Raw genomic sequence first — 115,343 nt, 5'->3', positions numbered from 1 at the left:
AATACGGTTGAACTGTGGTTCCAAATCCATCACTTGCGCGACCGGAAGTTCCGAAGCATTTAGGTACTTATCCGCACGTAAAGTATGTTCAGAATCGGTGAGTATCAACCCGGAAATCTGGCATGACAATAGATTAACTATTTGTTCTTCTTCACGTTCTTTATTGTAATTATAGTTAACGACCAGCGTTTGATAGCCACTAGCAGCAGTGACCGACTCAATACCAGCCAGTAAATCGGAGAAAATTTGGTTATTAAAGGATGGCACCAAAATACCAATTCTTGGACTTTTTTGATTGAGGCTAGTTTCCCCTTCTGAATCAACACTATAATTGACTTCAGTCATCACTTGGGCAATACGTTCACCGGTTTCTGGGGCCACTTTTTCCGGCGTGCGTAAGTAGCGGCTGACTGTCATTTTGGTCACGCCTGCTAGTAACGCGATATCCTGTAACGTAACACGCTGGTTTTTCATGGCATATACCTGGAACAAGAGTGTGGGATGGGATGAAGTGATTATGCACTGTTAGCGAAGGTAATGAAAAGCATGTTACTGATTTAAAATACAATAACAATCATGATTCCTATTATTTAGTTCTATTATTATCAATAAGTTAATCTGCATCCGCCCCCAGAGATGAATAAAGCCCCCACAAATAGTCGTATTTTGCCGCTCTCAAGGCGATGTCGCTCACGTAAGTGGTAACAGCTTGCCGTAACATGATTTAAAGTGATCTTCGTCACAGTTTGATGAGACAGAAAACGGTTTGATAGGCACATGTTTTCACGCAGTCATTATTCAATAATATTGATTTTATAGTGTCGCTTAATAAGCGTCATTTTCATCAGGAATTCATTATGAAGAATTTATTTTCGTTAGAAAACCGCAAAGTATTAATTACCGGTTCTGCACAAGGCATTGGGTTTTTATTAGCTAAAGGTCTGGCTGAATTTGGTGCAGAAATAATAATTAATGATATTACCGCAGAACGAGCAGAAAAAGCCGTCGCCGAATTACGCGACAGCGGTTTTGTTGCTTATGCAGCGGCATTTAATGTCACTGACCATGATGCTGTTAATGACGCGATTGCACAAATAGAAAATAACATTGGTGCCATTGACATCTTAATTAATAACGCCGGTATTCAGCGCCGCCACGCTTTTACTGAATTCCCAGAAAAAGATTGGGATGATGTGATCGCGGTAAACCAGAAATCAGTATTCTTGGTTTCACAAGCTGTCTCCCGTTATATGGTTAAACGCCAACGCGGTAAGATTATTAATATTTGCTCAATGCAAAGCGAATTAGGCCGCGACACTATTACGCCATATGCCGCCTCTAAAGGGGCAGTGAAGATGTTGACGCGCGGGATGTGTGTTGAGCTGGCCCGTTACAATATTCAAGTGAATGGTATTGCGCCGGGTTATTTCAAAACCGATATGACAAAAGCACTGGTCGACGATAAGGCTTTCACTGATTGGCTATGCAAACGCACGCCAGCCGCCCGTTGGGGAGATCCGGAAGAGTTGATTGGGGCGGCAGTGTATCTGTCTTCCAAAGCATCAGACTTTGTTAATGGTCATCTGTTGTTTGTTGATGGTGGCATGCTGGTTGCAGTTTGATCCGAATTCAGTCAGTTATCTGCTTGATAGGTAACAGAGGAAAGCTATGTCTGGTAAATGCATTATTGTTATGGGCGTATCCGGCACAGGTAAATCCTGTGTGGGTCAGGCGCTGGCGCTGGCGCTTAACGCCAAATTTATAGATGGTGACGATCTGCACCCACGCGCCAATATCCAAAAGATGGCATCGGGTCAGCCGCTTAATGATAGCGACCGTGCTCCGTGGCTTGAGCGGCTAAGTGATGTGGCATACAGCTTACAACAAAAAAATGAAGTGGGTTTTTTAGTCTGTTCGGCACTAAAAAAACAATATCGCGACCGTTTACGTGAGGGGAATCAGGGTATTCGCTTTCTGTGGCTGACCGGCGATTACGATTTAGTGTTGCACCGAATGCAACAGCGGGCGGGGCATTTTATGCCGGAAAGCCTGTTAAAGAGCCAGTTCGCAACACTGGAAACACCTGATGCCCGTGAGCCGGACATCATTCCAATCGATATCTCGCCTGACATTGTCGGTGTTGTTGAACACTGCATTGCCGCGCTGGAGCCAGAAAATAATATCAGTCATTGTGCTTAAGTGCCCGGCATGATGTACACGCAGGAATATGGGAATAATTATGATACTTGATGAACTAAAAAGCGCGGTGAATAACCCACTTTATCCGGATGCTATCCGCCGCACACTGGCCGCCATCAGCAAAATGGATTTAGTCAATCTTCCTGCCGGGGAACAAGATATTGAAGGCCGCGAGATTTACCTAAATCACATTATTGCCGCGTCCAAACCTTTGTATGAGCAAGCGCCTGAATTGCATCATTATTACATTGATATTCATATTTTGCTGGAAGGTAGTGAGGTGATTGGCGCTTCACCGTCAGCTCAGGGCCAGCGCCCAACGATGGATTTTGATACTGAGCGGGATTTCGGTTTATTTGAAGGTATTACTAGCGAAACCTTGTTAACACTGGCTCCCGGCGATATCGCTCTGCTGTTCCCTGGCGAGTTACATCGCCCGATGGCAACACTGGGAGAAGTTGCGCCGCTGCGCAAGATAGTGGTTAAAGTGGCAAATCATCTTTTATGATTTAATTTGATGATCCTGTTCGGTTGTCAGAACTTTACGGTTCGCTTTACCGCCATTGCCTCAACCGCCAAAGGGTGCCGGCCTGTCCTCCGGCTCGGTTGAGGCGCTGAAGATCAAGTAAGAACAGATTGAATATCAACCGAAAACTGATCCGATCCTGTGTCTCCCATTCAACTTAATCAACCTCTATCGAAGACTCCAAGGAACTTCCCTTTTGACTCCGCCGCGCCGCCAACCACAACCCACTGTTCTTCATCGCATAACCAAATACCACCCCGACTAACAGCGAGACAATCACCAGTTTCCAATGGCCATTACCAGCGAAAGTGGCGCAAGCCCCAATAAAGGTGCCGGGGACAAAGGATAGCCACTGCTGGCAGGCCTGGATACACATCAAAAACGCCACCATGCCGGTCAACACATAGCCAAGGATGGCCCATTCAGGCTGTAAGGCACTACCCTGAATAATCATCATCGCCCAGAATACCCCACTCACGCAGGTTAACAGGGTGATAAGCAACCCTTTTAAGCCGCCTTGTGGGCAGGCAAAGTAGGCGGTGCAGCCGAGAAACCCCGCCCAACTGATAAGCCCGAGGCTAACCGCAACCCAACCCCAAATACCTGAGAGAATGCCAGTGGTAATAGCAATCATCAGAATAATGTTCATCAGTATTTACCTGCGCAACAAAGGTTAAAAGAGAAAGTGTATTGCATGAAAGTCGCGCAGTTTACCTGAATTGAGAGAATTTTTTGCTATCCATATCTCATAAATAATTAAATAGTTAATTGGATTTCATCAAAAACGTGATGTTCATCACCTAAATGAAAAGCTGCGGATAAAGTGATCAAACTGCTGCCGTTCAGCTTGTGTCGATAGAACCGCGACCTTTGTATCTTGTTCAACTTTTTTCTTAATACTTACGGCTAATTCATCTGCTAATGTCGCTTTTTCACTTTCGGTCCAAAACACACTTTCAACAATTTCTTCAATACAGTCGACTATAAAACTATCTGTAGATAATATTTCTTCCATTTTTTCTGGAATTTTATAGTTGTAATATTGGATAACTTTTGCTGAAACAATGGCATTAATATCAACATTATCATGTCTATCTTTAGCCCAAGATAACATTGCCCTCGTTAGCGGGTTTATCTTGACCCACTCACCATTATTAATATCGGAACGTTTTACACCAGTGAACTCTTTGGCGATAATTTCATAGAGTATTTCGTTGCTTTTAATCTGATAATCTTCTTTTGACATCACCAAGCCCTGCTTGAATACACTACTCAAACAGTCATACTTTTCATCTATTTTTCCTTGCAATATTCCCGTGTATTTCAGAGCCGTCATATTGGCTCTATCACTCTGGTTAATAATAATATTTACTGCGCAGTTATAGTTCCCATAAGTAAAATGACAGGCATCTTCAATTATCAAAGCATTAGATAGATCAGTTTTTGGCTGAGATATATCATCAACCACATAACTATATGGTTGAAAAGAAGAATCATTACTTGCTTGAACAGAAAAACAACCCATAAATATCCTTGAAGGTAAAATAAAAAACCACCTTAAAGATAGCCAAATATAACCCGCTCTCCCCTCCGACTTTTACCCCACCTCCACCTTAAACAAGCTTAACTTCAATGGCACATATAAAACAAAACCCCCGGCCAGTTTTGCTGAACGGGGGTTGGACTTGCCGATTTAACAATGAATTACATCAGCGGTTGAGCTAACTGCACCAGCGAAATCAACGGCTGCGGGTAGACACCCAAGAACAGCACCAGAATCGCGGAAATCAGTACCACCACACCACCGGCAGTCAATGCCCAGTTGCTTGGTGTGTCGCGGACCAATGTTTCCGGCGCACTGAGGAACAAACTGACAGTCACGCGCAGATAGTAGTACAGGCCAATGGCGCTGCCCAATACCACAGCACCGGTCAGCCACCACAGATTGGCGCTCACACCCATTGCCACCACAAAGAACTTACCGATAAAGCCCAATGTCATTGGGATACCCGCCAGAGACAACATCATCACCGTCATCACCGCAGACAGAATGGGCTTGTGCCAAAACAGCCCGCGGTAGGAGAACAGTGACTCGGCATCCGGGCCTTTGTATGGGCTGGACATCAAGCTGACCACCCCGAAAGCCCCCAAGCTGCTGAACAGGTAACCGGCCAGATAGACGCCGACAGTTTCCAGTGCCAGCTGATGGGTTTGCACCGCCACCAACGCAATCAGCAAGTAGCCAAGGTGGGCGATAGAAGAATAACCCAGCAGACGCTTGATGTTAGTCTGGCTGATCGCCATCAGGTTACCGAACAGAATTGATGCCACCGCAATCAGCGAGAGCACCAAACGCACCGCTTCACTGTCAGCGGCTGGCGCATACAGGAACAAGCGCATCACCACGGCAAAGATGGCAATCTTACTGGCGGTCGCCAGGAAAGTAGATACCGGGGCAGGTGCGCCCTGATACACATCCGGCGTCCACAGTTGGAACGGCACCAAAGATAACTTAAAGCCGAGACCGACAATCATCATCCCGAGGCCCGCCAGAATCAGCGGCCTGTGGACCATCGAGTCACTCAAACTTTTGCCCAGACCGGCGAAAGACAAGCTACCGGATTCCGCATACAACAGCGCCATGCCGAACAGCAGGAATGACGATGCCGCCGCAGACAGCAGCATGTATTTGATACTGGCTTCCAATGAGCGCTTCTGGCGATAGGCATAACCAATCAGACCAAACAGCGGCAAGGAAATCAGTTCAATGCCAAGGAACAGTGACGCCAGATGATTGGCACTGGCCAGCAGAATGCCGCCCATAGTCGCAATCAGCACCAGCAGATAGAACTCTTCGCGGTTATCCGGATAGCCATTCAGCCACGGATAAGCAAAGGTGCTGGTCGCCAGACTGGCCACAATCACCAGCCCGGTATAGAACATCGCGTAGCCATCAACCCGCATCAGCGGCGTGACATCCATCGGCCCGACCTGGCCGACAAAATACAGTGACAGCAGCGCCAGGTTAAGCCCGATAACCGTCAGAGTGGCGTTGATAAAGTGGTCGCGTCGCCACGCAATGGACAGCATCACAACCACCACCGTCAATCCGACGATCAACAGCGGTAGCATCGCGATCAGTTGTTGAGGAGTTATTGTCATGGCGAATTACGGCCTTGTTGTTGGAATGGTTGAAGCATTGAACCACTGCTGTACATTACTCATCGCAGCATGGGAGGTGTCGAGAATTGGTTGCGGGTAAACCCCCAGCAATACTAACAGCACCACTAACAGCAGGATGATAGACAGTTCCCTTGCACTCATACCCGGCAACGCTTCTTCAGATTTCGGCGCGCCGTAATAGGCACGCTGCATCATGATAAGCGAGTAAACCGAAGCAAAAACCAGCCCAAAAGTAGAGATCACGGTAATCACCGGAACCACCTGGAAGCTGCCGAATAGGATCATAAACTCACCGACGAAGTTACCGGTACCCGGCATCCCCAATGTTGCCACCGCGAAGAACAGTGATAGCGCAGGCAAGTATTTGATTCGGCTCCACAAACCGCCCATTTGGCGCATGTCGCGGGTGTGCAAACGCTCATACAGCTGGCCGCAGATGATGAACATACCGGCGGCTGACAAGCCGTGGGCAATCATCTGGATAACCGCACCTTGGTAAGCCAGTTGGCTGCCGGTGTAGATGGCAATCAACACAAAACCCATGTGCGATACGCTGGTGTAAGCAATCAGGCGCTTGATATCCGTCTGGCAGAAGGCCATCCATGCACCGTAGAAGATGCCGATAACCCCTAGCCACATAGCGATTGGCGCAAACTCTTGCGAGGCCGTCGGGAACAGTGGCAAGCTGAAACGCAGCAAACCATAGGCCGCGGTTTTCAGCAAAATCCCCGCCAGGTCGACAGAACCCGCCGTTGGTGCCTGACTGTGTGCATCTGGCAACCAGCCGTGCAATGGTACCACCGGCATTTTCACCGCAAACGCGATAAAGAAGCCCAGCATCAGCAACCATTCAACATTGTGGGACATCGGGGTTTTCAACAAATCTTCATAGTTGAAAGTCCAGATACCGGTGGCCTTGTAGTGTACAAACACCAGCCCCAAAATGGCGATCAGCATGATAAGACCGCTGGCCTGGGTATAAATGAAGAACTTGGTGGCCGCCGCGATGCGCGTTTTACCGTCTGATGCTTTGTGACCCCACAAAGCAATCAGGAAGTACATCGGCACCAACATCATTTCCCAGAAGAAGAAGAACAGGAACATGTCGATGGCGAGGAACACGCCGATAACCCCACCCAGAATCCACAACAGATTCAGGTAGAAGAAACCCTGGTTGCGCTGAATTTCACGCCACGAACAGAGGATAGCCAGTACGCCCAGTAGGCCGGTCAGCACCACCATCAGCAAAGACAACCCATCTAAAGCCAGATGGAATGAAATGCCGAACCGTGGGATCCACGGCAAGGTGAATTCTGACTGCCACTGCGGGATACCCGCCGGGTTCATCAGTGAATAGTTGCCCTGCACCCACAGTTGTAGGGAGAGCACCAATGTCAGCCCCATCGCGAGTAGCGCTATCCAACGCGGTACTCTGGTACCGAAGCGTTCACACTGCCAAGACAGTAAGCCGCCGATAAAGGGGATAAGAATTAGCCAAGGTAATAGCATGGCGTTTTGTGTCCCTAATTAAACGAAAAGCAACAGAGCCAGTACAACGACTGCACCCAAACCTATAGACGCGACATACCAACGCACCTGTCCATTTTCACTGACGGTCAAACCACGGTTACTCCAGCGCGCAAGCACCGCCGGGGTATTCATCAGTGAGTTCAGCGGATCACGTTGCAACAGTTTTGCAATCCACAGATACGGGCGGACAAACACGTTATGGTACAGCCAGTCGAAGCCCCACGCATGGAACCACCAGACCGTGAAGAAACGGCCCAATGCACTTTGCGCGATGCTGTTGACCAACTGACGTTTGCCCAAATACAGGAACGCGGCCAATGCTATGCCAATCACCACCAGCACGCCGGAGAAGATTTCCAGCGGCATTTTGCCCTCTTCACCGAAGTGAAGCTCTGGCAATACACCTGCGAGTGGAGGGGTTATCAGCGCGCCAACAAAGGTCGACAGCACCAGCAACACCATCAGCGGCAAGCTATGAGTGATCCCTTTGACCGGATGCGCTTTGGTTTTTGGCTCGCCATGGAACACAATGAAAATCATCCGGAAGGTATACAGCGCGGTGAGGAATGCCCCAACCAGCCCGGCGACCATCAGATTGATATGGCCACTGGCCAATGCGCCCCACAGAATTTCGTCTTTACTGTAGAAGCCTGCGGTGACGATTGGCAATGCTGCCAGCGCCGCGCCGCCCACCAGGAAGCAGATATACACCAATGGAATAGTCTTACGCAGACCGCCCATTTTGAAGATGTTTTGCTCGTGGTGACAGGCCAGAATCACTGAACCCGAGGAGAGGAACAGTAACGCTTTAAAGAAGGCATGGGTCATCAGGTGGAAGATAGCGGCATCCCACGCCTGAACGCCGAGCGCCAGGAACATGTAGCCAATCTGGCTCATGGTGGAATAGGCCAGCACCCGCTTGATATCGGTTTGCACCAATGCCGCGAAGCCCGCCAACACCAAGGTTACAGCCCCGATAATACCCACCAAATGCAAGACTTCTGGTGCCATCAGGAACAGGCCGTGAGTACGCGCAATCAGATATACACCGGCGGTAACCATGGTAGCCGCATGGATAAGCGCGGAAACCGGGGTCGGGCCAGCCATCGCATCGGCCAACCACGTTTGTAATGGCAACTGCGCCGACTTACCGACCGCACCACCGAGTAGCATTAGCGTCGCCCAAGTAATGGCCGTTGAGCCCATTTCCAGTTTCTGCGGTGCCAATACCATCAGCTCACGAATGTTCAGCGTGCCCAATTCTTGATAAAGGATGAACAGCGCGATGGCCAGGAACACGTCACCGACGCGGGTCACGATAAAGGCTTTCATCGCCGCCGCGCCATTAGCCGGATTGGTGTAGTAGAAACCGATCAGCAGGTAACTGCACAGACCCACGCCTTCCCAACCCAGATACATCAGCATCAGGTTATCCGCCAGCACCAAAACCACCATACTGGCGATAAACAGGTTGGTGTAGGCGAAGAAGCGGGAGTAGCCCTCTTCCCCACGCATATACCAAGAGGCATACATGTGGATCAGGAAGCCCACGCCAGTGACTACCGACAACATGGTCAGCGACAGGCCGTCCAGTGTCAGAGTCAGCGGAATGTTGAAAGTGCCGACCGACATCCAGTTCCACAATGTCTGATTAAACACCTGTACACCGGTGGCCTTTTGGCTGAGGAAATCCACGGCAACATACAGTGTGACTAACGCAGTCAGGCCAATCGACCCCACCCCGACAGTGGCAGAGGTATTTTCAGACCAACGGCCACGGGAGAATGCCAACAGCAAGAAACCCAGCAGTGGCAGCAGAATTGTTAAATATAATAGGTTCATCCGCGCATCTCACTGACTGTGTCAATATTCAGAGTATGACGGCGACGATACAGCTGTAGCAGCAATGCCAGACCAATACTGGCCTCGGCTGCCGCCAGCGTAATCGCCAGGATATACATCACCTGACCGTCAGCCTGCCCCCAAAAACTGCCCGCCACGACAAAAGCGAGCGCCGCTGCGTTGATCATCACTTCAAGGCTTATCAGCATAAACAGCAGGTTGCGACGAATAATCAACCCCGTCAGCCCCAGCACAAACAGAATGGCCGCTAAAATCAGGCCATGTTGTAGAGGGATCATGCTTGTTCCTCCGTTTTTCTTTTCGCGCTGTCACTTGCGCCCAGCACTTCACCCGGCTTGTGCTCACGCCCGATATGGAAAGCAACCACCAGACCGGCCAACAACAGCATTGACGCCAATTCAACCGCCAGCACATAAGGGCCAAACAAGCTGATACCCACCGCTTTGGCATCGACCATTTCGCCAGTGATACCCTGATGAGTTAACGAGCTAATGGCATAAATCAGTACCGACAACAGCACCAAGGCCAGTAAACCGGGGCCAATCCACAAGCTCGGTTTCAACCAATCGCGCTCTTGTTGCTCGACATTGCCCAAATTCAGCATCATCACCACAAACACGAACAGCACCATAATGGCACCGGCGTAAACAATGATTTCTAACGCACCGGCAAAGTAAGCCCCCAGCGAGAAAAACACCGCCGAGATAGCCAACAAAGAGATAATCAGGTACAGCAGCGCATGTACCGGGTTGGTGTGAGTGATAACGCGAATAGTCGCCACCACTGCCACCAATGCTGCAATATAAAATGCAAATTCCATGGACGCTGGCTCCTAAGGCATCAGACCTTTAACGTCGATCGGTTTGGCTTCATTTTCAGCTTCGCCTTTCGGCTTGCCGTCAACCGCCATACCGGACATCCGGTAGAAGTTATATTCCGGATATTTACCCGGCCCCGAGATCAACAAGTCTTCTTTCTCATACACCAGATCCTGGCGTTTGAACTCACCCATTTCGAAATCCGGCGTCAGCTGGATAGCAGTCGTCGGGCAAGCTTCTTCACACAGGCCACAGAAAATGCAGCGGGAGAAGTTGATACGGAAGAACTCCGGATACCAGCGCCCATCTTTATGCTCAGCTTTCTGTAATGAAATACAGCCAACCGGGCAGGCGACGGCACACAGGTTACAAGCAACACAGCGCTCTTCACCATCAGGGTCACGCGTCAGCACGATGCGGCCACGATAGCGCGGCGGCAGGTAAACCGGCTCTTCCGGATACATTTGGGTTTCACGCTTGTGGAAGGCATGAAGGCCAATCATCCACAGGCTGCGCACTTGGGTGCCGAAACCAACCACTAACTCTTTCAACGTCATGGTTCATTCACCCCTTATTGAGCGTTGTACAAAATGACCGCGGCAGTCGCCAGCAGATTCAGCAGGGTCAACGGCAAGCAAACTTTCCAGCCGAATGACATCACTTGGTCATAACGTGGGCGCGGCAAGGATGCACGGATCAGAATGAACATCACCATGAAGAAAGCCGTTTTCAGCGCAAACCAGATAAATGGCGGCAAAAACGGGCCTTGCCAACCACCGAAGAACAAGGTGACTATCAGTGCAGAGACAGTCACGATACCGATGTATTCACCGACGAAGAACAGACCGAATTTCATACCGGAATATTCAATGTGGTAACCATCGGCCAGTTCTTGTTCAGCTTCTGGCTGGTCAAAGGGATGACGGTGACAAACTGCCACCCCCGCAATGGCAAAGGTCAGGAAACCAAAGAATTGCGGAATAACATTCCAGACGTGTTCCTGAGAATTAACAATATCCTGCATGTTAAATGAGCCAGCCTGTGCCACCACGCCCATCAAAGACAGGCCGAGGAACACTTCGTAACTCAGGGTTTGTGCTGATGCACGCATCGCCCCTAACAGAGAATATTTGTTATTACTGGACCAACCGGCGAACAGCACAGCGTATACCGCCAGCCCCGCCATCATCAGGAAGAACAAAATACCGATATTAAGATCCGCAACCGCCCAGGTCGGGCTGACCGGGACGATGGCGAAAGAGAGCAGCAGCGAGGTAAAAGCAATCACCGGGGCCAGAGTAAAGATGGCTTTGTCGGAGAACTTCGGTACCCAGTCTTCTTTGAAGAACATTTTGATCATGTCAGCCACTAGCTGCAATGACCCGCCCCAGCCCACACGGTTTGGCCCGTAACGGTTCTGGAACAAGCCCAGCAAGCGGCGCTCGCCGAAGCTCATAAATGCACCGCAAGTCACCACGACCAGCAGAATCACTACCGCTTTCAGGACAGAGATTAAAATCTCAATCAATTCAGGGGTAAACCAGCTCATAGTACTGCCTCCCGCAGATTCTCAACGCGTGCACCCACCATAATCGGCGGAATACCCGGTAAGCCAAGCGGCAAGCCGACCTGACCCTGAGCCAAGGTTTCACTCAAACGCACTGGCAGACGCAAAGTCTGACCGGCGCAGTTGAATTCCACCAGCGTACCGAGGTTAACCCCGAGACGGGCTGCATCAGCAGGATTGACCATCACATAAGGTGCTGGCATACGCTGCTGGATCACATCTGAACGCTGAGACATCTCTTCACTACCAAACAGGTGGTAGTAAGGGGCAATCTGCCAGCCGTCAGCCTGAGCGGTAAAGGCCGCCGGTACTGAATCAAAGTAACCCAGTGTTCCCTCTCCAGCTTCAATCAGGCGCACACCCGGATCACCAAAGCGCAGACTGCCACCCACTTCCGCCTGGAATTTGTTCCATGCTTGCGGTGAGTTCCAACCTGGTGCCCAGGCAAATGGGATCTGCTGGCGGTCAGCCAGTGGGCTGTTGTTCCCCTCCATTGAGAAGGCAAACGGCGTGTCGATATCCTGCGGTTGGCGCGGTTCGTGCACACTGATATCCGCGCGCATGGCAGTACGGCCACTGTAACGAATAGGAGAACGCGCCAGTTTCTGACCACGGATACGGAAAGTGGCATCCGGCGCGGCTTCAACAATCCCTTCCAACTGCGGCAATGCGGCAACACAGGCTGCAATCACGTGATCAAGTTGCGTCCAGTCCACATGGCGGCTGGTGTAAGTTGAGTGCAGCGAGTGCAACCAACGCCAGCTTTCCAGCATGATGCTGTTGTTTTCCGGTTTTTTCGGGTCGTCATAATAGGTTGGGTCATAAACCTGGAAGAAGCGCTGAGCGCGGCCCTCCTGATTGACCAGCGTCCCGTCACTTTCAGCAAAGCTAGCTGCTGACAAAATCAAGTTCGCTTTGTCCATGATGGCGGTGCGCTGATGATCAACCACAATCAGGTTGGCGACTTTATCCAGCGCCGCATCAACTTTGTCTTTCGCTGCATGGCGATAGAGATCGTTTTCCATCACGATAACGCTATCAGCGTCACCTTGAGTCAACAACTCCAGCGCTTGATCCAGAGAGCCGCCGCCGATCATGGTCAGGCCCATGCTGTTAGCCGCACTGGCGACAAAAGTAATACCGACGTCAGAACCACGGCCTTTCAGAGCTTTCGCCACGTTAGCTGCGGCTTCAATGATGGCATCGCTGCCCGCATTGCTGCCGGTAATAATCAGTGGCTTCTTCGCACCGGCTAGCGCCTGCACGATGATATCCACTTTACCTTTCAGCTCTTTCGCTAAGTCATCCACTGCTGGCGCGGATTCATCCAATGCATGAGCAATGGCAAAACCTAACCGGGCCTGATCATCCACCGGCGCACGGTAGTTCCACGCCGCGATGTCATCCATGCGAGTGTTATCAACGTTAGTGATAAACAGCGGATGTTTGGCATGCTGGCCAATGTTCATAATGGCGGCAATCTGCCAGTCAGCCACTTTTTGTGCTGCGGCCATTTCACGGGCTTTGCCTTTCACCGCCTGACGGACAGACAGCGCGATACGTGCGCCGGTCTGAGTCAAATCTTCGCCCAGAATCAGTACCGCATCATAACTTTCAATTTCGCGCAGTGACGGCGTATAAACTCCGCCTTCTTGCAGAACTTTCAGCATCAATTGCAGGCGTTGTTGCTCGCTTGCGGCGATACCGGTATAGAAGTTTTCCGCGCCGACCAATTCGCGCAGCGCAAAGTTGCTTTCCAAACTGGCGCGTGGTGAACCGATACCGATGGTTTTCTTCGCCTGACGCAGAATATCTGCAGCAGCGGGCATCGCCTGTTCAGCGTTCAGGTGGATCCAGTCATTGCCACGCAATTGCAGCGGCTGACGTGGGCGGTCTTTGCGGTTGACGTAGCCATAACCAAAACGGCCGCGGTCACACATAAAGTAGTGGTTCACGCTGCCGTTGTAACGGTTTTCGATACGGCGTAATTCACCATAGCGCTCGCCTGGACTGGTGTTACACCCCACGCTGCACTGTTGGCAGATACTTGGCGCGAACTGCATATCCCATTTACGGTTATAACGCTCGGAATGGGTTTTATCGGTGAATACGCCGGTCGGGCACACTTCTACCAGGTTACCGGAGAACTCGCTTTCCAGCGTGCCGCTCTCGGTGCGACCAAAGTAGACATTATCGTGCGCACCGTAGACGCCAAAGTCAGTGCCATCAGCATAATCTTTGTAGTAACGCACACAGCGATAACAGGCGATACAGCGGTTCATTTCATGGGAAATGAACGGGCCGAGATCCTGATTTTGGTGAGTCCGTTTGCTAAAGCGATAGCGGCGGAAACTGTGGCCGGTCATCACTGTCATATCTTGTAGATGACAGTTACCCCCTTCTTCACAGACCGGGCAATCGTGCGGATGGTTTGTCATCAACCATTCAACCACACTCGCGCGGAACGCTTTGGCTTCGCCGTCATCAATGGAAATAAAGGTTCCATCGGTGGCTGGCGTCATACAAGACATCACCAAACGCCCACGAGTGTCGTCCGCGTTTTGGTATTGCTTTACCGCACATTGGCGGCAAGCGCCGACGCTTCCCAGCGCCGGATGCCAGCAAAAGTAAGGAATATCGAGTCCCAGGGAGAGACAAGCTTGTAACAGGTTGTCGGCCCCGTTTACGTCGTATTCTTTGCCGTCTACATGAATCGTAGCCATAGTCAGCATGCTTCCAAGTGGCTTGCCATAAGGCAAGCGTTAATCAAAAATTCTGGCGGGATGAATGACCGGTTCCGGATAAACGGGACAGATGCATTCATCAGGGCTACCAACGTTGCTTCAATAGGTTATTCGGTTGAATACCGGCTATGGCTTGGGTGTTGCCATAGTCTTTCGCTGCGATCCCGGCTTCGAATTCTTCCCGGAAATATTTGATCGCGCTTTGTAGTGGTTCAACCGCGCCCGGCGCGTGAGCACAGAAGGTTTTACCCGGCCCCAAGAAACGGCAAAGCTGTTCCAGCGTCTCGATGTCGCCCGGCTGACCTTCACCGCGCTCCAGTGCTCGCAGGATCTTCACGCTCCATGGCAAACCATCACGGCAAGGCGTACACCAGCCACAGGATTCACGGGCGAAAAACTCTTCCAGATTACGCACCAACGGCACCATACCGATTTCGTGGTCGACGGCCATTGCTAACGCAGTCCCTAAACGACTGCCCGCTTTAGCAATATTTTCGAAGTCCATCGGCAAATCCAGGTGGTCGGCGGTCAGGAAGTCAGTGCCCGCACCACCCGGCTGCCAGGCTTTAAATTTCAAGCCATCGCGCATGCCACCGGCATAATCTTCCAGAATTTCACGGGCGCTGATACCAAATGGCAATTCCCACAAACCCGGATTTTTCACCCGACCGGAGAAGCCCATCAGTTTGGTACCGGCATCGTTACTTTTACCGGCGGTAATTCCCTGATACCACTCCACACCATGCTCAAGAATGGCCGGAACGTTACACAGAGTTTCCACGTTATTCACGCAAGTTGGTTTCCCCCAAACACCAGAAGATGCTGGGAAAGGCGGCTTGGAACGTGGGTTGGCACGGCGGCCTTCCAGCGAGTTAATCAATGCGGTTTCTTCACCGCAGATATAACGCCCAGCCCCAGTATGAACAATCAGCTCAAAATCAAAGCCGCTGCCCATGATGTTTTTGCCAAGCAGTCCCGCTTCAGTGGCCTCGGCAATCGCACGGCGCAAGTGAACGGCGGCCTCGATATATTCGCCACGCAGGAAGATGTAACCGCGGTAAGCTTTCAGCGCAAACGCACTGATAAGCATCCCTTCCACCAGCAGATGCGGCAATTGCTCCATCAGCAGGCGGTCTTTATAGGTACCCGGTTCCATCTCATCAGCATTGCACAGCAAATACCGGATGTTCATGCTTTCGTCTTTTGGCATCAAGCTCCACTTCAAACCGGTGGAGAAGCCAGCACCGCCACGCCCTTTCAGGCCCGCGTCTTTGACTAAGCTAACAACATCAGGTGGTGCCATGCCTTTTAAGGCTTTTTCAGCACCCAAATAACCGTTTTTGCTGCGATATTCATCCAGCCATACCGGCTGTTTGTCATCGCGCAAACGCCAGGTCAGCGGGTGCATTTCCGGCGTGCGCACAATCTCTTTGGTAAAACCTGAATGAATTGTCATGGATATTGCTCCAGTAACTTCTCAATATCTTCAGGTTTCAGGTGGCTGTGTGTATCGTCGTCGATCATCATGGTCGGGCCACGATCACAGTTACCCAAGCAGCAGGTTGGCAGCAGTGTAAAACGGCCATCAAAGGTCGTCTGACCTGGCTGAATGCTGAGTTTTTTCGAAATCGCAGCTTGGATCCCCTGATAACCGGTGATGTGGCACACCACGCTGTCACAGTAACGGATCACATGGCGTCCAACAGGTTGGCGGAAGATCTGGCTGTAGAATGTCGCGACACCTTCAACATCACTGGCCGGGATACCCAGCACTTCAGCAATGGCATGAATCGCCCCATCCGGTACCCAACCGCGTTGTTTCTGCACAATTTTCAGTGCTTCTATCGACGCGGCGCGGGCATCTTCGTAATGGTGCTTTTCATGTTCGATAGCATCACGTTCTTCAGCGCTCAATTCGAAAACTTCAGCTGTGATGGCTGGTTCAGCCGCATTGACTGCCAGATTCGCCACATTTTGGCTTTCGTTACTCACCTGAGTCTCTTTTTGATCACTCATAATTAGCGGTCCACATCAGACATTACAAAATCGATACTGCCCAGATAGACGATCAGGTCAGATACCAGGCTGCCACGGATAACCGATGGGATCTGCTGCAAATGGGCATAGCTTGGCGTGCGTATCCGAGTGCGATAGCTCATGGTGCTGGCGTCACTGGTCAGATAGTAGCTGTTGATCCCTTTGGTCGCTTCAACCATTTGGAATGATTCGTTAGCTGGCATCACTGGACCCCATGAAACTTGCAGGAAGTGAGTAATCAGCGTTTCGATATGTTGAAGCGTACGTTCTTTCGGTGGCGGAGTCGTGAGTGGGTGGTCGGCCTTGAATGGGCCTTCTGGCATGTTTTTATAACATTGCTCCAGAATGCGCAGGCTTTGACGCAATTCCTCCACTTTCAACATCACGCGGTCATAACAGTCGCCGTTGTTGCCGACTGGCACTTCGAAATCAAAGTTTTCGTAGCCGGAGTATGGACGCCATTTACGCACATCAAACTCAACGCCAGTAGCGCGCAAGCCAGCACCGGTCACGCCCCATTCCAATGCTTCTTTGGAATTGTAGGCAGCAACACCGATAGAACGCCCTTTCAGGATACTGTTCTGCAATGCAGCTTTGACGTAGGAATCAAGGCGTTTTGGCATCCAGTCAAGGAAGTCACGCAGCAAACGTTCCCAGCCACGCGGCAGGTCATGTGCAACACCGCCAATACGGAACCAAGCCGGGTGCATACGGAAACCAGTGATTGCTTCCACTAAATCGTATACTTTCTGCCGATCGGTAAAGGCAAAGAACACCGGCGTCATTGCACCGACGTCTTGGATGAAAGTACTGATGTACAGTAAGTGACTGTTGATACGGAATAACTCGGACAGCATAACGCGGATGGTTTTAACGCGATCCGGCACTTCAATGCCCGCCAGTTTTTCAACTGCCAGCACGTAAGGCATTTCGTTAACACAGCCGCCAAGGTATTCAATACGGTCGGTATAAGGAATGTAGCTATGCCACGACTGGCGCTCGCCCATCTTCTCCGCACCACGGTGGTGGTAACCTACATCCGGCACACAGTCGACAATCTCTTCACCATCAAGCTGCAACACGATACGGAACGCACCGTGTGAAGAGGGGTGGTTTGGGCCGAGGTTAAGGAACATAAAGTCCTCGTTTTCGGTCCCGCGCTTCATACCCCAATCTTCAGGTTTGAAAGTCAGTGACTCCATTTCTAGATCTTCTTTCTGCTTGGTCAGCACAAAGGGATCAAACTCGGTAGCACGAGCTGGATAGTCTTTTCGCAGCGGGTGGCCTTCCCAGCTCTGCGGCATCATGATGCGCGTCAGATGCGGGTGACCATCAAAGGTAATACCGAACATTTCCCAAGTTTCGCGCTCATACCAGTTGGCATTAGGGAAAATCTTGGTCGCTGTGGACACGTGCAAGTCTTTTTCAGACAGTGCCACTTTCAGCATGATGTCGCGGTTGCGCTCGATGGAAAGCAGATGATAGAAAACAGAAAAATCCGCAGCAGGGAGACCCTGGCGGTGAGTACGAAGGCGCTCATCTACACCATGCAGGTCAAACAGCATGACATACGGCTTCGGTTGTTTTCTCAGGAACGTCATTACTTCCAGCAATTGTTCACGCTTCACCCATACCACGGGCATACCGGTACGAGTGGCTTGAACAACAAAGGCCTCTGGCCCAAAACGGTTCGACAGTTCACCAATCACCGGGTCATCAAGATGGTCTCGGGTCTGCCATGCTGGCTGGGTGCTGTCGGACGTCGTTAAATCGGTCATTATTTATTCACCACACTGTTTTTTCACCACACTGAATGTGTCATTTTGTGGTTATTTGCCGCACACATGTTCTGGAAGAAAAAAGGGTCTCTCCAAAAACAAATCACTTACGCACCAAAATCTTGCGCCTAAAGGCAATATTAGATTTCGTCAGGTGTACGCAGGTTAGTTACTGCAATTCGTTCAGCATGCTTACGTTCTCTTTCTGGCTGCATATTGGCGCGATAAACACCTTGATCACCCACAACCCAAGAGAGAGGACGGCGCTCTTTACCGATAGATTCCTGTAGCAACAACAATGCTTGCATATAGGCTTCTGGGCGCGGTGGACAGCCAGGGATGTACACATCTACTGGCAGGAATTTATCCACACCTTGTACTACAGAATAGATATCGTACATGCCGCCGGAGTTGGCACAGGCGCCCATGGAAATGACCCATTTTGGTTCTAGCATTTGTTCATACAAACGCTGAATAACTGGGGCCATTTTAGTAAAGCAGGTACCGGCCACGACCATGAAATCGGCCTGGCGCGGGGAGGCACGCAATACTTCGGCACCGAAACGTGCCACGTCATGTACGGCAGTGAACGAGGTCACCATCTCGACATAACAACAGGAAAGACCGAAGTTATACGGCCAAAGAGAGTTCTTACGCCCCCAGTTCACCATGTCATGCATGGCATGCTCAAGTTTACCCATGTAAACACTACGGTGGACATGTTGCTCGAGAGGATCGCCGCTGACGGTTTCCTGAGTTTGCAGGGGGTAACGGTCATTCTCACCGTTAGGGTCTATGCGGGTGAGCGTATAGTCCATGTTAATGCCTCGCTGTATTTATTGACCACTATACCTTTTGTACTTGAAGCCACAGGGTGGTTAGCTGTGCGCCCTCACCCGATAAGTTTACCTAGGTAAGCTTATCGGGGTTCGCTCGCTTGCTGCCGACCTGCAACATCAATCTCTTTGGGTATATCTTGCGGATGACTGCTGGCGTATCTGACTATGCTCGGTTTGCTCACGCGGCGGTTAGAACGCGTAGGAGTCCAATCTAGAGCGCCAATACGCACCAGATAAACCAAACCAGCCAAGAGCACCAAAATGAAAATGGTTGCTTCGATAAAGCCTATCCAGCCACTCTCTCGGATAGAGATTGACCACGCATACAGATACAAGGCTTCAACATCGAAAATAACAAAGAACATCGCGACCAGGTAAAATTTAGCAGACAGGCGCATGCGCGCGGAGCCTACTGAATCAATACCCGACTCGTAAGGGACGTTTTTGGCGCGGGCCCGAGCTCTCCCGCCCAGAAAGAACGCACCTAGCAGCATCAAACCGCACAGCCCGATAGCGCCGATCAGGAATACAGCAAACGCCCAATGATGAGCGATAACTTCAGTGGTTGTTGACATACTCATTGCTTACTCATCAAAAGTGGCGTCGAACATCCTGCTCTTGTGTTGGCAGTTAGTGCACCACATCGATTCAAAGGGAAGGATAAAAACCACACAAAACACACTGTCTTTACAACTGTTTAGCCAGTGTTTTACTGTGGGCTTTTTACTCCTTTCAGTAACCTTTTGTCAACTTTGACAAAAGTAACTACAGATTAATTTACAAACGCACGATCTTACTTAACAATTGGTGCGAACCTGTAAGCTAAATCGAGTCAGTAATTTGTTAAGTCAGAACATACACCTATAAACCAATGTGGATGTTTCGTTATAACTATACCATTGTCTCAGGAATAACCGGTTCTTCCACTCACTAGCTAGGGGTATTTTTTTGATCCAGAACACGTTTTGAGTGTTATTTCATAAATATTCGGCACGAAAAGTTTCATTTGTTTATTTAAAATAAATGAAACGGTGTTTTATTAAAAAATACATTTTTAATAAAAAAAGCGATATTAACCACTAATTTAATAAGGCTTATGACTGTTGTCCGTGGCAGAAAAACCTCTATAAGTAAAATAAAACGACGTTTTACTCATGAAATTAAACTTAAAGTGATAAAAAAGGGGTTTTCATAAAAATGAAAATAAAAAAAGCTCCTAAAATAAGGAGCTTATGATAATTTATGTAAACAGAAACTTAATTTTGATCGTCTATTACATAATCAGAATTAAGCATTAAATCCACACCGGACTGCAAACCATGTTGATGACCAGTCTGCATAGCGTCGAAAATGGCCAAGGCCAATTCATTACCGCTCCCACTGACTTTGCATAATGAATAATGGGTTTCAGGCAGGCGAGGTAGCCCTTCTATTTCACCCAATACGCGCAAATCAGGACTCATCATCTCTATCGGTCTGGCGGTCACACCCAGCCCTGCTCTCACTGCTGCACGGATGGCAGAAAGTGAAGAGGCAACATAGGCAATACGCCATGCTATACCGGCTCTGGTCAAATACTCTATTGCCATATCACGGAATGGGCTTGGCTCATCCATAACGACTAAAGGTACTGATTCGCCGGGCTGGAACTGATAATCGGCAGAACAATACCAAAGCGTCGGTGATGTTCTTAAAATCACATGAGGGTGGTTGTCGACCTTAGCGGTGGTAATAGCCAGGTCAACTTCGCCATGACTCAGCATGTCAGCAATGAGTGGGCTACGTTTTACCCGCACATCGATAGCCAGTCGAGGATAGAGCGTCGCCACTCGATTTAGCAGGAAAGGCAACAGTGTATCGGCAGTATCATCAGATGCGCCGATAATAAGTGACCCTTCTACATTGCTATACATCAGCGACGTACAAGCTTCATCGTTGAAACGTAATATTTTTCTAGCATAGCCAAGTAACTGGAGACCATGTTCAGTGAGTAATTTGTTACGCCCGTGACGGGCAAATAACTCCTTACCAACCAACTGTTCTAACCGTTGCATTTGTTGGCTAACTGCTGATTGAGTTCGACAAACCGCTGCCGCAGCAGAGGCAAAAGTATTCAAGTCAGCAACAGCTACAAAGGTTCTAAGCAGATCGAGGTCGAGATTAATTATCGGACGATTTGCATTTGTCATAGTGTATTCTTCACTTTTTTGAATTCTAATTACAAACTACCCTGGTGTTTAAGTATTAGCGCCATCAATAAGGAACAACGCTAAGTATGACAGTACCCCACTCATTAGAGTAGGGCAAAAAATTTACTTATATTTCGTTACCGCTATCTCTTTTTAAAAAAACTATTGGCGAAACTCTGTATTTGTTTGTGGATATGATCATAAAAATTCGCTAAATCTTCGATAAATGAAGATTTTTTCCTTTAGAAACTCTGATTTTTTGAAACATTTATAAAGCGGAAAAACCCCACTTTAAATAAATCATCCAGATTTACCCTCCATAAAATATTAAAAACATCAATATTTTCTTGGCTGATTTTTTTATTTAATTTAGTAATTTCAAACATTAACATTTAACAATCGATAAGCCACTACAAGGATAACATTAGACATTCTTAATAGTTTTCCTATTTACAAATCTGGCTTTCTGCGCCCCACTATATATGTATGATGATATAAACTGTTGAATTCAGATCCTAACCATTAAAACTCAACGTGATTGGATGCCAATATTTTCCATATCCGTCTGTCTTCATACAATAAAAAAACGGACCTTATTTTATTGATAACTATTTTTTGCTGATACCCGCAGACGCCAAACTCTGTCAGAAAAAACTTCAGGCAAACTCATCAATCAAACATCACCAGACAGGTTTGACGACAAAAAACATCCGCCATACCCCGGCACTTTTCACCTGGAAGCCACTTGCATTAACGATGTATATAAACTCTAAATAACTCGAGTTGTAGGAAAGCGGTAAACGAACAAATCCCGCTGAGTTGACGCCAGTCAATAATTCGGGTTACAAACCTGCCTGGAGCAGAATTGAACGCTGTTCGCAGCGACCTCAACGAGACGAGACCCATGAACGGGTGAGTAATGAGAGTAGCCAGTACACATTCAGTTTGTAGTATGACGAGTATAGAGCTTCAAAAATCAACGGCGTCGGAGTACATTGAACACCTTGCCGTGTTCTACGCGAGGACACGCTTTTACCAGCAAAAGGCTCAATTTTTTATGTCCCCCATTGAGAAATCCAGCAAACTAGACAACGTCTGTTACGACATTCGTGGCCCAGTGCTAAAAGAAGCTAAGCGTCTTGAAGAAGAAGGTAACAAGGTTCTGAAACTGAATATCGGCAACCCTGCCCCGTTTGGTTTCGATGCACCAGATGAAATTCTGGTGGATGTGATCCGTAATTTGCCGACTGCACAGGGCTATTGCGACTCCAAAGGCCTATATTCGGCGCGCAAAGCCATTATGCAGCACTATCAGGCTCGCAATATGCGCGACCTAACAGTGGAGGATATCTACATTGGGAATGGCGTTTCTGAGCTAATCGTGCAATCCATGCAAGCATTGTTGAACCTTGGCGATGAAATGCTGGTACCCGCCCCGGACTATCCGTTATGGACGGCGGCAGTGTCGCTTTCAAGCGGCAAAGCTGTGCATTATATGTGTGATGAAGAATCAGGCTGGTTCCCTGATTTAGATGATATCCGCAGTAAAATCACCCCCCGTACTCGCGGGATAGTGATTATCAACCCAAATAACCCCACAGGCGCGGTCTACAGCAAAGAGCTGTTGCTGGAAATTGTCGAAATCGCCCGCCAGAATGACCTGATTATTTTTGCCGATGAAATCTACGATAAGATTTTATACGATGAAGCTCAGCATCATTCGATTGCCGCATTGGCACCTGATTTACTGACGGTGACCTTCAATGGTTTGTCCAAAACTTATCGCGTTGCCGGTTTCCGTCAGGGCTGGATGGTATTGAATGGGCCGAAGAAGCATGCCAAAGGTTACATTGAAGGTTTGGAAATGCTGGCATCCATGCGCTTGTGCGCCAACGTGCCAATGCAGCATGCCATCCAAACAGCACTGGGAGGCTATCAAAGCATCAGTGAATTTATACAACCGGGTGGGCGTTTATATGAACAACGCGACCGCGCCTGGGAACTCATCAACCAGATCCCCGGAGTTTCCTGCGTAAAACCCCAGGGCGCACTGTATATGTTCCCGCGCATTGATCAGAAAAAATTCAATCTGAAAGACGATCAGAAATTGGTATTGGACCTGCTGTTGCAGGAAAAAGTCTTGTTGGTGCAAGGCAGTGCCTTTAACTGGCCGTATCCCGACCATGTGCGAATTGTGACCTTACCGCGCGTGGATGAGTTGGAGATGGCCGTTGGTAAACTGGGGCGCTTCCTGGAAAACTATCACCAATAATTGCTTGTATAAATAGTGAGATAATGACAAATAATATTGAGACTTAACCAAAATATTATTTGTCATAAATATTTTTATCTAGCTAAATATTCACTTTATATCATCTTGGAATATACCCAACATTGAGTGTAGAATAGTTAAATAACTCATCTACACTAGTTAAACTCATTCAATAAATGAGTTTAATAGACTTGAATAGTATCGATAAAATCTCTATGTATTCTATATTTAGAATACAGGACACAACACACCAAATTTACCATGCATACCATGCATACCATGAACATCATGCATATAGAATATAGACAAGGTGAATATTATGACTTATATAAAATCGATATCTCTATGTAGTTTATTGCTCTCGGCCATCCTTATAACGGCTCCTATCACTGGGCATGCTGATATGTACCAGGCACAACAACCTGACTTTTGTACTAAACCCGTGGAATCATGGGGTGTACATGATGTACTGATGGCTCCGCTTAGAGGGTTTATGTTGATATTTAGTCGCTCATGTGACTAAAGAAATCATAATCGCTCTATAGTTAACACCTATTCAAGTCTATTTAATAATTTTTCAAAAATAAATCTGGGATCAATAATATAAAAGGTCATATTATTTTAATTACATCCGTAGAAATGAATATTTATAAGAGTAACTTATAGGAATCATCAGTTATATATTACAGGGCAATTAACTTGTATTACCGGCAAGATGGTCAGAAAGTGAAATTCAACAATCAGTCAATGGGTTTAGATGTGCGCAACCACTCCACTGCAACTTCAAGCACGATGGGTATATAATGTCGCCACTGAGCCATCTCGGCATCCTATAGTTGCCGACAGAAAACTGAGATTAACATGAGCCACTTTTTTGCCCACCTATCCCGTTTGAAGCTGATTAATCGCTGGCCACTGATGCGCAATGTTCGCACTGAAAACGTTTCTGAGCACAGTTTGCAGGTGGCCTTTGTCGCTCATGCACTGGCTATCATTAAGAACCGAAAATTTAATGGCAATCTCAATGCTGACCGTATCGCGCTGCTGGCGATGTATCACGATGCCAGTGAAGTGATAACCGGCGATTTACCCACCCCTATCAAGTATTACAATCCTCAGATTGCCCATGAATACAAGAAGATAGAAAAAGTCGCTCAGCAAAAACTGATTGAAATGCTGCCAGAAGAGTTACAGCACGATTTTCGCTGTCTGCTGGATGAGCATTATTATAGTGAAGAAGAAAAAGCGTTGGTTAAACAAGCTGATGCGCTATGTGCTTATCTAAAATGTTTAGAAGAATTATCCGCCGGTAATAATGAGTTTATTCAAGCTAAAGCGCGGTTAGAGAAAACTCTCGCCATGCGCCAAAGCCCGGAAATGGATTACTTTATGGAAGTCTTCGTCCCCAGCTTTAGCCTGTCACTGGATGAAATCAGCCTCGATTCACTGGATTGAAGTCAATTTTTAAAAGCACATTTGAGCTGCTGAATGAAGATTATAGGCAAGGAAAACGGGCAGGACGCCCGTTTTAGGCGTCACGCGCTTGTGACCCCTTTGGCGGTTGAGGCACCAAGGGGCAAGGTGAGCACCAATCTCATATCAACCGAACTAAACACAACTCTTACCCTGTAGCATCCCAATCAGAATGGAAACAGCACTGGCACCACCATTACACTCACGATCATCACCAATACAGTGAACGGCACCCCGATTCGGATAAAATCACCAAATTTATAGCCGCCGGGGCCTAATACCAAGGTATTCACCGGCGATGAAACCGGCGTCATAAAGGCCGCTGATGCAGCAATACCGATAATCATCGCGAATGGATACGGGGAAAGCGACATCTCACGAGCGGCGGCGATGGCAATCGGTGCCATCAACACCGCCGTCGCCGTATTAGAGATAAATAGCCCGATAGTGGCGCACAGCACAAATAAGCACAACAACATTACCCTTGGCCCCATGCCACCAGCAACATCCATCAGCCCGCGAACAATCAAATCTACCCCGCCGGTTTTTTGTAGTGCCTGCGCAAAGGGCATCATACCGATAATCAGAATCAAACTCGGCCAATGGATTGAGCGGTAAGCACTTTCCATATCAATACACCGGAACTGCCCCATCAACAAACACGCCACCAGCGCCGCAATCACATTCGGCACTTCGTCGGTCAGCATCATCGCCACCATCAGCGCCAGACAGAACAAAGCATGGGGCGCTTGTGAGATAGCTGGCGCGACTTCGTCAACTTCAGCCGGTAGATTCAGTACAATAAAATCACGCGTTTTTTGCTGCAATTGGCGGATAAGTTTCCAGTCGCCGATCACCAATAAGATGTCGCCAAACTGCAATTTGTCATCAACCAGTTTACCTTCCAATGTCTTACCGTTGCGGCGGATACCCACCACATTCAAACCATAACGGGTACGAAAGGTCACTTCGCGTAAGCTTTTTCCCAGCAGGGCGGAATCGGGAATAAGAGAAACTTCAGCCATTCCGACGTTACGCGCCTGTTCTGAAAAATATTCGCCACGCAGCACCATTGGCTCTAACATCTGCTCGGTGCAAAATTCGCGTAAATCCATATCGCAATCTGACATATCAATCAGCAAAACATCATTTTCGCGCAGTTCAGACGAGCCGGTCGCACTGACCATAACCCGCCGAAAACGTTTCCAGCGCTCAATCCCGACGACATTGGCACCATAGCGGGCGCGAAGATGCAGCTCATCAAGAGAACGGCCAATTAAAGGGGAATCGTGGCGGATGGCCAAACGGCGGGCACGGCCGGTGAGTTTATAATCACGAATAAGATCGCGGAAAGTGCGGCGTTTCCACTGCTGTTCTTTTTCTGAGTTTTCCTGTTTCCCACCCAGCCAGTGGCGGGCGACTAACATGTAGCCGACCCCCATCAGTAGAATAATAAGGCCGATCGGCGTGACACCAAAGAAACCAAAGCCTTTGATGCCCTCGCGCAGTAACTCACTGTTAACCACCATGTTTGGCGGGGTCGCGACCAGAGTCATCATGCCACTGATCAGCCCGGCAAAACTCAGCGGCATCATTAATCGCCCCGGCGAAATCTTCATCCGGTTAGCAACACTCAGTACCACCGGGATAAAAATCGCCACCACCCCGGTTGAGCTCATAAAGGCCCCCAAACCGGCGACGGTCACCATGAGCAATGCCAACATTTTAGTTTCACTGTGACCGGCAACTTTCACCAACCAATCGCCCACTTGATAAGCAACTCCAGTTCTGACCAACCCCTCCCCAATCACAAACAATGCCGCGATCAAGATCACATTAGGGTCACTGAACCCGCTGGTGGCCTCACCCAACGACAGCGTGCCGCTCATCACAAAGGCAATAATCACCAATAGCGCCACGACATCCATCCGCAGTTTATTGGTGGTAAACAGCACAATAGCTATCAGAAGTAGCGTCAACACCCACAATAGTTCGCTGTTCAAAATGGCCTCATTGGCAAAAAGTGAAAGAAAATGTCCGACTATACCCAAAGTCATTCGAGCTGCTGGAAAGCAGCCAACGCATATCCAGTTTGAAGGGCATATGGCAGTAAAGCATTAAATTCAAGGGTGACCGCTGTTTGAGATCAATAATGACTGCAAATTTATACGCTTACCATCCCATAATGCTATTAATTATATTTTTCTGAAAAATATTACTGCTCAACATCTCGTCATCTTTTGGGCAATAGAGGAATCGGAAATAATTGACTATCTATACTTGAGGCTAGCAGGGTTTAGCTCACTAACTAAACTAATAAGCTCAATGCTAAACTGCAGGCGGAAAAAGTGCTGGCAGGAGGGCTTAATGGATAATATTACAGATCATCTAATAATACTTTTTCTACTGTCATTTGTACTATTGTGGTGTTCGAACTATGTCGACGTGACCGAGATTTGGACGACGATGCTCGCGAAAGTTTCAACGTCATTCAGGGGGGGCGACACTAACCTTATTATGCCTGATTATTGGTTTCAGTTTTTCCATGGCGATCAATCGCTATAACCTGCGTAAACCTATGAAGAGGCCGAAGCAAATTCAATTAGCACACAATATCTTCGCACTGATTATTTGCCCGCAGCGCCTAACCTCACCTCGAAAGCATTATTAGCACGTTATCTTCATCAACGGATTTTGTTTTACATTACCCGGGATTCAAAACACCAGGCTGAGGTCAATTATCAGACTAATTAACTAGAAAACACCCTGTGGGCCGAGTTGCTGATGCCCGTGAGCCAACACTGTGATTCGATCTTCGCCCTGGTTGTTTCGGGCCTGAATGATGTTTTGAACTCTGCCGGCTACACGCAGCCTCGAGGTAGGATTATTCAAGTTAAACCATTGAATTTATACAAGCTAGAAAGCCGATTGCTCCCCGCACAGCCCCCCTCAGGTCATGCTAAACAGTAAAAAGAGCGCCATCAGGCGCCCTAAGTTTGGCTATTTTGTTGCTATGCTCACTCTTTCAGGCGGACAACTGCACCATTCACTGTTTTTTCAACATCAATGTGCTCAAGTGAACTGAGGACTAAATCGACTTGATCCAGTTTAGGTGTGTCCGCTGGTGCATTTACAGCAATGACCTGACAACCCGCAGCCAGCCCTGACAGAATCCCCGCAGGAGCATCTTCCACCACGATACAATCCGCTGGTGCCAGCCCCAAACGTTCGGCACCAAGCAAGTACGCGTCAGGCATAGGTTTGCCATGTTTCACTTGTTCTGCCGTCACAAAGACTTCTGGCTCCGGCAAGTGGCCCGCAGCACGGCGAGCAGAAGCAACCGGCACCGAGCCGGAAGTGACGATAGCCCACGGAATCGATAGGCTATTAAGCCGCTCCAGCAGCGACACCGCTCCCGGTAGCGCGGTCACACCATCGGTGTCCTGGGCTTCAACCTGTTCTAATGCCAGAAACTCGGCTTTAAGTTCAGCATCACTTGCACCTGGCATAAAATGACGAAGAGAGGTAATTGCTTGTTTACCATGGATAAAACCTAGCACTTCCACAGGGTCAATACCGCGACTTTGCGCCCAGCCAATCCAGGCTCTTTCAACAGCAGGCAATGAATCAACCAGAGTCCCGTCTAAATCAAAAAGAAAACCTTTACACTCCACAAGCACATCCTCGGCAGTAAACCTATGTCGCGATCATTGCGCGCTATCAGTCATTAATAATTTTAGGCATTAATAATTTGCGAAATCTCAACGGCACTCAAATGATATTGGCGCGGGCATGATTGCCAAATAGCCAGCATACGTTGGTATTTGTCCCACATTGGCGTTTGGGAATTAAAACCATGTGTTCCTGAATCAAAATGGGTATAGCGGCCTTCGGTATTAACCATAAAGCGCACATAACTCAGGTAACGGGATTCGGTAGCAGCATCAAAACCAAGGAACGCAATGCGGCGTTCATCTAAATCTTGTTGGCCTTTCAGGTTACCCCAAGAGACTTGCAGGGCGTGATGCATCTCCATGATATTAATGATAGTACGGCAAGTCTCTTCGCTCATCTCACCAAAGTCGCGGTCCAGTTCACGCATCTGCAAACCAAAGCCACGTTCGACAATCGTTTGCTGACGGCGATAGCGTTCAGCGTTTTCTGGGTCCAGCATGGTCATCATTTTGTACTGATTCGACAGAATCAGCCGTTGGGCATTTGTCATATCCATCACTAAACTCCTAAGACATAAATAATGAGGAAATCATCGCATACAGAGTTAGGTCATACTTTGATTTGACAAGGGATTTTGCGTTGCTGTTGATCCGAGGCATAAAAAAAAACCCGGCAGCCAATAAAGCCCCAGTCTCTATTTTTCCTGATAATGTCAGTTCCCTGACAATGCCGCGCGACACATCATAAAAGACAATAACCCGTCATTCGTTTTACAAATCATCAAGAAACGTTTTATCCAACTGCTTAAAAGCGCGTTTAAGCACGTCCGCCAGAGATTGATAAGTCGGCGTTTGTTCAATCGGCGCAACGGCTTGCCCAGCTTCAGCCAGCTTGTTCCGCACTTCGTGGAACCACTGCAATAATGTTGGCGGTAACGGCGTAATAGCACGTTTACCTAACCACCATAATCCTTGCAGAGGCAAACCGCAGGCGAATAATGCCGTGGCGATGGCTGGCCCTAATTGCCCGCCCAGCGCTATCTGCCAGGTTAGCGTAAAAATAGCCAGCGGCGGCATAAAACGGATACCAAAACGGGTCGCCGTCGACACGCGATTCTCCGGAAATACCGGTGCCAGACGTTTGTCAGCCGGCCAGGTCTTCATATAGTGCTGACCGCGTTGGAGTACCTGAAACCAACTTACGGAATCAGAAGGTTTTGTTGTCATGGCTCACCTCAACTTCACAAGCAAAGATTAAAATTTTTTTGTAATCCACAAACTAAAAATTAGTCTGTTAAATATATTTTGTTTTTAGGCGGCGCTATCGGTATCCTAGCTCGGCCTTTTGGCCGCTAGAAGATGACGCAAAATATGTCAACCTTTTACAGCGTTTAAATCAATTTTGTTAAACCGCGCAAGTTTTTACCACCAGGCGTTAACATTTAAAGCGCGATTTTTCCATCATCATGCCTTTTTCACTATCGCATGATGTTAATCATTAATGTCGACGCCAATATGCGCTACGCTTTTGGACAGATTGACGTTTTATTAACCATGTGTTTTTCGCTGTTTTTGTACTCTTGATACAATATTTGTATCGGTCATGTAAAAACAAGCGCCGGACACGACTATTAATAGGTACTTCCATGTCGAGTAAGCTAGTACTGGTTCTTAACTGCGGTAGCTCTTCCCTGAAGTTTGCTATCATCGACGCGACCAACGGTGAAGAACACCTCTCTGGTTTAGCCGAATGCTTCCATCTGCCGGAAGCCCGCATCAAATGGAAACTTGATGGTGGCAAACAGGAAGCAGCATTGGGTGCTGGTGCAGCACACAGCGAAGCACTGAATTTCATTGTTAATACTATTCTGGCACAAAAACCAGAGCTTTCTGCTCAGTTGACTGCTATCGGTCACCGAATTGTACATGGTGGCGAGAAATTCACTGCATCAGCTATCGTTACCGAAGAAGTTATTCAGGGTATCAAAGATTCCATCCCGTTTGCACCTCTGCATAACCCAGCGCACCTGATCGGTATTGCTGAAGCATTGAAATCCTTCCCAAATCTGGCTGATAAAAATGTTGCAGTCTTTGACACTGCCTTCCACCAGACTATGCCGGAAGAGTCTTATCTCTACGCCCTGCCGTACAGCTTATACAAAGAAAACGGTATCCGTCGCTATGGCGCACACGGCACTAGCCACTTCTACGTGAGCCAGGAAGCAGCAAAAACCCTGAACAAACCACTGGAAGAACTGAACGTCATCACTTGCCATTTGGGCAACGGCGGCTCCGTCACTGCGGTTCGTAACGGTAAATGTGTTGATACTTCTATGGGCCTGACGCCACTAGAAGGTCTGGTCATGGGTACCCGCAGTGGTGATATCGATCCAGCAATCATTTTCCATCTATATGATGCCATGGGCATGAGCATGGAACAGATCAGCAAATTGTTGACCAAAGAATCTGGCCTGTTGGGTCTGACTGAAGTCACCAGTGACTGCCGTTATGTTGAAGACAACTATGACACCAAAGCAGATGCCAAACGTGCAATGGATGTATTCTGCCACCGCCTGGCAAAATATATCGGTGCTTACACTGCGCTGATGGATGGTCGTTTGGATGCCGTTGTATTCACTGGCGGTATCGGTGAAAACGCAGCTATGGTGCGCGAATTGACTTTGGACAAACTGGGCCTGCTGGGCTTTGAAATTGACCACGAACGCAACCTGGCAGCACGCTTTGGCAAGTCCGGCACCATCACCAAAGATGGCAGCCGCCTGGCTCTGGTTATCCCGACCAACGAAGAGCTGGTCATCGCACAAGACGCTGCCCGTCTGACCGCATAAGAATTTTTGACATATACCCAAAGTCATTGGAGTTGCAGGTAGGCGGCAAGCGAATAAATCCCGATGAGCTAATTCAGGTCAGTGATTCGGGTGCATGAGTGTAGCCAACAACCCTGCGGCTTCAAGGACGAAGGATGTCCCCAAAGTCATTGGAGTTGCAGGTAGGCGGCAAGCGAATAAATCCCGATGAGCTGACTCAGGTCAGTGATTCGGGTGCATGAGCGTAGCCAACAACCCTGCGGCTTCAAGGACGAAGGGCATAACCGTAAAGAGGTTTAGCCGTGTCCCGTACAATAATGTTGATCCCTACCGGCACCAGCGTTGGTTTAACCAGCGTCAGCTTGGGCGTCATCCGCTCCATGGAGCAAAAAGGTGTGCGCCTGAGCGTATTCAAGCCAATCGCGCAGCCACGTGCTGGTAACGATGCACCTGACCAAACCACCACTATTATTCGTGCGAACTCCAGCATTACTGCTGCTGAGCCGCTGAATATGAACCATGTGGAAACCTTGCTGAGTTCTAACCAGCAAGACGTGTTGATGGAAGAGATTGTTGCCCGTTACCACGAAAACACTAAAGATGCCGAAGTGGTTCTGGTGGAAGGTTTAGTACCAACGCGTAAACATCAGTTTGCTAATGCGCTAAACTATGAAATCGCCAAAACGCTGAACGCGGAAATCGTGTTTGTGATTGCGCTGGGTAATGATTCACCAGACCAATTGAAAGAGCGTATCGAACTGGCTCGCTCCAGTTTTGGTGGCAGCAAAAACAAAAACATCACCGGCGTTATCATCAACAAACTGAATGCGCCAGTTGATGAGCAAGGCCGTACCCGCCCTGATCTGTCAGAAATTTTTGATGACTCTACCAAGGCCAGTGTCGCCAATATCGATCCAAAACAGCTGTTTGCCAACAGCCCACTGCCGGTTCTGGGTTGCGTGCCATGGAGCTTCGAGCTGATTGCGACCCGTGCAATTGATATGTGTAAACACTTGAATGCACGTATTATTAACGAAGGTGACATCAGAACTCGCCGCGTTAAATCGGTGACATTCTGTGCCCGTAGCATCCCGCACATGCTGGAACATTTCCGTCCAGGCTCTCTGTTGGTGACTTCCGCAGATCGCCCAGATGTGTTGGTTTCTGCTTGTCTGGCTGCCATGAATGGCGTTGAAATCGGTGCCATCCTGTTGACCGGTGGTTATGCTATTGATGAGCGCATCAATAGCCTGTGTGAACGTGCCTTCCAAACTGGCTTGCCAGTATTTATGGTTGATACCAACACTTGGCAGACTTCCCTGAGCTTGCAAAGCTTCAATCTGGAAGTTCCGGCAGATGACCATGAGCGTGTTGAGAAACTGCAAAACTACGTCGCCAGCCATATCAGCAGCGAGTGGATTGATTCTCTGAGCGCCACGTCTGAGCGTTCACGTCGCCTGTCTCCACCAGCATTCCGTTATGAACTGACCGAGTTGGCTCGTAAAGCGGGCAAACGTATCGTGCTGCCAGAAGGTGATGAGCCACGCACGGTGAAAGCCGCATCTATTTGTGCTGAACGCGGTATCGCAACTTGTGTGCTGCTGGGTAATCCAGAAGAGATTCAACGCGTTGCGGCGGCTCAAGGTGTTGAGCTGGGTAAAGGCGTTGAAATCATCGATCCGGTTGCTGTACGTGAGCAGTATGTTCCCCGCCTGGTGGAACTGCGTAAGAGCAAGGGCATGACCGAAGTGGTCGCTCGCGAACAACTGGAAGACAATGTGGTTCTCGGCACCTTGATGCTGGAGAAAGGCGAAGTTGATGGTCTGGTGTCTGGTGCTGTTCATACCACTGCGAACACTATCCGCCCACCATTACAGTTGATCAAAACCGCACCGGGCAGCTCATTAGTGTCTTCTGTGTTCTTCATGCTGCTGCCTGACCAGGTTCTGGTTTACGGTGACTGCGCGATTAACCCAGATCCAACAGCTGAGCAATTGTCAGAAATTGCTATCCAGTCTGCTGATTCCGCAGCAGCATTCGGTATCGAACCGCGTGTGGCGATGATCTCTTACTCCACCGGTAACTCTGGTGCAGGTAGCGATGTAGAAAAAGTTCGCGAAGCAACCCGTCTGGCACAGGAAAAACGCCCAGATCTGATCATCGATGGCCCGTTGCAGTATGACGCGGCAATCATGGCTGATGTGGCTAAATCCAAAGCGCCGAACTCACCGGTTGCAGGTAAAGCGACAGTGTTCATCTTCCCAGACCTGAACACCGGTAACACCACCTATAAAGCGGTACAACGTTCTGCCGACCTGATTTCTATCGGGCCGATGCTGCAAGGCATGCGTAAGCCAGTTAACGACTTGTCTCGTGGTGCGCTGGTAGACGATATTGTCTATACCGTGGCTCTGACGGCTATTCAATCAGCTCAGGCTGACGCGAGCGCGTCTTAATCTTCGGGTTAAGTTGCTCAAAGTAAACGCCAGCCTTGTGCTGGCGTTTTTGTTGGGTGCTAAAATGTTAGGTTAGCTTTTTAGGTACTTTGCCGCGGTTCAAATTTATAGCTAAAACTTTGACTTACAGGCTCTTGTGCCTCACCATTTTCGTCATTATCCAGCATATCAATCAACATCTTACCGGCATCTTTCCCCATTTTCTTGTAATCAATACGCATTGAAGTCAGAGTCGGATAAGTTTGATCACAGCTGTCAGAGCCATCCAAACACGCCACCGCAATACCACTTGGTATTTTCAAAAGCCGCCGCTGGCATTCAAATAATACGCCGAGCGCAATATCTTCATGGCTGCATATCACCGCATCCAGTTCTGGCTGACGTTGGAGTATTTCGGTCAAAGCATAGCGGCCAAACTGCAAACTGGCCGTTTCTGGCGTAGTGACCGTCTGATCTGCATTTTTATAATGCTCCAACATCGCCCTGTGCCAACCATTCAATTGCTGGCGTTGCAGACGGTTATCCATATGAGCGCCGATAAAACCAATATTATGGTAGCCACGCCCCAATAAATGCTGGCTTAATTCATAGGCCGACTCAAAAAAAGCCGCTTCAAGAGTAATTTTGGCCCCTTTAAAATAGGAACCAACGACGTTAACGGTGGGGATATGTGCGCGCTCAAGTAATTGATAGGTTTTATCTGCCAGCTGTGAGCCAAATATCACCACCGCCGCTGGGTTACTTTGCAGCAAGGTCATCAGAATTTCAGCTTCTTTGCGCTGGTTATATTCGTGACAACCCAACAATAGTTGGAACTCATTTTTATTCAGAATCTGTTGCAGCGCCTGCATAAATCGGGAACTGGCTTTGTCCGTTAATGACGGAATTAAAACGGCGACAGTATCACTGTGACCGGATGCCAATGCCCCAGCAGTACGGTTAGGGATATAGCCAAGAGTTTCAACCGCTTGTTCTATTTTTTCACGTAATTTATCTGAAACCTGCTCCGGCGTTCGCAGCGCTCTGGAAACAGTCATCGACCCTACCCCGGCGTAATTCGCCACATCCGATAGAGTGACCCGCCCGGTATTACGGCGCTTGCGCGTTTTTTCCATGCTGATTTCCTGCCTGATTAAAATTCTTGCCTGAGTAAAACCGTCCCACACTGGCCCTCGACAATACATTGCATTGTATATGGCTTATTTGGAGATAGCCAAAGCCCTTGGTGTGACAAATGATAGCGCTATCACAAATTTTGATAGCGCTATCAGGTAGCGCTATCAAATGAGATATTCATCACATTAATGACGATGATAAATATCTACTCTCACGTTAACAGTCATCGGGAGTCATAAATATCATGTTAAAAACACTGTTAACGCCAGACGTCATTCAGGTGATCAGCCAGGCAAAAGATTGGCGCGATGCCATCGCAATTTCATGCCAACCTTTGATTGATAATGGATCCATTGAAGCCCGTTATGTCGAGGCAATTTATCGCTCCCATGAGGCCATTGGCCCTTATTACGTGGTCGGGCCAGGAATTGCCATGCCACATGCCCGCCCAGAGGAAGGTGTGAATAAACTTTCTTTGGCCTTAACCGTCATCACCGAGGGCGTCACTTTCAATGCTGAAGGTAACGATCCGGTAAAACTGCTCATAGTGTTAGCGGCGACAGACAGCACTAGCCACATTGAGGCTATTTCTCAACTCGCTCAGTTGTTCGATAACGATAACGATGTACAAGCCTTACTTAATGCCAAAACGCAGCAGGATATTTTGTCCGTTATTGCACGTTATTAATTTCAGCATTGAGTTCGGATAATAATTTTAAGGGGAAATAAAATGAAAATTACAGTGGTTTGCGGTAACGGTTTAGGCACTAGCCTGATGATGGAAATCAGCATCAAAAATATTCTGAAAGAATTGGCGGTCACGGCAGAAGTTGATCATGTCGATTTGGGTTCCGCCAAAGGGACACCCAGTGACATTTTCATCGGTACCAAAGATATTGCCGAACAATTAGTGGCTCAAGCCGTGGGCGGCAAAATCGTAGCGCTGGATAATATGATCGACAAAAAAGCCATGAAAGAGCGTTTGTCTGTAGCATTAACCGAATTAGGCGCTTTGTAAGCGGGGGCTGGCATGGATTTCTTTCGTTTCTTAATGAGTGATGTGCTTTCCGAACCGGCCATATTGGTCGGTTTGATTGCCTTAATCGGCCTAATTGCACAGAAAAAACCGGTAACGGAGTGCATTAAAGGCACCGTAAAAACCATTATGGGTTTTGTGATTTTAGGTGCGGGTGCGGGCTTGGTGGTTTCATCTCTGGGTGATTTCGCCAACATATTCCAACATGCATTCGGTATTCAGGGCGTGGTGCCGAATAATGAAGCCATTGTGTCTGTGGCGCAAAAGAGTTTCGGTAAAGAAATGGCGATGATTATGTTCTTCGCTATGGTTATCAATATTCTGATTGCCCGCTTTACGCCGTGGAAATTTATCTTCCTGACCGGTCACCACACGTTGTTTATGTCGATGATGGTGGCAGTGATTCTGGCGACTGCTGGCATTAGTGGTGTGACTCTGATTGTGATCGGCTCCCTGGTCGTTGGGGTTGCGATGGTGTTCTTCCCAGCTATTGCCCACCCTTACATGAAAAAAGTCACCGGTTCAGATGATGTGGCAATTGGCCACTTCTCTACCCTGTCTTATGTATTAGCGGGTTTTATCGGCAGTAAGTTTGGTAATAAAGAACATTCGACTGAAGACATGAATGTGCCGAAAAGTCTGCTGTTCTTGCGCGATACTCCGGTCGCTATCTCCTTTACCATGTGTATCATTTTCATCGTAACCTGTCTGTTCGCTGGGCCGGAAGTGGTGAAAAGCCTGAGTGGCGGTAAAAACTGGTTCATGTTCTCACTGATGCAATCCATTACTTTCGCCGCAGGTGTATATATCATCTTGCAAGGTGTGCGTATGGTTATTGCTGAAATCGTACCGGCCTTCAAAGGGATTTCCGACAAATTAGTGCCTAATGCTAAACCAGCACTGGATTGCCCGGTAGTGTTCCCTTACGCGCCAAATGCGGTATTGGTTGGCTTCCTGAGCAGCTTTGCCGCTGGCCTTATCGGTATGTTCGCCCTGTATTTGATGAACATGACCGTGATTATTCCCGGTGTTGTACCTCACTTCTTCGTCGGCGCTGCCGCAGGGGTGTTTGGTAATGCTACAGGCGGGCGTCGTGGTGCTATTCTCGGTGCCTTTGCTCAAGGCTTGTTAATTACCTTCCTGCCAGTATTCCTGCTGCCAGTATTAGGTGATATCGGGTTCGCCAACACCACGTTCAGTGATGCAGACTTTGGTGCGCTGGGTATCTTGTTGGGTATTATTGTTCGCTAATAGTTGCTCGATAATCAGTGAGATAAACGTAAAAAGCCCCTGAAAAGGGGCTTTTTTATGGCTGATAGGAATTAATCTTCGCGCGGTGTTATTTTACCGTAATCTTGTTCATTATTACGGGTTAGCCACAGAGATAAGGCTTTCAGAGAGTCCGGTGTGAATTCGTCGCAGCGTGCAGTGATTTCTTCTGGCTGCATCCAACGGACTTCATCTATTTCTTCAGCCTGCAATGCAAATGGGCCATGAGAAACACAGCTAAACAAGGCCCCCCATACGCGGCAGTGCTCTTCTTCAAAGTAGAACTGGCCATGCTCAGCGAAGGGCACTCCTGCAATACCTAACTCTTCTTCCGCCTCGCGCCGAGCAGATTCAAGGTAGTTTTCACCACTTTGCACCACGCCACCGGCCGTCGCGTCCAGTTTTCCGGGATAAAAATCTTTGCTCTCAGTACGGCGTTGTACCAGTATTTTTCCCATTCCGTCGTGCACCACAATATAGGTAGCACGATGGCGTAGTCGTTGAGCTCTCATTTGTTGACGACTGGATTGAGCAATAACTTCATTTTGCTCATCAACAATATCAACCCACTCGATGACTGCTGCTGGATTTTGCTCCACCATCCTCTGAAACCTTCTATCTGGGCGCGATTATACGCGCGCAATTGTTAACAAAGAGTTTTCAACTCATTATATTATATGGTTTTTAGTGCCAACTGGATGACTGGCTCATCATTTTGTAGGGTCAGAACCTGTAAAACCCCCTCATCAAGCATGCCATAACTCGCCGGATATCCCCCTTTCGGGATACTAACTGAGCCGGGATTAAAGCATATGACGTCATCTTGCCATTCCGCCTGTGGTAGATGAGTATGACCATAGACTAAGACATCCCCTTTACGCAACGGAGGAAGCGCGCCCGGATGATAAAGGTGGCCATGAGTCAAAAATAAACGTGTTTCTGGCATTATAATCTGCTGCCAGCTGGCCATAATAGGGAATTGCAATAACATTTGATCGACTTCACTGTCGCAATTACCGCGTACAGCAATAATCTTGTTTTTATAGGGATTAAGACATTCTGCGACCGCAGCGGGTTGATAACCCGTCGGTAACGCATTCCGTGGCCCATGGTTGAGTAAATCACCCAATAACACCAGCCATTGCGCGCCACTGCGGTCAAATATCTCCAGAACTTTTTCAGTGGCCGATAGCGACCCATGCAGATCAGAAGCAAACATTAACTTCATGATATCGTCTTCTCTTAGGTCTACTCTCAGTAAATCAAGTGGCACCGGCCACCGAGATACATAATGAGAACTCAATAAGACTTCATTCTATCATCCAATCAGTCAGATTAATCCGAGAAAAGCCACTATCCACCATAAGAAAATTTTATCGTAAAAAACTTTTATCGTAAAAAGCAGTTATTGTAAAAAACAATGCCGACATGAAAAAATACTGTCAGCGTTGTACGGGATTAAATGGGGGGAAATCGTTATAGAGAAGGCTGCGATACCAACTCATCCAGCGTCAACTGATTGAATAAGTACCCTTGCATTGCATCAATATTACTGCCTTTGAGTTGCTCCGACTCATCCTCATTTTCTACGCCAACCACAATCACCCCGAGACAATATTTCTTAATATTATTGATCAATATCGGGAAAGTGTGCTTATTGTGCTGCCAGAAGAAATGCTTATCAATTTTCACATATTCGAAAATATTAGCAGTCACTGCATTTAAGGTACACCCTCCGCTACCTAGGTCATCTAGCCATAGTGGATATCGCTCAGCCAAATCGCGTAACAGTGGGTTATTCATTCCATCGGATAAATTGGAGAATGTCTCCATAATTTCCAGTCGTAGGAAAGGCAGTTCATCAAGCATTCGGCGAGTTGGCTCATCAGTAACAATAACACTCGCTAAGTCAAAATCGATATTAATTGAAAGCAGGACATTATGCGTGATAAACCACTCGCTATAGGCTCTCACAGCACATAATTGATCCTGGAATAAGTCGGTCTTTCCATTGATATCTAATTTATTAATAAAATTTTCAACATCAATGGGCAAATCTACCGATTTGGCTGAAAATCGGCTTAATAGCTCGACGGCTAATAAGCTACCGTCTTGTTTATATATAGGTTCACATACATAAGAACAATTAACTTCAATGTTTAGCTTCATGCGCACCTGAAAAGTGTAGGGACAATAATAAGGCAGCAGCCTGACCTCAGCCGGAGGATTTATAAGCCACTGTCAATTTTTATGAAATACTCAAATTTTATTTATAAAACTATCCAACATGACAAAACGACAGAGGCTAATGGCCTCTTTTTCATTCCGATGAGTATATTGACTCTAGCAGAAAATCGCGAATTCAGCCTTAAAGTCACCGAAATGCCTTATAACCATTGTTAGCGGTCAGAAACCATAAGGCACATAACGCCGATGGCTCGACAACTAACTGGGTAATAACTATATTAATCGGTTCGATTGGGGAATTTATTTAGTTATTTTTTTATTTTGTTAAAAATTTCACTCAGGGTGTGCTCAGTGTCGTAGGAGAAGAGTGCGAGATAACCTATGCTGAAAAGAAACCAGACTGCCGCTATCCCCAAAGAATTTGGAATTGCAGGTAGGTATCAAGTAAGAAGGGTATAAAACGGAGATTGGCTATGCGTATTTTAATCACTGGAGCTACAGGGCTCATCGGGCGCAGTCTGACCACATTCCTTTTGTCGCAAGCTCATCAAATAACAGCACTAACCCGTGATCCTCAACGAGCAAATAAAGTGCTTGGCTCACAAGTCACCTGTTGGTCAACGTTAAATGACCAACATGACCTTAATGATTTTGATGCCGTCATTAATCTCGCGGGCGAGCCTATTGCTGAAAAACGTTGGACACCACAACAGAAAGAGGTTTTGTGTCAAAGCCGTTGGCAGATAACCGAAAAACTGACGACATTAATTAAGGCTAGCAGTCAGCCGCCAGCCGTGTTTATTTCAGGATCTGCGGTCGGATTTTATGGCGATCAGGGGCAAGCGGTGGTCACCGAAGATGAAACACCGCAGAATGAATTTACCCATATGTTATGTGAACGTTGGGAAAACCTTGCTCGGGCAGCTGAAAGCAGTCACACAAGGGTTTGCCTGCTGCGTACCGGTATTGTGTTGGCCCCCCATGGCGGCGCGTTAGCAAAAATGGTGCCGCTATTACGCCTTGGTCTAGGAGGCCCGATCGGTGATGGTCGTCAATATCTGCCATGGATACATATTGATGACATGGTTCATGGTATTTATTATTTACTGACGACCAATGGACTTAACGGCCCATTCAATATGGTTTCCCCTTATCCGGTACATAATGAACAATTTATTGCCACTTTGGCTGAAGTGCTAGACCGCCCAGCGGTTATTCGCACCCCTGCGGCAGCTATTCGCTTGTTACTAGGAGAATCTGCAGCTTTGGTATTAGGTGGGCAGCGGGCGATACCTAAGCGCTTAGAAGAAGCCGGTTTTGCTTTCCGCTATTTTGAGTTAGAAGAAGCCCTGCGTAATGTCCTGAATAAACCAATCGCCTAATTGAATTAACGCGGGATAGATAAAATAACTATCCCGCCCAACCCTTATTTACTTCAATGCACCAGAAAGGAATTGCTGCAAACGAGGGCTTTTAGGGTTACCAAAAAGCTCGGCTGGCGGGCCTTCTTCTTCAATGACACCTTTGTGCAGGAAGATAACATGGCTGGAAACGTGACGGGCAAACTCCATTTCATGGGTCACCACCACCATGGTTTTCCCCTCTTCTGCCAGTTTTTGCATAATTCGCAAAACCTCACCAACCAATTCAGGATCTAATGCGGAGGTTGGCTCATCAAATAAGAGTACATCAGGCTCCATCGCCAATGCCCGGGCAATGGAAACACGTTGCTGCTGGCCTCCAGAAAGATGTACCGGATATTTAGCACGCGCACGCTCATCAATCCCGACTTTATCCAAATAGCGAATCGCTCGCTCTTTAGCCACTGATTTACTTAACCCTAATACTTGAACAGGGGCTTCCATCACATTTTCCAACACCGTCATATGGCTCCATAAATTGAAATGCTGGAATACCATCGTCAGACGCGTGCGAAGTAATTGTAGCTCTTTCTTATCAAAAACTTTTAGTTGTCCGTCTTTATCGCGCACCAGTCGAATATCTTGATTATTGACACTGATCGACCCTTCGCTGGGTTTTTCCAGGAAGTTGATACAACGTAAAAAGGTACTTTTCCCCGATCCGGACGAACCAATAATAGAAATAACGTCCCCCGCTTTGGCTGAGAGTGAAACGCCTTTTAACACCTCATGTTCCCCATAATGCTTATGCAATTCGGTCACAGACAGTTTAGTTTCAGCTATTTTAGGTTTTAGTGTGTCAGTCATAGTTTTTAATGTGTCAGTCATAAGTTTCTCCGTACTTAATGCGATGCCTGAGGTTTTATATGTGCCAGCCAACGTTTCTCTGCTTGGCGGAACAGGCTAATTAGCGTAAAGGAGATAATCAGATAAAGTACGGCAGCAATACCAAAAGCATAAAACGGCTGATATGTCGCAGCGTTAATATCACGCGCTATTTTCAGTATATCTGGCACCGTGGCGGTAAAAGCCAACGCGGTAGAATGCAGCATTAAAATAACTTCATTACTGTAGGCTGGTAAAGCAATACGCAGTGCGGAAGGTAAAATAATACAGCGATACATTTTAAAGCGTGAGAAACCATAGGCTCTGGCAGCCTCTATTTCGCCATGTGGCACCGAACGAATCGCGCCCGCGAAGATCTCCGTGGTATAAGCACAGGTATTGAGTGTTAGTGCCAAAATAGTGCAATTCAGCCCGCTGCGAAAAAAGGCATTAAGTAGATCGTTACCTCGGACTATCTCTAAGCTGTACATTCCAGAATAAAATATCAGTAATTGCACATATAATGGCGTACCACGAAAAATATAAGTAAAGATCCATACCGGTAAGCGAATCCAGCGCCGCTCGGCTACCCGAGCTACTGCCAACGGAATTGCCAGTAACCCACCCATCACGACAGAGCTAATTAATAGCCACAGGGTAACGGCCATGCCGGTAAATCGATAGCCATCACTCCAAAGCAGGGCTTGCCAATATTGATGTAGGATTTCTATCATAGTTCGGCCCTCTTCACTCCGTGGGAATAGCGCCGTTCCAACCACAGTAAAACACCATTCGAGATGGTGGTAAAAATCAGATAAACCACACCAGCCACCAATGCGAAGAAGAACGGCTGATAAGTACCTTTTCCTGCTAACTGTGTAGCTTTGACCACATCATTCAGCCCTAAAATAGAGACCAATGCCGTCGCCTTAAGGATCACTTGCCAGTTATTACCGATACCTGGTAGTGCGTAGCGCATCATGGCAGGGAACATAATTCTGCGGAAAATCTGGCTAGAGGATAAACCAAATGCTCTTGCTGCTTCAATTTGACCAGCCGGAACCGCCATATAAGCGCCACGGAAAGTTTCAGTGAAATAAGCTCCGTAGATAAAACCAAGGGTGATAATCCCAGCTGAAAGAGGGTCAATATTAATTTGTTCGAAACCGAGAGATTCAGTAATGCTATTTAGGAGTATCTGCAATCCGTAGAAAATCAGCAGCATTAAAACTAAATCAGGTACACCGCGGATCAGCGTGGTGTAACACTCAAATAAGCCTGATAAAAGGCGATTTGACGATAATTTCCCACCGGCACCTATTAAGCCGATAATCACTGACAGCAGCACTGAACACAGTGCCAACTCCAGCGTCACCAGCGCACCTTCAAATATCAGTTTGGAATATCCATCCAGCATCTGGGTTATCCTATTTTACTGAGTAAGGAGTCTGGTTAATGACTTTGAGTTCATAGCCCAATAACAACCCCTGCCCAAATTAGGGCAAGGGTTATTTCATCCAGCGGAATTAACCACCGTAAACATCAAAATCGAAATATTTTTTCGCGAGTTTATCGTAGGTGCCATCTTTGCGCATTTCTGCAAAGGCTTTATCCAATGCCGCTTTCAGTTCCACATCATCTTTACGCAATCCCATACCGGTACCGATGCCAAAGAATTGATCATTTTTGACTGACGGGCCAGCGAAAGCATAATCTTTACCTGCTTCTTGTTTGAGGAAACCTTCATTACCTGCGACTTCATCCTGGAAAGCGGCATCAATGCGGCCAGAACTCAAGTCTGAATAGATTAGATCCTGATTTTGATAGGCAACAACATCAATACCTTTTGGCTGCCACTCAGCATTGGCAAATGCTTCTTGAGTAGAACCTTGTAATACCCCAACACGCTTACCTTTCAAAGCAACCAAAGTGGGTTCAACTTTACTGCCTTTCGGGGCGATTAAACGGGCATTAGCCGCGAAAAGTTTGTCGGTGAAGGCAATCTCTTTTTGGCGTTTTTCAGTAATAGAGAGTGAAGAAATAATCGCATCAATTTTTTTAGCTTTCAGCGAGGGAATCAGTGCATCAAAATCACTTTCAACAAAAGTACATTTGGTATCAATACGGTTGCATAGCTCTTTTGCTATATCAATATCAAAACCTACCAATTCACCACTGGCATTTTTCGATTCAAAAGGAGCATACGTTGGGTCTGTACCAATTTTGATATCTTTAGGAATAGCAGCAAAAGCACTGCTGGCAGCAGCCAATGCTAATATTAAAGGCAGAACCAAAATCTTCTTATTCATACATAATCCTCAAATTGATTTTTGATGCCCAAAGTACGTTAGTTTTATCTACAACCCTTAGCGTCCCTAACAATAAGTTTCCATAAATCGATGTGCAGTAATCGTGCCAGTAATTATCAGGAGAGAAAGCTGATTCCATCACTGCTTTATTGGCATAAAAACCACTCAGTATGGGCATAGGGTCGTAGACAAAAACTGAATACGCAATCTATGCAACTGTGCACATTCTGAAACAGCATTATTGTGGTGCATAATGCGCCCCATTTCAGTGCGATGTTGCACAAATGTATCAATTTAGGGAGAAATGTTAATTGGCACCTTGCCAGCGAATGAATAGATCTTTAGGTAGCTCGATATCAAATTGATCAATAACCCGGTTAACGGTCTGATCAATAATATCTTCGATGGTTTCCGGACGGTGATAAAACGCAGGCATCGGCGGCATAATGACCGCACCCAACTCAGCAGCCTGTACCATCAGCCGCAGATGGCCCAAGTGCAGTGGAGTCTCACGCACGCATAGCACCAATGGGCGGCGCTCTTTCAATATTACATCAGCTGCGCGAGTTAATAAGCCATCAGTATAACTATGGACAATGCCTGATAACGTTTTGATTGAACAGGGTAAAATAACCATGCCGCTGGTCTTAAATGAACCAGATGAGATACACGCGGCGATATCACGAGAATCGTGTACCACATCCGCAAGCGCCTGCACTTCCTTAACACTCAGCTCCGTTTCAAGCGCTAGTGTCTGCCGCGCCGCATTGCTGAGAATCAAGTGAGTTTCCACGCCCTCGACCTGTTGCAGCACCTGTAACAGGCGAACACCATAAATGGCGCCGCTGGCACCACTTATGCCAATAATAAGTCGTTTCATGGAAAACTACCTCAAACTAAAGCCGCCTAATAATTATGCGCAGCATAACGGAATAAGGCCAAACTTTGCCGCATCAGGTACGGATTAGCAAGTTATGGCACTAAGCTATCTTACATAAAAAAAGGTGCACCGCGCTTGAACGCTGGTTGCACCTTTTTGATTCACACTCTGTTTTTCAGCTACGGCAACATATTCTCTGCCATAAACTGGCGTAACTTAGGGTGTTAACCCTCGTTATGCATTTCCAGGTTTTCCGCTTCGTTATGATTACGCAATGCTTGCGCATCATCGTTGCGTAACGACTCCAGATATTCCAGATAGCTTTGATCCACATCTTTAGTGACGTAAACGCCATTAAAGACTGAGCACTCAAACTGAGTGATATCTGGGTTATCTTCGCGTACAGCCTCGATAAGGTCAGTAAGATCTTGGAAAATCAGTGCATCTGCGCCAATTAGCTGGCGAATCTCGTCGACTTCACGACCATGTGCGATTAACTCATTGGCACTTGGCATATCGATACCATACACATTCGGGAAACGAATCTCCGGGGCGGCAGAGGCGAAATACACTTTATTTGCCCCAGCTTCACGCGCCATTTCGACAATTTGTTCCGATGTGGTACCGCGCACAATCGAGTCATCCACCAATAATACATTCTTACCACGAAATTCTGCGCGGTTAGCATTCAGTTTACGGCGCACTGATTTACGGCGTTCCTGTTGGCCCGGCATGATAAAGGTACGGCCAACATAACGGTTTTTCACAAACCCCTGGCGGTACGGTTTATCCAGAATTCGGGCGATTTCCAGCGCGATATCACAGGAAGTTTCCGGGATAGGAATGACAACATCGATATCCAGGTCTTCCCACTGTTTGGCAATTTTTGCACCTAATTTCTGACCCATGCGCACACGCGCACTGTAAACAGAAATTTTATCCATAAAGGAGTCTGGGCGGGCAAAATAAACATACTCAAACAAGCACGGATTGTATTTTGGATTTTCCGCACACTGGCGGGTGAACAACTGGCCTTTTTCGGTGATATACACTGCTTCGCCCGGTGCCACATCACGCAAAAACTCGAAACCAAGGGTATCCAGCGCCACACTTTCAGAAGCGACCATATATTCATTACGGCCATCAGCAAGAGTCCGTCTGCCAATAACCAGTGGACGAATACCGTTAGGATCACGGAAAGCAACCATGCCGTGGCCGATAATCATCGCGACACAAGCATAGGCACCACGAATCAACTGATGCGTAGCAGCAACAGCGGCAAAAATGTTGTCAGACTCCAACGGATAGTGCTGGAAACGGTCCAATTCACTGGCAAAAATATTCAGCAGAATTTCTGAGTCAGAAGTGGTATTCACATGACGGCGAGAAACTTCGAATAATTTTTTTCTCAACTGGTGAGCGTTAGTCAGATTACCGTTATGAGCCAAAGTGATGCCAAACGGTGAGTTAACATAGAAAGGCTGAGCCTCGGAAGCACTGGAACTGCCTGCCGTTGGGTAACGAACATGACCAATCCCCATGTTCCCCTGTAAGCGCAGCATATGCCGGGTTTCAAATACATCCTTCACCAAGCCGTTCGCTTTACGCAGCCGGAACCCATTATGGGCATCAATGGTAACGATGCCCGCAGCATCCTGGCCTCGGTGCTGAAGCACCGTCAGCGCATCATAAATCGACTGGTTTACCGGTGCAAAACCGGCGATACCGACAATACCGCACATGTTGTCTTTTCCTCATAAGCCGCTCCGAATCGGTAATTGATTCGGTAAGAAACTCGACGTGCTCTGCAGATAGTCAAAAAACCACCTGATGATATAACTGAACTGCGGGATTAATTGCGACTGCTTCCAGTCAACACTCTGTGAGAAACCGGTAAACGTATCCAGAAAGAACAACATGGCAGAGACAATCAGAACGCCTCTCAGCGCCCCAAAACAGATCCCCAGCACTCTGTCAGTTCCTGATAATCCCGTACGTTCAACCAGCGAACTAATCACATAGTTAACAATAGCCCCGACGATCAATGTCGCGATGAACAAAATGCCGATAGCAATTCCGTTGCGAACCACTTCGTCCTCAAAACGAGTGAAGTAGACAGCAAGGTAAGTGTAAAAATGACTGGCAACAAAAAACGCACATCCCCATGTAACAAGTGACAATGCTTCACGGACAAAACCCCGGATTAAGCTGACTAAAGCAGAAAATCCGATAATCCCTATAATGACGTAATCAATCCAGACCATGACTATTCCAATGACGAAATCGCCGCTGCATCCTGTTCGCGGCGAATTCTAACAGAAAAAGAAAACGTTTGCGTAGAGGAATTATGACCGGCGACAAATTAAAGTGCGGCGATTTTAAAAACAACAATCACCGCACAAACTTAGCGTTAAAAACCCTGAACACCCTGATGTTTTTAACCTTTATTCAAACTTTAGCGCCCCGTGCCATAAGGCTTAACCTGCCCATTCAGACCACTTAATGAATTAAGTTCTGGCAAGGCCGATTGTAGCTTTTGCTTTGACGCATCCGGCCCCACGAAGACGCGGGTAATCTGGCCCTGAACCGGCGTTGCTGGCACTGTAAATGCCCGATGGCCTGACAAGCGCAGTGTCGCAACAATTTCATTCACTTTGGCCGCATTTTTCAATGCCCCCAGTTGGACAACATAAGCCTGCCCTACGGGTGCTTTTTCTTCCGTGACCGGTTTGCTTTCCGGCTGAGTTTCCGGTTTAACCTCAGATTTTGGCTTAACTTCCTGCGGTTTTTTCTCGACTGGAACTGGCTTAACCTCAACTGGCTTACTTTCTACTGGTTTAACCTCAGCCGGTTTTTTCTCGACCGGTTTCACTTCAACCGGCTTACTTTGTAGCGGTGGCGGTGCCACGATAGTCGGTTCAGATGGCAAATTACCGGCATCATTAGCGGCCTGAGAGGCGAAATCATCTTTAGGGACTTCCACAGCTTGCGCTGCGCCTTCCGGCGGCGCAATAGGTAGAGGCTGATTGATCGGCGGAACCGCATCAATCTCCTGGCTATCACCGGGTTTTGGCACTAATGGAATGGCAGCAAACTCATCCTCATAATGCTTCTTTTTACCATCCAGCAACCCCGGCAGCACAATCACGCCCAAAGCCACCAAAATTATGGTCCCAACTAAACGGTTCTGGAACTTACTTGCCACTCACTCGCCCCTCAATGCTTTATCAATTCAAGCTGTTACAAATTCAACGCTGCCATGACGTGAGCAACTGTATGGAAAGAGCCACAGACAATGACCACATCCTGTGGTTCTGCATCCTGCACAGCTTGTCGCCAGGCAGTTTCGACATCACTAAACTGGCGTGATTGTGCCAAATACTCGGCTAATTGCTCCGCACTGGCTCCACGCGGCCCTTCCAGCGGCGCGCAGTACCATTCATCAACTTGCTCAGATAAGCATGCCAACGTACCACCAATATCTTTATCCGATAACATCCCGACTACCGCGCGCACTTTGCCCTGTTTGGGCAATTTAGCCAGTTTATCAGTCAAATAACGTGCTGCGTGCGGATTATGAGCCACATCCAAAATCAACAGTGGCTGCTCACTGACTATCTGAAAACGCCCAGGTAAACTGGCGGCCTGCAACCCCTGGCGAATCACCTCTTCGCTCAATGACAATCCGGAATAATGCAATACTGCCAACGCAGTCGCAGCATTGGCTAGCGGCACATTCGGCAACGGTAACTCGCTCCATTGGTGACCATCGCAGTGCCATTTCCAGCTTTTTTCTTGCTGACTGAATTGCCAGGCGATATCCCGCTGATACAAGTGCGCACCGAGTTTTGCAGCAACATCTGCAATAGACTGTGGCATATCAGGTTCGCCTACCACCGCGGGTTTACCCGCACGGAATACACCGGCTTTTTCCCGGCCAATGCTGTCACGATCAAACCCCAGCCAGTCAGTATGGTCTATTGCAATGCTGGTGATGGCGGCAACATCCGAATCAACAATATTAGTTGCATCCAAACGCCCACCTAAGCCCACTTCGAGAATGACCACATCAAGCTTAGCCTGCTTAAACAGTTGCAATGCAGATAAGGTACCGAACTCGAAGTAAGTCAATGATATATCTTGGCGCCCGGCTTCAATTTTGGCAAAAGAATGGCTATGTTCGGCCTCAGATAGCTCTTGCCCCTGAATACGAACGCGCTCGGTATAACGCAGAAGATGGGGTGAGCTATATACCCCGACCCGCAGGCCCGCTGCCAGTAAAATGGATTCCAAGGTACAGCAGGTGGTGCCTTTGCCATTAGTACCGGCAACGGTAAATACTTTAGGGGCAGGTTTAAGCAAATCCAGACGCTCAGCAACCTGTTTAACACGCTCCAGCCCCAGCTCGATTGGCTGAGAATGCAAACGTTCAAGATAGTAAAGCCACGCGGCCAAAGGCGACGTGGCTTGGGGAATTTGATTGTTGTCCATGAGTCCCACCACTGACCTTTATAGCCATCCTACTTCAAGCTGCATGTGCGTTGGCTGCTTTCATTCACCCGAATCATTGACTGGTGTCAATTCATCGAGATTCTGAGCCTCTCATGAGACTCACCCTGCGAGCCGGCGTAAGCGATATTCAGCATGGTTTACAACCAAGTTATCACTCAATTGCCGCCATCCTGCAACTCGAATTATTTTGGGTAAATATTTTCTTTTTTAAAGCGATAAAGCTCAAGCAACGATAATGCACAATAATCGGGCACCACCTTATCAGGGTGATGCCCGTTCAGTTAATCAGGCATCAGCCTGATTATTAGTCACCGCTGCATCAGCCTTGGCTTCAACCACGCTTGGCTGCGGCTGATGAGTCAATTTCGACAAGATGCTGGCTAGCGTCTGACGCATAACCGGACGGCGAACTATCATGTCGATAGCGCCTTTTTCAATTAAGAATTCACTGCGTTGGAAACCCGGTGGCAGTTTTTCACGAACAGTTTGTTCGATAACCCGAGGGCCAGCAAAACCGATCAATGCTTTCGGTTCAGCAATATTGATATCACCCAACATCGCCAGACTAGCGGAAACACCGCCCATGGTCGGGTCAGTCAGCACTGATATATATGGCAAACCGCGCTCTTGCATTTTCGCCAGAGCAGCACTGGTTTTTGCCATCTGCATCAGAGACATCAATGCTTCCTGCATACGGGCACCGCCACTGGAAGAGAAACACACCAGTGGACAATTATCTTCCAGCGCTTTTTCTACTGCGCGAACAAAGCGAGCACCTACCACTGACGCCATTGAACCGCCCATGAAGGCAAATTCAAATGAAACCGCCACAATAGGCATCCCTTGCAAGGTTCCTTTCATAGCAACCAAAGCATCTTTCTCGCCTGTCTCTTTTTGTGCAGCAGAGAGGCGATCTTTATACTTTTTGGAATCCCTGAATTTCAGGATATCCTTCGGCTCCAGTTCGCTACCCAATTCGACTTCACTGCCAGCATCCAACAGCATATGTAACCGCGCGCGGGCGGACATTCGCATGTGGTGATCACACTTAGGACACACTTCCAGATTGCGCTCTAACTCGGCACGATAAAGTACCTGACCGCAACTGTCGCATTTTGTCCACACCCCTTCAGGAATACTCGCTTTACGGGTTTGTGTGATATTGCTTTTGTTAAGAATTCGTTCAATCCAGCTCATCGATGACCTTTCTGTTTGAACCTGGCTATTGCCAGTCCGCTGTGCGTGCTTTAACCATCTTCCTGAAAAAAACCAATAAAAATACCCATGTTATAGGCCGGTACAATGTAGCTGTAACCAAGGCACTAAACTGGCACTAAACTCGGATTATCTACAGGAACAGACCATAAATGTTACTCATTAAACCATATTGGCTCGACAGTGTAGATAAAAAACTGGTCGAACCCACGGCTCAGGTAACGTTTTTACTGATTTTTCTGCCGAGAACTCGCACGCCGATGGCGCCAGACCTCAAATACGCCGGGTAAAATTGACACCACAATAATGGCGACAATCAGTAATTTCAGATTTTCCTGAACAAACGGCATGTTACCAAACCAATAGCCAGCATAGGTGAATAACAGCACCCATACTAATGCCCCAATCACGTTATAAGCGGCAAAGTGACGATAGGACATTTTCCCCATACCCGCGACAAACGGCGCAAAAGTACGAATAATCGGGACAAATCGCGCCAGAATAATCGCTTTGCCACCATGTTTTTCATAAAACTGATGCGTTTTATCCAGATAACTGCGACGGAAAATTTTGGAGTCCGGGTTACTGAATAGTTTTTCACCGAATACCCGGCCAATGGCGTAGTTGACGGCATCGCCCAGAATGGCAGCCGTGACCATCAAAGCAACCATAACATGGACATTGATATCATTGGAGGGCAAGGAAGCCAAAGCTCCGGCCACAAATAACAGAGAGTCACCCGGTAAAAATGGCGTCACTACCAGGCCAGTTTCACAGAATAAAATCAGGAATAAAATGGCATAAACCCAGATTCCATACTGCGCCACCAGCTCCGCTAGATGAACATCAATATGCAAAATAAAATCAATAACGAAACGTATAAATTCCATAAATATTCTCGAGAGGTAAACGAGCTTAATCTTTGATTGAGCGAGTTTAGCTGAACTTCCTTAGGGATTCCTTAAGCCCCGCTCACCAGACAGTCAAACTCGCCTTATTATCTAAAATAAAGTGACATAAAATAAGGCTACGATTCAGTCATCAGCTAAAAAAAGTGGCCCCATCGGCGCTTTCGGTAATGCAAAGTGTTCAGGATAGTCGACGGCGACTAAATATAATCCTTCCGCTTTGGCGGTTGCCGCTGCACGTGCTCGGTCTTTCAGTGCGAGCAACTCTGCTATCCAAGTGACATCTTGATTGCCGCAACCCACCTCTATCAAGCTGCCGACAATATTACGCACCATATGATGAACAAAGGCGTTGGCTTTGATATCTACCACGATATACGCACCATGTCGGGTAACTTTGACATGTTTTACATTTCGCCACGGGCTACGGGACTGGCATTGTACGGCACGGAACGAGGTAAAATCGTGCTCGCCGAGCAAACTTTGCGCAGCCTGTTGCATTTTTTCGGCATCGAGCGGCAGATAACAATGGGTTACCCCTTGCGCCAATACCGCAGGGCGGTAGCGATGATTAAAAATAATGTAACGGTAGCGACGAGCCGTAGCACTGAAGCGGGCGTGAAAATCATCATCAACCGTTTTTACCCAACGAACTGCAATATCGGGGGGTAAATGACTGTTGACACCCATCGTCCAGGCGGCTTCTTTGCGCTCAGCCGTGGTAACAAAATGGACCACCTGCCCGGTCGCGTGCACACCAGCATCCGTTCGCCCAGCACAAAGTACGCCAATAGGCTCATTGGCGACTTTCGAGAGCGCGGCCTCCAGGCAAGCTTGGACGCTGGTCACTTCTTGCTGGCGTTGCCAACCAAAATAGCGGCTACCGTTGTATTCAATACCCAGCGCAATTTTAATGCCCGCAGCTTTAGCCTCGGCACTTTCTGGCTGGGTCAACTCAAGTTCGGACATCAGTATAGTTGCTCCTGCAACAGGCGCTCCGCCGTTTCAATCGCCATCAATGCACCACCAAAACGAATGTTGTCGGCCACCGACCAGAACTGCAACACTTCGGGAATACCATAGTCATTGCGGATACAACCAATACTTAAGACATCACTGCCAGAAGCGTCACTGACTTGAGTCGGATAATCATCTTCTTCAGATAATTGAATATCTTCGCAACTTTCCAGTTCACTGCGAGCTTCATCTGAGGAGATCGGACGTAACGCTTCCAGATGAACCACCTGTGCCTGGCCATAAAATACCGGCGACTGGATGCAAGTCACGGAGATAGGCAAGCCGTCATCTTGTAAGACTTTACGCACCTGATCCACCAAGCGGCGCTCTTCGCGCACACTGCCCTCTTCATCCGCCAGTAGCGGTAAAACGTTAAATGCCAATTGCTTGGCGAAAATGCCCGGCTCGGCGGGGATACCATTGAGTAATTTAGCACTTTGCCCTGCAAGGTCATCCACTGCAGCTTTGCCATGGGCAGAAGCCGAAAGCAGCGCGGTAACATGCAGGCGGGATAAACCGGCCTGTTCAGTCAGCGGTTTAATCGCGGTCAACAGTTGGCTGGTCAGGCTATCGGCGACCGCCACAATATTGCGATTACGATAATCGGCCAAAACTTGAGGATTCACACTCGGCACCACCAACGGCACATCCGGCTCCATTGCGAATAAGCCGCTGCTGTCGATGACCAGACAGCCAGCATTCCCCGCTTCTTCCGCATATTGTGCAGAAGCTTCACGGCCAGCGACAAAGAAAGCCAACTGCGCCTGCGACCAGTCAAATTCTGCAACATTTTCCACTAGTACACTTTTACCATTAAAGCGCACTGTCGCACCGGCACTGCGCTCGCTGGCCAGCGGATACAATTCACCAACTGGGAACTGGCGCTCACTTAACAGCTCCAGCAAAGCTTCACCTACTGCGCCCGTTGCTCCTAACAGAGCAATATTCCAGCCGTCAGACATGTTGGTTTTCTCCACTAACGTTCATTAAATTACAAAGAGTTATGCAAATAACAGAATGGTCATTTACTGATGAATTAATTCGACATCTCCAAAGTCATTGGAGTTGCAGGTAGGCAGCAAACGAACGAATCCCGATGAGCTTACATAAGTAAGTGATTCGGGTTCGTGAGCGTAGCTAACATCCCTGTGGCTTCAAGGACGAAGGGTATTGGTGCTAAACCCTAACTTCTGTAGCAACTCGGCACTGGCAGCGTCATCGCACTGCACGCAAAGTGATGACCATTCGCGCCGCTCCTGATAATGCTTGCGCAAGCGGTCAAACTCGCCCGGCAGACCAGCGACACGGCGCAGCGGCGCATCATCGCGGCGCACATCATACACCAAGTGCATCAATCGTTTTAATTTGCCTTCGTCCAGCTCACCATTTAATCGTAACTGGCTGAACTCTGGTGGCGGCAGCAAGCTGGCAAGTTCGACAGATTGCGGCTGACCCAGATATTGGCTAAATGCTTCAAACACTTGGGTGGTACCGCGCGCTTTGCCTTCTAAGGTGTATCCGGCAATATGCGGGGTGCCAATATCAACGCGGGCCAATAGCGGCAAAGATAACTCTGGCTCCGGCTCCCACACATCCAACACCACACTGAGCTTTTTACCTTTCTCCAGCGCACGGAGCAATGCGGCATTATCGACCACCGCGCCACGGCAAGCATTAATCAGAATGCGGCCGTCCGGTAACGCCGCCAACAGCTCATCATCCGCCATGTGCAAGCTTTGATAAGGGCCAGTTTTATTCAGCGGCGTATGGAAAGTGAGAACGTCAGCTTCGCGCACCAGTTTTTCCAGTGGCCAGAACGCCTCTTTATCGCCTCGATCCGCGCGTGGAGGATCACACAGCAGCGTTTTTACGCCAAGAGCTTGCAGGCGAGCATTCAGTCGCGATCCCACATTACCGACACCAATGATACCGACAGTTTTATCACGCAACTGGAAGCCATCGCGTTCAGCCATCATCATCAGCGCAGAAAAAACATATTCAACCACGGCGATAGCATTACAACCAGGCGCTGCGGAGAAGCCAATGCCCTGTTGCTGTAGCCAGTTTTCATCAACATGGTCAGTACCGGCGGTCGCCGTGCCGACAAAGCGAATGGACGTGCCTTGCAATAGCGCCTCATTTACTTTGGTGACCGAGCGCACCATCAGCGCATCTGCACCAGCGAGTGCATCAAGGGGAATTGGCCGCCCCGGCACCGCCTGTACATCACCTAATCGCTGGAAGAGCGCATCGGCATACGGCATATTCTCATCAACCAGAATTTTCACTTTGTTCTCCGGCAGCTTACTGCCCTAAAAACAGGAAGGGGGGACATTATAGGCCACTATTGTCTCTGCGGAAACGCTCCGGTGTGGTCCCTGATATTTGTTGGAACATGGCAATAAACGCAGAGGATGAGCTATAGCCAACATCCAGTGCCACACTTTGCACTGTTCGCCCTTGTTCCAGTAGCGAAATGGCATGTAAAAAGCGTAATCGTTGCCGCCACTCGCTAAACGCCATGCCCAACTCCTGCTGGCAACGGCGCGATAAAGTGCGTTCAGTGGTATAGACCCGTTTAGCCCAGAGTGCTAGCGAGGTATTGTCAGATGGGCAGCGCTCCAGTGCTGTTAGAATGGGCGACAACAACTTATCTTGTGAGGTTGGCAAATAAGTACACTGCACCGGCGAGACTTTGAGCTGGTCAATCAGCACCGATCCTAAGCGCATATCGGGTTCACTTTCCGGCATTAACAAACCCCGCGAGAAGCAATTTTCCACGATAGCATTAAAGATCGGGCTGATATTGATAAGGCAAGCTGACGTGGGTAGTCCATCACAGAGTTCCAGCGCGATATCAATAGCACGAAAATGCATCGGTTTGCGGTTATAGCTGGAATGCTCGACCCCGGCGGGAACCCAAACACTGAATTCAGGCGGGGCCAGAAAACGCTGGCCGCCAATACTCATTGCCAGCACACCCGACTTAACACATATCAATTGCCCGTAAGTATGGGTATGTGGCAGGAATTCAGTATCAGCATTGTATATTTCACAGCGAAAAGACAGATTCTGCGGCGCGATAGCCGCCACCACTGGGAAATTGGCTTTTGTCATTGTTATTTATCCCCTGCGGCTTGAAGTATGGCGGGTAAATTGTCCTAATCACAGCAACGATTGTCTGATTATCAGTATATAGAATAAATCAGACAAGGATACACTACACTTAATATGAGTTAGATGAGAATTATAAGTATGAATGTGCTATTTCCCCTCTTCGCGGTGATTATCTGGTCAATCAATGCCGTGGTCAGCAAGATGTCCGCCACCGCTATCGATCCAGCCGCCATTTCCTTCTATCGCTGGGTACTGGCATTGCTGACTCTCACGCCATTTTTGTTGCTGGGTGTTATCCGCAACTGGCAGGCCATCCGCGTCTATTGGTGGAAACTGATGATTTTGGGGCTGCTGGGTATGGTGCTATACCAAAGCCTGGCTTATTACGCCGCCCATAGTGTCAGCGCCCTGTTTATGGGGATTCTTAGCTCGCTGATCCCCTTACTTACCGTGCTTATTAGTATTGTGGTGCTGCGTGTTGCTCCCACGGTCGGGATTGCTCTGGGTAGCGTATTGTCATTAGGAGGATTAGTGTGGTTAGTCAGCGCGGGTAACCCGGCGCAATTGCTGCAACAGGGTATTGGCAAAGGCGAGTTGATGATGTTCGCCGCATCGGCTTCCTATGCTCTCTACGGAGTATTAACCAAGCGCTGGGCGATTCAGTTGCCCAACTGGCAATCACTTTATATGCAAATTGTCTTTGGTGTGGTGCTGTTAATACCCAATTTCCTGCTGGCACCGGATGTACAATTAACCGCACAAAATATCCCGTTAGTATTATTTGCCGGTATTCCGGCCTCTATTATTGCACCTTATTTATGGATCCACGGTGTCATGCGGCTGGGGGCAAACACCGCATCAATATTTATGAATCTGACCCCGGTGTTTACCGCCATTATCGCCGTGACTTTCCTGCATGAACAATTGCACAGTTACCATCTGATTGGGGGCGGTATCACCCTCGCAGGGGTGATATTAGCGCAACGGCTGCGCATACCATTACGCCGAAAAACGGCGCAATAAATTATCAAGGTGAGATAACAGCGTTATTCTGCGCCGCTATCTCATTAGTCACATTCTCTTTTCTGTGCAGCATTAATACGCCCAATAAGACCAATGCGCTGCCGAGTAATTGCGCCGCCGATAAGGTTTCTCCCAATAGAAAATAAGCAATCACCGCGGTGAAAATCAACTCCAAGGTTAATATCAAACTGGCAACCGCCAGCGGCAGCGTCTTCAAACTCAGATTAAACAGGCCAAAGCCCAGTAATGTCGGGCCTGCCGCCAGAATCAGTAATAGCCACCAGCCAGACCATTGAATACCCTCCGCCCCTCTGGACAAGAAAAACAGATTTCCGACCATCTGCTGTAATCCTTGTATTGGAAACCATAAAAGCAGTTGGTTAAATATCAGCTGATAGACAGCCGAGAAACCAAATACATACAAAATAGTATTCCACACCGGATAACGGCGATCAGTGGCAATTCGCCCTGCCAGAGTATAAAAGCTGTAACCAATGCCCGACGCCAGCCCAATGAACAAACCAATAAAATTAAAATTTGCCGCCGTGATATTCAGCCCATCACTGACCAGAAAACAGCCCACCAGACTGATCACGATAACGATTAACTCACGCCACCCCATATATTCGTTATAAAAAATCCAACCAAGAAAAACCGTAAAACCCACCGAGCAATACACCAGAATAGTGGATATCGATGCCCCATTTAATGCGACGGATTCTGTCCATAAGCCATTAAATACCGCGAGCAACAGACCATAAGCCAAATAAAATTTGACCTGATCGCGGCGTAATTTAGCCCATTCAGGCCTGACCACCAATAAAATAGGTAACAGCACTGCCGCGACCAATCCTGCCCGCCAGAAAGCTAAAACTGAAGTCGGCAAATGATAATGTACGGTGAGAATGCGGATAATAATCCCAGTAAAACCCAATAACATGGCACTGATAATAGCCAGCACATACCCTTGCCGCTTACCGGTAAAAAAACCGCTTCTCACCGTCGAGGAACGGGCCACTGATGGGGATAATCCCGCCGGCATTGCCATAACAGCCTCATTAGATTGACAACATTGCTTGATGTAAGGTGATTTTACTCCGCCGTTTTTTTGCCACCAGAGCCACTTTCCTGCTGATTGATACAGGCCACTTTTTCTTGCTTGAAGCCTTGCAGGCATTGAGTATAGTGAAAGTATTATTTCTCACGCGAGCCACTTTTGGCGCTATCACATGCATATTCCTTTAGATCGCCAACATGACATTCCGCTGTATCTGCAAATTGAAGAAGCGCTACGCCGAGCTATCCTCAGTGGGGTCTTTGCTGATGGAGATAAATTGCCGTCAACCCGTGCTTTGGCAGCAGAATTATCCGTCAGCCGCCTGACGGCGGATAATGCTTACGCCGAGTTGGCAGCGAAAGGCTTTTTGCAGCAACGACGCGGCAGTGGTGCTTATGTTCGCTATCTACCGCCACCGCCGAGCCAACCCCTGCCGCTGTTACAAGGGGAATTCCCACTCGACCGTTTTACTACCGTCACCTCACGGCTAGACGGTTATGCCGATATTCCCCTGCCCCCAGACACCATCAATTTCGCAGCGGGTATTGGCAGCCCGAAGATTTTTCCACTGGATGAATTCCGCCAGATTCTGCAATCCATATTGCGGCGTCATGCTGAAGAAGCATTCAGTTATGGTGATTACTGCGGTTATTACCCCTTGCGCGATACCCTCAGCCGCATTCTTTCTGCGCAGGGCATCCCGACGCGGCCAGAGCAATTACTGATAACCAATGGTTCACAACACGCCATTAGCCTCGTTAGCCAATCACTATTAGCCCCTGGTGATACTGTATTGGTGGAGGAACCCACCTATGCTGAAGCTCTCGCCCTGTTTCGCCTGCATAAAGTGAATATTATTGCGCTGCCCAGTGACCAACAGGGCATGCAGTTGGATACCCTGCCCGCGCTGCTAGCGCTGCATCAACCCAAACTTATCTATTGCATCCCTAACTTTAATAACCCCACAGGCCGCTGTATGAGTGAAGACCGTCGCCATCAGCTATTGCGCATAGCCCGTGCCGCCAGAGTCACCATCCTTGAGGATGATTATGTCGGTGACTTGCGTTACAGCGGCAAAAAACTGCCTTCACTGCGCTCACTGGCGGCACCGGGCGAGGTTATCTATGTCAGTACATTTTCCAAAATGCTGCTGCCCAGCATGCGCATTGGTTATTTGGTTGCCGACCAACCCCACTACACGCAGTTAGCGTGCTTAAAGCATGTTGATAGTTTTACCAGTTCGAATCTCATCCAGCGGGCGCTGGATGCTTTTGTGACTGTCGGGCGCTATGACAAACAGTTACGCCGCGCCTGCCGTTTATACCGCCAGCATCGCGATGCCATGGCCGAGGCACTGACACAAACATTGCCGCTGGGTTGCCAGTTTGAAATACCGGATGGCGGGTTATTTATCTGGCTGCAACTTCCTGAAAATGCGCCTATTTCACAATTAATGCCATTGGCCTGGCAAGCGGGCGTGACTTTCGCAAAAGGCGGAGGATTTTATACCCAAGAAGCAAGCGGAGAATTTAGCCTACGTTTGAATTTTGCCGCCAACTCCCCGGAGCTGATCATCCAAGGAATCGCCCGACTGAGTGCGGCCATTCGGCAGTGTCAGACAGAAAAAAGCCCGGCATAATCACACCGGGCGAGTCGAGTAATGAGGAAAATATTATATTAGAAAGAGGCCAACCATAGGCGCAGTTTCATTCCCCAATAGCTGGTCCAGCCGCTCGTGTGTTGCACCATTTTCCCTTGATAGAGGATAACCACTGTCGGCGTGACATTAATTTGCCACTGGGCTGATAATTGGCCTTGTGGGTCATTTATCACCGGCAGTTGATAGCCTTTTTTGCGTAACCAAGTCTCAACTTGCGCGGGATCTCCTGACCTTAGCGCCACCGTCAGGACATTTTCACCCTCTTGCACCAACTGATTGACGCTGGGTGTGGTGAATTTGCATACACCGCACCATGTCGCCCAGAAATAGATAAGCAGCGGTTTTTCCTGACTCATCTCCTGCAAGGACACCGGCTTTCCCGCCAGAGTTTGCCATCGCGTATCCGGCCAGCCAGCCGGTGCTTGTGGGCTACGCAGCCAATCCATGGCGAATGAAACCACCGCCGCCAGCAGCAATAAAACCAGCAGCTCTTTGCCCCAGCGCTTTAAGCGTTTCATTTACCCGCCTGCGCCAATTGTTGTTTCACTATCTCCTCCAGTTCTTGATAAGAAATAGCTCCCGGAATCATTTGATCGCCAATCAAGGTGGCCGGTGTGCCCTGAATACCCAGTTGCTCAGCCAGCTTCAGGTTGGAACGCAGCACATTTAAGCTTTGCTCACTCACCTCCACGGCCATCACCCCGGTTTTTTTCTGAGCGGCGGCAATACTACTGGCATCATGAAAGCCCTTTTTCGCCATCAAACGCTGATGAAAAGCCATCCATTGGTCAGGATGTTGTTGCCACAGAGTTAATGCCAATCGCGCACTGGTCACTGAGCTTTCCCCTTTGAATGGCAATAGTTTTATCACCACCGCCACCTGTGGGTAGTCTTTGACTAGCTTCTCCAGCAAGGGGTCAAATGTCTTGCAGAATGGGCAATTATAGTCGGTGAAAGAAACCAAAGTCAGTTGCGGTGTGGTCGCGCCAAAACGCGGGCTACCGGGGTCTTGATACAGGGCTTGTTTATTCGCGGCGATAAACTGGCTCAGTTGTTGCCCCTGTGCTTCATTGGCTTGCTGCTGCCAGGCGTTGACCGATTGCTCCAGGATATCTGGATTAGATATTAATGTTTCGCGGATCAGCTCTTTAACGCGGACTTCCTGTTCTGGGGTGAAGGGGGTCGCCGCCCAGAGAGGCGTCGAAAACAGCACCAACAGTAATACAGTCAATTTTCTCATTACAATCAACAGACTCATTTTTCATTTCCTTTAGCATCGGCCAACACTTTCAATAGAACGTCACGATCCAGCAGTGGAGAAAGCACGACTCCCTGCGGCTGTTGTGGCCCATAAATTTGATTGAACGGGATGGCAACACTGCCGCGTTCGCGTAAAAATGCGGTGATATCCGCAGAAGGACGAGTCCAGTCTCCGCGTAACGCCACCACGTCCGGCGCTTGCAAAGCTTGCTGCACATCATCGCGCATCAGCACGTGTATTTTGTTGACTTTGCAAGTCACACACCAATCTGCGGTGACATCAACAAACACGCTTTTATCTTCGGCAAGTGCCTTTTTAATGGCGGATTCGGTTAACGGCTGCCACGGAATATTGTCATGCAGCGGCTTGCGCCATAAATCAGCGGTTAGCGACCCAACCAGTAGCAATCCTCCGACAATCAGCACCGCGATTAAACTGACTATCGCGGCGATGCGGGTGCCGTAACGCCAGCCAATCGCCAGCAGCAGCGCCAACAAGACTATTCCGGCGATGATAATGACGGCTTGGAGGCCAATATGGCTGACCATCAAGCTCAGTAGCCATAAACTGGACACCAGCATCAGCACTCCCATGGCGATGCGCAAGTGGCTCATCCAACGGCCGGGGCGCGGTAAGCACAATGCCAGTTTGGGCCACGCGGCCACCGCCAACCACGGCAAGCTCATCCCGACACCGAGCGCAGTAAATATCCCCCATAGCGCGGGTAACGGGGCCGCCAGTGCAAAAGCCACTGCGGTGCCGAGGAAGGGAGCAGAGCACGGCGTTGCCAGTAAAGTCGCCAAAGCGCCTTGCCCAAAGTGGCCCACCATGCCGCGTACGCCCGCCTTCTCGACGCGCGGGGCGGCGATGCGGGAATTCAACGAGGAAGAGAGCTGAATCTCGAATAACCCGAACAGATTGGCGGTAAAAAGTGCGGTGACTAAAACCATAAAACCGATAAACCACGGATTTTGGAACTGAATCCCCCAGCCAAGCGCATGGTTGCCCAGACGCAAAGCAGTCATCAGCAAAGCCAGTAACCAAAATGAGGTGATTATTCCGGCAGATGAGGCCAAAAACTGCCACCGCACCTGACGGCGAGTTTGATGCTCGGTTTGCAGAATCGAACTGAGCTTCATTGCCAATACCGGCAGTACACATGGCATCAGGTTAAGGATTAATCCCCCCGCCAGCGCCATCAGAACCCAAGACCAAAATGAGGCGTTGGATTGCGGTAACGTCAGCGCTTGCCCGATAGTCACCGTGGCCTCTTGCGCCAGCCCGCCATCGGTTATCACCAAGGTCAATAGCTTGCCGCGCAAATCGCCGGTTCCCTCCCCCCAGCCGTCGGTGGCGGGCACCCGCACCGACAATTGATGGCCCTGCACAGTGACCACGGGCTTGCCGAGATCCACATCGTCAAGGGTATCGAAGAACAATTCCGGCTTCTGCCAACCCTCATCACGCTGAGTAAGGATTTGCACTTCTCCTTGACTAAAGCCCGCTTGAATTTGCTGAGTCAATGCATTGGCAATCGGCACTTGCCCCATCGCTTGGGCAAAATCATGTTCAAATTGCTGCTGATTTTCGGCACTGACGGCAGAGGATAAATCGAGGCTAAAGGAATAGTCCGTCAAAATGCAGACATTACTGCATGTCGATAGCGTCAGTATTCCGCTTAACCTGTCGGGAACCTTGCCGGAAATCACCATCGGCAGAGTGACCTGCTCATGATATCCCTGAGTAGAAATCCCAGAGACATCAAATCGTTGTGGTACCGGCCAGTACCATTTCACCGCGTTGAGAGGTGGCGACCAGGCAATAGTGGGTGCTATGCCCCCTTCCCCCGGCGAACGCCAATAGGTTTTCCAACCTTTTTCCAACTGGACGCTAAGTAACATGCGAGTTTCATTGCCAGCAGAAGGCTCGGCACGAATGCGAACCTTGGCATGGTCATTTTGTGCACTGACCAGCCAGCCGCTATCTGCCGCCCAAAGGGTTGGCATCCATAGCAGCAACAGACAGAACAAAGCTGTCTTGCTTAAATTGAGCATTGTTTTTCTCCAAAAATAGATTAATTACAACAACATAGAAAGTTGCTGTTCTATTCCCGGAAAATGCATAGTTGCAAATGCACTCTCAAACCACTGGGTGATATGACTCTGGGCGGAGGGAACCGCATACTGGCGGGTATGATGGGGATCAACAGCAGGAGCAATAAGCCCAGAGAGAAAATGGCTAACTCGAACAGAACCGGGGGGGATGCTAGCAAGGATTTGGCACTTAACTCACAAGAGGTTGGGCCGTCATTTGCATCGGTAACAACTTGTGATGATGACGTCAAAAGAAGACTTTTTTCCAGCGCGTGCAAGCTGGCGATGCGTTGCGTCATACAAACCAGTATGACCAGGCAAGCCAGAGAGAGAAACCATTTTGCGGCGCGTTGTCTTTTAAACATTATCTGTATTTAAACATTATCCATATTTGACCATTATCCATGCTTAACTATTATCAGCCACGAGCTGAATGAGTTACCCCTTGAATAGTTAAATCAATTCCATTTAAGGTTGAGCGCCCATCTTAGCCACATAATTAAGATTATCAATCTTTGAACCTAAACAATCAGTCAAAGTGACATTTAATTACAAAAGCATTTAGCCAAAAACATAATCTGGAGGTATGGGTCGCCCACATTTACAGGTATTATATCTGTAACCTGCATCAACCCGCGGGTCACTGATAAATCTTCCACACTGTCGCCCCACTGCGAAGGACGGGTTATATGCAACCTTTGAACGGCCCAAGTGTTCCTATTGCGAGTGGCAGCAATGTCGCGCCGACTAAATTACCCTCTCCGAGCCAAGTGGAAGATAGGGCACTCACCCCGGCACAGCGCACCACGCTGGAAAAACTGATTGTGCGGATCATCGCGCTCAGCCCAATAAAATCTGCTGAGATTTGGGCGGGCTTGCGCCACGATTTATCTCTTAGCAGCACCAGCGATTTACTGGCTCGCCACTTCCAACCGGCAGAGCAATTGCTGCAAACCCGCTTGTCGCAAGCTCAGGAAAACCATGCCAATCACCAACTACGCCAGCAACTTACCGAGTTACTCCCCCAAGGTAATAACCGCCAGGCTGTGAGTGATTTTATCCGTCAGCAATTTGGTCACACGGTATTGAGTCAGTTAAGTCATGCAGAGCTGCAACAGGTATTGGTATTGCTGCAATCCGGCACGCTGAATATTCCACAACCCCAGTTAACAACCATAACTGGCAGACCATTGTTACCTGCGGAACATCAACATATTCAATCGTTGGTGGCGAAACTCAGTGCGGCAACGGGCGAGCAACCCGCTAAAATTTGGCAAGCACTGTTTGATATGGTGGGAGTGAAAAGTCATGACCCGCTGCCTGTTCGTCATTTTCAGATACTCAGCCAGTTTTTACAGGCCAAAGTGGCCCTCAGCCAGCAAACGGCCCCGACATTAATTAATCTGCAAACTGCACTCAAACAGCCCGCCGATGCGCAGGAACAGCAACTATTGATTGATTATAGTCTGAATCGCTTCCAGGCCAGCCCAACCACACCGCTGACACAGGCGCAGTTAAACGACATTATTAATGTCCTGTTTGCCGCCCGATTAGACCGCGCGAATGCAGCGCAGCGCTTGGCTGAAGATCAAAAAACCCTTCAACCGTTGATTAACCCGCTGATTGCCGCACTGCCGCAGTCATTACAACCTTTGTTGCAAAAGCCATCACTGGCTTTTGTCGCGCTCATTATTGTCATGGCCATTTTATTGGCTATTTTTCTTTAAGCACGTTGAGTCACGACTTATTGGCTTAGGTTGTTTATCCCTGAGCCAATAAAGTGACCACCATCCTCTCAGAGCACTAATAATAGCCAGCCGACCAACCCACTCCAGAATAAGAATGGCAGCGAATAAGCATGGAACTTTAGCCAAATAGCCGGTTCACCCGCCATTCTAAGTGCAATCAAGTTGGCCATAGAACCTAAAGCGAAGCCAAAGCCACCAATATTAACCGCGTAGGCCACCAGCGCACTGGAGGGCAGGTAATTAAGTAATAAAATGGTCGCGGGAACATTACTGATAACTTGGGATAAACCGATGCCTAATATATAAGCTGCATCCGCAGATAATGTTTTGATTTCACCGAAGAGTGATTGTAAGCCGGGTAATTCAGTCAGCAGGCGCACATCAATAAACATCGCCATAAAGACCAGGATCAAGCTCCAGTCGATGGCCAGTAAAACGCGCCGTGCCAATAATAATAACCCTGCAAAAACAACCAATAGCCCGTAACCTGCCCAACCAAAATCCACACAGATAATAAAAATCACATATAGCGCCAAACAACTCAATAACAGACGAGATTGGTAAGGGTAAACCGGGCTGGAAGCTTGTTTGTTAATTTTTCGCGCAGGGAAACGCCACCAAGTTACTGCCAGCAACGTTGACAAAATAATTGCTGCCAGCGGGGCCATCTGAAGTGTAAAGCCAATAAACGACAGCTCGGAACGGCTCCATAACAGAATATTTTGTGGGTTTCCAATCGGAGTTAACAACGAACCCGCATTCACAGCCAATGCAGAAAAAATAATCAGGCGGGAAACCGGTAAAGAAGATATCTTTTTTAGCGTTAAAATCAGTGGGACAATGATAAACAGTGCCACATCATTTGTCAGAAATGAGGACAACACAGCCGCTGATAAGACTAAAAACAGCGCCAGATGCCGCTCCGTCTGTAATGTATTAATAATCTTCCGACCGATAAAATCGAAGTAACCACTGACTTCGACCCCTTTCGTCAGCAGCATTAATCCCAATAAAGTGACAATAGTTGTCCAGTCGATAAACTGTGGAAAAGCCGAAATTTTTGTTGGCATCAATGCAGTCAGGCCGATACCTAAAATCAATAGAATATGCAGCAGGCGGTCTTTCAAAAAAGGCCTAAAAACAGTTTTTACTGCATAATGAGCGGTCGTGAATAGTGTCATCAGAAAATCTACAAATAGCAGGGGCTGACAAAGAAGGCCACGTTAGCGCAGCCTGCCATTTAATGCCAGCCCCTATTTCCTACTGCTGACCAAACTTATCAGCGGTGGACTCAAGCTAGATTTGGGTATTTTGTTTTATCGCTTTTCTAAAGTCATCCATTGAACAGAATCCTTTAGCATCAATCGGGCAACCTTCAATTTCCAATGTGACTCGTTTGGGCGGAGCTTGAAGTGACAACGGTGTTTTATTACGGATTTGTTCGGTCGACAAATATATATACTCAATCTTCATCAATTCTTTGTTTTGTTTAATGTCTTTCCAGCGTTCAAATACCACCTTGCCGCTGATGGGGGTTTTCTCATACTGATCTGGCAGTTGATATTCTTTGGTCTTGAGCGCGGCCAATAATGACGCAATATTGGAGTCATGCCCAACCAATACCGCCAGTTTGGCTTTTTGTGCCGCTAATTCATTCGGCGTTTTCTCACCAATGGGATCAAGGGCTGAACTGATAAAACCAACCAACTTCTCGGCAGCATTATCTGCTATAGCGGGTGAGCCGAATAAAGTTTCATGGTAGAGGTTTTTAATATCGATTAATTTGCGCCACTCTTCAGAAGACTGAATGCGCCCCCAAGCGACATCTTTGGCCGGGAAACCCTCATAATATTGCAGCATGAAAGCATCCGATGCCCCGGTACCCAATCGCAGTGGGCCGGTAATGCCCGGTTCTTTATTTTGCACTAATACAATATCTGTCGGCTGTGTGCTCCAATCACATTTTTTATCTACTAAGCACGCAGGTGAGTTTTTATAATCCAAAACTTGGGACAACAAATCATAGTTAGGTTGTAAGCGCTTATTTAAGCCCTCAACTCCGCCTGGCCCGGCATGTTGATTAATAGAAGCCAGCGCTTTTTGTTTAAACTCTGGGGTAATGTCCAAAGTAATAATTGGATTAAATACCGGGTCCATTTTACCGATTTCTTTTTGGTGAGTAACAGGAACATTACAACCGGGGAAAGCACCAAATAAGAAATGTTGCGCAGTGCCAATCGTTCTTGGCAAACTGTTGGCGTAGGTAAATACCGTGGTGGGTGCTGGGCATCCGCTTGATTTTAATAACTTGGTATCTGCCAGCCACTCGCGGAAATACCCGCCCATCATCGCCTCAAGTTCTGCGCCTTTTGGCGTCAGGTAGCCGCCGGGTGTTGTCCATTGCGGCCATTTATCCGGTGTTGCACTGGAAAGCATATCACCATAATTCACTAGAGGTGCGCGTATACCATGACGGCTCATGACCAAAATCTGTTCAAGCTTATAATTATCGCTTTTATCTTGAGCCATAATAGGGGTTGAAGCAGGTAGGAGTATTGCCAATAAGGTCAAGGTATACGCAGTCTTTACTTTTATCATCTCAAGCTCCGTCATCCAGTTGATGTATATCCCCTTTTCGCTTGGCATTGCGGGGGGAATTGCAAAACCAAGCGAAAAGGGGATATAAGAATCTGTAGACTTTCAATTGCTACAGATTTGTTACAACAGACATGATAGACACAGAGGAGGGGTAAAAGCGGAGCCTCATCACAGTTCCACTCATTTTTTATCCCTGCTTAGCGCTGAGATTGACACAGCGCTGTTTTAAACAGAAATCATTTCCTGGCGGGCATATCTGGAATAATTAAATCCCCACGTAATGCATAGGAACCCAGCACACTTTTGGTTTTCTCATTAAGCCATGCCACTATTTTCGCCGCCATTGCGTCCATAGAATATTCAATTGCAGGAATGGTTGGAACCCCCGGATAATGTAACGACCCGGCCAAGCTAAATACCATGATGTCATCAGGAACGGATTTATTAAACGCCTGAAGCTGTGGAATAACACTTTGTGCTTCTCGCTCATCAGCAACCAACAAAGCATTAAAATTGAGTGTCGCACTGCTATTAAGCAGCACTTGCAACGCAACCGATGAAGAGGACGAATCCATAAAAATCAGGTCACGATTGAAAGGCAAAAAGTTATTTTCCAGTGCTCGTTTATAACCTAATAACACCTCATCTACATACCCGCAGGTATCAGGATTTATTAAGGCAATTTTTCTTCTGCCCTGTTTTATTAAATAATTACAGGCGGTTTCTGCGGCAAAAGCATGATCGAAATGGATACTATTAGTAGCATCGACATCCATACAATCGACCAGAATAATACTTTCATCCGCGAGATTAAGTGGGAAACGGGCACCAATGATCAACACGTCATCACACAAACCGCAGGTCAACTCATCCAGTGCTTGCATAACTTCAGCTTTGTTATTGGCAAAACGCAGCAGCAAATGCTTTTGATGTTGGCTCAGATGTTTTTCAAGCGCATACAGATAACCAGTTGTTTGGTTTATGTTTTCCTGCGCGCAGATAACACCAATACAGCCTGTTGACTGACTTAATAATGATTGCGCGATAACATTTGGTCGATAATTGAGTTCATCGACCGCTTTTAATACGGCCAGGCGGCTAGCTTCCTTAACGCCACGTGAACCACTCAACACTCGTGACACTGTGGCTTTAGAAACCCCAGCCAAACGTGATACATCGTTGATTGTAGACATGATTCTCTCCTCGGCAGGCTTTAGTCCTTGCCTGTCATTCCTAAATACAGCTCCGGCCCAACAATTGCAGTTTCCTGAGTATAATCGTTTCCATTTGCCATGGAAACCGAATTTCCATCACTATCCAAAATAGTTATCAAAACCTAAAACCTGTGATGTTCATCAAATAAATAATTCCTTTATATACTGGACTTTGATGGCTATCACAGTTCTATTCTCTTTGGATGGAAAACGGTTTCCGTATGATATCCAATCATTGCCGAAACAACCGCATTACCCAATTGGAAAACGGTTTCCGCATTGTGTCAGAAACGTTTTCCACACTGTTTTTTATATTTTGAGGATGGTTGTAGATGTTCAAGATTATGTTGTGTTGTTCCGCCGGTATGTCCACCAGCATGCTGGTGAGGAAGATGCGGACAGTTGCCGAGGAGAGAGGAATAGCTGTCGATATTGATGCTTTTGGCGTATCTGAATTTGATACTCAGTTTCCACGCTATCAGGTCGTTCTGCTCGGGCCGCAAGTGAAATACATGTTAGGTATGCTCTCAGAAAAGGCTGCTGTTCACGGTATTCCCGTCCAGTCCATCGATATGATGGATTACGGAATGCAGCGTGGCGATAAAGTCCTGGACTATGCACTGTCGCTCATTAACGCGACCCACTAAGAAGGTGTTCAAATGAGTTCTCTCTATCAATCGATGGTTGCTGTTATTGAACAATCTATTACTCCGTTAGCCGGACGTCTCGGACAGCAAAAATATGTTATTGCTATCCGTGATGGCTTTACCGCAGCACTGCCTTTCATGATCATCGGCTCATTTATGCTGGTGTTTATTTTCCCTCCATTTTCGGCTGATACCACCATAGGATTCGCCCGGTCGTGGCTGGATTTTTCTCAGACCTATCGTGAACAGCTCATGCTGCCATTCAATCTGAGCATGGGGGTCATGACATTTTTCATTTCTGTGGGGGTAGGTGCAAGTCTGGGGCGACAGTTTAATCTCGACCCGGTAATGACTGGCTTGCTGGCATTTATGGCATTTTTGCTTGTTGCAGCCCCCTTTGCCGACGGCAAAATCTCGACTCAGTATCTTTCTGGTCAAGGGATCTTCACGGCATTGATTACGGCTATTTATTCCACCCGTGTTTATGCCGCATTGAAGCAACACAATATTACTATTCGCTTACCGAAAGAGGTGCCAACAGGTGTCGCGCGCTCTTTTGAAATATTGATCCCGGTATTGGTTATTATTGCCACACTGCACCCACTCAATTTATTCATTGAATCGCAGACCGGTATGATCATTCCAGAAGCTATCATGCATTTACTGGCTCCATTGGTTTCTGCATCAGACTCTTTACCGGCGATGTTACTGTCAGTCTTGTTGTGCCAAATTTTCTGGTTCTCCGGCATTCACGGCTCACTGATTGTCACGGGCATCATGAGTCCATTCTGGATGACCAATCTGGCGGCAAACCAGGCCGCACTGGCCGTCGGCGCAACCTTACCGCACATCTATCTGCAAGGTTTTTGGGATCACTATTTACTGATTGGTGGCGTCGGCTCCACATTACCACTGGCTTTCTTACTGTTGCGTAGCAAAGTCACTCATTTACGCACCATTGGTAAGTTAGGTGTGGTACCAAGCTTCTTCAATATTAATGAACCTATCTTGTTCGGTGCTCCAATTATTATGAACCCGATAATGTTCATACCTTTTATCTGCGTACCAATGATCAATGCCATTCTGGCTTATTCCGCAACCAAACTGGGATGGTTGGCTCAAGTGGTCTCTCTGACTCCGTGGACAACTCCGGCGCCGATTGGTGCATCCTGGGCGGCGAACTGGGCCTTTAGTCCTGTAGTGATGTGCTTGATATGTATGATGGTTTCCGCCCTGATCTATCTGCCATTCCTGCGTGCTTATGAACGTTCATTGCTGAAAACCGAAGTGGAGAAATCTCTGAACAACGCCCCATCACTGTCAGATACCGTCCGTAGCAACTGATAACCATGCATAAAGAGACCAGATTAATGAAATACCAATTTCCGGATAACTTCTGGTGGGGCAGTGCCAGCTCAGCACTGCAAACTGAAGGAGAAAGTCTTCACGCTGGCAAAAGCCCAACAACTTGGGATGCCTGGTACGCTAGCCAACCGTCGCGCTTTCACCAGCAGATTGGCCCGAATGATACCTCAACATTCTATCGCAACTGGCGGCAAGACATTGCGTTGCTTAAGCAATTGAATCACAACAGCTTTCGGACATCATTAAGTTGGGCGCGCCTGATTCCAAATGGCGTTGGTGAAGTCAATCCCGAAGCTGTCGCCTTTTATAACAATGTGATAGACGAACTTCTGGCCCAAGATATTACGCCCTTTATTACTCTGTTCCACTTTGACATGCCGATGGCGATGCAAGAGATAGGCGGCTGGGAAAACCGTGAAGTGATTGATGCCTGGAAGCACTATGCTGAAGTGTGTTTTGAGCTGTTCGGCGACCGGGTTAAGCATTGGTTTACTTTCAATGAGCCGATTGTTCCTGTTGAAGGTGGCTATCTGTATGACTTCCACTATCCCAATGTGGTGGATTTTAGACGAGCAGCGACGGTGGCATATCACACGGTGTTGGCACATGCGACGGCGGTTAAAGTTTATCGCACTGGTCAGTATGAGGGGGAAATCGGTATCGTGCTGAACCTAACACCTTCATACCCACGATCGCAAAACCCTGCTGACCTGAAAGCGGCCGAATATGCAGACCTATTGTTTAACCGCAGTTTTCTTGACCCGGCATTACGCGGTGAATATCCACAGGAACTGATTGATTTACTGTGTGATTACGACCAGATGCCGGTACGGCTGCAAGGAGATAAAGCCCTCATTGCTGAAGGCAGAATCGATCTACTGGGCATTAATTACTATCAGCCACGGCGTGTAAAATGCCGTGACAGTGCAGTAAATCCACAAGCTCCTTTTATGCCGGAATGGCTGTTTGATGCCTATGAAATGCCTGGCCGTAAAATGAATCCTTATCGGGGATGGGAAATTTATGAGCCTGGAATTTACGATATCTTGACCAATTTACGACTTAATTACGGTAACCCTCGCTGCTTTATTTCCGAAAATGGCATGGGTGTTGAAAATGAAGAGCGTTTTTTACAAGATGGAAAAATAAACGATCAATATCGAATAGATTTCGTATCCGACCACCTTAAATGGCTGCATAAAGGAATAAGTGAAGGCTGTAATTGTCTTGGTTACCACATGTGGACATTTATTGATAACTGGTCTTGGTGCAATGGTTATAAAAATCGTTATGGCTTTATTCAATTAGATTTATCTAGCCAAAAACGTACTGTCAAAAAAAGCGGGGAATGGTTTGCCACTACCGCGGTTAATAATGGTTTTGATTAAAGTAGGAATAAATAATGGTCGAATTAGAAGAAGCAGTAATGGAAATTATTGTTAATGCCGGGCAATCACGTAGCTTGTGCTTTGAAGCACTACAAGCCGCGCGAAAAGGCGACATTGATAAAGCCAAAAGTTTGCTACAAGAAGCTGATGGCTTTGCCCGCCAGGCACACCATATGCAAACCAAGCTGATTGAACAGGATGCGGGAGAGGCCAGACAACCAATGACGCTTATTATGGTTCATGCTCAGGACCATTTAATGACCTCATTGCTGGCCCGAGAGTTATCAGAAGAAATCATTCATCTTTATCAGCGTTAATTTTTTAAATATAAACATTATTATATTATCCATCTTAAACGGAGAGATTATTACGCCTAAAATTTAAATAACCCTTATTATAATGACATTATTAAAAACAACCTTACCTTGGTGATAGCACTATTATCCTGTCAAATTCAGGCGGGATAGTATCGTCTAATATAATAAATTATTAAATGAGACAGTGATGAAAATATATAAACAACTTCCTTTAGCAATAGCGGTTATCGCCGCGCTTTGCCCTATTTCTGTACTGGCACAAGAAACAGTGACAACCATTACAACCGAACAACTTAATAAAATAGTTGCCGATGCGGTAGAAAAAGCACTAGCGGAACGTAAGGAAAAAATAGAAGCCGCTACTATTCAAAAACCCAGTGTAGATGTGGTTGAGAAATCATCTACCCCACCAACTCCAGATATGGCCATCCCCTATGGTCTAAAATTTAATGCATATGCGCGTTATGGCGCACACTTCCAGGCGGGTGACCAAAAATACGTGGGTGTTGATGGTTCTTATAATGGTTCCTCAGCTATTGGCCGCTTGGGAAATGAGGGCAACGGCGGGGAGTTCCAGCTTTCTAAAGCCTTCAAAGGCGATAATGGCGCTATTTGGGATGTGGTGGTCATGCTCGACCACTGGGGTGACGAAGTTAACCTGAAAAAAGCTTATGCCGGGGTGACTAACTTATTTGAATCTCAACCCAATGCCTATTTATGGGCCGGTCGCGATTTCCATCAGCGCCCACAACAAGGTATTAACGACTATTTCTGGATGACCCATGATGGACAAGGCACTGGGATAAAAAACTTGGATCTCGGTGGTGTTCAACTTGATGCCGCCGCTGTCGGCTCGGTGCAATCCTGTAATCCAGAAGTTGTCGCAAACCCATCAAATCCATCACGCATCACCTGTACCGGAGGGTCGGGAACCGGTGATAACGGCCATTATGCTCTGACATCCAAAATACATGGCGTGCAGTTGGGGCCGATCGACTTTGAGCTATTTACCAACTATGGTTTTGATTCTAAAGCTATTGAGAGTGAAGAGAAGCTGAAAGCCTGGCAAACTGCGGTGGTACTCAGTCATAAGGGCGACAATATTGAGAACAAGTGGGTTACCCGCTATTCCGATAATTCAGATAACAGTGTTTATAACAAAACTGACGATCTTCGCACTGTTTATACCAGCCTTGAGGGCACCTATAAGTTCACACAGCAAACCTCTGTAACTTACCTCGCAGCATTCCATGATTACGACAGAAGTCACCATAATGAGGACAATCGCCGCAACTATGGTGTCATTATTCGCCCAATGCATTTCTGGAACGATATCCATTCAACCTGGCTTGAAGCGGGTTATCAGCGCGTAGATTATGATACCGGCGGTGATAACAAAGGCTGGAAGCTGACACTTTCTCAGAATGTCTCTATAGCGATGGGTGCAGACTTCAGACCAATGCTGCGCTTCTATGTCACCGGGGGTGAAGTCGATAACAAGCATACTGCGACCACCACTGACACCGAAGATACACGCCTTGACTCTTTCAACATCGGGGCAATGTGGGAAGCCTGGTTCTAGTCCATATTCAGGATAGCCGCTCCGGTGGTTATCCTGAATTATATATACCCTAAATAATTCGAGTTGCAGGAAGGCGGCAAGAGAGAGAATCCCGATGAGCTTACTCTAGTAAGTGATTCGGGTGATTGAACATAGTCAACGCACATGCAGCTTGAAGTATGACAGGTATAGCGTTAATAAAAATCCCATCTGACCATCATTACCTCATATTGTCTTACAGCATATCTGGCTGTTATCTTGGTGTTTATATGACGTCATACTTTCGCCTGCCACCGACAAAAGATAGGAATAATAATGATGAAAATTTTGGGACTTATTGGCGGTATGAGTTGGGAATCGACTATTCCCTATTACCGGCTAATCAACCAGCAAGTTAAAGAACAATTAGGCGGATTGCACAGCGCCAAGATTATTCTCTACAGTGTTGATTTTCATGATATTGAGCAGTTGCAGGCCAAGGGGGATTGGCAAACTGCGGGCCAGGTGCTGTCTGATGCTGCGGTTTCATTAAAACGTGCTGGGGCAGATGTTATTGTTGTGTGTACCAATACCATGCACAAAGTGGCAGATGAAATTGAAGCCGTCAGTGGATTACCTTTATTACATATTACCGACGCCACTGCCGCACAAATCAAACAGCAAGGGATCAGTAAAATCGGTTTACTCGGCACCCGTTATACTATGGAGCAAGATTTCTATCGTGGTCGTTTAACCCAAAAGCACAATATTGAGGTCATTACGCCGGATAGTGAAGACCGCGAAATTATTAACCGTATTATTTATGAAGAACTTTGTCTGGGTATTATCAATGAAACATCGCGTCAGGAATATCGCCGTATCATCGGCCATTTAGAAGCACTAGGTGCGCAAGGGATTATCTTTGGTTGCACTGAGATTACCCTGTTGGTTAATGCGCAAGATGCCAGTGTGCCCGTGTTTGATACCACGGCAATACACGCCAAAGCAGCGGCACATTATGCGCTCCAGCTCTAGCAATACCTGCAGATATTAATATCGCGGGCCAAGGACATCAGCCACTGATCCTATTCTTGCCCGCAGCTTTTGAGTTATAGAGCATTTTATCCGCCCGAATTAATAACTGTTCCTGCGATTCTTTTTGTTCCAACTCAACCACGCCTAAACTCATTGTGATATGAATATCGCCATCTACGGGCATTATCTCAATCAGATGCCTAATTTTCTCCGCGATGCATTTAGCCTCATTTAATTGGGTATTAGGTAAAACAATCATAAATTCATCACCTCCCCAACGACCTAACAGGTCAACTTCCCTAATATTGTTGCTAATAACATCAACAATATGTGTCAATGTTAAATCTCCAACCGAATGGCCATATTTGTCATTAATTGGTTTAAAATTATCTAAATCCAGCGAAAGTAATGATAGCGGCTGGCAAAAACGCTTAGCACGGTTATATTCATGCTTCAGTACTTTTTCCAGCAAATAACGATTCGCAGTGGACGTTAATACATCCGTTTCCGAAAGTATCTTTTCGATATCTAATTGCTGCTGAAGCTGAAAATTACTTTCACGTAACTCGGCGGTTCGTTCTTCGACTAAGGCTTCCAATGATTTGTTTTTTAGTTCCAATTTTTCAAGACGATGTTTTCTATCATGAATATTACGGTGCGCACCAATCATTCTTGATACTGTACCGTCAATATTACGTTCAATCACCTTACCGCGATCCTCAATCCAGATATAGTCACCGTCATGGGTTAGGCAACGATATTCTATCTGATATTTTTCGGCCTGCTGATTAATATAGGCATCAAACTGAAACATAACCCTTTCAAAATCTTCTGGGTGAATAATTTTTTCCCAAGTATGTACTGTATTTTCAAAAGCATGGGCAGGATACCCCAGCATTTCATACCAACCGGTATTCCGGTAAACGAATCCATTGTTTGCATTCCAATCCCAGATACCATCACTTATCACTTCGAGAATTTCATGGACAACGCGCTCGTTTAAATCGGCAATCTTAAGCTTATGATCACTTTGATTATAGTTCATTAAACTACCCTGCTGTGTGGATAAATCAAAAGACACAAATAAATTTGTTTAATTATTGTTCTAATATTGTGAATTAACGTTTTTGAGCAAGCAAGGATTTTTTAACTCTAAATTTGACTTTAAAAGAATATAAACTTATTAAGAACCAGTAAGATTTATCTTAATACCTTATTATTCAATCACCTACTTTCTGTAATGTTTTATGTATGGGATATTAGTATAAGATATTTTTATGAATAGCGAGTGAACAACCTACTTTCTTTTGTACGAAAAAGATAAAATTAACAAAAAATAGGTTTATCTGATAATGAAGGTATTTTCTAGAGGTACTTTTATTTTATAGCAAATAAAAAAGCCTGCGATCTCTCGCAGGCCTAATTATAAAGAATAAACTAGCAGAAATATCTGCGTTTAGTCTTATTTCTGGTATTTACGCATAACCAATGTGGCGTTAGTTCCGCCGAAACCGAAGCTGTTAGACATCACAGTGGTCAATCCGCGTTGAGTTGGCTCAGTGATGATATTCATCCCTACGGCTTTCTCATCCAGATTTTCAATATTAATACTTGGTGCAATAAAGCCGTGTTCAACCATTAACAGGCTGAAGATTGCTTCATGTACACCGGCCGCACCCAGAGAGTGACCGGTCATCGCTTTGGTTGAGGAGATAGCCGGGGTGTTATCACCAAAGACTTCACGGATCGCGCCCAGCTCTTTCACATCACCTACCGGTGTAGAAGTGCCGTGTACGTTCATGTAATCAATTGGTGTATCAACACCTTCCATTGCCATCTTCATACAACGCACAGCGCCTTCACCTGATGGTGCAACCATATCTGCGCCATCTGAAGTTGCACCGTAGCCAACAATCTCAGCATAGATATGTGCGCCACGGGCCAGAGCATGCTCCAACTCTTCAACGACAACCATGCCACCGCCACCTGCAATAACAAAACCATCGCGGTCTTGATCATAAGTACGGGAAGCTTTGGCCGGAGTTTCATTGTATTTGGTAGACAATGCACCCATTGCGTCGAACTCGCAGGACATCTCCCAGCACAGTTCTTCACCGCCACCGGCAAACACCACATCCTGTTTGCCCAACTGGATCAATTCCAGCGCATGGCCAATACAGTGAGCGGAGGTCGCACAAGCGGAACTGATAGAGTAATTTACGCCTTTGATTTTAAAAGGTGTTGCCAGACACGCGGACACGCCGGATGCCATAGCTTTCGTCACCATATAAGGGCCTACGCCACGCAGACCTTTTGCGCGCATGCCATCAGAACCAGCAACCTGGTTGCGAGGTGAACCGCCACCTGAGCCGACCACTAGCCCACTACGGAAATTAGAAACTTGTTCTTCCGTCAGCCCAGAATCTTCAATGGCCTGTTTCATAGACAGATAAGCATAAACAGAGGCGTCGCTCATAAAGCGCAGCACTTTACGGTCGATATTTTCTGTAATAGTCTCAGGTGCGAGCTTTACATCGCCCCATACATGGCTGCGCATACCTGCGTCTTTAAATTCCTGAGAGAAAGTAATGCCAGAGCGGCCTTCCTGTAAAGATGCCAGAACTTCCTGCTGGTTATTACCAATGCTGGATACAATACCCAAGCCAGTAATGACTGCACGCTTCATTCAATACCTCTTCCACTTATTTTACATTCGGGATTTTGCAACGCACTTTAGCGTACAGTTGTACGCCGAACAAGTCCGATCAGCGTAATATACCCAGATAATTTTACGATTTGCACGCGGCGGGTCACATAGTTAGAATCGCCCTACCCCTTGAGATACGAGTCTTTAAACGTGAGCCACTCCCCAATCCAAACGGCAACATTAAGCTGGAATGAACAGGGTACACCTGTATCGGAACAGTTTGGTGACATCTATTTTTCCAATGAAGATGGACTGGAGGAAACTCACCACGTTTTTCTTAAGGGAAATGGCTTCCCCGAGCGCTTTGTACAGCACCCGCGAAATAACTGTATTTTTGCTGAGACAGGTTTTGGTACCGGGTTAAATTTCCTAACATTATGGCGCGATTTCGCCCAATTTCGCCAGCTTCACCCCTCGGCTAAACTCCAGCGTTTGCACTACATTAGCGTCGAGAAATACCCGCTTCAGATCGCCGATTTAGCCGCAGCCCATGACCATTGGCCGGAGCTAAGCTCTTTTGCCGAGCAACTGCGCGCCCAATGGCCATTGCCCCTTGCCGGGTGTCACCGCATTTTGCTGGCAGACGGAACTATCACGCTGGATCTATGGTTTGGTGATGTGAATACTTTGCTGCCACAGTTGGATTCCAGCTTGAATAATCAGGTAGATGCATGGTTCCTTGATGGGTTTGCGCCGGCTAAAAACCCTGATATGTGGAATGATACGCTGTTTAGTGCCATGGCTCGCATGGCAAGGCCGGGGGGCACATTTGCCACATTTACTGCTGCCGGATTTGTGCGCCGCGGGTTGCAACAAGCAGGATTCGACGTCGCGAAAGTCAAAGGTTTTGGCCAGAAACGCGAAATGCTGACCGGCACGTTGCCACACAACCTGCTTACTGACCAATACGCACCTTGGTATCATCGGCCCTCTGCTACCCATTGTGATGATATCGCGATTATCGGCGGAGGAATTGTCAGCGCATTAACCGCATTGGCCTTGCTGCGCCGTGGTGCCAAAGTCACACTTTACTGTGCTGATACGCAATCCGCCCAAGGTGCCTCAGGTAACCGGCAAGGTGCACTCTACCCACTGCTGAATGGCAAAAGTGATGCGCTGGAAACCTTCTTCACCCGCGCTTTTACCTTTGCCCGTCGTCAATATGACCAATTGCTTGAGCAAGGTATTCACTTTGACCATCAATGGTGTGGTGTCAGCCAATTGGCCTTTGACGAAAAAAGTCGTGGCAAGATTGATAAAATGCTGCAAACCGACTGGCCGGTATTACTTGCCGAAGCGATGAGCCGTGAACAACTGAGTGCGTTGGCCGGGTTAGATTGCGCTCACGACGGTATCCACTACCCCGCCGGTGGTTGGCTTTGCCCATCAGACCTCACTACAGCGCTCATGACGCTAGCGCAACAAAAGGGTATGACCTGCCACTATGGGCATGAACTGCATCAACTAGACCGGGTTGACGGGTTATGGCAACTCACATTCAAGCAATCGCTAGCAAGCAGACAACATGCCACTGTGGTGCTGGCCACAGGTCACCGCTTACCTGAATGGGAACAAACTCGGCACCTGCCGCTGTCGGCTGTGCGCGGGCAAGTTTCGCACATTCCTACCACGCCGATACTCAGCCAATTGCGGCAAGTGCTGTGCTACGACGGGTATCTGACGCCGGTAAACCCGGCGAATGAGCATCACTGTATTGGTGCCAGTTACCAGCGCGGTGATGTGGCGACTGATTTTCGTGCCGACGAACAGCAAGAAAACCGGGATCGCCTGTTACGTTGCCTGCCAAATGTCAGTTGGCCGCAGCAAGTGGATGTCAGTGATAATCAGGCGCGCTGCGGTGTGCGCTGTGCTATTCGTGATCATTTACCGATGGTGGGCGCAGTGCCTGATTACGCCGCAACACTGGCGCAATATCAGGATTTACAGCGAAAAGTCCAACGTGGTGAGGAAATTCCTCTCGCGCCGGTGTGGCCGGAGTTATTTATGGTGGGAGCTTTGGGATCACGCGGTTTGTGCAGTGCGCCATTGGTGGCAGAAATCCTAGCCGCACAAATGTTTGGCGAACCACAGCCATTAGATGCAACCACGCTAGCGGCACTGAATCCTAACCGATTTTGGATTCGAAAATTACTGAAAGGCCGGCCGGTGCAACCTCGCGATCCGATATTATCTTAGCCGGAGAATCGCGTAGTTAACTCCTGCGACTTCAAGGGCATATGAATCCCCAAAGTCATTGACGTCGCAGGTAGGCAGCAAGTGAACAAACCCCGATGAGCTTACACCGGTAAGTGATTCGGGTGCATGAGCGTAGCTAACACCCCTGCGGCTTCAAGGACGTATGAATCCACAAAGTCATTGACGTCGCAGGTAGGCAGCAAGTGAACAAACCCCGATGAGCTTACACCGGTAAGTGATTCGGGTGCATGAGCGTAGCTAACACCCCTGCGGCTTCAAGGACGTATGAATCCACAAAGTCATTGACGTCGCAGGTAGGCAGCAAGTGAACAAACCCCGATGAGCTTACACCGGTAAGTGATTCGGGTGCGTGAGCGTAGCTAACACCCCTGCGGCTTCAAGGACGAAGGGGATTTTGGGCTTGTTCCAACAAACGATCCCACAACCCCAAAACCAAAGCCTGATCCGGTGGAGAAAGCTCACCGGCTTTGATGGCCTTATCCAGACTGGTCTGCACCCGTGCATGTAGCTGCTCGGCAGTGTGCTCACCAAACTCTTCAGATTCAGCAACGGCCAATGTTAGATGCCCGCGCAGGTAGCCGCCCGCAAATAAATCATCATCGCTGGCGTACTCTACCATGTCATCTATCTGCGCCAAGATGCGCGTTTCGAACTCTGCGATCATCACTTCCCCTAAATTTTTCTTTTATATCAATGCAATATATAACGCTATACGAAATCTTCCGGGTAAGGGAAAAGCGCTGGCACCAACGGTGGCGTATTGTAAAACGATTGTAGCGCCTGAATAAAGCCCGCTGGTCGTGGGGATATGCCATTTTCCAAGTGCCATAGCACCTGTTCGCGTACTTTGCGCTGAAATGTAATGCGGTCTGGCTCGCAATCACCTTCCAGATTATCGCAACTGACATTGAACGGGAAACCCGCGGCCACACAAAACATCCACTCCAGCGCCTGCGGCTTGATTTCTACTGCTTCAAACTGGCTTTGCGTTAATGCATCACGCCCATCGGGACAGTACCAATAGCCAAAATCCACCAATTTACGGCGTTCTTCCCCGGCAATACACCAATGGGAGATTTCATGCATCCCGCTGGCATAATAGCCATGGGCGAAAATCACTCGATGATAAGAAAACTGCTCATCGGCGGGCAGATAGATAGGTTCATCATCGCCTTTCACCAACCGCGTATTATATTTCTCGCTAAAACAGGCATTAAAAATATCAATTAATTGCTGATAATCATGAGTCATGCTTGGGTCCGTAAGAGCACTATACTCGTCATACTTCAAGCTGCATGTGCGTTGGCTGCTCTCGTTACTCGGCCCGTCCATGGGCCTCACCTCTACGAGGCCGCTGCAAGCAGCGTTCAAATCGGCTCCCTGCAGATTTGTCACCCGAATCACTTACCTGAATAAGCTCATCGGGATTTACTCAATTGCCGCCTTCCTGCAACTCGAATGATTTAGAGTATAAAATATGAATTAAATTAGGCGAAAACGTGTAATCCTAGCCATGTGGAGATCTCGGCACCGTGGCTGTCGTACAGCAGCTTGCAGCTCATAACTAATGACACCACGACAATCATTGGGCGAATCAATTTCTGCCCCTTGGTCAAGACCATGTGAGCGCCAAGACGTGCGCCAAGAACTTGCCCCACCAGCATCACCAACCCAATACTCCACACCACTTTGCCGCCGACAATAAAGAAAATCAGGCTACCCAAATTGGAGGTGAAATTGAGCACTTTGGCATGTGCCGTGGATTTTGCCAGATTAAAACCGCACAGGGTCACAAAAGCCAAGGCATAGAAAGAACCGGCACCGGGGCCAAAGAAACCATCATAAAAGCCCACACCGCCACCGGCAATCAAAGCAAATGGCACCGCCGACAAACGGCGTTGCTGGTCAACTTCACCGAGCTTAGGGGTCACCAGAAAATAGACCCCAATACCTATGACCAGCAGCGGCAGGATTTGGCGCAGAATATCGGCCCGCATATGCTGGACTAAAATAGCGCCCAGCATTGATCCCACCACCGTAAGAGCAATGGTAAGCTTTTGTTCTTTCAGATTAACCGCCCCACGGCGGATAAAATAAAGGCTGGCGGAAAATGATCCACCGACCGATTGCAGCTTGTTGGTTGCCAAAACCTGTGCCGGAGGTAACCCCACCGCCAGCAGCGCCGGGACAGTCAGTAGCCCGCCGCCGCCCGCAATGGAATCAATAAATCCGGCCAATAGAGCGACTAAAAACAATATCCCCAAAACCGCAGGACCCAGGGCAAACCAATCCATGATTTATTCCGCAGCGAAGTGGTTATCCAGCAAAGCCTGACAGGAAGGTGGCAATGGCGGTGGTAAGGTTTTACCCGGTTTAGCACTTGGCTGATGGGGCTGGAACCAACTTTCCAATTCTGCGCCACACCCATCACCCGGCGGTGGCGTGTCTTGATCCAGACATTCCAGACTATCTGCCGGGCAACGCAAGCGCACATGCATATGGGCACGATGACCAAACCATGGGCGCACTTTATGCAACCAGGTACGGTCCACTCCGGCATCTAAACAAAGCTGCTTTTTAATCGCCGGATTGACGAAAATACGCGTGACTTCATCATCATTGGCGGCCAGTTTAATCAGGCTTTCAACTTGCGATTGCCATAATGCTGGCACCACTCGTTTACCATCAACAGCTACCAAATCAATAGGTTGCGGTTTTAATAATTGCTGCTGACTCCAGCGCTGTTTCGGCAATTGTAGCCAAATATCCACATCCAGCCCCGACTGATGGCTAGCATGTCCGCTGCTAAAACGCCCACCTGCTGGCATCGCCATATCACCAATCAACACCGTACCAAGCTGATTTTTCTGGGCTTTATCACTCAGCCGATGGATAAAATTCAGCAAATCAGGATGTCCAAAATAACGGCGTTGATCCGGGCGCATCACCTGATAGTCTGCCGATTCTAGCGGCAAAGGCATCGCGCCGATAACACAACCATTGGCAAAACCACCAATTGACTGCGGAGACCCCGCCACCGGGTGGGTAATCTGTTGCCATGGCGTCGCCGCCATAACCGGGCTGATGGCAACCAGTGCCAATAAGCCTGCTATCCATTTTTTCATGGTACTTACCAGCGCGGGACGTCTGAAACCACATCACCGCACTGTGCACGCTGGCGCAGCAGGTGATCCATTAACACAATTGCCATCATCGCTTCTGCAATCGGAACAGCACGAATGCCGACGCAAGGGTCATGGCGGCCACGGGTAATCATCTCAACCGCTTCGCCCTGCCGGTTAATCGTCTGCCCCGGAACCGTGATGCTGGAGGTCGGCTTCAACGCGATATGTGCTACAACTGGCTGTCCGCTGCTGATCCCACCTAGAATGCCGCCCGCATGGTTGCTTTGGAAACCTTGCGGAGTAATTTCATCGCGGTTTTCGCTACCACGTTTAGTGACCACCGCGAAACCATCACCAATTTCCACCCCTTTCACCGCATTGATGCTCATCAGCGCATGAGCTAAATCAGCATCTAAACGGTCAAAAACTGGCTCGCCTAAACCGACCGGGACATGTTCAGCCACCACAGTAATTTTGGCACCAATAGAGTCACCGGCCTTTTTCAGCTCGCGCATCAGGGCATCCAGTGACTCCAATTTGCTCACATCCGGACAGAAGAATGGGTTTTGCTCAACTTGATCCCAGTCAACCACATCACAGCTGATATCACCGATTTGTGCCAAATAGCCGCGTACCTGCACACCAAACTTCTGCGCCAGATATTTTTTCGCAATAGCACCGGCGGCAACGCGCATCGCCGTTTCACGGGCAGAAGAGCGGCCACCACCGCGATAATCGCGTACGCCGTATTTTTGCTCATAAGTGTAATCGGCGTGGCCTGGGCGAAATACATCTTTAATCGCACTGTAATCTTGTGAGCGCTGATCAGTATTTTCAATCATCAAGCCGATACTGGTACCGGTGGTGACACCCTCGAATACACCAGACAAAATGCGCACTTGATCCGGCTCGCGACGTTGAGTGGTATAGCGCGAGGTGCCAGGGCGACGTCGGTCGAGATCCAACTGGATATCAGCCTCGGTGATAGGAATTCCCGGTGGAACACCATCGATAATACATCCCAAGGCGATGCCGTGAGATTCACCAAAAGTGGTGACGCGGAAAAACTGCCCAATACTGTTCCCAGCCATCACGGCTCCTTGAATTCTAATAAGCACTTTGTCAGGCCGGTATTCGCCACCCTGACAGATTTAAAGTGAATAATTAATCACGATATATACTGAAATGTGGTGCGCAATCAATCAGTTGTTGTTTAGTCAACATAAAGACGCCGTCACCGCCATTGTCAAACTCCAGCCAAGTGAAAGGTACATCCGGATATTGATCCATTAAATGCACCATGCTATTGCCCACTTCGCAAATCAGCACACCATCATCTTGTAAAAAGTCTGGCGCACAGGCCAGAATGCGGCGGGCCAGTTTCAGACCATCACTACCCGCAGCTAAGCCCAGCTCAGGTTCAAAGCGGAACTCATCCGGTAAATCGGCCATATCTTCGGCATCAACATACGGCGGGTTGGTGACAATCAGGTCATATTTGATAGGCGGTAAATCACGGAATAGATCGGAGCGAATTGGCGTGACCTGATGCTCCATACCATGCTGCTGAATATTGTGCTCAGTGACTGCCAGCACATCGTTGGAGATATCAACAGCATCCACTTCCGCTTCCGGGAAGGCATAGGCACAAGCAATGGCAATACAGCCGCTGCCAGTACACATATCCAGAATATGTTTAGGTTGATGGCGAATCAGCCCATCAAAATTGTTATTAATCAGCTCGCCAATGGGTGAGCGTGGCACCAATACACGCTCATCAACATAATATTCCATGCCACAGAACCAGGCTTTATTAGTTAGGTAAGCAACTGGAATGCGCTCATTGACCCGGCGAATAACTCGCTCGACAATACGATGGCGCTCACTGGATGTCAGGCGCGCATTGCGCATATCTTCTGGAATATCTATCGGTAAAAATAGGCTTGGAAAAACCAATTGCACCGCTTCGTCCCACGGATTATCAGTACCGTGACCATAAAAAATATTGGCCGCATTAAAACGGCTGACTGCCCAACGCAGCATATCCTGAATGGTGTGCAGCTCATTTACTGCTTCGTCGACGAAAATCTTGTCCAAGGTATTCTCCAGCTAGGGCATAAAATCATTATCTATGCCCCTAGTTTGCCATGAAGCCCGCCACAAATCAGCAGCAATACATCAGTTGAATGATAACCAAATAATGAAATACACATTAAAGCCACCAATCTTAAGATTACATTTATTTAGACAGATGCATCTCAACAGGTAAACTGGGGAAATTGCACAAGTACGATGAACAGATAATGAAAAATAAATATCACCTGACAACAGATGAATTAGCACTATTTAAAGAGTCGATAGCCGGAGCCAAGAAGCTGAAACAAGACACAATTGTCCATCGTGTGCCGCCCAAACTCGGCAAAAAAATTGCGCCGGAACGATTGCTGCAAGAGCAGGTTGATGCCAGTCATTATTTTTCTGATGAATTCCAACCGCTATTAGATACCGACGGCCCGACGCGTTATGTGCGGCCTGGTGTTGATCATTTTGAAGTAAAAAAACTTCGACGGGGTGATTACTCACCCGATATGTTTTTAGATTTACACGGGTTAACCCAAAAACAAGCTAAGCAAGAGTTGGGAGCCTTGATTGCGGCCTGCAAACGCGAGCACGTGCATTGCGCCTGTGTTATGCATGGGCATGGCAAGCATGTTTTGAAGCAGCAAACCCCGCTGTGGTTGGCGCAGCATCCCGATGTGCTGGCATTCCATCAAGCCCCGAAAGAATGGGGTGGCACAGCGGCATTATTGGTGTTAATTGAGTTAGAGCAGTAGCCGGGTTGGCTGGTAGGATGCATTTTGCTGCCACACACATGCAGTTTGAAATATGGCGAGTAGAGGCGCGACAGTGATGCCGCACCTTATTGAACATTAGCTTATTGAACAATGGCTCAGATGATATTTAGCCGTGACAAGCTTTAGCTAAAAGTTGTGTCGGGCTAACCTGCCAGTCAAAAGTCCCCTTGCCAGTTTCGCCATCCAAATCAACACAAGCAATTGCTGAAGTCGCAAACATTGGCGGGCATTGCCCCGGACAAAGTTCAGCCACCAAATACCCGACCAGCGGCAAGTGCGAAATAACCAACACCGCAGCACAATCTTCTTTTGCCAGTGCTTGTAAATAGCAACAAACAAAAGCGGCATCCCCACCCGGGGTTAATTCTGGCATCACTTCCTGCTCAGCCGGAAGCGTCATCACCTCGCGCACCACTTCTAATGTTTGCCCCGCGCGTAAGTATGGGCTAACAAAAATCCTTTCAATATCGACTGACTGGTCGTTTAACCAGCTTGCCATCTGGCGTGATTCATCCTGACCACACAGAGTAAGAGGCCTTTGCGCATCACTGGGTGCGTTAAGGGCCGCGTCACCGTGACGCATAATGAAAACTTGCATATTGCACCGTTTTTGTTAACAAAATAACGCTATACAGAAACGCTTTGCGTGCTGTACCGCCGAAACCTTTGCTTGAAAGCAAAGAAACTTCATAACGATAACGCGCCGTCTCTCTATGGCGGCCGGGCATTTTGCCTGAAACTTAAGGTAAAGAAAATGGCTGTTTTTACACCAGCAACACCAACAGCCAACCTTGATTGGTTACAGAGTAACCATATCAACAGCTTAATCTAAACTCTATCACCTACACAATAAATGGCTATTCATTCATTTTGGCACAAATGGTCACTTTGCGTGGTTCTGATTTAAAGTAGCGCGGGTTGCTCTCAGTGTACAGCCACCTGAATGGTTAGAATTGCAGGTGGTGATCCCGTTCACACTCTTAATTATCGGGATTGACTGCCCGCTCATTCATACTATTTTCCGGCGGATAAAACCTTTGTTGCTGCTCAGCCATCGTGACCAATAATGAGCAAGGTTCAAAGCGCTCACCATACTGTTGCGCGAGCAAACTCAGTGTTTTTACCATTGTTTCTGCGCCCAGGTTATCCATATAGCGGAAAGGCCCGCCTAAAAACGGTGGGAAACCAATCCCAAACACCGCACCAATATCCCCATCGCGCGGGTTACGGATAATAGATTCATCCAGACAACGTGCGGCTTCATTCAGCATCATCATGACGCAACGCTGTGCTATCACGGCAGATTCTAGATGGGCCTTCGGTGTGACACCGAGTAAGGTATAAACGCTGGTGTCCACTTGCTTACCGGAACTTTTCTTCCACTTGAAACCGCTACTTTTAGCTGGATAAAGATAGAAACCGCGGCCATTTTTACGCCCTTTCCGCCCATCTTTCAAAATGACATCAAATGAAGGCGGCGCAGCAAAACGTGCCCCTAATTTCTCTACCAGAATGGGCATTATCTTGGTGCCCACATCAATCCCAACTTCATCCAACAAGGTTATCGGGCCTACCGGAAAGCCGAAATCGACCAGAGCTTTATCAATTAAATCGATAGGTTCACCATCTAATATACAGCGAGCTGCTTCATTAATGTATGGAGCCAAAATACGGTTTACATAGAACCCGGCACAATCTGCCACCACAATCGCTGTTTTTCCCTGTTTACGTGCTAAAGCAACAGTGGTTGCAATGGTTGCTTCGCTAGTCTTTGCATGCGGAATAACTTCCACCAATGGCATTTTATCCACCGGGCTAAAGTAATGCAGACCGATAACCTGCTCTGGCCGCTGTGCCTGTGCCGCGATATCACTTATCGGCAGTGACGAAGTGTTGGAAGCGAAAATGGTATGAGGTGCAGCGAAATGCTCAATATCTGCCACCATCTGCTGCTTCAACGACAAATCTTCAAATACCGCCTCAACCACAATATCCACATTACCAAAGCCACAATAATCAGTGCTGCCGGAAATCAGCATCATCTGGCGTTGCCGCTCTGCCGGGCGCATCCGCTTGCTACGCACCCGCTCGCCCAAGGTATCCCAGGTATATTTCAGCGCCTGGTTAATGCCTGTTGGATTGATATCTTTAATCCGAACCGGTAAACCCGCACGTGTTGCAGTCACATTGGCTATACCTCCGCCCATCAGCCCCCCACCTAATACCCCGACTCGATGGATAGCCCGAGGCTGTTCTTTGCCACCAGTCTCTTTTTTCAGCGCGGTGGTCGCAAAAAACAAGCTGCGTAATGCTGCTGACTCAGGAGACATTGCCAGCTCACCAAAGGCTTTTGCTTCGGCTTCATAACCCGCAGGGCCGCCGTGGTCTAACCCCTTACGCACCACATCAATAATACGCTCGGCTGCTGGATAATGACCTTTTGTCTTTGCCCGTGTTTTCTTACGAACAATATTAAATAACAATGATTTACCTAATGGGCCGCTAAGCAAACGCTCCTGCCACGGCAAGACGGGCTTATCAAGCCAACCGGCTTTAGCCCGCTGGATAGCCACATCAAGCAAAATATCGTGCGGCACCACGTCGTCCACCAGCCCCATTTTAAGTGCCTGACGGCCGCGAACCTGCCGGCCAGTCAATATCATATCCAGTGCCTTACTCACCCCCACCAGACGCGGCAAACGCTGGGTGCCACCGGACCCCGGCAACAGCCCAAGCTGTACCTCAGGCAAACCGAGCACAGTTTTATCATCCTGCGAGCAAATGCGGCTATGACACGCCAGCGCCAGTTCCAGACCACCGCCGAGGCAAGCCCCGTGGATAGCAGCGACTACCGGCACTGGAAATGCCGCAATTTGTGCCAGAATGGATTGCCCTTTCTGGGCCAGAACACGCGCATCTTGTGCGGTGCGACAAGCAGCAATCATGCTGATATCTGCACCGGCGATAAAAGAGTCCGGTTTGCCAGAAATAATAACTAAACCCTGTAATTGACTCAAAGCCTGCGCTTGTTGCAGTATTTCAGCAATTTGCTCTGCAAATTCAGCCTTTAAGGTATTAACTTTATCACCGACAACATCAATGGTGATGATACCAATATTATCGGGCCGAACATCGAGGGTGAAAACCGAATGGGCCGGAACGGCAGAGCCAACTATGGCTATTTCATCCCCGCGATTAAGAATATTTTCCTGGCTCATTACTCCACCTCCAAAATCATTGCGGCACCCAAACCACCCGCAGCACAGGCGGTTGTTAATCCTAACCCACCACCGCGGCGACGCAATTCATACAATGTTTGAGTGATCATGCGCGCACCGGTCGCGGCGAAAGGATGACCATAAGCAATTGATCCACCCAATACGTTGAATTTACTCATATCAACTTCACCAATTGCCTGACTGCGGCCCAGCTTTTCGCGTGCGAAGCTATCACTGGCGAACATTTTCAAGTTCGCTAATGTTTGTGCCGCAAATGCTTCATGCATATCAATGAGGGTTAAATCTGCCAGTGTTATTCCGGCGCGATCAAGTGCTAAGGGGGTTGCGTAGGAGGGGCCTAACAGCATGTCTTGCCAGACATCAATGGCCGAAAACGCAAAACTGCGCAGATAGCCTAATGGCTGTAAACCCAGCGCCTTAGCCTTTGACTCACTCATCATCATGACTGCCGCCGCACCGTCGGTCAGTGGCGTGCTGTTCGCCGCCGTGACACTGCCGTGCTTACGATCAAATGCCGGACGTAATTTGGCATATTGCTCCATAGTGGAATCTTTGCGGATATTATTATCTTCAGTGATAGCATCACGATAAGGCGGAATATAAGCTGTCATCACCTCATCTTGTAATAATCCCTGCTGCCAGGCCTGTGCCGCCATTTGGTGCGAGCGCAGCGCTAAAGCGTCCTGATCCTCGCGGCTAATACCATAGGTTTTTGCCATCTGTTCAGCGGTATCGCCCATCCGCAGGCCAGTTGAGTATTCTGCGACGGCTGGAGCCACCGGGAGCAAATCGCGCAGTTTTAACCGGCTAAATAATTTCAATCGTTGGGATAAAGTTCGTGCTTTATTGACGTCAACCAAGGTCCGCGCCAATGCTTTGCTGACACCGATGGGCAAAACAGAGGAAGAATCCGCACCACCGGCGATCGCCACAGTCACTGAACCAGCAATGATACTTTCCGCCACATTGGCCACCGCCTGAAAGCTGGTCGCACAGGCACGGGAGACACTGTAAGCATCAGTATGCACACTCATGCCGGTTCCCAGCACAATTTCCCGCGCGATGTTTGGCGCTTCTGGCATTTGGACGACTTGACCAAACACCAGTTGATCAATGAATTCAGGAGCAACACCGCTTCTGGCCAAGAGTTCACTGACCACAATTTTGCCTAAATCTACAGCAGGCACGCCGTGATAAGCAGTTGCCTGCTTGGCAAAAGGGGTTCGCAGTCCGCTGACTATGGCAATGCGATCGCCCTGGCGCGTCACTAGCGGTAATGGCTTACTCATACATGCTCCTGATAAGTCAAAGTGGCTTTTATTAAAGCATAACAAATAACAGGTCTGACCTGATCCAATTATTGTTAACCAAACATTTACATTTGGTAAACCTATAGAGCAGGAAAGTGGGAGCAGGAGCAACTTTTCACTATAAAAAGAAAGGAAAGGGAGGAACTGGCGGATGGATAAGACATATAAAGCCGAGGTTTCTGATGCAATAAATTCAGCACGAAATGCGAGAAGAGTACAAAAACAAACGCGAAGCAAAAAGCTCCGCGTTTTAGGGATATTCAGCTTACCTGAATCAACTTACAGTAAAGTGCGAATTAACGCAGGCCTAACTGGAAGATCATGGTTTCTGCCTGGCAGGAGAAAGTGAAATCAATGGTTAAGCGCACGCCATCTGTAGTTTCTTCCAACTTATGTTCGATCAGGCAAGGTTCAGATTCAACAGCCCGCGCTTTTTCAGTCAGCGTTTTCAGCATGGCTTCAGCATCAGCACGGTTGTCGAATACGCAGCTATAGGACGCGGTACAATCAGTATTGTCCATGATAGTGCCTACATCTATACAGCAGCAAGCTGCGGTTTCTTCCGCACTACAACGATTGATTGCATCTGACATCTTCAATTCTCCTCAACGGATATTTCAAAATAAACGCACATCAGCTATCAATTAACGCAGATAAGGCAGAGTGCAAAAAAATATTTTCTCTACTGTCATTTTACTCCCCTAGGTCACAAGGCACTAGGACTTACTGTTTATAGGCCTATTAAGTGACGGAAATCACGCTAAAATTGTTCACTCCCTCATCAATAATGTATGAATTGCTACCAAATTGTGATTTTTTTGTTAACTGCGTCTATTTTTTGCAATCAAATTTGACCAAATCCTAAAACATACTTGCAACACGCACACAGGTCGGACCTATACTTCAGCCACTGGTCTGCTTTGTCTGACCGATAACGGACCCTACAATCCCGCATTCTCTTGTTACGGTATGTAACATAGTTTAAATAAAACAATGAGGTTTTGGTCATGAACCAGAAAAACCTGTTTACCCGATCAGCTCTGGCAGCTGCAGTAGCACTGATTTCTTCGAACGTTTCTGCAGCTGGTTTTCAGCTGAATGAATATTCAGCAGCTGCATTGGGCCGCTCTTTCTCTGGTGAAGGCGCCGTTGCTGACAATGCTTCTGTTGGTAGCCGCAACCCCGCCGCAATGACTTTGTTCGACCGCCCTTCATTCTCCGGCGGCTTCGTGTATGTCGACCCAAACGTTGATATCAGTGGCACATCCCCCCTATCGGGCAGAAGTACCAGTGCCAAAAACATCGCGCCATCGGCGTGGATCCCCAATATCCACTTTATTATGCCGCTGAATGAGCAATGGGCGATTGGGGCTTCCGGTACTTCAAACTACGGTTTGGCCACTGAATTTAATGATGACTATATTGCCGGTTCTCTGGGGGGGCAAACTGACCTGAAAACCGCCAACCTGAACTTGAGCACAGCTTATCGCCTGAATGAAAACTTCAGCTTTGGTTTGGGCTTTAATGCGGTTTATGCCGATGCCAAGATTGTGCGCCATATTGGTGAAGCTGGTCGCGGAGTTATCCCGGCGAATACTGAAGTCACCCGGATGGAAGGGACCAAATGGGGCTATGGTTGGAATGCCGGCGTGCTGTATGAAGTGGATAAAGAAAACCGTTACAGCTTTACCTATCGTTCAAAAGTGAAAATCGACTTTGATGGTGATTTCAGCAGCCAGTTACCACCACCAGGTGGTACAGGTGGCGCAGTGATTCCAGGTGCATTGACCCTGAATCTGCCAGAAGTGTGGGAAGTGTCCGGCTACAATAAAGTCGCCCCTCAATGGGCTATTCACTACAGCCTGGCCTACACCAGTTGGAGCCAGTTCAAAGAGTTGAAAGCCACCGGAACCAACGGTAACACTCTGTTTGAAAAGCAAGAAGGCTTCCACGATGCTTACCGTATCGCGCTGGGTACCACCTATTATTACGATGATAACTGGACTTTCCGTACCGGTATTGCCTTTGATGACAGCCCGGTTCCAGCTGATAACCGCACTATCTCGATTCCAGACCAAGACCGTTTCTGGATAAGTGCCGGTACCACCTACGCCTTCAACAAAGATGCATCAGTTGACGTTGGTGTTTCCTATATGCATGGCCAGAACGTGCATATCACGGAAAAAACACCGGCTGCATTGGGCGGAACAACCTATCAGTTTGATTCTAAAGGTACCGCATTGCTGTATGGCGTGAACTTCAACTACGCCTTCTAATCGGCATGATTTAATCAATCATTGCCCACAAAAAAAAGCGCCTTACGGCGCTTTTTTATTTTCAGGCTAACATCTCTATCAGTTAGCTGAATCGATACTTTCCAAATCGCCCTGAATGGCTTGAGCATTGGAATTAACTTCCGGTTTTAGTTGCCCGCCATTCGCCAGGAAATCATAGCGCTGGAAGTAGGCTTCACGCACCATTAGATATGGGTCGGAGGAATTACGCAGCAAACCATCGGAATCCAATAGCTGCGCACGGGTTTCTACCCCTTCCAGCACCCATTTGCCCGCCGACATCCAGAAGGTCAGATAACTCAGCACTGGATAGACGTAATCAACCGCATCGCCCCCATCTTCACGAATGGTGAAACTACCATAGGCCGGTAATACCACATAGGGGCCATAACCGACATTGTAATGCCCCAAAGTGCTACCAAAACGGTGCGGAACTTCTTTCGCCAGTTTCGGGTTTGCCATACCGGCGACGTCAATTAACCCGCCCATCCCCAAAAGAGTGTTCAGGAAGAAGCGGTTAAAGTGCTTCATGGCATTGTACGGATCACCGACCAGGAAGCTATTGACCATGCTGGCCGGCTCTTCAAGGTTCCCCAAGAAGTTACTCATCCCATTACGGGCCGGTTGTGGCACATAATCACGCCAAACCACAGCCACCGGTCGCACGATATAAGGGTCAAGAACCTCATAGTTAAAATTGAACATTGCCCGGTTAAAACCTTCCAGCGGATCTGAGCGGCCCTGCTCCAAATTATCCGGCGAACGACTGGCACACCCCACTAAAAGCACGGTTGCAAAAGCCAGCCCAATCAGGCGGTAGTTCATATTGTTCTCCATGAAATTCTTACCAACCCCTTATATTTAAGGGATTTGTCTATTTATTTGAACATTAATAGTCTGGGGTTGCCCCTTCGCGACGAAATTCTGCACACCGCTTTCACCAAACCAGTCACCTGGCTGCGAATTCACAGTGCCGTCCAGTGAAATACGGACACGCACCTTCACCTGTTGCAACGAAGATAACAACCGCTCCGGCATCATTGCATTGCTATCATCGAGTGTTACTGATAGCGGAAAGCGGCTCAAAGGCAGCTGTTTTACCGCAACCGGGACTGGGTTTGAGCCATCCGTTACCGAGATAATCAGCGCGCCCTGCTGGGGTAATTTCTGCGCCGCCTCTGGTGACAGTGAGACCGCTATTTCCAGTGTAGCTGTTTCCTGCCCGGCCTGTGATTTAGCTTGCGCAATACTGCGTTTTATCACTTCTGTACGAGAATCGCCAGCAGGCAGCAATTTTAGCATAACTTCCCACGCGCCAATGGCTTGTTTAAAATCGCCCTGCTCAAAAGCATTAAAAGCTAATAAACTCATAGCGCGTAAATTAGTGTGATCCTGCCCAACCATAGTGCGCAGCATCTTGGTTGCCAGTTGATTATCCTGCGGATCATTGGAACGGGTCAGCACTTCAGCATAGCCGAACCTGACATCATCATTATCGGGCGCAAGTTGATAAGCTTTAGCGAAAGCTTGCGTGGCGGTCGTGGCGTTATTCAGTGCCATGCCCACTCTGCCAAGCATCATCCAATCATTAACGTTACGGGTATCTTGTTGCAGCGAGGTGCGTAATCCCAGCCCCAATCGTGCGATTTCCTCCATCGTCAGAGGCTCAGCCCGCTCATTGGCCACTCTGGCCCGTAATTCAGGCATTTGCGCTTCAACCTGATGCCACGCTTGTACTTGCGGCAAGCCACCTGTTTTCAGATATAGCCCGACCGAAACCACCACCAAAATCACCACGCCCGGCAGTAAAACCCAGCGATTGATGGGGCTGGCGTTTTCAGTAGATTCTTGTGGAATATCTGTCAGCAGATTTTGCTGTAATTCCTGAATCAATTCAGGCTGCTGATCTACCACTCCTTGGGCTTCATCCTCAGCCAGCTCAGATAACCGGTCTTGGTAAATCGCCTTGTTCAGCTCATCTCGGGTGGTCACCGCTGAATTCGTCTCTGATCGCAGCGCCGGAATGACCAACAAGGCACCCGCGACCGCCAGCAAAATAATCACTATCAGCCAAAAAGCCATTATGGTTTTTTCCTGTTCGTCTTTTTGTGTTGAGCCGAGATCTGTTTTTTAACAGTAGCCTTTTGTTCAGCCAGCAAAGTCTGTAACCGCTGCTGCTCCTGCGGCGAAAGCGCGGCTTCTTTCTCCACCCGCCGCCGGGCGCGCAGCACTACAATGATTGCGCCTATCAGGACAAACATTGCCGGGCCAATCCACAAAATCAAGGTTGCAGGGGTTACAGGTGGCTCATAGGTAACAAAGTTGCCATATCGAACCACCATATAGTCAATGATTTGCGGTTTGGAATTGCCCTGCTGCATCAGTTCATACACCTTGCCGCGCATATCAGCGGCAATGGTGGCATTGGAATCAGCAATGCTATTGTTTTGGCATTTAGGGCAGCGCAATTGCTCAGTTAACTCGCGATACTGCTGCTCCTGCTCCACCGAGCTAAAAGTGTAAGTATCAATGGCCGCCAAAGCATTGGTCGCCAAAATACCCCAGCTCAATATCAGGCCTAACGCCAGACTGAATAATCTCATGCGCCCCCCTGATACTTTTTATACAATGGCAAAATTTCCTGCTGCCAGACGCGATCATTGAGATCACCGGCATGGCGATAACGAATGATGCCCTGACCGTCGATCAAGAAAGTTTCTGGGGCACCATAAACCCCTAAATCCAGCCCCAGCATGCCATCGCCATCATACAAACTCAGCGCATAAGGATTACCCAGCGCATTGAGCCATTGGACGGCTTTGGCCCGGTCATCTTTATAGTTCAAACCCACCACCCGGATACCCTGCGCGGCCAGTTTATTCAGATATTCATGCTCGGCACGGCAAGTCGGGCACCAGGTCGCCCACACATTGAGTAGCATCGGCTTACCATCATGCAATATCGACTGATCAAAAGTTTTCCCCGGTTGCTCAAGGGACTCCAGTTTAAAAGTCGGCACCGGTTTGCCAATCAGCGCCGACTCCAACATGGTGGGATCATCGCCATTGGCATTTCGAGTCAGTTGCACCAAAAAAGCGACCACCAGCAGTAAAAACAGCACCAGCGGGATGAACATGAGCTTATTAAACGAAAATTGAGATTTCATTATTTAGCCTCCGTTGCAGCGCCGCGTTTTAACTTTTTACTCATCCGATAACGGGGATCAAACATACAGAAAATACCGCCGATGGCCATAAACACCCCGCCATACCAAATCCAGCGCACAAATGGCTTGTAATACAAGCGCACAGCCCATGAACCGTCATCCAGTTCTTCACCTAAAGCAGCATACAAGTCGCGCGTTAGGCCGCCGTCAATGGCCGCTTCCGTCATCATTGAGCGGGCCACACTGTAATAGCGTTTTTCTGCATGCAAGGTGGCTTCGGGCTTGCCGTTTCGGGTGACATCAATAATGCCGACGCCGCCGGTATAGTTTGCTCCTTTAATGTCGTGAACATCGCGGAATACAAAGTGATAATCGTGAATATCGATGCTATCACCGGCTTTCATGCGCACATCGCGCTCAACACTGTAATTCTGACTGAAGGCAATCCCAATCACAGTCACCGCCACCCCAAGGTGCCCCAGCACCATCCCCCAATGGCTGCGAGAAAGGTGGCTCAGGCCACGCCAGAAACCATGACGATGAGTGGCGCGCTCATGCAACTCCATCACGGTGAGGATAATCACCCAGATAGCCATCATCAGCCCGACCACGGTCATACCGGCGATAGTGTCTTGCAGCAACCACGGCACCAATATTGACAGCAGCAAAGTGACCACCAGCGCCACACCCAAGCGCTTATAAAGCTTACTCGGCTCATCGCGACGCCAGCGAACTAATGGGCCAATCCCCATTAATAGCGCCATCGGTGCCATCAGCCAGGTAAACATGGTATTAAAGAAAGGCTCGCCAATGGAGATACTGCCCAACCCAAGCTGTTTATGGACTAATGGCAGCAAAGTGCCGAGCAATACCACCAACATCGCCGCAATAAGCAGCACGTTATTGCCTAACAGGAAAGTCTCGCGCGAGAAGACTTCATGCTGAGTTCGGCTGCGCACTTGCGCGCCTTTAACCGCATACAGTAGCAAGGAGCCGCCGATGACAATCACCAAATACGCTAAAATAAACATGCCGCGCGCCGGGTCAGAAGCAAAAGAATGCACCGAAACCAACACGCCGGAGCGCACCAAGAATGTCCCCATCAAGCACAAGGAAAACGCGGTAATCGCCAACAAAACTGTCCAGGCTTTGAATGTTCCGCGCTTTTCGGTGACGGCCAATGAATGAATCAGCGCCGTGCCAGCCAACCATGGCATAAAGGAAGCATTTTCTACCGGATCCCAGAACCACCAACCGCCCCAGCCAAGCTCATAATAAGCCCAAGCTGAACCCAGCACGATCCCCATGGTCAGGAATACCCATGCGGCCTGAGTCCACGGACGTGACCAGCGAGCCCAAGCGCTATCCAGCCGCCCCGCCATTAAAGAAGCAATAGCAAAAGCAAATGCCACCGAGAAACCGACATAGCCCATATAGAGCAATGGTGGATGGAAAATCAGCCCGACATCTTGCAACAGCGGGTTTAAATCATTGCCATCAATCGGGAAGTCCGGCAAGGTGCGGTTAAAGGGGTTCGAAGTCAGAATAATAAACAGCAAGAAGCCGCCCGTAATCATCCCCAACACCGACAATACGCGGGCAACTGCATCATCCGGCATGGAGCGGCTAAACAGCGCCACCGCCAGTGACCAACAACTGAGCAGCAAGACCCACAGCAGCAGAGACCCTTCGTGCGCCCCCCAAGTTGCCGCAATGCGGTAATAGACCGGCAGATGTGAATTCGAGTTCGCCGCCACATAAGAGACGGTGAAATCATTCACCACAAATGCATATACCAAGCATATAAATGAAAGCGCAATGGTGGCAAACATACCGTAGGTCAATGGCCTACCGGTTGCCATCATGCGTGCATCTTGACGCGCCGCCCCCCATTGCGGATACAAACTCAGCAATAGCGAGAGAGCCAGCGCCAGACATAATAAGAAACCGCCAATTTCAGGAATCATGAAGCATTGCCCTCACCCACGGCGCTGTTATAGGCCTCCGCTGGGCGGATATGATTTTCTTTCATCGCCTCTTTCACTTCCGGTGGGGTATATTTTTCATCATGTTTTGCTAAGACTTCTTTGGCATTGATGGTGTTGTTTTCAGCAAAGACCCCTTGCGCCACCACCCCCTGCCCCTCACGGAACAGATCGGGCAGAATGCCGGTATAAGTGACGGTGACAACACCGCGAGCATCATAAACTTTGAAACTCATTTCCAACGTTTTTTCGTCGCGCTTCACCGACCCCGGCATCACCATACCGCCAATGCGCAAGCGCTGACCGATTTCCGGCTTCTCATGGCGCTCGCCCTTGCCCTGCAAAATTTCACCGGGGGTATAAAACAAATCAATATTAGCCCGCAGCGCATACAACACCAGAGTGGTGGTCAAACCGATGCCAATCAGCACCACAATCGCCAGATAGAGTCGACTTTTCCTACGTGGGTTCACTGTGTTTTCTCCTGCGAATGGGCCACATTTTTGGCTTGCTGAGTCGGGGCCTGATTTGCCTGACGAATACGTTGCTCTCTCGCCTCACGGCGCTGAATATCCGCTAATAACTGTTTGTGTTGCCATAGGGTATGTGCCCACAAGCTCAACAGTGACAGTAAAGTGGCGGCCACCGCCAGCCAGACATAAAAGGCGTAGCCGCCCATGGCAAAAAATGCCGCCCAAGAATGAAAGGCCGGATTCATACGCGAGGCTCCTTACGCAAGAGAGCGGCAACCCAAGGGCGATGCCGCTCTTGTTGCAAAATCAGATTGCGCAAACGCATTAATGTCAGAGTGATAAAGAAGAATAAATAGCCAAAAATGGCCCAGCGCAGTGGTGAACGCATGCTCGGATCAATGCTTTGCTGCATGTTAGTGGAACCCTGATGCAAGGTGTTCCACCACACGACAGAGAAATGAATGATGGGAATATTGACCACGCCGACCAATACCAAAATACCGGCAGCTCGCCCCGCCAATTTGCGGTCTTCGAAGGCGTTATACAGGGCGATCACCCCCAGATAAAGGAACAATAGCACTAACTCAGAAGTCAGCCGCGCGTCCCAGATCCACCAAGTTCCCCACATCGGTTTACCCCAAGCCGAACCGGTGACCAAAGCAATAAAGGTGAACACCGCGCCCACCGGGGCCATAGCCGCGACCAGGTTATCGGACATTTTTATTTGCCAGATTAAACCAACAAACGCCGCGATAGCCATCGACATATAAATGCCCATCGACCAAATTGCTGCCGGAACATGCAAGTACATGATACGGAAGCTATTACCTTGTTGGTAATCCGATGGAGCAAAACCAAGCCCCCACACCCAGCCCACAATCAAGCAGACAGCAGCCCCAATCGCCAGCCATGGAATAAATCGGCCACACAGCTGATAGAGCCGCTCGGGTTTAGCGAATTGATGAAACCATTTCCACATTTTTCATTGCTCACATTAAAATTGGACGGGCATCACCGTCTTGGCAATACCGGTGCAGGGTACGGCGCACAATCTGCTCTGACTGGCGTGGGCTACCGCGCTTAAGCTTCTGAAAATCGGTACTCTTTTCTTTTTACAAATCTTTTCTGACAAACAACCTGCTTGCAGCCAGCCCTAAACAGCTAGTGCACACTTACTCTCAATGCAGCGGCGGTAGCAAAAGGCGTCAGTGTCGCACTCCCTGCCAACATGGCTCCCAAAATCGCCAGATAGCCGTCGATGGGGAGTGACATAGACGCGGCATCAATGGCCGCCGTGGCAAATATCAACACCGGGATATACAGCGGCAACACCAATAAACTCAGCAGAACCCCACCTTTGCGTAATCCCACCGTCAGCGCGACGCCAATAGCGCCGATAAAACTTAAGGTCGGCGTCCCCAAAAGCAACGTTAGCGCCATCGCAATGGCGGTATTACTGTCGAGGGAAAGCAACAACGCGACCAGCGGTGATAAAATCAGTAAAGGTAGCCCGGTAACAACCCAGTGAGCACACACTTTGCCTAGCACCGTGAGTGCCAGCGGGCTAGGTAATAACAGCAACTGCTCAAGAGAGCCATCGTAGAAATCATCACGGAAGAGCCGCTCCAGTGATAATAATGATGCTAATAATGCTGCGACCCAGACAATACCGGGGGCAATGCGCGCCAATAATTGTGGTTCGGGGCCAATACCCAGTGGAAACAAGGTGATAACAATCAGAAAAAACCAGAGTGGATTAACAATTTCTGCACCTTTTCTGAAGGCAATTTTCAATTCACGGCGCAACACGCTAATAAACATTAATTCACCTGCGTGTTGGTTAAACGGATTTTACGCACCTGCTGCCCAACACCATCCAAATCCTGATGGGTGGTAAGCAGCACCATGCCCCCTTTGGCGGCATGCTCCACAAACAGAGGCAACAACGTGCTAACGCCCTGCTTATCAATCGCGGTCAATGGTTCATCCAAAATCCATAATGGCGCTTGACTCAACCACAAACGGGCCAAAGCCACCCGTCGCTGCTGGCCGGCAGACAACTGCGATACCGGTAAATCTTCATATCCCACCAGCCCGACTTGAGACAAGGCCTGCCAGATTGCAGCACTATCAACCTGTTGAAAAACCGACTGATAAAATGCCAGATTTTCAAAAGGAGTCAGGACAGACTTGATTCCCGGCTGATGGCCTAAAAATAATAAATCCTGATGATAGCGGGCGCGATCGCGGCGGATGTTTTCTCCCCGCCAATGCACCTGTCCTTCGTCGGCATCAGCCAACCCCGCCAGAATGCGCAATAAGCTGGTTTTACCCGCCCCATTTTGCCCCTCTACCTGCACAATCTCTCCCGCAGCCACACAAAAACTGAGCTGTTGGAATAAGCGTCTTTCATCTCGGATGCAGGTCAGGTTTTTAGCTTCCAGCATGAAGGATTGTCTTCCACCGTAGGATTGTGAGTTCAGGAAAACCGAATGATAACATAAGGCTTAATCCTTACGTAGCGTAGGTCTAACCCTACCCCTACCCTTATAGAGGTATTATTCGGCATTAAGATCAAGTTTCTGTAGAAAAAACCTACAACATTAAAACCGGGTAACTTTTTATTTCAGTGCTCATCACCAAAAGAATCGCGAACCCCCATTTGCAACTATGCTTATTGCTCAGCTCGTTATTTTCTTCACTAACCGGGAATCCCCTATGAGTAATGAAAAACAACCTCAGGATAAGGGTGATTTGAAAGCGGAAAGTGATGAGCAGCATGAAGTACAGGAAATTGAAGTGAATGAAAAAAACCTCCCCTCCAAAGCCGCGGCTATTCATGAAATTATCCGCGTCGACGGTGAAAAAGAGTTAGAGCGCGACAGTTTTGCACTGCTCTGGTCGGCGGTCGCTGCCGGGCTTTCAATGGGAGCATCCTTGATTGCCAAAGGTATTTTTCACGCAAAATTGCCGGATACCCCGGCCAGCTTTCTGTTGGAGAATATCGGCTATACCTTTGGTTTTATTATTGTCATTATGGCCCGTCAACAACTCTTTACTGAAAATACCGTCACGCCGGTGCTGCCAATAATGCAAAAACCCAGCCGTCAAAACTTCATCCTGCTATTTCGGCTCTGGGGTCTGGTTTTATTGGGCAATCTGATTGGTACAGGGATAGCGGCTTATTCCTTTATTCATATGCCGATATTTGACGATACCACGCGCAGGGCATTTGTCAGTATTGCTCAAGGGGTAATGGAGAGTTCTCCGGGAGAGATGTTCGCTAAAGGAATATTTTCTGGTTGGATCATTGCCACTCTGGTGTGGATGATGCCCTCCGCAGGGGCCGCCAAAATATGGGTGATTTTCCTGATGACCTATTTAGTCGCTTTATGTGACCTAACCCACATTGTGGTCGGCTCGGTGGAGATCTTCTATTTGGTATTTAACGACTCAATACCCTGGCAGAAATTTATTTACCCTTTCGCCCTCCCGACACTGGCGGGTAATATTATCGGTGGCACCTTTATTTTTGCCCTGATCAGTCATGCGCAGATCCGCAGTGATATGACCCATCGACCTAAAAAAAGTGACAAAGTGGACAAAAGCACATCATCTTCCCGTAAGTAACAGCACCGATTCAGACTCTCTGAGCTATTGGTTTTAGGTTATCAATACCATTTATTCACTATAAATTGGCGATAGAGTAACCAAACAGACAGCTAACTGCTTATTATCTGGGTCAAAATGCGTATAATGCTCCGGCAGTACACTTCATCGGCAGCCACCCTGCCGCTGATCGGGTCCCCGTAGTTAAACGGATATAACAAGCCCCTCCTAAGGGCTAGTTACTGGTTCGATTCCAGTCGGGGACACCATTAGCACTTCTCAGCACATCCCACTAAGTCCATAAAACCCTGTTAAAACAACGATATATAGACATTTAGTGTCTAAAGATATCCCATAATGTTTAGTGGGATCTAAGCACATATGTGTATAAGATTGCGTATTGTGTCACTCTGGCCAGCGCTTCGGACGTGTTATCAATGCTGACTTTCTTGGCCTGTTTAGATAGCAGCTTTTCTTTTCCAGCAATCCGATACTTCAACCGCCAGTAACGTGAACTATTTGTGTTTACTAATAAAAATAATCCGCCACCGTCGGAGAGCTTGTAAGGTTTCTCTTTTCGTTTTGCGGTATCCACTTGCCGGGCGTTTAGTTTCATGTGGGGGTATCCCCCGACTACAGCCAGCCGCGTTCAGCGAATGACACAATGTCTTTGCTACCAATAACCAGATGGTCAGTCAGGCGAAGATCAACCAGCGCAAGGGCATTATTCAGACGTTCGGTGATGTGACGATCGGCTTCACTGGGTTCTGCGAGTCCAGACGGGTGATTGTGAGCAATGATGACAGCAGCGGCATTGTGCCGCAGTGCCGATTTAAGCACCTCCCTGGGATGAACTTCCGTACTATTGATCGTGCCAAAGAACAACATTTCATGAGCCAGTAACCGGTTCTGGTTATCTAACAGCAGCACCATAAATACCTCTCTTTCCAGCCCAACCAGATGTAGTCGCAGCCAGTCACGTGCAGTCGATACCGAAGTGAATGGAATACCCGGTTCCCGCAAGTGACTCTCCAGCAGGGTCAGCGCTCGTTTCACCGCACGCTGCGACGCCAAAGGTAACGATGAAGTGGGTGGTAATGTATTTCCGTCAACGAAAATTTCTGAGTTAAAACAACTGACTAATGGGATCATGATTATTTCCTTTGATAAAAAGAAAGGCCACATCTCCTTATGGAGATGTGGCCTGATAAATAGTTGATATGACTTTTAATGTTGCCAGTAGAGCTGACGTTGGAATTAATACACTAGTTTATAAAGGGAACATGGCTCAAGCCGCTTGCAAGTAAATCATTGCTAGCTTTAATACTGTCTGACAGGCAATTAAGGTTTTCTGTTTCTTTACCGAGTGTTGTCATAACGCTGTAGCTGGCTGATTTTTTACCTTTCGCCAATGAGTAAGTAACAGAAATAGCACCCTCAATATCTTCATCCGTTCCGCGCAGAACAAAATATTTTCTGTTGGTGAAGTTCTCAATACCTAACGACTGCTGGGCTCCGTTGGAAGCGATATCTAGCTTGATAACATGACCGCCTTCTTCAGGGTCACCATTTGGAGCTATGAATGCGATATAAACGGTGTTATCACTGTGGCTTAGAGTCATCATATCATGATTAGTGAGCTGGCATTTCAGGTCATAATTCTCTGCGGCATATGCGCCCTGCAAGCCAGATAATGAGATAACTAAAAGCGCTGTGGTGATGTATTTCATAGTAACTTCCTGTGTTTATGATTGTGTCTCCTGATATTTATTTCCAGTTATAGGTAAATGCCCCCTTACTGGTTTCTACCGTTAATTCAAGAGGTTTACATTTTGTGAAATTATCATTACTCGGCGTGGTAAACGTCAGACTCTGACCATAAGACAGATGTTTGTTTACATTTTTCCCACGGCCCTGGTATGAAATAAGACAGTTTCCTCTGTTAAGGGTAAACGACTGAATGATGAGGTCATTCTCAGTACTGGTCAGTGTTAGCTGCCAGACGGGCAGGTTACCCCACGGATTGATCAGCTTGGAAAAGCAATCCCTCAATATTTTTATATAAGTGTAAAATGTTGCTTCTGAAACGCCCAGCTTAGGGCAAATTTCAGGTACCCGTGTATCCAGCTAAACCTTTTTCAGGGCAAATACAATTCCTTCGTTTGTAAATCGTGACTTATTGATAGGCCAACTACCGCTCAGGATAGAATTTATCATGCTGGAATTCTGTTTCTGAATGGAGCAGGATTTTAGGCCAAGGTCGGCAACCCTCTACTTTCCATAGCTGAAAAGCCAGCCATGATATGGATAGAACTATCTCCCTGATGAAAGTAAACTAAAGTACCTCTTTCCATCCTGCACAATCAGTAAGGTATAAAGTGTATTCAAATCATCAACGTAGCTATTTAGCGCATTGGTTAACGTTAAGCGGTAAAGCCGAGGACTCACTGACGCAGACTATCGCCAGCGCTCGAGTTGATATGAATCCCCATCAGGTAGAAGCCGCGATGTTTGCACTGGCATCCCCTTTGTCGAATGGCGTTATCTTGGCAGATGAAGTGGGGCTGGGAAAAACCATTGAGGCCAGTCTGATTTTGGCGCAAAAGTGGGCAGAACGACGCCGGAAACTATTACTTATTGCTCCGGCAACACTGCGTAAGCAGTGGAGTCAGGAACTGGAAGAGAAATTTTCACTACCTTCACGCATTATCGAAGCAAAAAGCTTCAATCAAATGATCAAAGAGGGATGCAGTAATCCATTTGACATTGAAAACGCGACTGGGGAGGCTGCGATATGTATTTGTTCATACGAATTCGCTTCCCGTAAAGAACATGAACTGGCTCGTATTCCATGGGATCTGGTTGTCATGGATGAGGCCCACAAACTGCGAAATATCTACAAAAGTGATGGTGCTAAAACAGCCAAAAAACTCAGTAATGCATTATCTGGCAGGAAAAAAATTCTGCTTTCCGCTACACCGCTTCAAAACAGCATCCTTGAGCTTTATGGTCTGGTTTCCGTTATTGACCCTCATTTCTTCGGCGATTTGGCCTCGTTTAAGGCACGTTATTCTCGGCAGAATATTGACGATGCAGAATTGGCGTTACTAAGGGTACGTCTGAATAAGATCTGTAATCGTACGCTTCGCCGACAGGTTCAGCAGGAAGGCGGGATCAGTTTTACCCGCCGTCATTCAATAACCGAAGATTTTCGCCCGACGGATGAAGAAGAAGCTCTCTATAAACAGGTTTCCTCTTATTTGCAGCAAGACGATCTACTGGCAATCAAAAGTGGTGCACGTCATCTAGTAACATTAGTCATCCGCAAAATTCTAGCCTCATCGTCCACTGCGATTCAGGGAACGCTGGAGACTATGATTCATCGTCTAGAAAATAAAATGCCGGTCTTAGATGCCCTGACTGATTATGAAAATTATGATGATTACAGTGATGAAGAAGGTATCGAGGATGAAGATACCATCGATCCTCGGGCTCTACAGGCAGAAATCGATCAGTTAAAAAGTTATAAAACGTTAGCGGCATCTATAACTAAAAACGCCAAGGCGGAGGCATTGTTAAGCGTTCTTAGTCGGGCTTTCGAATTTACAGCAGAACTGGGTGGATTGCGTAAAGCGGTCATTTTTACCGAGTCCGTGCGCACCCAAACCTGGCTAGCGCAACTGCTTTCAGACAATGGGTATGAAGGCGAAGTCGTGTTGCTTAACGGCAGTAACAGCGATGCGGCGTCTAGAAAGATTTATAGCGACTGGTTAGAGAAGCATCAAAACTCTGGCCGGGTTTCCGGTTCGCGTACGGCGGACATGAAGGCGGCGCTGGTCGAAAAATTTAGGGGTGAAGGTACTCTGATGATTTGTACCGAGGCTGGTGCAGAAGGTATCAACCTTCAGTTCTGTTCACTGTTAATTAATTATGATTTACCGTGGAATCCGCAGCGCGTGGAACAACGTATTGGACGTGTTCACCGCTACGGACAAAAACATGATGTTGTGGTGGTTAATTTCATTAATAAAGGCAACCGGGCCGATCAGCGTGTCTTTGAACTATTGAGCCAAAAGTTCCAGCTTTTTGAAGGCGTATTTGGTGCATCCGATGATATCCTCGGATCGATTGAATCGGGCGTCGATATTGAACGGCGTATCCATGAGATTTACCAGCACTGCCGCTCCGACGAGCAAATCGAACGAGAGTTTAATCAGCTTCAGGATGAACTAAAAGATCAGTTAGAAAACCGGGAGAATGAAACCCGGCGTTCATTATTTGAACATTTCGATGTGGATGTCGTCCGAAACCTAAAAACACGACGCACAACGACCCTCGCACAGTTAAACGATTATCAGGAAAATCTGCTGCTGCTAGCGGAAATGTTTCTAAGCGACAATAGCGATTTCCAACGCTCTGAAACTGGTTTTCGTTCCTCGGGAAAGCATTATGACGTTAGCTGGCCTATTGCAGATGAAAAAGACGCAGAATTTTTCCGACCTAATCAGGGATACGGAAAGCAACTGATTGATGTTGCCCTACATGAGGGGAAAGACCTTTCCACATTGCCAGTTTGTCAGAGACTCAATTTCATCTACCAACCCAGGGTGGGACAATTAGCTGATGTAAAACTACTTTGCCAACAATCGGGGCAGTTGTTGCTGATAAAAGTCCGTATCGGGAATCAAGAACAACAACAAGAGCAGCTACTTGTCGCTGCCGTAACGGAAAATGGTGAGGTAGTATCGGAAGAAACCGTATCCCGCTTGCTTCGCTTACCGTTGTCAGAGATAACTTCTACAGAAGAACAGCCTTTGTTACCCACTTTAACGGCACAATGTGAGGTTTTACGGAATTCTTTTATCCAGCAGGTCGAACGTGATAACGAACTTTATTACAATGAAGAAGTAGAAAAACTTGAACGCTGGTCAGAAGATCGCCGCATCGCGCTGGACCTACGCATCAAACAGTTAGATGCAGAAATTAAAGAAGCGCGTAAAATCGCCCGCCAGCTTCCTTCGCTGAAAGAGAAGATGGAAGCTAAACGCTCGATAAAGGCACTAGAACGCGAGCGGGACAACATCATGTTGCAGTATCATGATGAAAAGAAAAAAATTGAGCAGGAAGAAGACCGCCTGCTGGAAGAGGTTGAACAAAAGCTGGCGACAGAGATAACGTCCAGCCAATTATTTGCGGTGAGCTGGACATTGAATTCACCTTCCGCATGAAGTGTTGTTGTTTCAGGAGTCAATAATGGCTAACGGTAAAGTATTAAGACAGCTGATAAAAGCGGGCGCGACGGGCGACACTGCTACGTTCCGTCGCGTTTCAGAAGCCATTATTGATGAGGAACGTCAGAAGCAGCACCATCTTCTGGCTAACGATCTGGAGCATATTCTTTATGGCGATCACATTGTTCAGGCTTCGCGTTCACCTACGTTGCCTCCGGCACCGGTAGATAAAGAACGGGGGCTGCCACTGTTGGACCTACGGCAACCGCAGCGCAGCCTCGATGAAATGATCCTTCCAGCTACCAGCGCTACAGTGATTGATGAGCTCCTTGAAGAGCACCGGCGTAGCGATGTATTGCATAGCTATGGAATGAAAGCAGCCAGTAAGATCATGTTTTTCGGGCCACCTGGCTGCGGTAAGACGCTAGCGGCGGAGGTCATTGCCTTTGAGCTGGACATGCCGCTGGCAATTGTCCGCCTTGATGTACTGGTATCCTCGTTTCTGGGTGAAACAGCCGCCAATCTGCGTAAAATTTTTGATTTTATTGCCCAACATCCACTGGTGGTCTTGTTCGATGAATTTGATGCAATAGGTAAAGAACGCGGCGACAGCGGAGAACACGGCGAATTACGCCGGGTCGTCAATGCTGTGCTGCAAATGATGGATGCTTATCAGGGCAAAAGTCTAATTCTAGCGGCCACCAACCATGAACATATTTTGGACAGCGCCATTTGGCGTCGTTTCGATGAAGTGATTGAGTTTCCTCTGCCAGATCAGACGCAGTTACGCGAGTTGCTGGCGTTAAAGCTACGTGGCATTCGCCGCCAGTTTGAACTGGACGATAATGAGTTGTTATCATTGCTTCATGGTAAAAGTGGTGCAGATATCGAACGCATTGTTCGCCGGGCCACCAAACACATGATCCTGCGTCATCAGGAATTCCTGACGCTGAAAGATTTAAAAAACGCGATGCAGCGAGAGAACGCCAGAACTTACCGATAAGGGACTGCCATGACGGCGAATTATCAGCATCTAAATATTTTCAAAGCCCCTCTTCAGAACGACCGACGGACCCGCAGAGTCAATATGCCTCGTATTCGCAGAGGCGATTTACGTCAGCATGGGCAAATGTTATTGAACCAGCTCCAGACTCTGCGCCCGATGCTGACGCAGGGACCAAGCAGCGCCGATGATGGTCGATATATACTCAAACTGAACTACAGCGGCACGATGAATTTTTCGGCATTGATACATCATGGCGTAGAGTTTGTCAGTCAGGAAAATAAACAAGTATGCGTAGTCTTTAGTGACGAGCAAGGGCTGGCTACATTTGCAGAACATCTGTCATCCCTCGGTCTAGGTAATACAGAACTAACCTACAAACAGATCCTGGAGGCGCTTGACGGTATTGAGAGCTGGTCGGCGGAAGATCGCAAAAGCTGGGCTCTTCGACGTTACGGTTTTCCTGTAGCGGAACGCTTTAAACTGGATGTGGAGCTCTGGCCTATCGAAGTTGCGCATCATCCCAAACGTATCGATCTGTATACACGTTTTGAGCACTGGTTACAGGAGCAGGATATTTCCAGGCAGGATAAAGTCAATCTGGACAGCCTGTTGATGTACCGGGTCGAGGTTTCACTCGCGCAAGCGGAACACCTGTTAGCTCATCGGGACGTTAGGTTTATTGATTTGCCACCGTCTAGTGGCATTAGCTATCAACAAATTAACCGGGACATCAATACTCTTCCGGCTCGCCTGAGCTCGCCAGCGGAAAATGCGACCAGGATATGTATTCTGGATAGTGGTATTAATACCAACCATCCTTTGTTAAGCACTGCCATTGCTGAAAGCGCCAGCTTTATTCCCGATCAGGATGCGTTTGATGAACAGGGGCATGGCACTGCCGTTGCCAGTATTGCGCTGTATGGTGATGTTGAGGCTTGTAACCAGAGCAATTTCTGGCAGCCTCAACTATGGCTGTATAATGGAAAAGTACTGAACGAGCAGGCTGAATTCAATGCCGAAACTATTGAAGCTACGCTTGCAGCCGCTGTTGCGTATTTTACCGATCTTGGCTGCCGCATTTTCAACCTGTCATTGGGAAACGCTAATGCACCCTACGACGGCAAACATATCCGCGGTATAGCGTATTTATTAGATACGTTGTCAAGGCAGTACAATGTACTCTTTGTCGTTTCTGCAGGAAACTTCGCTGGTAATGACGAGCCTCCGGTACCGCAAAGCAGCTGGCGGGATGAGTATCCTGATTACCTGTTGCATGAGGCAAGCGTTATCATCGATCCAGCTCCTGCACTCAATGTACTGACAGTGGGCAGCATCGCTAGGCATAACGCAACGCACGATGCACAACGAAGGCCTGAGGATATTCAGCATCTCTGCCCGGCAACAGAAAATCAACCTTCACCTTTTACCCGACATGGTCCATCAATAAAAGGGGCGTTTAAACCCGACGTTATGGCACACGGTGGCAGTGTCGCTTCCAATGTGCGGCAAGGGCAATGGCAGGCCCATATGCGTGGTTTGGGCGTATTAAGTTGCCATCACCAGTTTCAGGGCGCTACCCTGTTCAAGGAGCTCAGCGGTACCAGCTTCGCCGCACCATATATTACGCATCTGGCAGGACGCCTGTTAAATGAATACCCGGATATGTCCGCCAGTATGTTACGGGCAATGCTGGTTAATCATGCATCTGTCCCTCAGGCGATGACGCAGGCTTTCCCGCAGGCGATGCGAGAAAGTTATAAAAACGCACCTACAACGAGAAACCGCGAGATAGAACGTGAGGTAACGGGTTACGGCATCATCGATGAAGATGCTTTATACCGATCTTCAGAATATGTGGTGGTCATGCGATGTGAAGAGCAGATAGAAAATAACGCCCATCAGTTTTTTGAACTACCCTTCCCGGCTTCTTTTTTAAGATCGCAGCGATCAACCCGTGAAATTCGCGTCACGCTGGCTTACTCACCTGCTGTGCGTACAACCCGGATGGATTATACCGCCACGCGGATTAGTTTCCGGCTGGTTAAAGGCCGCTCGCTGGATGAAGTGCAGGCCAGTTTTAATCACCAAACACAGAGTGAAACGGAAACCCGCTCCGATGACGCCCAAACGAACCGTGTTGTATCAGCACAGCAGCGGGAACGCGGTACAGTACAGTCCTCGGTATGGACTTTCCGCCAACGTAACCCGGATGAAAAATGGTTTATCGTTGTTACCCGTCAGGACAGGGATTGGGGTGAAGCATTCAGCAGCGAGCAGGAGCCTTACGCACTGGTAGTGACCGCGACCGATCGCGATAATGCACAGGCGCAGCTTTATACACAAATTCAGGCGCAGATCCGTGAACAGGAACGCGCGCGAGCACGTATTGGATAAAAATAGATTATGTCAACTAAGCAAAAATTAGAACTTAACTGGATTGGTAAACATAAGCGCCCTCGTCTGGAACCGCGTATTCTGCTTGAAGATAAGGCGTTGTCTTATGGTGATGTGGATAGTGAAAATCTGCTAATTCATGGTGATAACCTGTTAGCACTGAAAGCTCTAGAGCAAAAGTATGCTGGGAAAGTTAAATGCGCATATATTGACCCACCATTTAATACCGGAGAGGCTTTCGAAAACTATGACGATGGTCTGGAACATTCTCAGTGGCTAACGCTTATTCGGGATCGTATTGAAATTATCCAAAGATTATTATCTATTGATGGAACTTTTTTTGTTCACATTGATGATAACGAGCTTGGTTATTTAATCGTTCTTTTAGACGAAATATTCGGCAGACAAAACCGAGTAAATATCGTAACCTTCAAACAAGGTTCTGCTACCGGTCATAAATCAATAAATCCAGGATTGGTCACTACCACCAACTATTTGATCGTATACGCAAAAAGCAAACAACATTGGAAACCAAACAGACTCTTCACAGCCAGAGAGCGCGATTCTAGATATTCACAATACATCGTTAATATTGATGAGCATTATAGCACATGGAAATATAAGCCTTTAGGGTCAGTATTTGCTGAAAGCTTGAAAATGAAGCCAAGCGAAGCCAAAAAAACCTTAGGTGATAATTACGAAGGAAAATTAAATGATTTCGTATTAATCAATGCAGAAAGAGTAATTCGTACAGCCAGACCAGATTATAACTCCGTAGGGCAAAATGTCAGGGATATCATTGACTTATCCAAAGAAAATGAGGATGAAATATTAAAGCTCGAGCGTGAAGGTTATCCTGACATGTATTTTACAAAGGGAGACCGAATTTTATTTTATAAAGATAAGCTAAAGAATGTCGATGGTCAATTAGTTGCTGGCGAGCCATTAACGAACCTTTGGGCGGATATACTTTCAAATAATCTTCACAAAGAGGGGGGGATTAAATTCCCTAAAGGAAAAAAACCTGAGTTTTTAATCAAGAGAATTCTTGATTTATGTTCATCTCCAAATGATTTAATTTTAGACTCTTTCGCTGGCTCAGGAACTACAGCTGCTGTAGCTCACAAGATGAATCGCCGCTGGATAACCATTGAATTGGGGGATCAAGCATTTACCCATGTGCAACCTCGTCTAAAACGGGTCGTTACAGGGATTGATCAAGATGGTGTATCCAAGGCCGTAAACTGGAAAGGTGGCGGCGGTTTCCGCTATTTGCGCCTTGCCCCTTCACTCCTGAAAAAGGATCATTGGGGCAATTGGGTGATCAACAAAGAATACAACGCTGAAATGCTGGCAGAAGCTATGTGTAAGCATATGAACTTTACCTATGCACCAAGTCAGACTCAATACTGGAATCATGGTTACAGTACCGAAACTGATTACATCTACGTTACTACCGGTTCTTTGGCTTATGAACAACTCAAAGTTATAAGTGAAGAGGTTGGAACTGGACGCACATTGTTGATCTGCTGCAAAGCCTTTATGACCGAAGGTGCAGAATTTCCTAGCCTGACATTGGTAAAAATTCCTCGTGCCATTCTAAGTAAATGCGAATGGGATCAGGACGACTATAGCTTTACGCTAAATGTACTTTCTGATTCAGAACAACCTGACGATGTTGACTACGACGAAGATACTGAAGGCGAAAAAGAATTATGAGCCAAAACAACGCAATGAAAATTGCCAATCGAGTCAGTGCACGACTGTCCTTGCGCGATCCACAGGATGAATCATTACGCATTTTATGCGACGTTCTCGAACAGTTCGGTCTCAGTAAAGATCCTGATTTTAATCGTTGGATTGAATTGCTACGTCAACAGTATCCCACTGTAAAAGGGTTTGAACGTGCCTTCCCTTCACTCTGCTTTGCACTAGCTACGGGTGTAGGTAAAACTCGCTTAATGGGAGCTATGATTGCCTGGTTATACTTAACTGGGCGCAGCCGTCACTTTTTTGTACTAGCTCCGAACTTAACCATCTATGAAAAACTTAAGATGGATTTTTTACCCGGCTCGCCAAAGTATGTTTTTCAGGGCATTCCTGAACTGGCACAAACACCACCGGTACTAATTACTGGTGATGACTATCAGGAAGGGCGAGGCGTTCGTCTGGATTATGCGATTGCTGAAAGCAAAACGGGTGATCTTTTTGGCAGCGAAACCGCTCCGCATATTAATATCTTCAATATTTCCAAAATCAACGCACTGGAAAATGCCAAAGGTGCTGCTAAATCTAAGGTCGCTAAAATTCGACGTATTCAGGAATACGTCGGAGAATCTTATTTCAGCTATCTTGCAAACCTGCCAGATTTAGTTGTTTTGATGGATGAAGCCCATCGTTACTACGCTAGTGCGGGCGCACAAGCGCTTAACGATCTTAATCCAGTATTGGGTATTGAGTTAACCGCCACACCGAAAACCGTAGGTGCAAACCCACGTGATTTTAAAAATATTATTTATCACTATCCCCTATCGCGTGCACTAAAAGATGGATACGTCAAAATTCCAGCTGTTGCCACGCGCAAAGACTTCCGTGCTGCCAACTACTCTGAAGAGCAGTTGGAAAAAATAAAGCTGGAAGACGGAATCCACCATCATGAATACGTGAAAACGGAACTAACCAGTTTCGCCAACAACACCGGTAACAAACTGGTCAAACCTTTTATGCTAGTCGTTGCGCAGGATACCGATCATGCAGACAGGCTAAAAGTACGCATTGAACACGACGATTTCTTCAATGGCGCTTATAAAGGCAAAGTAATAACCGTTCACTCTAACCAGTCAGGCGAAGAGTCAGAAGAAACTATGCAGAGGCTTTTGGCCGTTGAGCATGACAAAGACACTGAAATCGTCATTCATGTCAATAAGTTAAAAGAGGGATGGGACGTTACAAATCTGTACACTATCGTTCCATTACGTGCTTCTGCCTCTGAAATCCTGACTGAGCAGACCATAGGCCGAGGACTGCGCCTTCCCTACGGCAAAAGAACCGGCGTCGAAGCCGTCGATCGCCTGACGATTATTGCCCATGACCGTTTTCAGGAGATTATCGTTCGTGCCAATAACGATGACTCGATTATCAAGAAAGTTCTGTATATCGGGCTGGATGATGATGAAAACGGTATTCCAGAAGTAAAACCCCAGCAAATTATCGTACCATCAATGGCTGAATTCCTGTTGGGAAATCAAGTCATTGATAATAATGGGTTGCAGGCTTGTGAACCTCAAGCAATATATCAGACAAACTCCATATCAAAACCGGTACTCAATACGGAAACAGAACGTAAAGTCGCAGAACTCACGTTTAAAGTGGTGTCAGAAGAAGCCAAACGGTTAACCAGCAGTCAGCAACTCAGCACGCCAGAGGTGAAAGCAAACGTAACTCGACGGGTACAACAAGCCTTGCGTGAATGGGAAGTGACTCAACATCAAATCTCATCGTCTTCGGATCAACTCGATTTGACGGAAATGATTGAAGAGCAAGTTGAACAGCCAAGTTTCCTTTCAATGGAGGATACGGAAGTTCAGGAGTTGGTCGGGACGATCACCGAAAAACTGATGGAATATACTATCGATATTCCTAGAATCGTGGTTTTGCCAGAACGTGAAGTCAATTACGGGTTTAATGATTTCAACCTTTCCGGGTTGGATCGCATTGCGCTCAAACCCGGCAGTAAAGAGCTCTTACTCACGCATCTGGAAAATAACGAACAGCGGACAATCAGTTGGCAGGAAGGTGGAGAAGCGGAAGAACGGCTAGAAAACTATCTCATTCGTTATCTGCTCGACCATGATGAAATTGATTACGACGAACATGCCGACATGCTCTACAAACTGGCCGGACAGATGGTGAACCATTTGTGCAGTTATCAGCCGCCGGAAGATTCAGAATCCGTACTGAAAAATGCGGGTCGGCAGCTGGCTGAATTTATATGGGTGCAAATCAAACAAAATATGTGGACCACGCCAACGGGCTATACCGGGCGTATAACTCAGGGCTTTGATGTAATACATCCAGCGACGTTCAATTTTGCCGGTAATGAAAAACCGAGAGATTTCCGTGTTGCAGTTCCCGCAGGAGAAAAAAATAAAGTCCGCCAGATGATTTTCACTGGTTTTAATAAATGCTGTTACCCTTATCAGAAATTTGACTCTGTAGATGGGGAGCTCCGCCTAGCTCAAATATTGGAGAATGATCCTTCAGTGATTCGTTGGATGAAACCTCGCCCAGGTCAGTTCCGTATCGAATATGCTAATGGTAGAAATTATGAACCTGATTTCGTTGTCGAAATGGACAATGGCTATTGCTTGATTGAACCGAAAAAAGCGACAGAAATCGACACGCCAGAAGTTCAGGCCAAAACGCGAGCGGCTATCCGTTGGTGCGAATTTGCAAATCAAAATGCTGAGAAACTTACAGGCAAAACGTGGCGATACGTGCTTATTCCACATGATGAAATTGAACTTAGTCGCTCAGTTTCAGGTTTAATGACGGATTTCATGATAAGATCCAACTCATCAAAAAATTAGTAATTTTTATAAAAAAAAACCAAATACCTACAGCACCAGCATGACTGCTGGTGCTATTCCCTCAGAAAACCACGTTTACTTAGCACGAAGCCCAAACTCCCCATGCATCACATTCCCGCCATGTTTCAGCCCATCCACATAATCCCCATACCACTGCAACATCTCCCTTCTCTGCTCCAGATACTGCGCATGGTTATAGGTCCCGCGAATCGTATTCTTGTCCACGTGTGCTAGTTGCAATTCAATCCACGCCGTATTGAATCCCTGCTCATGCAAGATGGTACTCATCGTATGCCGGAAGCCATGCCCTGTCGCTCTTCCATGATAGCCAACCCGTTTCAGTACCTGATTGATACTCGCTTCACTCATTGGTTTAGTAATGTCATTACGACCGGGGAATACAAGGTTG

Annotated in this window: 101 protein-coding genes, 1 tRNA gene and 2 pseudogenes (2 of these 104 only partly in view); 30 read left to right on the top strand and 74 right to left on the bottom strand. The window is 47.9% G+C overall.

The window, feature by feature from the left end:
• On the bottom strand, positions 1-474 hold the 5' portion of the coding sequence (locus tag OVO64_RS08405; protein ID WP_038631844.1) for a substrate-binding domain-containing protein. It extends 519 nt beyond the left edge of the window; only the first 474 of its 993 coding nucleotides appear in the window; it begins with the start codon at positions 472-474; the stop codon falls past the left edge of the window.
• 383 nt (positions 475-857) lie between these two features.
• Here OVO64_RS08405 and idnO point away from each other — a divergent pair, with 383 nt between their 5' ends.
• The 3 genes from idnO to OVO64_RS08390 are packed head-to-tail and all read left to right on the top strand — an operon-like array spanning position 858 to position 2,707.
• On the top strand, positions 858-1,622 hold the full coding sequence (gene idnO / locus OVO64_RS08400; protein ID WP_050291328.1) for a gluconate 5-dehydrogenase: 765 nt from the start codon (positions 858-860) through the stop codon (positions 1,620-1,622).
• 46 nt (positions 1,623-1,668) lie between these two features.
• Positions 1,669-2,199 carry a gluconokinase gene (locus OVO64_RS08395; protein WP_038631840.1) on the top strand — a complete coding sequence of 177 codons (531 nt, stop codon included), beginning with the start codon at positions 1,669-1,671 and terminating at the stop codon, positions 2,197-2,199.
• Positions 2,200-2,239: 40 nt separating this feature from the next.
• Entirely contained in the window at positions 2,240-2,707 is a 468-nt protein-coding gene (locus tag OVO64_RS08390; protein WP_038631838.1) for a YhcH/YjgK/YiaL family protein, read from the top strand.
• Between the two features lie 175 nt (positions 2,708-2,882).
• On the opposite strand, the gene OVO64_RS08385 is transcribed toward OVO64_RS08390, so the two are convergent.
• From OVO64_RS08385 to rovM, 16 genes are all read right to left on the bottom strand, one after another.
• A complete protein-coding gene (locus tag OVO64_RS08385; RefSeq protein WP_038631836.1) occupies positions 2,883-3,374 on the bottom strand; it encodes a DUF1097 domain-containing protein in 492 nt (163 codons plus the stop codon).
• Positions 3,375-3,521: 147 nt separating this feature from the next.
• Positions 3,522-4,250 carry a hypothetical protein gene (locus OVO64_RS08380; RefSeq protein WP_050291329.1) on the bottom strand — a complete coding sequence of 243 codons (729 nt, stop codon included), beginning with the start codon at positions 4,248-4,250 and terminating at the stop codon, positions 3,522-3,524.
• 179 nt (positions 4,251-4,429) lie between these two features.
• Positions 4,430-5,887 (bottom strand): NADH-quinone oxidoreductase subunit NuoN, encoded by a 1,458-nt coding sequence (nuoN, locus tag OVO64_RS08375; RefSeq protein WP_038631834.1) that lies wholly within the window; start codon positions 5,885-5,887, stop codon positions 4,430-4,432.
• A 6-nt stretch (positions 5,888-5,893) separates the two neighbouring features.
• Positions 5,894-7,417: an NADH-quinone oxidoreductase subunit M gene (nuoM, locus tag OVO64_RS08370; RefSeq protein ID WP_038631832.1), complete on the bottom strand. Its 1,524-nt coding sequence runs from the start codon at positions 7,415-7,417 to the stop codon at positions 5,894-5,896.
• An 18-nt stretch (positions 7,418-7,435) separates the two neighbouring features.
• Positions 7,436-9,280 (bottom strand): NADH-quinone oxidoreductase subunit L, encoded by a 1,845-nt coding sequence (gene nuoL / locus OVO64_RS08365; RefSeq protein WP_038631830.1) that lies wholly within the window; start codon positions 9,278-9,280, stop codon positions 7,436-7,438.
• Positions 9,277-9,579: an NADH-quinone oxidoreductase subunit NuoK gene (nuoK, locus tag OVO64_RS08360; protein WP_032820332.1), complete on the bottom strand. Its 303-nt coding sequence runs from the start codon at positions 9,577-9,579 to the stop codon at positions 9,277-9,279. Before nuoK ends, nuoL begins: the two co-directional genes overlap by 4 nt.
• Positions 9,576-10,121 (bottom strand): NADH-quinone oxidoreductase subunit J, encoded by a 546-nt coding sequence (gene nuoJ / locus OVO64_RS08355; protein ID WP_145511579.1) that lies wholly within the window; start codon positions 10,119-10,121, stop codon positions 9,576-9,578. Before nuoJ ends, nuoK begins: the two co-directional genes overlap by 4 nt.
• 12 nt (positions 10,122-10,133) lie before the next feature.
• Positions 10,134-10,676 carry an NADH-quinone oxidoreductase subunit NuoI gene (gene nuoI / locus OVO64_RS08350; protein ID WP_004391656.1) on the bottom strand — a complete coding sequence of 181 codons (543 nt, stop codon included), beginning with the start codon at positions 10,674-10,676 and terminating at the stop codon, positions 10,134-10,136.
• A gap of 14 nt (positions 10,677-10,690) precedes the next feature.
• Positions 10,691-11,668 (bottom strand): NADH-quinone oxidoreductase subunit NuoH, encoded by a 978-nt coding sequence (gene nuoH, locus OVO64_RS08345; protein ID WP_032820330.1) that lies wholly within the window; start codon positions 11,666-11,668, stop codon positions 10,691-10,693.
• A complete protein-coding gene (nuoG, locus tag OVO64_RS08340; RefSeq protein WP_267248710.1) occupies positions 11,665-14,409 on the bottom strand; it encodes an NADH-quinone oxidoreductase subunit NuoG in 2,745 nt (914 codons plus the stop codon). Before nuoG ends, nuoH begins: the two co-directional genes overlap by 4 nt.
• A gap of 106 nt (positions 14,410-14,515) precedes the next feature.
• Entirely contained in the window at positions 14,516-15,886 is a 1,371-nt protein-coding gene (nuoF, locus tag OVO64_RS08335) for an NADH-quinone oxidoreductase subunit NuoF (protein WP_267248709.1), read from the bottom strand.
• Positions 15,883-16,446: an NADH-quinone oxidoreductase subunit NuoE gene (gene nuoE, locus OVO64_RS08330; RefSeq protein ID WP_038631822.1), complete on the bottom strand. Its 564-nt coding sequence runs from the start codon at positions 16,444-16,446 to the stop codon at positions 15,883-15,885. Before nuoE ends, nuoF begins: the two co-directional genes overlap by 4 nt.
• A gap of 2 nt (positions 16,447-16,448) precedes the next feature.
• On the bottom strand, positions 16,449-18,245 hold the full coding sequence (nuoC, locus tag OVO64_RS08325; RefSeq protein ID WP_038631820.1) for an NADH-quinone oxidoreductase subunit C/D: 1,797 nt from the start codon (positions 18,243-18,245) through the stop codon (positions 16,449-16,451).
• A 140-nt stretch (positions 18,246-18,385) separates the two neighbouring features.
• The gene (locus OVO64_RS08320; RefSeq protein ID WP_038631819.1) at positions 18,386-19,063 is read right to left on the bottom strand and encodes a NuoB/complex I 20 kDa subunit family protein; all 678 of its coding nucleotides are present in this window, start codon (positions 19,061-19,063) and stop codon (positions 18,386-18,388) included.
• Positions 19,064-19,164: 101 nt separating this feature from the next.
• Positions 19,165-19,665, bottom strand: coding sequence for an NADH-quinone oxidoreductase subunit NuoA (nuoA, locus tag OVO64_RS08315; RefSeq protein ID WP_038631817.1), 501 nt, complete (start codon positions 19,663-19,665; stop codon positions 19,165-19,167).
• A gap of 675 nt (positions 19,666-20,340) precedes the next feature.
• Positions 20,341-21,273 carry a virulence transcriptional regulator RovM gene (rovM, locus tag OVO64_RS08310; RefSeq protein ID WP_038631815.1) on the bottom strand — a complete coding sequence of 311 codons (933 nt, stop codon included), beginning with the start codon at positions 21,271-21,273 and terminating at the stop codon, positions 20,341-20,343.
• A gap of 1,057 nt (positions 21,274-22,330) precedes the next feature.
• Here rovM and OVO64_RS08305 point away from each other — a divergent pair.
• Both OVO64_RS08305 and yfbR read left to right on the top strand, forming a co-directional pair.
• Complete coding sequence (locus tag OVO64_RS08305; protein ID WP_038631813.1) at positions 22,331-23,545, top strand: pyridoxal phosphate-dependent aminotransferase; 1,215 nt, start codon at positions 22,331-22,333, stop codon at positions 23,543-23,545.
• Positions 23,546-24,406: 861 nt separating this feature from the next.
• Entirely contained in the window at positions 24,407-25,000 is a 594-nt protein-coding gene (gene yfbR / locus OVO64_RS08300) for a 5'-deoxynucleotidase (protein ID WP_038631811.1), read from the top strand.
• Between the two features lie 185 nt (positions 25,001-25,185).
• Here yfbR and OVO64_RS08295 read toward each other — a convergent pair whose 3' ends face one another.
• From OVO64_RS08295 to yfbV, 4 genes are all read right to left on the bottom strand, one after another.
• Positions 25,186-27,021, bottom strand: a complete 1,836-nt coding sequence (locus tag OVO64_RS08295) for an SLC13 family permease (protein WP_038639414.1) — start codon at positions 27,019-27,021, stop codon at positions 25,186-25,188.
• Positions 27,022-28,035: 1,014 nt separating this feature from the next.
• A complete protein-coding gene (locus tag OVO64_RS08285; RefSeq protein ID WP_038631807.1) occupies positions 28,036-28,692 on the bottom strand; it encodes a sugar phosphatase in 657 nt (218 codons plus the stop codon).
• A 62-nt stretch (positions 28,693-28,754) separates the two neighbouring features.
• Positions 28,755-29,249 carry a YfbU family protein gene (locus tag OVO64_RS08280; protein WP_038631805.1) on the bottom strand — a complete coding sequence of 165 codons (495 nt, stop codon included), beginning with the start codon at positions 29,247-29,249 and terminating at the stop codon, positions 28,755-28,757.
• 214 nt (positions 29,250-29,463) lie between these two features.
• Positions 29,464-29,919, bottom strand: a complete 456-nt coding sequence (gene yfbV / locus OVO64_RS08275; RefSeq protein WP_038631803.1) for a terminus macrodomain insulation protein YfbV — start codon at positions 29,917-29,919, stop codon at positions 29,464-29,466.
• Between the two features lie 419 nt (positions 29,920-30,338).
• Here yfbV and ackA point away from each other — a divergent pair, with 419 nt between their 5' ends.
• Both ackA and pta read left to right on the top strand, forming a co-directional pair.
• Positions 30,339-31,541 (top strand): acetate kinase, encoded by a 1,203-nt coding sequence (ackA, locus tag OVO64_RS08270; protein ID WP_038631801.1) that lies wholly within the window; start codon positions 30,339-30,341, stop codon positions 31,539-31,541.
• Positions 31,542-31,837: 296 nt separating this feature from the next.
• The gene (gene pta, locus OVO64_RS08265) at positions 31,838-33,976 is read left to right on the top strand and encodes a phosphate acetyltransferase (protein ID WP_038631798.1); all 2,139 of its coding nucleotides are present in this window, start codon (positions 31,838-31,840) and stop codon (positions 33,974-33,976) included.
• A gap of 80 nt (positions 33,977-34,056) precedes the next feature.
• Here the strand turns inward: pta and OVO64_RS08260 are convergent, their stop codons facing one another.
• Positions 34,057-35,091, bottom strand: a complete 1,035-nt coding sequence (locus OVO64_RS08260; RefSeq protein WP_038631796.1) for a LacI family DNA-binding transcriptional regulator — start codon at positions 35,089-35,091, stop codon at positions 34,057-34,059.
• A gap of 245 nt (positions 35,092-35,336) precedes the next feature.
• Between OVO64_RS08260 and OVO64_RS08255 the strand changes: the two genes are divergently transcribed.
• From OVO64_RS08255 to OVO64_RS08245, 3 genes are read left to right on the top strand one after another with little or no spacing between them, the layout of a single operon-like run.
• Positions 35,337-35,780: a PTS sugar transporter subunit IIA gene (locus OVO64_RS08255; RefSeq protein ID WP_038631793.1), complete on the top strand. Its 444-nt coding sequence runs from the start codon at positions 35,337-35,339 to the stop codon at positions 35,778-35,780.
• A 42-nt stretch (positions 35,781-35,822) separates the two neighbouring features.
• On the top strand, positions 35,823-36,110 hold the full coding sequence (locus OVO64_RS08250; protein ID WP_004391630.1) for a PTS sugar transporter subunit IIB: 288 nt from the start codon (positions 35,823-35,825) through the stop codon (positions 36,108-36,110).
• 12 nt (positions 36,111-36,122) lie between these two features.
• Positions 36,123-37,379, top strand: coding sequence for a PTS ascorbate transporter subunit IIC (locus OVO64_RS08245; protein ID WP_038631791.1), 1,257 nt, complete (start codon positions 36,123-36,125; stop codon positions 37,377-37,379).
• 71 nt (positions 37,380-37,450) lie between these two features.
• Here OVO64_RS08245 and yfcD read toward each other — a convergent pair whose 3' ends face one another.
• From yfcD to OVO64_RS08230, 3 genes are all read right to left on the bottom strand, one after another.
• On the bottom strand, positions 37,451-37,999 hold the full coding sequence (yfcD, locus tag OVO64_RS08240) for an NUDIX hydrolase YfcD (RefSeq protein ID WP_038631788.1): 549 nt from the start codon (positions 37,997-37,999) through the stop codon (positions 37,451-37,453).
• A gap of 71 nt (positions 38,000-38,070) precedes the next feature.
• On the bottom strand, positions 38,071-38,625 hold the full coding sequence (gene yfcE, locus OVO64_RS08235) for a phosphodiesterase (protein WP_038631786.1): 555 nt from the start codon (positions 38,623-38,625) through the stop codon (positions 38,071-38,073).
• A gap of 248 nt (positions 38,626-38,873) precedes the next feature.
• Positions 38,874-39,566, bottom strand: a complete 693-nt coding sequence (locus tag OVO64_RS08230) for an EAL domain-containing protein (protein WP_038631783.1) — start codon at positions 39,564-39,566, stop codon at positions 38,874-38,876.
• A 491-nt stretch (positions 39,567-40,057) separates the two neighbouring features.
• Here OVO64_RS08230 and OVO64_RS08225 point away from each other — a divergent pair, with 491 nt between their 5' ends.
• Complete coding sequence (locus tag OVO64_RS08225) at positions 40,058-40,966, top strand: TIGR01777 family oxidoreductase (RefSeq protein ID WP_038631779.1); 909 nt, start codon at positions 40,058-40,060, stop codon at positions 40,964-40,966.
• 48 nt (positions 40,967-41,014) lie between these two features.
• On the opposite strand, the gene hisP is transcribed toward OVO64_RS08225, so the two are convergent.
• The 15 genes from hisP to OVO64_RS08150 all read right to left on the bottom strand — a co-directional run bounded on the left by hisP (position 41,015) and on the right by OVO64_RS08150 (position 55,788).
• Positions 41,015-41,812, bottom strand: a complete 798-nt coding sequence (hisP, locus tag OVO64_RS08220) for a histidine ABC transporter ATP-binding protein HisP (protein ID WP_120011634.1) — start codon at positions 41,810-41,812, stop codon at positions 41,015-41,017.
• Between the two features lie 35 nt (positions 41,813-41,847).
• Positions 41,848-42,564, bottom strand: coding sequence for an ABC transporter permease (locus OVO64_RS08215; RefSeq protein WP_032820323.1), 717 nt, complete (start codon positions 42,562-42,564; stop codon positions 41,848-41,850).
• Entirely contained in the window at positions 42,561-43,247 is a 687-nt protein-coding gene (locus tag OVO64_RS08210; RefSeq protein ID WP_038631778.1) for a histidine ABC transporter permease HisQ, read from the bottom strand. The genes OVO64_RS08215 and OVO64_RS08210 overlap by 4 nt, the downstream gene beginning before the upstream one ends.
• 109 nt (positions 43,248-43,356) lie before the next feature.
• The gene (argT, locus tag OVO64_RS08205) at positions 43,357-44,139 is read right to left on the bottom strand and encodes a lysine/arginine/ornithine ABC transporter substrate-binding protein ArgT (protein WP_038631776.1); all 783 of its coding nucleotides are present in this window, start codon (positions 44,137-44,139) and stop codon (positions 43,357-43,359) included.
• Between the two features lie 307 nt (positions 44,140-44,446).
• Entirely contained in the window at positions 44,447-45,019 is a 573-nt protein-coding gene (locus OVO64_RS08200) for a UbiX family flavin prenyltransferase (RefSeq protein ID WP_145509507.1), read from the bottom strand.
• 224 nt (positions 45,020-45,243) lie between these two features.
• Positions 45,244-46,761, bottom strand: a complete 1,518-nt coding sequence (purF, locus tag OVO64_RS08195; protein ID WP_038631770.1) for an amidophosphoribosyltransferase — start codon at positions 46,759-46,761, stop codon at positions 45,244-45,246.
• 12 nt (positions 46,762-46,773) lie between these two features.
• Positions 46,774-47,283, bottom strand: coding sequence for a colicin V production protein (cvpA, locus tag OVO64_RS08190; RefSeq protein WP_004391612.1), 510 nt, complete (start codon positions 47,281-47,283; stop codon positions 46,774-46,776).
• 191 nt (positions 47,284-47,474) lie between these two features.
• Positions 47,475-48,224: a cell division protein DedD gene (gene dedD, locus OVO64_RS08185; RefSeq protein WP_038631767.1), complete on the bottom strand. Its 750-nt coding sequence runs from the start codon at positions 48,222-48,224 to the stop codon at positions 47,475-47,477.
• Between the two features lie 35 nt (positions 48,225-48,259).
• Positions 48,260-49,510: a bifunctional tetrahydrofolate synthase/dihydrofolate synthase gene (gene folC / locus OVO64_RS08180; RefSeq protein WP_038631765.1), complete on the bottom strand. Its 1,251-nt coding sequence runs from the start codon at positions 49,508-49,510 to the stop codon at positions 48,260-48,262.
• A gap of 306 nt (positions 49,511-49,816) precedes the next feature.
• Positions 49,817-50,728, bottom strand: coding sequence for an acetyl-CoA carboxylase, carboxyltransferase subunit beta (accD, locus tag OVO64_RS08175; protein WP_038631762.1), 912 nt, complete (start codon positions 50,726-50,728; stop codon positions 49,817-49,819).
• Positions 50,729-50,973: 245 nt separating this feature from the next.
• The gene (locus OVO64_RS08170; protein WP_038631759.1) at positions 50,974-51,636 is read right to left on the bottom strand and encodes a DedA family protein; all 663 of its coding nucleotides are present in this window, start codon (positions 51,634-51,636) and stop codon (positions 50,974-50,976) included.
• Positions 51,637-51,780: 144 nt separating this feature from the next.
• Positions 51,781-52,623 (bottom strand): tRNA pseudouridine(38-40) synthase TruA, encoded by an 843-nt coding sequence (gene truA / locus OVO64_RS08165; RefSeq protein WP_042562393.1) that lies wholly within the window; start codon positions 52,621-52,623, stop codon positions 51,781-51,783.
• Positions 52,623-53,633 (bottom strand): aspartate-semialdehyde dehydrogenase, encoded by a 1,011-nt coding sequence (locus OVO64_RS08160; protein WP_032820321.1) that lies wholly within the window; start codon positions 53,631-53,633, stop codon positions 52,623-52,625. The genes truA and OVO64_RS08160 overlap by 1 nt, the downstream gene beginning before the upstream one ends.
• Before the next feature lie 192 nt (positions 53,634-53,825).
• The gene (gene pdxB / locus OVO64_RS08155; RefSeq protein WP_120011337.1) at positions 53,826-54,959 is read right to left on the bottom strand and encodes a 4-phosphoerythronate dehydrogenase PdxB; all 1,134 of its coding nucleotides are present in this window, start codon (positions 54,957-54,959) and stop codon (positions 53,826-53,828) included.
• Positions 54,960-55,005: 46 nt separating this feature from the next.
• Positions 55,006-55,788 (bottom strand): AraC family transcriptional regulator, encoded by a 783-nt coding sequence (locus OVO64_RS08150; RefSeq protein WP_038631754.1) that lies wholly within the window; start codon positions 55,786-55,788, stop codon positions 55,006-55,008.
• Between the two features lie 138 nt (positions 55,789-55,926).
• On the opposite strand from OVO64_RS08150, the gene OVO64_RS08145 reads away from it, so the two are divergent.
• Positions 55,927-56,811: a DMT family transporter gene (locus OVO64_RS08145; protein WP_267248708.1), complete on the top strand. Its 885-nt coding sequence runs from the start codon at positions 55,927-55,929 to the stop codon at positions 56,809-56,811.
• Positions 56,812-56,815: 4 nt separating this feature from the next.
• Here OVO64_RS08145 and OVO64_RS08140 read toward each other — a convergent pair whose 3' ends face one another.
• A complete protein-coding gene (locus tag OVO64_RS08140) occupies positions 56,816-57,859 on the bottom strand; it encodes a DMT family transporter (protein ID WP_267248707.1) in 1,044 nt (347 codons plus the stop codon).
• 181 nt (positions 57,860-58,040) lie between these two features.
• On the opposite strand from OVO64_RS08140, the gene OVO64_RS08135 reads away from it, so the two are divergent.
• On the top strand, positions 58,041-59,507 hold the full coding sequence (locus OVO64_RS08135; protein WP_267248706.1) for a PLP-dependent aminotransferase family protein: 1,467 nt from the start codon (positions 58,041-58,043) through the stop codon (positions 59,505-59,507).
• A 38-nt stretch (positions 59,508-59,545) separates the two neighbouring features.
• On the opposite strand, the gene OVO64_RS08130 is transcribed toward OVO64_RS08135, so the two are convergent.
• Genes OVO64_RS08130 through OVO64_RS08115 form a run of 4 tightly spaced genes read right to left on the bottom strand, consistent with a single transcriptional unit; the run spans position 59,546 to position 63,247 of the window.
• Positions 59,546-60,046, bottom strand: a complete 501-nt coding sequence (locus OVO64_RS08130) for a protein disulfide oxidoreductase (protein ID WP_038631746.1) — start codon at positions 60,044-60,046, stop codon at positions 59,546-59,548.
• Positions 60,043-60,768 (bottom strand): DsbA family protein, encoded by a 726-nt coding sequence (locus tag OVO64_RS08125; protein WP_038639406.1) that lies wholly within the window; start codon positions 60,766-60,768, stop codon positions 60,043-60,045. The genes OVO64_RS08130 and OVO64_RS08125 overlap by 4 nt, the downstream gene beginning before the upstream one ends.
• A 14-nt stretch (positions 60,769-60,782) precedes the next feature.
• Positions 60,783-62,843 carry a protein-disulfide reductase DsbD family protein gene (locus OVO64_RS08120; protein ID WP_145509504.1) on the bottom strand — a complete coding sequence of 687 codons (2,061 nt, stop codon included), beginning with the start codon at positions 62,841-62,843 and terminating at the stop codon, positions 60,783-60,785.
• Between the two features lie 50 nt (positions 62,844-62,893).
• Complete coding sequence (locus OVO64_RS08115; protein ID WP_145509503.1) at positions 62,894-63,247, bottom strand: copper resistance protein; 354 nt, start codon at positions 63,245-63,247, stop codon at positions 62,894-62,896.
• 324 nt (positions 63,248-63,571) lie between these two features.
• Here OVO64_RS08115 and flk point away from each other — a divergent pair, with 324 nt between their 5' ends.
• Complete coding sequence (gene flk, locus OVO64_RS08110; protein WP_038631740.1) at positions 63,572-64,609, top strand: flagella biosynthesis regulator Flk; 1,038 nt, start codon at positions 63,572-63,574, stop codon at positions 64,607-64,609.
• A gap of 68 nt (positions 64,610-64,677) precedes the next feature.
• Here the strand turns inward: flk and OVO64_RS08105 are convergent, their stop codons facing one another.
• From OVO64_RS08105 to OVO64_RS08095, 3 genes are all read right to left on the bottom strand, one after another.
• The gene (locus OVO64_RS08105) at positions 64,678-65,811 is read right to left on the bottom strand and encodes an SLC13 family permease (protein ID WP_038631738.1); all 1,134 of its coding nucleotides are present in this window, start codon (positions 65,809-65,811) and stop codon (positions 64,678-64,680) included.
• 115 nt (positions 65,812-65,926) lie between these two features.
• Entirely contained in the window at positions 65,927-67,228 is a 1,302-nt protein-coding gene (agp, locus tag OVO64_RS08100; RefSeq protein ID WP_038631735.1) for a bifunctional glucose-1-phosphatase/inositol phosphatase, read from the bottom strand.
• Between the two features lie 236 nt (positions 67,229-67,464).
• The gene (locus OVO64_RS08095) at positions 67,465-68,421 is read right to left on the bottom strand and encodes a LacI family DNA-binding transcriptional regulator (protein ID WP_038631732.1); all 957 of its coding nucleotides are present in this window, start codon (positions 68,419-68,421) and stop codon (positions 67,465-67,467) included.
• Positions 68,422-68,774: 353 nt separating this feature from the next.
• Here OVO64_RS08095 and OVO64_RS08090 point away from each other — a divergent pair, with 353 nt between their 5' ends.
• The 6 genes from OVO64_RS08090 (at position 68,775) to OVO64_RS08065 (ending at position 74,734) form a co-directional block, all read left to right on the top strand.
• Positions 68,775-69,089, top strand: coding sequence for a PTS sugar transporter subunit IIB (locus tag OVO64_RS08090; RefSeq protein WP_038631729.1), 315 nt, complete (start codon positions 68,775-68,777; stop codon positions 69,087-69,089).
• 12 nt (positions 69,090-69,101) lie between these two features.
• Positions 69,102-70,433 carry a PTS sugar transporter subunit IIC gene (locus OVO64_RS08085; RefSeq protein ID WP_038631727.1) on the top strand — a complete coding sequence of 444 codons (1,332 nt, stop codon included), beginning with the start codon at positions 69,102-69,104 and terminating at the stop codon, positions 70,431-70,433.
• A gap of 26 nt (positions 70,434-70,459) precedes the next feature.
• On the top strand, positions 70,460-71,842 hold the full coding sequence (locus tag OVO64_RS08080; RefSeq protein ID WP_038631725.1) for a glycoside hydrolase family 1 protein: 1,383 nt from the start codon (positions 70,460-70,462) through the stop codon (positions 71,840-71,842).
• 14 nt (positions 71,843-71,856) lie between these two features.
• Positions 71,857-72,159 carry a PTS lactose/cellobiose transporter subunit IIA gene (locus OVO64_RS08075; protein WP_004391580.1) on the top strand — a complete coding sequence of 101 codons (303 nt, stop codon included), beginning with the start codon at positions 71,857-71,859 and terminating at the stop codon, positions 72,157-72,159.
• A 187-nt stretch (positions 72,160-72,346) separates the two neighbouring features.
• Positions 72,347-73,741: a carbohydrate porin gene (locus OVO64_RS08070; protein WP_038631722.1), complete on the top strand. Its 1,395-nt coding sequence runs from the start codon at positions 72,347-72,349 to the stop codon at positions 73,739-73,741.
• 297 nt (positions 73,742-74,038) lie between these two features.
• Positions 74,039-74,734, top strand: a complete 696-nt coding sequence (locus tag OVO64_RS08065; RefSeq protein WP_162928781.1) for an aspartate/glutamate racemase family protein — start codon at positions 74,039-74,041, stop codon at positions 74,732-74,734.
• Between the two features lie 37 nt (positions 74,735-74,771).
• On the opposite strand, the gene OVO64_RS08060 is transcribed toward OVO64_RS08065, so the two are convergent.
• Together OVO64_RS08060 and fabB are read right to left on the bottom strand one after the other, a co-directional pair.
• Positions 74,772-75,779 carry a sensor domain-containing diguanylate cyclase gene (locus OVO64_RS08060; RefSeq protein WP_145509501.1) on the bottom strand — a complete coding sequence of 336 codons (1,008 nt, stop codon included), beginning with the start codon at positions 75,777-75,779 and terminating at the stop codon, positions 74,772-74,774.
• 417 nt (positions 75,780-76,196) lie between these two features.
• A complete protein-coding gene (gene fabB, locus OVO64_RS08055) occupies positions 76,197-77,420 on the bottom strand; it encodes a beta-ketoacyl-ACP synthase I (protein ID WP_050112952.1) in 1,224 nt (407 codons plus the stop codon).
• Between the two features lie 171 nt (positions 77,421-77,591).
• On the opposite strand from fabB, the gene mnmC reads away from it, so the two are divergent.
• Entirely contained in the window at positions 77,592-79,637 is a 2,046-nt protein-coding gene (gene mnmC, locus OVO64_RS08050) for a bifunctional tRNA (5-methylaminomethyl-2-thiouridine)(34)-methyltransferase MnmD/FAD-dependent 5-carboxymethylaminomethyl-2-thiouridine(34) oxidoreductase MnmC (RefSeq protein ID WP_145509500.1), read from the top strand.
• A gap of 397 nt (positions 79,638-80,034) precedes the next feature.
• Here the strand turns inward: mnmC and OVO64_RS08045 are convergent, their stop codons facing one another.
• The 6 genes from OVO64_RS08045 to prmB all read right to left on the bottom strand — a co-directional run bounded on the left by OVO64_RS08045 (position 80,035) and on the right by prmB (position 84,880).
• A complete protein-coding gene (locus tag OVO64_RS08045; protein ID WP_038631710.1) occupies positions 80,035-80,322 on the bottom strand; it encodes a YfcL family protein in 288 nt (95 codons plus the stop codon).
• 44 nt (positions 80,323-80,366) lie between these two features.
• On the bottom strand, positions 80,367-80,909 hold the full coding sequence (locus OVO64_RS08040) for an elongation factor P hydroxylase (RefSeq protein ID WP_038631707.1): 543 nt from the start codon (positions 80,907-80,909) through the stop codon (positions 80,367-80,369).
• Positions 80,910-81,145: 236 nt separating this feature from the next.
• Positions 81,146-81,952, bottom strand: coding sequence for a sulfite exporter TauE/SafE family protein (locus OVO64_RS08035; RefSeq protein ID WP_145586926.1), 807 nt, complete (start codon positions 81,950-81,952; stop codon positions 81,146-81,148).
• Between the two features lie 3 nt (positions 81,953-81,955).
• Complete coding sequence (gene mepA / locus OVO64_RS08030) at positions 81,956-82,783, bottom strand: penicillin-insensitive murein endopeptidase (protein WP_038631704.1); 828 nt, start codon at positions 82,781-82,783, stop codon at positions 81,956-81,958.
• Between the two features lie 5 nt (positions 82,784-82,788).
• Positions 82,789-83,874 carry a chorismate synthase gene (gene aroC / locus OVO64_RS08025; RefSeq protein ID WP_038631702.1) on the bottom strand — a complete coding sequence of 362 codons (1,086 nt, stop codon included), beginning with the start codon at positions 83,872-83,874 and terminating at the stop codon, positions 82,789-82,791.
• Positions 83,875-83,947: 73 nt separating this feature from the next.
• A complete protein-coding gene (gene prmB, locus OVO64_RS08020; protein ID WP_038631700.1) occupies positions 83,948-84,880 on the bottom strand; it encodes a 50S ribosomal protein L3 N(5)-glutamine methyltransferase in 933 nt (310 codons plus the stop codon).
• 206 nt (positions 84,881-85,086) lie between these two features.
• Here prmB and smrB point away from each other — a divergent pair, with 206 nt between their 5' ends.
• Positions 85,087-85,617 (top strand): endonuclease SmrB, encoded by a 531-nt coding sequence (gene smrB / locus OVO64_RS08015; RefSeq protein ID WP_038631698.1) that lies wholly within the window; start codon positions 85,087-85,089, stop codon positions 85,615-85,617.
• 127 nt (positions 85,618-85,744) lie between these two features.
• Here the strand turns inward: smrB and sixA are convergent, their stop codons facing one another.
• From sixA to OVO64_RS07995, 4 genes are all read right to left on the bottom strand, one after another.
• Positions 85,745-86,236: a phosphohistidine phosphatase SixA gene (gene sixA, locus OVO64_RS08010; RefSeq protein WP_038631694.1), complete on the bottom strand. Its 492-nt coding sequence runs from the start codon at positions 86,234-86,236 to the stop codon at positions 85,745-85,747.
• Positions 86,237-86,618: 382 nt separating this feature from the next.
• Complete coding sequence (fadJ, locus tag OVO64_RS08005; protein WP_186377397.1) at positions 86,619-88,856, bottom strand: fatty acid oxidation complex subunit alpha FadJ; 2,238 nt, start codon at positions 88,854-88,856, stop codon at positions 86,619-86,621.
• Positions 88,856-90,166: an acetyl-CoA C-acyltransferase FadI gene (gene fadI, locus OVO64_RS08000; protein ID WP_145586928.1), complete on the bottom strand. Its 1,311-nt coding sequence runs from the start codon at positions 90,164-90,166 to the stop codon at positions 88,856-88,858. The genes fadJ and fadI overlap by 1 nt, the downstream gene beginning before the upstream one ends.
• A 317-nt stretch (positions 90,167-90,483) precedes the next feature.
• Positions 90,484-90,780, bottom strand: coding sequence for a YfcZ/YiiS family protein (locus tag OVO64_RS07995; RefSeq protein WP_072076414.1), 297 nt, complete (start codon positions 90,778-90,780; stop codon positions 90,484-90,486).
• Positions 90,781-91,194: 414 nt separating this feature from the next.
• Here OVO64_RS07995 and fadL point away from each other — a divergent pair, with 414 nt between their 5' ends.
• A complete protein-coding gene (fadL, locus tag OVO64_RS07990; protein ID WP_050094471.1) occupies positions 91,195-92,463 on the top strand; it encodes a long-chain fatty acid transporter FadL in 1,269 nt (422 codons plus the stop codon).
• 78 nt (positions 92,464-92,541) lie between these two features.
• Here the strand turns inward: fadL and mlaA are convergent, their stop codons facing one another.
• The 10 genes from mlaA to ccmA form a co-directional block, all read right to left on the bottom strand.
• Positions 92,542-93,306, bottom strand: a complete 765-nt coding sequence (gene mlaA, locus OVO64_RS07985; RefSeq protein ID WP_072088986.1) for a phospholipid-binding lipoprotein MlaA — start codon at positions 93,304-93,306, stop codon at positions 92,542-92,544.
• 36 nt (positions 93,307-93,342) lie between these two features.
• Positions 93,343-94,563, bottom strand: a complete 1,221-nt coding sequence (gene ccmI / locus OVO64_RS07980; RefSeq protein ID WP_038631682.1) for a c-type cytochrome biogenesis protein CcmI — start codon at positions 94,561-94,563, stop codon at positions 93,343-93,345.
• Complete coding sequence (locus OVO64_RS07975) at positions 94,563-95,084, bottom strand: cytochrome c-type biogenesis protein (protein ID WP_145509499.1); 522 nt, start codon at positions 95,082-95,084, stop codon at positions 94,563-94,565. Before OVO64_RS07975 ends, ccmI begins: the two co-directional genes overlap by 1 nt.
• Positions 95,081-95,647 carry a DsbE family thiol:disulfide interchange protein gene (locus OVO64_RS07970; RefSeq protein WP_038631678.1) on the bottom strand — a complete coding sequence of 189 codons (567 nt, stop codon included), beginning with the start codon at positions 95,645-95,647 and terminating at the stop codon, positions 95,081-95,083. Before OVO64_RS07970 ends, OVO64_RS07975 begins: the two co-directional genes overlap by 4 nt.
• Positions 95,647-97,614 (bottom strand): heme lyase CcmF/NrfE family subunit, encoded by a 1,968-nt coding sequence (locus OVO64_RS07965; protein WP_038631676.1) that lies wholly within the window; start codon positions 97,612-97,614, stop codon positions 95,647-95,649. Before OVO64_RS07965 ends, OVO64_RS07970 begins: the two co-directional genes overlap by 1 nt.
• Positions 97,611-98,105 (bottom strand): cytochrome c maturation protein CcmE, encoded by a 495-nt coding sequence (ccmE, locus tag OVO64_RS07960; RefSeq protein WP_038631673.1) that lies wholly within the window; start codon positions 98,103-98,105, stop codon positions 97,611-97,613. Before ccmE ends, OVO64_RS07965 begins: the two co-directional genes overlap by 4 nt.
• Positions 98,102-98,350, bottom strand: a complete 249-nt coding sequence (ccmD, locus tag OVO64_RS07955) for a heme exporter protein CcmD (RefSeq protein ID WP_038631671.1) — start codon at positions 98,348-98,350, stop codon at positions 98,102-98,104. Before ccmD ends, ccmE begins: the two co-directional genes overlap by 4 nt.
• Entirely contained in the window at positions 98,347-99,084 is a 738-nt protein-coding gene (locus OVO64_RS07950; RefSeq protein WP_038631668.1) for a heme ABC transporter permease, read from the bottom strand. The genes ccmD and OVO64_RS07950 overlap by 4 nt, the downstream gene beginning before the upstream one ends.
• Before the next feature lie 182 nt (positions 99,085-99,266).
• A complete protein-coding gene (gene ccmB, locus OVO64_RS07945) occupies positions 99,267-99,926 on the bottom strand; it encodes a heme exporter protein CcmB (protein WP_038631665.1) in 660 nt (219 codons plus the stop codon).
• Positions 99,926-100,552 carry a cytochrome c biogenesis heme-transporting ATPase CcmA gene (gene ccmA, locus OVO64_RS07940; protein WP_038631661.1) on the bottom strand — a complete coding sequence of 209 codons (627 nt, stop codon included), beginning with the start codon at positions 100,550-100,552 and terminating at the stop codon, positions 99,926-99,928. Before ccmA ends, ccmB begins: the two co-directional genes overlap by 1 nt.
• A gap of 271 nt (positions 100,553-100,823) precedes the next feature.
• On the opposite strand from ccmA, the gene OVO64_RS07935 reads away from it, so the two are divergent.
• Positions 100,824-101,735: a formate/nitrite transporter family protein gene (locus OVO64_RS07935; protein WP_038631658.1), complete on the top strand. Its 912-nt coding sequence runs from the start codon at positions 100,824-100,826 to the stop codon at positions 101,733-101,735.
• Between the two features lie 173 nt (positions 101,736-101,908).
• A tRNA-Arg gene (locus OVO64_RS07930) sits at positions 101,909-101,983 on the top strand.
• Positions 101,984-102,174: 191 nt separating this feature from the next.
• On the opposite strand, the pseudogene OVO64_RS07925 reads toward OVO64_RS07930, so the two are convergent.
• The 3 genes and pseudogenes from OVO64_RS07925 to OVO64_RS07915 form a co-directional block, all read right to left on the bottom strand.
• Positions 102,175-102,330 (bottom strand): annotated as a pseudogene (locus OVO64_RS07925) (Arm DNA-binding domain-containing protein); the annotation flags it as partial.
• A 17-nt stretch (positions 102,331-102,347) separates the two neighbouring features.
• Positions 102,348-102,866 (bottom strand): RadC family protein, encoded by a 519-nt coding sequence (radC, locus tag OVO64_RS07920; RefSeq protein ID WP_145509498.1) that lies wholly within the window; start codon positions 102,864-102,866, stop codon positions 102,348-102,350.
• A 113-nt stretch (positions 102,867-102,979) separates the two neighbouring features.
• Positions 102,980-103,444: a hypothetical protein gene (locus OVO64_RS07915; protein ID WP_145509497.1), complete on the bottom strand. Its 465-nt coding sequence runs from the start codon at positions 103,442-103,444 to the stop codon at positions 102,980-102,982.
• Between the two features lie 648 nt (positions 103,445-104,092).
• Here OVO64_RS07915 and OVO64_RS07910 point away from each other — a divergent pair.
• From OVO64_RS07910 to OVO64_RS07890, 5 genes are read left to right on the top strand one after another with little or no spacing between them, the layout of a single operon-like run.
• Positions 104,093-106,942, top strand: a complete 2,850-nt coding sequence (locus OVO64_RS07910; RefSeq protein WP_267248705.1) for an SNF2-related protein — start codon at positions 104,093-104,095, stop codon at positions 106,940-106,942.
• A gap of 25 nt (positions 106,943-106,967) precedes the next feature.
• Complete coding sequence (locus OVO64_RS07905; protein WP_267248704.1) at positions 106,968-107,948, top strand: AAA family ATPase; 981 nt, start codon at positions 106,968-106,970, stop codon at positions 107,946-107,948.
• A gap of 9 nt (positions 107,949-107,957) precedes the next feature.
• The gene (locus tag OVO64_RS07900; protein ID WP_267248703.1) at positions 107,958-110,345 is read left to right on the top strand and encodes a S8 family peptidase; all 2,388 of its coding nucleotides are present in this window, start codon (positions 107,958-107,960) and stop codon (positions 110,343-110,345) included.
• 9 nt (positions 110,346-110,354) lie between these two features.
• Positions 110,355-112,064, top strand: a complete 1,710-nt coding sequence (locus OVO64_RS07895; RefSeq protein ID WP_267248702.1) for a site-specific DNA-methyltransferase — start codon at positions 110,355-110,357, stop codon at positions 112,062-112,064.
• Positions 112,061-114,934, top strand: a complete 2,874-nt coding sequence (locus OVO64_RS07890; RefSeq protein WP_267248701.1) for a DEAD/DEAH box helicase family protein — start codon at positions 112,061-112,063, stop codon at positions 114,932-114,934. Before OVO64_RS07895 ends, OVO64_RS07890 begins: the two co-directional genes overlap by 4 nt.
• 75 nt (positions 114,935-115,009) lie before the next feature.
• On the opposite strand, the pseudogene OVO64_RS07885 reads toward OVO64_RS07890, so the two are convergent.
• Positions 115,010-115,343, bottom strand: a pseudogene (locus OVO64_RS07885) (tyrosine-type recombinase/integrase) (its annotated part continues 65 nt past the right edge of the window); the annotation flags it as partial.

The organism is Yersinia sp. Marseille-Q5920, assembly GCF_946902935.1.
GTDB classification, from domain to species: domain Bacteria; phylum Pseudomonadota; class Gammaproteobacteria; order Enterobacterales; family Enterobacteriaceae; genus Yersinia; species Yersinia rochesterensis.
This window is presented reverse-complemented; position numbering and strand designations above follow the sequence as displayed.

Coding starts and splice junctions, on each gene's coding strand:
- idnO (WP_050291328.1), top strand. CDS start 858: ATGAAGAATTTATTTTCGTTAGAAAACCGCAAAGTATTAATTACCGGT.
- OVO64_RS08395 (WP_038631840.1), top strand. CDS start 1,669: ATGTCTGGTAAATGCATTATTGTTATGGGCGTATCCGGCACAGGTAAA.
- OVO64_RS08390 (WP_038631838.1), top strand. CDS start 2,240: ATGATACTTGATGAACTAAAAAGCGCGGTGAATAACCCACTTTATCCG.
- OVO64_RS08385 (WP_038631836.1), bottom strand. CDS start 3,374: ATGAACATTATTCTGATGATTGCTATTACCACTGGCATTCTCTCAGGT.
- OVO64_RS08380 (WP_050291329.1), bottom strand. CDS start 4,250: ATGGGTTGTTTTTCTGTTCAAGCAAGTAATGATTCTTCTTTTCAACCA.
- nuoN (WP_038631834.1), bottom strand. CDS start 5,887: ATGACAATAACTCCTCAACAACTGATCGCGATGCTACCGCTGTTGATC.
- nuoM (WP_038631832.1), bottom strand. CDS start 7,417: ATGCTATTACCTTGGCTAATTCTTATCCCCTTTATCGGCGGCTTACTG.
- nuoL (WP_038631830.1), bottom strand. CDS start 9,280: ATGAACCTATTATATTTAACAATTCTGCTGCCACTGCTGGGTTTCTTG.
- nuoK (WP_032820332.1), bottom strand. CDS start 9,579: ATGATCCCTCTACAACATGGCCTGATTTTAGCGGCCATTCTGTTTGTG.
- nuoJ (WP_145511579.1), bottom strand. CDS start 10,121: ATGGAATTTGCATTTTATATTGCAGCATTGGTGGCAGTGGTGGCGACT.
- nuoI (WP_004391656.1), bottom strand. CDS start 10,676: ATGACGTTGAAAGAGTTAGTGGTTGGTTTCGGCACCCAAGTGCGCAGC.
- nuoH (WP_032820330.1), bottom strand. CDS start 11,668: ATGAGCTGGTTTACCCCTGAATTGATTGAGATTTTAATCTCTGTCCTG.
- nuoG (WP_267248710.1), bottom strand. CDS start 14,409: ATGGCTACGATTCATGTAGACGGCAAAGAATACGACGTAAACGGGGCC.
- nuoF (WP_267248709.1), bottom strand. CDS start 15,886: ATGACAATTCATTCAGGTTTTACCAAAGAGATTGTGCGCACGCCGGAA.
- nuoE (WP_038631822.1), bottom strand. CDS start 16,446: ATGAGTGATCAAAAAGAGACTCAGGTGAGTAACGAAAGCCAAAATGTG.
- nuoC (WP_038631820.1), bottom strand. CDS start 18,245: ATGACCGATTTAACGACGTCCGACAGCACCCAGCCAGCATGGCAGACC.
- OVO64_RS08320 (WP_038631819.1), bottom strand. CDS start 19,063: ATGGACTATACGCTCACCCGCATAGACCCTAACGGTGAGAATGACCGT.
- nuoA (WP_038631817.1), bottom strand. CDS start 19,665: ATGAGTATGTCAACAACCACTGAAGTTATCGCTCATCATTGGGCGTTT.
- rovM (WP_038631815.1), bottom strand. CDS start 21,273: ATGACAAATGCAAATCGTCCGATAATTAATCTCGACCTCGATCTGCTT.
- OVO64_RS08305 (WP_038631813.1), top strand. CDS start 22,331: ATGTCCCCCATTGAGAAATCCAGCAAACTAGACAACGTCTGTTACGAC.
- yfbR (WP_038631811.1), top strand. CDS start 24,407: ATGAGCCACTTTTTTGCCCACCTATCCCGTTTGAAGCTGATTAATCGC.
- OVO64_RS08280 (WP_038631805.1), bottom strand. CDS start 29,249: ATGGATATGACAAATGCCCAACGGCTGATTCTGTCGAATCAGTACAAA.
- yfbV (WP_038631803.1), bottom strand. CDS start 29,919: ATGACAACAAAACCTTCTGATTCCGTAAGTTGGTTTCAGGTACTCCAA.
- ackA (WP_038631801.1), top strand. CDS start 30,339: ATGTCGAGTAAGCTAGTACTGGTTCTTAACTGCGGTAGCTCTTCCCTG.
- pta (WP_038631798.1), top strand. CDS start 31,838: ATGTTGATCCCTACCGGCACCAGCGTTGGTTTAACCAGCGTCAGCTTG.
- OVO64_RS08260 (WP_038631796.1), bottom strand. CDS start 35,091: ATGGAAAAAACGCGCAAGCGCCGTAATACCGGGCGGGTCACTCTATCG.
- OVO64_RS08255 (WP_038631793.1), top strand. CDS start 35,337: ATGTTAAAAACACTGTTAACGCCAGACGTCATTCAGGTGATCAGCCAG.
- OVO64_RS08250 (WP_004391630.1), top strand. CDS start 35,823: ATGAAAATTACAGTGGTTTGCGGTAACGGTTTAGGCACTAGCCTGATG.
- OVO64_RS08245 (WP_038631791.1), top strand. CDS start 36,123: ATGGATTTCTTTCGTTTCTTAATGAGTGATGTGCTTTCCGAACCGGCC.
- yfcD (WP_038631788.1), bottom strand. CDS start 37,999: ATGGTGGAGCAAAATCCAGCAGCAGTCATCGAGTGGGTTGATATTGTT.
- yfcE (WP_038631786.1), bottom strand. CDS start 38,625: ATGAAGTTAATGTTTGCTTCTGATCTGCATGGGTCGCTATCGGCCACT.
- OVO64_RS08230 (WP_038631783.1), bottom strand. CDS start 39,566: ATGAAGCTAAACATTGAAGTTAATTGTTCTTATGTATGTGAACCTATA.
- OVO64_RS08225 (WP_038631779.1), top strand. CDS start 40,058: ATGCGTATTTTAATCACTGGAGCTACAGGGCTCATCGGGCGCAGTCTG.
- hisP (WP_120011634.1), bottom strand. CDS start 41,812: ATGACTGACACACTAAAACCTAAAATAGCTGAAACTAAACTGTCTGTG.
- OVO64_RS08215 (WP_032820323.1), bottom strand. CDS start 42,564: ATGATAGAAATCCTACATCAATATTGGCAAGCCCTGCTTTGGAGTGAT.
- OVO64_RS08210 (WP_038631778.1), bottom strand. CDS start 43,247: ATGCTGGATGGATATTCCAAACTGATATTTGAAGGTGCGCTGGTGACG.
- argT (WP_038631776.1), bottom strand. CDS start 44,139: ATGAATAAGAAGATTTTGGTTCTGCCTTTAATATTAGCATTGGCTGCT.
- OVO64_RS08200 (WP_145509507.1), bottom strand. CDS start 45,019: ATGAAACGACTTATTATTGGCATAAGTGGTGCCAGCGGCGCCATTTAT.
- purF (WP_038631770.1), bottom strand. CDS start 46,761: ATGTGCGGTATTGTCGGTATCGCCGGTTTTGCACCGGTAAACCAGTCG.
- cvpA (WP_004391612.1), bottom strand. CDS start 47,283: ATGGTCTGGATTGATTACGTCATTATAGGGATTATCGGATTTTCTGCT.
- folC (WP_038631765.1), bottom strand. CDS start 49,510: ATGGACAACAATCAAATTCCCCAAGCCACGTCGCCTTTGGCCGCGTGG.
- accD (WP_038631762.1), bottom strand. CDS start 50,728: ATGAGCTGGATTGAACGAATTCTTAACAAAAGCAATATCACACAAACC.
- OVO64_RS08170 (WP_038631759.1), bottom strand. CDS start 51,636: ATGGAATTTATACGTTTCGTTATTGATTTTATTTTGCATATTGATGTT.
- truA (WP_042562393.1), bottom strand. CDS start 52,623: ATGTCCGAACTTGAGTTGACCCAGCCAGAAAGTGCCGAGGCTAAAGCT.
- OVO64_RS08160 (WP_032820321.1), bottom strand. CDS start 53,633: ATGTCTGACGGCTGGAATATTGCTCTGTTAGGAGCAACGGGCGCAGTA.
- OVO64_RS08150 (WP_038631754.1), bottom strand. CDS start 55,788: ATGACAAAAGCCAATTTCCCAGTGGTGGCGGCTATCGCGCCGCAGAAT.
- OVO64_RS08145 (WP_267248708.1), top strand. CDS start 55,927: ATGAATGTGCTATTTCCCCTCTTCGCGGTGATTATCTGGTCAATCAAT.
- OVO64_RS08140 (WP_267248707.1), bottom strand. CDS start 57,859: ATGGCAATGCCGGCGGGATTATCCCCATCAGTGGCCCGTTCCTCGACG.
- OVO64_RS08135 (WP_267248706.1), top strand. CDS start 58,041: ATGCATATTCCTTTAGATCGCCAACATGACATTCCGCTGTATCTGCAA.
- OVO64_RS08130 (WP_038631746.1), bottom strand. CDS start 60,046: ATGAAACGCTTAAAGCGCTGGGGCAAAGAGCTGCTGGTTTTATTGCTG.
- OVO64_RS08125 (WP_038639406.1), bottom strand. CDS start 60,768: ATGAGAAAATTGACTGTATTACTGTTGGTGCTGTTTTCGACGCCTCTC.
- OVO64_RS08120 (WP_145509504.1), bottom strand. CDS start 62,843: ATGCTCAATTTAAGCAAGACAGCTTTGTTCTGTCTGTTGCTGCTATGG.
- OVO64_RS08115 (WP_145509503.1), bottom strand. CDS start 63,247: ATGTTTAAAAGACAACGCGCCGCAAAATGGTTTCTCTCTCTGGCTTGC.
- flk (WP_038631740.1), top strand. CDS start 63,572: ATGCAACCTTTGAACGGCCCAAGTGTTCCTATTGCGAGTGGCAGCAAT.
- OVO64_RS08105 (WP_038631738.1), bottom strand. CDS start 65,811: ATGACACTATTCACGACCGCTCATTATGCAGTAAAAACTGTTTTTAGG.
- agp (WP_038631735.1), bottom strand. CDS start 67,228: ATGATAAAAGTAAAGACTGCGTATACCTTGACCTTATTGGCAATACTC.
- OVO64_RS08095 (WP_038631732.1), bottom strand. CDS start 68,421: ATGTCTACAATCAACGATGTATCACGTTTGGCTGGGGTTTCTAAAGCC.
- OVO64_RS08090 (WP_038631729.1), top strand. CDS start 68,775: ATGTTCAAGATTATGTTGTGTTGTTCCGCCGGTATGTCCACCAGCATG.
- OVO64_RS08085 (WP_038631727.1), top strand. CDS start 69,102: ATGAGTTCTCTCTATCAATCGATGGTTGCTGTTATTGAACAATCTATT.
- OVO64_RS08080 (WP_038631725.1), top strand. CDS start 70,460: ATGAAATACCAATTTCCGGATAACTTCTGGTGGGGCAGTGCCAGCTCA.
- OVO64_RS08075 (WP_004391580.1), top strand. CDS start 71,857: ATGGTCGAATTAGAAGAAGCAGTAATGGAAATTATTGTTAATGCCGGG.
- OVO64_RS08070 (WP_038631722.1), top strand. CDS start 72,347: ATGAAAATATATAAACAACTTCCTTTAGCAATAGCGGTTATCGCCGCG.
- OVO64_RS08065 (WP_162928781.1), top strand. CDS start 74,039: ATGAAAATTTTGGGACTTATTGGCGGTATGAGTTGGGAATCGACTATT.
- OVO64_RS08060 (WP_145509501.1), bottom strand. CDS start 75,779: ATGAACTATAATCAAAGTGATCATAAGCTTAAGATTGCCGATTTAAAC.
- fabB (WP_050112952.1), bottom strand. CDS start 77,420: ATGAAGCGTGCAGTCATTACTGGCTTGGGTATTGTATCCAGCATTGGT.
- OVO64_RS08045 (WP_038631710.1), bottom strand. CDS start 80,322: ATGATCGCAGAGTTCGAAACGCGCATCTTGGCGCAGATAGATGACATG.
- OVO64_RS08040 (WP_038631707.1), bottom strand. CDS start 80,909: ATGACTCATGATTATCAGCAATTAATTGATATTTTTAATGCCTGTTTT.
- OVO64_RS08035 (WP_145586926.1), bottom strand. CDS start 81,952: ATGGATTGGTTTGCCCTGGGTCCTGCGGTTTTGGGGATATTGTTTTTA.
- mepA (WP_038631704.1), bottom strand. CDS start 82,783: ATGAAAAAATGGATAGCAGGCTTATTGGCACTGGTTGCCATCAGCCCG.
- aroC (WP_038631702.1), bottom strand. CDS start 83,874: ATGGCTGGGAACAGTATTGGGCAGTTTTTCCGCGTCACCACTTTTGGT.
- smrB (WP_038631698.1), top strand. CDS start 85,087: ATGAAAAATAAATATCACCTGACAACAGATGAATTAGCACTATTTAAA.
- sixA (WP_038631694.1), bottom strand. CDS start 86,236: ATGCAAGTTTTCATTATGCGTCACGGTGACGCGGCCCTTAACGCACCC.
- fadJ (WP_186377397.1), bottom strand. CDS start 88,856: ATGAGCCAGGAAAATATTCTTAATCGCGGGGATGAAATAGCCATAGTT.
- fadI (WP_145586928.1), bottom strand. CDS start 90,166: ATGAGTAAGCCATTACCGCTAGTGACGCGCCAGGGCGATCGCATTGCC.
- OVO64_RS07995 (WP_072076414.1), bottom strand. CDS start 90,780: ATGTCAGATGCAATCAATCGTTGTAGTGCGGAAGAAACCGCAGCTTGC.
- fadL (WP_050094471.1), top strand. CDS start 91,195: ATGAACCAGAAAAACCTGTTTACCCGATCAGCTCTGGCAGCTGCAGTA.
- mlaA (WP_072088986.1), bottom strand. CDS start 93,306: ATGAACTACCGCCTGATTGGGCTGGCTTTTGCAACCGTGCTTTTAGTG.
- ccmI (WP_038631682.1), bottom strand. CDS start 94,563: ATGGCTTTTTGGCTGATAGTGATTATTTTGCTGGCGGTCGCGGGTGCC.
- OVO64_RS07975 (WP_145509499.1), bottom strand. CDS start 95,084: ATGAGATTATTCAGTCTGGCGTTAGGCCTGATATTGAGCTGGGGTATT.
- OVO64_RS07970 (WP_038631678.1), bottom strand. CDS start 95,647: ATGAAATCTCAATTTTCGTTTAATAAGCTCATGTTCATCCCGCTGGTG.
- OVO64_RS07965 (WP_038631676.1), bottom strand. CDS start 97,614: ATGATTCCTGAAATTGGCGGTTTCTTATTATGTCTGGCGCTGGCTCTC.
- ccmD (WP_038631671.1), bottom strand. CDS start 98,350: ATGAATCCGGCCTTTCATTCTTGGGCGGCATTTTTTGCCATGGGCGGC.
- OVO64_RS07950 (WP_038631668.1), bottom strand. CDS start 99,084: ATGTGGAAATGGTTTCATCAATTCGCTAAACCCGAGCGGCTCTATCAG.
- ccmB (WP_038631665.1), bottom strand. CDS start 99,926: ATGTTTATTAGCGTGTTGCGCCGTGAATTGAAAATTGCCTTCAGAAAA.
- ccmA (WP_038631661.1), bottom strand. CDS start 100,552: ATGCTGGAAGCTAAAAACCTGACCTGCATCCGAGATGAAAGACGCTTA.
- OVO64_RS07935 (WP_038631658.1), top strand. CDS start 100,824: ATGAGTAATGAAAAACAACCTCAGGATAAGGGTGATTTGAAAGCGGAA.
- radC (WP_145509498.1), bottom strand. CDS start 102,866: ATGATCCCATTAGTCAGTTGTTTTAACTCAGAAATTTTCGTTGACGGA.
- OVO64_RS07915 (WP_145509497.1), bottom strand. CDS start 103,444: ATGAAATACATCACCACAGCGCTTTTAGTTATCTCATTATCTGGCTTG.
- OVO64_RS07905 (WP_267248704.1), top strand. CDS start 106,968: ATGGCTAACGGTAAAGTATTAAGACAGCTGATAAAAGCGGGCGCGACG.
- OVO64_RS07900 (WP_267248703.1), top strand. CDS start 107,958: ATGACGGCGAATTATCAGCATCTAAATATTTTCAAAGCCCCTCTTCAG.
- OVO64_RS07895 (WP_267248702.1), top strand. CDS start 110,355: ATGTCAACTAAGCAAAAATTAGAACTTAACTGGATTGGTAAACATAAG.
- OVO64_RS07890 (WP_267248701.1), top strand. CDS start 112,061: ATGAGCCAAAACAACGCAATGAAAATTGCCAATCGAGTCAGTGCACGA.